We start from the raw sequence: 113,399 nt of genomic DNA on the forward strand, positions 1-113,399 counted from the left end.
GGCAAGCCAGCTCCCACAGTGGATCTTCATGGTTCTTGAGATTGAGCCAGCCTATATAAGTGCTTTCGCACGCCGAGCGCTGGCGTTATCCTCTCTTTCACCTAAACAGCCAAAGGGCGGCTAAAAGCAACCTTGAACGCACCCATAGCAGAACCCCATCGTTTTCTCCTCGAGCCGTTTGAGGCTCGCCGTTTCGCCAACCTGTGCGGACAGTTCGACGAGCACCTGCGCCTGATCGAACAACGCCTGAGCATCGAGATCCGCAACCGCGGCAATCAGTTCGAGCTTATTGGTGAACCCCAGCACACCACGTCTGCAGAAAACCTGCTGCGCCGCCTCTACCGTGAAACCAAGGGTAGCGAGCTGTCGCCGGAGACCGTGCACCTGTACCTGCAGGAATCCGCCGTGGAAGACTTGGCCAACAACCCGGTGGCCGAAGCCAGCGTGGCCCTGCGCACCAAAAAAGGCATGATTCGCCCTCGCGGCTTGAATCAGCAGCGCTACGTCAAGGAAATCCTCGGTAACGATATCAACTTCGGCATCGGCCCCGCCGGTACCGGCAAGACCTACCTGGCCGTGGCCTGCGCGGTCGACGCCCTGGAGCGCGAGCAGGTGCGACGCATCCTGCTGGTACGCCCGGCGGTCGAGGCCGGCGAGAAGCTTGGCTTCCTGCCCGGCGACCTGGCCCAGAAGATCGACCCGTACCTGCGCCCGCTCTACGACGCGCTGTACGAGATGCTCGGCTTTGAATACGTGGCCAAGTTGATCGAGCGCCAAGTGATCGAGATCGCCCCGCTGGCCTACATGCGTGGTCGCACCTTGAACAACAGCTTCATCATCCTCGACGAGAGCCAGAACACCACCGTCGAGCAGATGAAAATGTTCCTCACCCGTATCGGTTTCGGCTCCACCGCCGTGATCACCGGCGACGTCACCCAGGTCGACCTGCCCAAGGGCACCAAGTCCGGCCTGGCCCAGGTGATCGACGTGCTCAAGGACGTGCCAGGCATCAGCTTCACGCATTTCATGCCCAAAGACGTGGTTCGCCACCCGTTGGTGCAGCGCATTGTCGAAGCCTACGAGCGCTTTGAGCACCGCGATGACGCGCCCGCCAAAGACGTGCGCCGCGATGCTTGAGCTAGACCTGCAACTGGCCACCGAAGCGCCCGCCCCCAGCGAAGCGCAGTTCCGTCAATGGTGCGCCCTGGCCCTGCGCCAGCGCACCGCCGACTCGGAACTGACCATCCGCCTGGTGGACGAGCCCGAAGGCCGTGAACTGAATCACACCTGGCGCCAAAAGGATTACGCGACCAACGTGCTGTCCTTTCCCGCCGACGTGCCGGATGAGTTACTGGATATCCCGTTACTGGGCGACCTGGTGATCTGCGTCGAAGTGGTGGAGCGCGAGGCGAAGGAACAAGGCAAGGAACTTGAGGCCCACTGGGCCCATCTAGTCATCCACGGCTGCTTGCATCTCTTGGGTTACGACCATATAGACGATGACGAAGCCTGCGAAATGGAAACACTGGAACAAACGTTGCTTGCTGAACTGGGTCACCCTGATCCGTATGCAGACGACGAAAACTGAAACTACACATAACTGACACAACAAAGGATTTAGAGTAATCGCTATGAGCGAAGACCGATCGAGCAACGGGCAGAAGTCATGGCTGGGTAAACTGACCCAGGCTTTTGCCCACGAGCCGAAAAACCGCCAGGAGCTGCTGGAGCTGCTGCGCGAGGCCCATCAGAACAAGTTGCTGGACAGCGAAGCGCTGGCCATCGTCGAAGGCGCCATCCAGGTGGCTGACCTGCAGGTTCGGGACATCATGGTCCCGCGTTCGCAGATGATCAGCATCAAGGCGACCCAGACCCCACGGGAATTCCTCCCGGCCGTGATCGACTCGGCGCACTCGCGCTACCCGGTGATCGGTGAAAGCCATGACGACGTCATGGGCGTCCTGCTGGCCAAGGACCTGCTGCCGCTGATCCTCAAGGAGAACGGCGACAGCTTCAACATCAAGGACCTGCTGCGCCCGGCCACCTTCGTGCCTGAATCCAAGCGCCTGAATGTGCTGCTGCGCGAGTTCCGCGCCAACCACAATCACATGGCCATTGTGATCGACGAATACGGCGGCGTGGCTGGTCTTGTGACCATCGAAGACGTGCTCGAGCAAATCGTCGGCGACATCGAAGACGAGCACGACGTCGAAGAAGACAGCTACATCAAGCCGCTGCCCAGCGGTGATTTCCTGATCAAGGCGCTCACGCCGATCGAGAACTTCAACGAGTTCTTCGACAGCGAATTTTCCGACGATGAGTTCGACACCGTGGGTGGTTTGGTGATGAGTGCGTTCGGGCACCTCCCAAAACGTAACGAAACCACTGAGATTGGCGCTTATCGCTTTCGCATTCTGAATGCGGATAGCCGTCGTATCCACTTGATCCGCCTGACTCCGATTGCCCGCTAAGGAAGGGGTGGGGCATCAGCTATTTCCTGTGTCGCGTTGCCCCTGAGAGCGGGCCAGGCAAGGCGCAGGCCGCAGGGAATGGCGTTCCCTTTTCAAGGCCTGCAACGCAGCATGGCCCGCTCTCAGGGGCAACCCGAAGGGCCGGGCCTGCTGCGGCACAGGGCTGCGTTACTCGTCGTTCATTTGGAAAAACCAAACCACACTCCTCGCGCCTTGCCCTGTGCCGCAGCAGGCCCGGCGCGACACAGGAAATAGCTGATGACCCACCCCTACATGCGCCGTCTGATTGCACCCGGCTGGCCCGGTAACCTGCTGGCCGTGGTGGCCGGCGCCATCACTACTCTGGCGCTGGCGCCCTTCGATCTGTGGCCATTTGCGCTACTGGCCGTCGGGCTGTTCTATGTGGGACTGCGCGAGCTGACGCCACGTCAGGCCCTGGGCCGTGGCTGGTTTTTCGGTTTTGGCCTGTTTGGCGCCGGCACCAGTTGGATCTACTACAGCATCCACCACTTCGGCGGCGCTTCGGTGTTGCTGGCTGGCTTTTTGATGCTGCTGTTTACCGCCGCGATTGCCTGGTTCTTCGCCCTGCCCGCTTGGCTGTGGGCACGCTGGCTGCGTCGCAATGAGGCGCCGCTGGCCGATGCGCTGACCTTTGCGGCGCTGTGGGTTGGCCAGGAAGCGTTTCGTGGTTGGTTCCTGACCGGTTTCCCTTGGTTGTACTCCGGTTACAGCCAACTCGATGGCCCGCTCACCGGCCTTGCGCCACTGGGCGGCATGTGGCTGATCTCCTTTGCCCTGGCGCTGACGGCGGCCGTGCTGTGCAACCTGCCGCGCCTGCTGGCAAGCAAGCGCAACGGCTTCATCGGCGCAGGCTTGGTGTTGTTGGTTGCACCCTGGGCCATCGGCCTGGCGCTCAAGCATCATGCCTGGACCTCGCCCTCGGGCGCCCCACTGACGGTGGCGGCGATCCAGGGTAATGTCGAACAGAGCATGAAATGGGACCCCGCGCAGATCGACGCGCAGTTGGCGCTGTACCGCGACATGAGTTTCAGCTCCAAGCCGGTAGACCTGCTGGTATGGCCGGAAACCGCGGTGCCGGTGCTCAAAGAGTCAGTCGAAGGCTACCTGGGCATGATGGGCAAGTTTGCCGCCGACCGGCACTCCGCTCTGATCACCGGCGTACCGATTCGCCAGGAAGTGCACCACCAGAAGCGCTACTTCAACGGCATCACGGTGGTGGGTGAAGGCGAAGGCACTTACCTCAAGCAAAAACTGGTGCCTTTTGGTGAATACGTGCCGTTGCAAGACATGCTGCGCGGGCTGATCGCCTTCTTCGATTTGCCAATGTCGGACTTCGCCCGCGGCCCGTCCGATCAGGCGATGCTGCAGGCCAAGGGCTATCAGATTGCGCCGTTCATTTGCTATGAAGTGGTGTACCCGGAATTCGCCGCAGGCCTGTCGGCCCAGAGCGATTTGCTGCTGACCATCAGCAACGACACCTGGTTCGGCCGTTCCATCGGCCCGCTGCAACACCTGCAAATGGCGCAGATGCGTGCATTGGAGGCTGGCCGTTGGATGATCCGCGCCACTAACAATGGGGTGACAGGTTTGATCAACCCATTTGGGCAGATTACCGCGCAGATCCCGCAGTTCGAGCGTGGGATTCTCTACGGCGAAGTGGTGCCGATGCACAACCTGACGCCATACCTGCAATGGCGCTCGTGGCCGTTGATCATTGTGTGCCTGGGCTTGTTCGGCTGGGCGCTGCTGGCGGCCCGGATGTCTAAAACCGTCTAACGAACGGCATAAAACCAATGTGGGAGCTGGCTTGTGTGGGAGCGGGCTTGCTCGCGAAAGCGGTGTGTCAGTCAACATATCGTCAACTGACACACCGCTTTCGCGAGCAAGCCCGCTCCCACATGAACCGCTTTCCACATTTGAAATTGCGGCGTTATCGGTAAAACACCCGATACCCCACCTGCCCCACCGCCTCATTGATCAACTGCCCGCTGCGCCACACTGACACAAACTCGGGCATCCAGCCGCCCAGCGGTCGCGCATTGTCTACGCCCAAAAAGCCCACCGGCCCTGGCACTACCGTAAAACCGGCCTTCTCGAAGCTCCATACCGCACGCGGCATATGCCAGGCCTGGGTGACCACCACCACGCGCTTGATGCCTTGCGGCAACAGGATTTCGGCGCTCATCTGCGCGTTTTCCCAGGTGGTGCGGCTGCGCTCTTCTTTCCAACGCACGGTGACGCCAAAGTCATCCTGCATCGACACCGCCATCAGCTCAGCCTCACTGGGTGGCGTGCCGTAGTGCAAGCCGCCGCTGGTCAGCACCGGCAAGCCGGAGGCCTTGGCCAGACGCGCAGCATAACGCTGGCGCTCAAGCCCAGTACCGGTGGGTTGATCGGAGCCCCACGCGGGGTCACCGCGCTCACGCCCCGACCCCAGCACCACAATCGCGTCAGCGCGCTGGGCCAGCGTCGCCCATTCTTCACGGGCCAACGGCGGCTCGGTCTCCAGGGCATGCGCGCCCCATTGCACCATCACCGGCAGGCTGATCAACCACAGCCCCCCGAACCCCACGGCAAAGCAGCATCCGGCCAGGCGCGGGCGACTTTTACGCAACCACCAGGCAAGCGCCAGCAGCAGCAAAAAGAGGCCGGGCGGCAAGAGCAATTGTTTAATGAAATAACGAAAAGGCATCGGGCATCTCCAAAGATGCCCGAAGCCTAGATGCAACGGGGTTTAGCGACAATCTTTACCAACCTGTTTCGAGAACGACTCAAAGGATAACGCGGTGCTCCACGTTTACCGTGCGACCCGACGCTTATCGGGACCGCGACCAGCAGACACATCTTTCAGCCAGATCACCTTGGCCGAACGCAAAGGCTCTTGGGCGGGCGGGGCAGCCCGTTCCTGAGAGGCACGGTGGTGATTCAATTCCAGGTAGCACTTGATCAATTCAAGTTCTGCCTGGCTCAAGCCTCGCAACTCCAGCTCCAGAGGCCGCTCATCACGCAATCGGCCTGCGGTTCTTGCGGCATCCAATGCCCGACCCAAACGGTCGATCAGTCCTTCATACAATTGCGGTTTCATTAAAGTTCGCTGCGATTCAACCATCCCCTCACCTCATTGAAGATAAGACTCACTCCCCAATAAACAGCGTAGTCCCCATGGCTGCGCCTGCCTCGCGCCGCGACAGACGGCCCTCGCCGCGCAATCAGGGTTTCCCTCGATAGAGTGGGGTCATGTATGCTACGGCGCTTCCTGTAACTCCACTTCCCGCAGGGTTTGGGCACGGACGCGCCGCTTTTTGGTGTCGATCAACCTGAATGTTGTACCGAAGAGGATTAGGCCACCCCTATTCAGTTCAAAAGTAGCCATGCACGAACAATATCAGCCCCGTGAAATAGAAAATGCCGCCCAAACCTTCTGGGACGAGCAAAAGTCCTTTGAAGTCAGTGAACAGCCAGGCAAGGAGACTTACTACTGCCTATCGATGTTCCCTTACCCCAGCGGCAAGCTACACATGGGGCACGTGCGTAACTACACCATCGGCGACGTAATTTCCCGCTACCAGCGCATGCTCGGCAAAAACGTCCTGCAACCTATGGGTTGGGACGCCTTCGGCATGCCGGCGGAAAACGCCGCGATGAAAAACAACGTGGCGCCCGCCAAGTGGACCTACGAAAACATCGCCTACATGAAAACCCAGCTGCGCAGCCTGGGCCTGGCGGTGGACTGGTCCCGCGAAGTGACCACCTGCAAGCCCGATTACTACCGCTGGGAACAGTGGCTGTTCACGCGCCTGTTCGAAAAAGGCGTGATCTACCGTAAAAACGGCACCGTGAACTGGGACCCGATCGACCAGACCGTACTGGCCAACGAGCAGGTCATCGACGGTCGCGGCTGGCGTTCCGGCGCGGTGATCGAAAAGCGCCAGATCCCGATGTACTACTTCAAGATCACGGCCTACGCCGATGAACTCTTGTCGAGCCTCGATGACATGCCGGGCTGGCCTGAGCAGGTCAAAACCATGCAGCGTAACTGGATCGGCAAATCCAAAGGCATGGAAGTGCAGTTCCCGTACAACGTCGACTCGATCGGCGAAACCGGCGCACTCAAAGTCTTCACCACCCGCCCCGATACCCTGATGGGTGCGACTTACGTCGCCGTGGCCGCCGAGCACCCGCTGGCCACCCAGGCTGCACAGAACAACCCAGAGCTTTCGGCGTTCATCGCTGAATGCAAAGGCGGCAGCGTGGCCGAAGCCGACGTTGCCACCCAAGAGAAAAAAGGCCTGCCAACCGGCCTGTTCGTCGAGCACCCACTGACGGGCGAAAAACTGCCGGTGTGGGTCGCCAACTACGTGCTGATGCACTACGGCGATGGCGCAGTCATGGCTGTGCCGGCCCACGACGAGCGCGATTTCGAGTTCGCCACCAAGTACAGCCTGCCGATCAAGTCGGTCGTGCGTACCAGCTCGGGTGATACCAACCCGGCTCCGTGGCAAGACGCCTACGGCGAACACGGTACGCTGATCAACTCCGGAGAGTTCGATGGCCTGGACTTCCAGGGTGCCTTCGACGCCATCGAAGTTGCCTTGATCAAAAAGAACCTCGGTGCCTCGCGCACCCAGTTCCGCCTGCGCGACTGGGGCATCAGCCGCCAGCGCTACTGGGGCTGCCCGATCCCGATCATCCACTGCGAAACCTGCGGTGACGTGCCGGTGCCGGAAGACCAGTTGCCGGTGGTACTGCCCGAAGACGTGGTGCCGGATGGCGCCGGTTCGCCATTGGCGCGCATGCCTGAGTTCTACGAGTGCACGTGCCCTAAATGCGGCGCACCTGCCAAGCGTGAAACCGACACCATGGACACCTTCGTCGAGTCCTCGTGGTACTACGCCCGCTACGCCTCGCCACACTATGAAGGCGGCCTGGTAGAAAAATCCGCAGCCGACCACTGGTTGCCGGTGGATCAATACATCGGCGGCATCGAACACGCGATTCTTCACCTGCTCTACGCGCGCTTCTTCCACAAGCTGATGCGCGACGAAGGCCTGGTGAGCTCCGATGAGCCGTTCAAGAACCTGCTGACCCAAGGCATGGTGATCGCCGAGACTTACTATCGCCGCGAAGCCAATGGCGCCTACACCTGGTTCAACCCGGCGGACGTCGAGCTTGAGCGTGACAGCAAAGCCAAGGTCATCAGCGCCACGCTGAAATCCGACGGCCTGCCGGTGGAAATCGGTGGCACCGAGAAGATGGCCAAGTCCAAGAACAACGGCGTCGACCCACAGTCGATGATCGATCAGTTCGGCGCCGATACCTGCCGCCTGTTCATGATGTTCGCCTCGCCGCCCGACATGAGCGCCGAATGGTCCGACTCCGGCGTTGAAGGCTCGCACCGCTTCCTCAAGCGCGTCTGGCGCCTGGCGCACGCCCATGTCAGCCAGGGTTTACCGGGCAAACTGGACGTGGCGTCGTTGAGCGATGAGCAAAAAGCCATTCGCCGCAGCACCCACCTGGCCATCCGCCAGGCCAGCCAGGACGTGGGCCAGAACCACAAGTTCAACACCGCCATCGCTCAGGTGATGACACTGATGAACGTGCTGGAAAAAGCCCCGCAAGCCACCGAACAGGACCGCGCGCTGGTACAGGAAGGCCTGGAAGCTGTGGTGCTGCTGCTGGCGCCAATCACGCCGCACATCAGCCATGAACTGTGGAGCCGCCTGGGCCACAGCGACGCGGTCATCGATGCGCGCTGGCCGGTGCAGGATGACAGCGCGCTGGTACAGGACACATTGCAACTGGTTATTCAGGTTAACGGTAAACTGCGCGGCCAGATCGACATGCCTGCCAGCGCCAGCCGTGAAGACGTGGAAGCCGCAGCGCGCATCAACGAAAACGTGCTGCGCTTTACCGAAGGCCTGACGATCCGCAAAGTGATCGTAGTGCCGGGCAAACTGGTCAACATCGTCGCCAGCTAATCGGATCGGGCGCAGGGCTTGAGCCCTGCGCCGAACTAAACCTTTAAGGCCTCGATAAGGCCCACATGGTTTCAAGGGGAGCAACAAAATGATCAAACGCAATTTGCTGGTGATGGGCCTCGCTGTGCTGCTGAGCGCTTGCGGCTTCCAGCTGCGTGGCACCGCCACCAATGAACTGAGCATCAAGGAACTGGACGTCAGCGCACGCAACGCCTACGGCGAGACCGTGACCCAGCTGCGCCAGGCCCTGGAAAGCAGCGGTGTACGCGTCGGTTCCGGCGCGACTTACAAACTGAATCTGGTGGACGAGAAAGAAACCCAGCGTAACCTCAGCTACGCCAGTGCCGGCCGTGCGTCGGACATTGAGCTGAACACCCTGGTCGTCTATGAACTGCAAGGCCGCGACCACCTGCCATTGATGGGTGACAAGGTTGAAGTGCAGAAAGTCGTGAGCCACGACGGTAACAACCTGGTGGGCTCGGATTCGGAGATCATCCAGGTTCGCAAGGAAATGCGTCGTGAGGTGATCCAGCGTCTGATGATTCGTCTGCAACAGCTGACGCCAGAGAAACTGGCCGCCTTGCAACTGACCGCCGACAACAAGGCCAAGGCTGACGCCGATGCCCTGAAAGCTGCGCAAGAATACGAAGACAACACGCCGAAACAATCGCCTGCCGAAGTCCCTGTCGAGTAAGCCAGACGGGGCGCCCCTGGCGCCCCGTTTGCCCCGCCTATGAAACTTGCCCCCGCCCAACTCGCCAAGCACCTGCAAGGTGGCCTTGCGCCTGTCTATATCGTCAGCGGTGATGACCCGCTGCTGTGCCAGGAAGCGGCCGACGCGATTCGCACCGCCGCACGCCAGCAAGGCTTCGATGAACGCCAGGTGTTCAGCGCCGACGCCAGTTTCGACTGGGGCACGCTGCTGCAAGCCGGTGCGAGCATGTCGTTGTTCGCCGAGAAACGCCTGCTGGAACTGCGCCTGCCTTCAGGCAAGCCGGGTGACAAGGGCGCGGCGGCGTTGATGGAATACTGCTCACGCCCCGCTGAGGACACGGTGCTGCTCATCAGCTTGCCCAAGCTTGATGGCAGTGCGCAGAAAACCAAGTGGGGCAAGGCGCTGGTAGAAGGTCCGCAAACCCAGTTCATCCAGATCTGGCCAGTGGACAGCAACCAGTTGCCGCAATGGATACGTCAGCGCCTGTCGCAATCAGGGCTGTCGGCAACGCAAGATGCCGTCGAGCTCATCGCCGCCAGGGTCGAGGGCAACCTGCTTGCCGCCGCCCAGGAGATCGAAAAGCTCAAGCTGATGGCCGAAGACGGGCAGATCACCGTCGAAACCGTCCAGGGCGCAGTCGCTGATAGCGCGCGCTTTGATGTGTTCGGGTTGGTGGACGCGATTCTCAATGGCGAACCCGCCCACGCCCTGCGCATGCTTGAAGGCTTGCGCGGTGAAGGTGTGGAACCGCCGGTGATTCTGTGGGCGCTGGCTCGAGAGTTGCGAGTGCTGGCCAATATTGCCCTGCAATACAGCCAAGGCACGCCGCTGGACAAATGCTTCAGCCAGGCCAGGCCGCCGGTGTGGGACAAGCGCAAACCCCTGATGAGCAAAGCCCTGCAACGCCACTCGGCGCAACGCTGGGCGCAGCTGTTGTTGGAAGCGCAACGCATCGACGCGCAGATCAAAGGCCAGGCGGCAGGTTCGCCGTGGATGAGCCTGAGCCGTTTGTCACTGTTGATGTCTGGCCAACGCCTGACACTCCCCGCCGAATAACCCCACTGTCCCCTGTGGGAGCTGGCTTGCCTGCGATAGCGGTGTGTCAGCCACTACATTTTTGCTGATGGACCGCTATCGCAGGCAAGCCAGCTCCCACATTGACCGTGCCCACTTGAATAGGTGAAACCGCCTACACGTCGCCGGGCTTTACAGCCGCGCCACTTCGGCAGATGATTTGCACCGCTTCACCCCACCTCAAGACCCCACCTCAAGAGAGTAACGACCATGAGCAAAAAGCCATCCAAGCATGGCCCCAACAAAGCCAAATCCATCATCGCCCAGCCACTGTTCCGCAGCCGTCAGGAACGCGCCGGCAAGGGCAAAGGCAGCTACCGCCGCGAAGCCTTCCAGTCTAATAGCTGGGAGGCTTCTTACTTTCTGGCTGCCTGAAGGCAAGTGCCCCTCCGGCATGATAAGGTCTGTACTTGATTTGTAATCCCTGGACCTGTGCATGCCCTCTAGCCTTTCCCGTCGTTGGCACCTTCGCCAATTGATCGCTGCCTCCAGCCTCATTCTGCTTGTCGCCTGCGCCGAGAAACCCACCGCCGCGGACGCGCAACCCCTGCCAAAGCTCCAGACCGTGCCTGCCGTCGCGCCTGCCGTGGTCCCCCCTTTGGCCGTGGACAATCTTGATATCCAGCCGACCCAGACCTTTGCCGAATGGCAGGCTGGCTTTCGTGCGCAAGCCCTGAGCGCGGGGATCACACCCGCCGTCTTCGATAACGCCTTTGCTGGCGTGACGCCCGACATGGCGGTGATTCGCGCCGATCGCAGCCAACCGGAATTTTCCCGCCCGGTGTGGGAATACCTCGACGGTGCCCTGTCGCCAGTACGCGTGCGTAATGGCCAAGCGTTGCTGATCAAATACGCCGATATCCTGCAACGCATCGAAGAGCGTTATGGCGTTGATCGCCAGGCGCTGGTTTCGGTGTGGGGCATGGAAAGCAACTTTGGCCAGTTCCAGGGCAATAACTCGGTGATCCGATCGCTCGCGACCCTGGCCTATGAAGGCCGCCGCCCGGCGTTCGCCCAGGCGCAACTGCTGGCGGCGCTGCAGATCATCCAGCATGGCGATATCTCTGCCGACCAGATGAAAGGTTCGTGGGCCGGGGCCATGGGCCAGACCCAGTTCATCCCGACCACCTACAACACCCATGCCGTGGATTTCGATGGCGACGGTCGCCGCGATATCTGGAACAGCCCGGGCGACGCCCTGGCCTCCACTGCGCACTACCTGCAAAGCTCCGGCTGGCAACGCGGCCAGCCGTGGGGCTTTGAGGTGAAACAACTGCCGACGAACTTCGATTACGCCCTGGCCGACGGCGGCATACGCAAGACCGTTGGCGAGTGGATGAGACTCGGTATCCAGCTGCCACCTGGCGCGAGCATGCCACCGAACGTCGAGCACCTGTCAGCTGCCCTGCTGCTGCCGGCCGGCTACCGTGGCCCAGCGTTCCTGGTGCTGGATAACTTCCGCGCGATCCTCAAGTACAACAACTCGTCGTCCTACGCGCTGGCCGTAGGCCTGTTGTCGGAGCGGTTTGCTGGCGGCGGAGTGATTCGTGGCGATTGGCCCAAGGATGAGCTGCCGCTGAGTCGCTCCCAGCGTATCGACCTGCAGACGGTGCTGAGTGCCAAGGGCTATGACGCGGGCAACCCGGACGGGATTATCGGCGCCAACACGCGCAAGGCGATCCGGGCGGCGCAGCAGTCGTTGGGTTGGCCGGCGGATGGGTTTGCGACAGTGAAGCTGCTGGAGTCGTTGCAGAGCCGTTAAATCGGCCTAACGATCATTCCCACGCTCCGCGTGGGAATGCCGCCTTGGACGCTCTGCGTCTGCTCTTGAGGGGGTGACGCGGAGCGTCACGGGATGCATTCCCACGCAGAGCGTGGGAACGATCGACGCTCAGGGCTTGAACACTACATCCTGCTCCAACACCAACTGCTGCTCCCCCGCATCCAGACGCACCAGCGCGCCCAGCGGCAGCGTCAGGTTCGGATCGCAGTGCCCGCTGCGCCAGCCGGACAATACAGGAATGCACAGCGGCTCGAAGGTCTGCTTGAGCAGCCGCTCCAACGCCGCCTTATCCACCCCCGATACATCCCCGACCAACACACCGGCGACCTGGCACAGCTTGCCCACCAGGCGTAAATGGGTCAGCAGCCGGTCAATTCGGTAGAGTGGCTCGTTGACGTCTTCGATAAACAGAATGATGCCTTCGGAGTCGATCTCAAACGCCGTGCCCATTACCGCGGCAATCATCGACAGGTTGCCGCCGAGCAAACGCCCGCAGGCGACACCCGGCTCAATCGTGGTCAGTGGGTAAGCAACCGGGTGTGCCAGCACGCTGCACTCGCTCAGTTGCCCACGCAACATGCTGAACAACGACGACTCGGTGGGCTGCTGCTTGCCACCGAGCAGATCGGCATTGAGCATCGGCCCGTGAAAGGTCACAAAACCCGCGTAGCGGTTGATGGCCAGGTGCAACGCGGTGATGTCGCTGTACCCCACAAATGGCTTGGGGTTGGCCCTAATCAGGTCAAAATCGAGCCGATCCAATAATCGCGGGCTGCCATAGCCGCCACGCAGGCAGAAGATGGCATCGATTTCGGGATCGGCAAACGCCGCATGCAAATCGCGCAGACGCACCTCGTCGCTGCCGGCCAGGTAGCCATCGCGCTCATACACACCGGGGAATATGCGCAGCTCATGGCCACGGGCGCGCATCCACTGGCCGGCTTTTTCAACATCCAGTGCGGCAGGGCCGGCGGGGGCAATCAGGCCAATTACGCCTTCGGTGCGCAGGGCGGGCACGGCAGCCGCGAGTTGAGTCGTCATCCATGGTTCTCCGTGGTTGGATACCCAGGCACTCTAGCCAGTGATGGTTGCAAACAGAAGGGAGAAAAGGAGGGAAACTCTGTAGGAGCAGTTCGGCTGCTCCTACAGAGGGGAAACGCTTACGAAACCAGGCTCGCCTTGACCAGCTTGGCTTGCTCATCGGCGTGGTACGAGGAACGTACCAGCGGGCCCGAAGCCACGTTCTTGAAGCCCATCTTGTAACCTTCCTCGGCGAACCAGGCGAAGGTGTCCGGGTGCACAAAACGCTGCACCGGCAAGTGGCTGCGCGACGGCTGCAGGTACTGGCCCAGGGTCAGCATGTCGATGTCGTGTTCGCGCATGCGCTTCATGACTTCGATGACTTCTTCGTCGGTCTCGCCCAAGCCCAGCATCAGCCCGGATTTGGTCGGGATGTGCGGCATCATCTGCTTGAATTTTTGCAGCAGGGTCAGCGACCACTGGTAGTCCGAACCTGGGCGCGCAGCTTTGTACAGACGTGGCACGGTTTCCAGGTTGTGGTTGAACACATCCGGTGGCTCGGCCGCGGTGATTTCCAGCGCGACGTCCATGCGGCCACGGTAGTCCGGCACCAGGGTTTCGAGCATCACGTTCGGCGACAGCTTGCGGATCTCGCGGATGCAGTCGGCAAAGTGCTGGGCACCGCCGTCACGCAGGTCGTCGCGGTCTACGGAGGTGATGACCACGTATTTGAGTTTCAGGTCGGCAATGGCGATGGCCAGGCTTTCCGGCTCGTTGACGTCCAATGGCTTCGGCCGGCCGTGGCCAACGTCGCAGAACGGGCAACGACGGGTGCAGATGTCACCCATGATCATGAAGGTGGCGGTGCCGCCGGAGAAGCATTCGCCCAGGTTCGGGCAGGAAGCTTCTTCGCACACGCTGTGCAGTTTGTGTTTGCGCAGCAGGGCCTTGATACGGTCGACTTCCGGCGAAACCGGGATGCGCACGCGGATCCAGTCAGGCTTCTTCGGCAGTTCGGTGGTCGGGATGATTTTCACCGGGATGCGTGCAACCTTCTCGGCGCCGCGCAGCTTGACGCCGGCTTCGACCTTGGCACGCGGGGCCGGGGCCGGACGCTCGGTGATGTCCAGCGTCGGGATCATGGTTTGCACTGCATCAGTAGTCATAATCAGTCGATTCCGCCCGTAAGGGTCGTCTGCTCAGCATAGTCGAGGTGTTTGACGAGCTGCGCACGCAGCCGGGCACTTACCTCGGCAAATTTAATCGGTGTGGCGTGGTCGCTCAGTTGAGTCATCGCCAGCCCGGCGTAACCGCACGGGTTGATGCGCCGAAACGGCGCCAGGTCCATGTCCACATTCAGGGCCAGGCCATGAAAGGAGCAACCATGGCGAATGCGCAAACCGAGGGAGGCGATTTTCGCGCCGTCCACGTATACACCGGGTGCATCGGGCTTGGCCGCGGCAGTGACGCCGTAACTGGCCAACAGCTCGATCAGGCAAGCCTCCATGCGGCTTACCAAGTCACGTACGCCATAGCCCAGCTTGCGTACGTCCAGCAATAGATAAGCGACAAGCTGACCAGGGCCATGGTAAGTCACTTGGCCACCTCGGTCGACCTGCACCACCGGAATATCACCCGGCAGCAGCAGATGCTCAGCCTTGCCGGCCTGGCCCTGGGTGAAGACCGGCGGGTGTTCCACCAGCCAGATTTCATCCGGGGCCGAGGTGCCGCGCTCGTTGGTGAAGCGCTGCATGGCATGCCAGACCGGCTCATAGGCCATCTGGCCGAGCTCGCGAAAGCCCAAAACCTGTGACATCACAACACCATGTGCACGAAGCCGGTGGCCCGCAGTTCACTGTTGATGTCGTAGAGCTGGTCTTGACCGGTTGCCACGATGTGCAACTGGATCGTGGTGTACTTACCGTTGGAACTCAAACGCTCGTCCACCCGGTTGTCGTTGATCGTCGCGTGTTTACGCACGATCTCGAGAATCTTGTCTTTGTTGCCCACACCGGTATCGCTGATCACCTTGACGGGATAGTCCACGTTGGGGAATTCGATCTTTGGCGCCTTTACTTCTACTTCTTTATCGGTCATGGCAGAACAGCCTCGTAAGCGCTAAGCCGTGGCGACGGGCAAAGCCCCGCGCTGGATCAACGCGGGGCTTTGCAGGTGCGCACAATCAGTTGAACAAGCCGTAGAAGAATAGACGGATGCTATCCCACACGCGGCGGAAGATACCACCTTCGTCAACGGCGTCCAGTGCGATCAGGTCGGCGCTATGCACCACCTTGTCATCGAGCTTCACTTCGACTTTACCGATCACGTCGCCCTTGGCGATTGGAGCGACCAATTGCGGGTTCATGGTCATGCTGGCCGCGAGCTTTTTCAGCTGGCCTTTAGGCATGGTCAGGGTCAGGTCATCGGCCAGGCCGGCCTTGACTTGGTGGGTCGCGCCTTTCCATACCGGGGCTTGGGCCAGCTCGGCACCCTTCTGGTAGAAGGTCTGGGTTTCGAAGAAGCGGAAGCCGTAAGTCAGCAGTTTTTGCGTCTCGGCCGCACGGGCCTGCTCGCTGTTGGTGCCGAATACCACGGCGATCAGGCGCTGGCCATCACGTACGGCGGACGACACCATGCAGTAGCCGGCTTCGTCGGTGTGGCCGGTTTTCAGACCGTCGACGGTCTTGTCACGCCACAGCAGCAGGTTACGGTTAGGCTGCTTGATGTTGTTCCAGAAGAATTCCTTCTGGGAGTAGATCGCGTAGTGCACCGGGTCGACACGGATGATCGCGCGAGCCAGCACGGCCATGTCGTGAGCCGACGAGTAGTGCTCCGGGTTCGGCAGGCCGGTCGGGTTCATGAAGTGGCTGTTGGTCATGCCCAGGTCGCCGGCGGTCTTGTTCATCAAATCGGCGAACGCGTCTTCGCTGCCGGCGATGTGCTCGGACAGGGCCACGCTGGCGTCGTTACCGGACTGGATGATGATGCCGTGCAGCAGGTCGCTGACGGTAACCTGCGAACCGACCTTGATGAACATCCGCGAACCGCCGGTGCGCCATGCGTTTTCGCTGACGGTAACCGGGTCATTCTCGCCGATCTGGCCGCGACGGATTTCCAGGGTCGCGATGTAGGCTGTCATCAGCTTGGTCAGGCTGGCCGGGGGCAGGCGCTGGTCACCGTTGTTCTCGACCAGCACGTTGCCGCTGGCGGCATCCATGAGGACCCAGGCCTTGGCGGCCAATTGCGGGGAAGCTGGCACCATTTCAACCGCCCAGGCGGCCGGGGTAATGATCAGCGAAAGTAGCAGGCACGTGCGTTTGGCTAAGGTGGTGATGTTCATCCGTCTCTCGAAATTGCTTATGGAAACTTGCCCTCGCGGGCAAAACTATTCAGACAGCCCGCTGCCAGACTGTCGCGTGTTCGGTTGCCCGCTCACCCCTTGCCCCTGGGTTTTTATTGTTCAACGAGCCAACAACCTCGGTTCAGGCGAACCTGAACCATCAATCCTTTTACTTATTCAGCCGTGACGACGCTGGGTTGCCCCAGGTTGGCCAGGCGCACACTGTTCTGCACGTGCGCCACTTCACTTGGCGAACCAATCGGGCCCATGCGCACACGGTGCAGGGTTTGCTGGTTACGCACGATGGAGCTGATAAACACTGGCGCGCTGACCATGCCGCTGAGCTTGGACCTTAACAGTTCTGCCGCATCCGGGTTGGCGAAAGCGCCGACCTGCAGGTACTGGCCGCCGACTGTAGATGCGCCTGGCGCTGCATGGGGCACCACGACCGTATCGGGTGCGTGCTGCGCCGGTGGCGGTGTCCACTGCTCGATCTTGCCCGCCGAGGCGGTCACTTGCGGTTGCGGGGTTTGCGGCTCGTTGAGCATCAATGGCGCCGGTTTGCCACGCTGAGCCCAATACTGCGCCGGGTCGATACCTTCGACTTTCACACGCGCGGTGCCAGTTTCGGCATAACCGAGTTTCTTCGCGGCGGCGTAGGACAAGTCGATGATCCGGTCCGAATAGAACGGCCCACGGTCGTTGACCCGCAGGATCACCGTGCGGTGGTTGTCCAGGTTGGTCACGCGTACATAGCTGGGCAGCGGCAAAGTCTTGTGGGCCGCGCTCATGCCGTACAGGTCATACACTTCGCCGTTGGCGGTGTTCTGGCCATGGAATTTGGTGCCGTACCAGGACGCCGTGCCCGTTTGCGAGTAGGTCTTGGATTCCTGCAACGGGAAGTAATTCTTGCCCAGCACGGTATACGGGTTGGCTTTGTAAGGCCCGGTGTGCAGGGTCGGCGTGGCATCCGGGATCTTCGATACGTCGACATCCCACCACGGCGCGCCGTCTTTGTGCGCGCGGTTGATGTCCAGGCCCGGCTGGGCGCGAACGACAGCGCCGCCCTTCGGCGCCGGAGCACGGCTGGTGGTGGAGGAGCAACTGACAACCAGCAAGGACAACGCGGCGAACGCCACCAGCTTGAGCGGTTTTTGGAACGGCGATACCCGCATTACTTGTTGCCCCGTGCTTGGACCAGCATGTCTGACAGTTGATGCACGGCCATGGCGTACATCACACTGCGGTTATAACGCGTGATTGCGTAAAAATTCTTCAGGCCCATCCAGTATTCCGGGCCGTTTGCGCCTTCGAGGCGGAACGCCGTCACCGGCATATCATCGCGTGGCGCATTCTGACTCGACCAGCCCAGCGCTCGCAACTCCCCGACGGTCTTGACCGGCTCAATACCTTGGGTCAAACCTTCGTCGACGCGCTCGCCGGTGACATCGGCGCGGATCACCACCGGTTCGCCGGCCACCCAGCCATGGCGCTTGAAGTAGCTGGCCACGCTGCCGATGGCATCGTCCGGGTTGCTCCAGATATTGATGTGGCCGTCGCCGTCGAAATCCACCGCATACGCCCGGAAACTGCTCGGCATGAACTGCGGCAGGCCCATCGCACCAGCGTAGGAGCCCTTGAGGGTCAACGGGTCGACCTGCTCTTCACGGGCCAACAGCAGGAACTCACGCAGCTCCTTGCGGAAAAACTCGGCACGTGGCGGGTAATCGAAGCCCAGGGTCGACAAGGCGTCGATCACCCGGTAACTGCCGGTGTTGCGCCCGTAGAAGGTTTCGATGCCGATGATGGCGACGATCACCTGGGCCGGCACGCCGTATTCCTGCTCGGCGCGGGCCAGCACCGCTTCGTGCTGGCGCCAGAAGTCCACGCCCCGCGCCACACGGGCGTCGGTGAGGAACATCGGGCGGTAGTCTTTCCACTGTTTAACGCGCTCGGCGGGACGCGAGATCGCGTCGAGGATCGCCTGCTTGCGCTGGGCTTCACGGAACACGCCCATCAGTTGTTCACCGGCAAAACCGTAGTCGCGGGTCATTTCACCGACAAATTCGGCGACCTGGGGTGAACCATCGTAGTCACCGGCCTGCACCTCTTGCGTCGCGCCCAGCAGCCCAATCAGGCCCATCCAGGACGCGTGCCGAGTCGCCCAGCCGCGCATTACTTGCATTGACATCTTCACCTTATTCAAACCTGCGCGATCCACTTGCGATGCGTGTGAATCGACATCAAAACCCCAAACGCTGACATCAATGTCACCAGCGAAGTTCCGCCGTAGCTAATGAACGGCAACGGCACCCCAACCACCGGCAACAGGCCACTGACCATACCGATGTTGACGAAAACGTAAACAAAAAAAGTCATGGTCAGGCTGCCGGCGAGCAATTTGCCAAACAGCGTCTGCGCCTGGGCGGTAATCACCAGGCCGCGACCAATCAGCAGCAAATAGATCAGCAACAGCGCGCAAATGCCTACCAGGCCGAACTCTTCGCCCATTACCGCAATAATGAAGTCGGTGTGGCTTTCGGGCAAAAAGTCCAGGTGTGACTGGGTGCCCAGCAACCAGCCTTTGCCAAATACGCCGCCGGAACCAATCGCCGCCTTGGACTGGATGATGTTCCAGCCAGTGCCCAGCGGGTCACTTTCCGGATCCAGGAAGGTCAGGATCCGCTGCTTCTGGTAGTCATGCATAAAGAAGAACCACATGGCCACCGCCACCGGGATCGCCGCCGCCAGCACGCTGAGGATCCAGCGCCAGCGCAGGCCGCCCATGAACAACACGAACGCCCCGCCCGCCAGGATCAGCAGCGAGGTGCCGAGGTCGGGCTGGCGCACAATCAAAATGAACGGCACGCCGATCAATATCAGGCTGATGCCCACGTGCTTGAGCTGCGGCGGCAAGGTGCGCTTGGACAAATACCAGGCGATGGTCGCCGGCATCAGGATCTTCATGAATTCCGACGGTTGGAAGCGAATTACCCCGGGAATGTTGATCCAGCGGGTCGCGCCCATGGCGTTGTGGCCCATTACGTCCACCACCACCAGCAGCAAAACACCGGCGACATACCCCAGCGGCACCCAGCGCGCCATGAAACGTGGCTCCAGCTGGGCGATAACCACCATCGACAACAGACCCAGGCCGAACGACGACGCCTGTTTGATCAGTAAGTCCCAGTTCTTGCCGCTGGCCGAATACAGCACGAACAGGCTGCCGGCCGCCAAGGTCAACAGCAGGATCAGCAACGGGCCATCAATGTGCAGGCGCTGCAGCAACGTCGCACGCCGACGCATCACATCCTCACTGGAGAGGATGCGGTCAAAATTACTCTTCACGGGCCGTAACCTCGGTGCTTGAAGGGGGGCCACCATATTCGGATTTGAGTCTGCCGTCGTCGGCCAACAGCCAAGCGTCCATGATCTGACGCACCACAGGCGCCGCGACGCCAGAGCCGGACTCGCCGTTCTCGACCATCACCGCCACCACGATTTTCGGGTCGTCGGCCGGCGCAAAGCCGACAAACAAGGCGTGGTCGCGGTGACGTTCCTGAACCTTGGAGCGGTCGTATTTCTCACCCTGCTTGATCGCGACCACCTGGGCCGTACCGCTTTTGCCGGCAATGCGGTATTGCGCGCCCGCCGCGGCCTTGCGCGCCGTGCCACGAGCACCGTGCATCACTTGCTGCATGCCGTGGTTGACCTTGGCCCAGTCGGACGGGTCGCGCAGCACGATGTCCGGAATCGGGTTTTCATCCACAGGCTTCTGGCCTTCGATGGTCTTGGCCAAGTGCGGGCGGTTCCACACGCCTTTGTTGGCCACCAGCGCGGTGGCCTGGGCCAGTTGCAGCGGTGTGGCCTGCATGTAGCCCTGACCGATGCCGAGGATCAGGGTTTCGCCCGGGAACCATGCCTGACGACGGGTCGCGCGTTTCCATTCCCGCGACGGCATCAAGCCAGGGGATTCTTCGAACATATCCAGGGAGACTTTCTGACCGAGGCCGAACTTGCCCATATAGGCAGACAGCCGATCAATCCCCAGCTTGTGGGCCAGGTCATAAAAATAGGTGTCGTTGGAGCGCATGATTGCGGTGTCCAGGTCGACATAGCCGTCACCGGTGCGGTTCCAGTTACGGTATTTGTGATCGTAGTTGGGCAGCATGTAGTAGCCAGGGTCGTACACGCGGCTCGATGCCGTGACCACACCCGAATCCAGACCGGCAATCGCCACCGCCGGCTTGATGGTCGAACCCGGCGGGTACAGCCCGCGCAGCACACGGTTGAACAACGGCCGGTCGATGGAATCACGCAACTCGGCATAGGCCTTGAAGCTGATACCGGTCACAAACAGGTTCGGGTCGAAACTCGGCTGGCTGACCATCGCCAGCACTTCGCCGGTGGCCGGGTTGAGCGCGACGACGGCGCCACGACGACCGCCCAGGGCCATCTCCGCCGCTTCCTGCAATTTGATGTCCAGGCTCAGCACAATGTCTTTGCCAGGGATCGGGTCGGTGCGCTTGAGCACACGCAGCACGCGGCCACGGGCGTTGGTCTCAACTTCTTCGTAACCCACCTGGCCGTGCAGCTCCGGCTCGTAGAAGCGCTCGATGCCGGTTTTGCCAATATGGTGGGTGCCGCTGTAATTCACCGGATCGAGGCTTTTCAGCTCTTTCTCGTTGATGCGCCCCATGTAGCCGACGGAGTGCGCAAAGTGTGCCCCTTGCGGGTAATGCCGCACCAACTGCGCCACCACTTCCACACCTGGCAAACGGAACTGGTTCACCGCAATGCGCGCGATCTGCTCTTCGTTGAGCTCGAACAGAATCGGCACCGGCTCGAACGGCCGACGCCCCTGCTTCATGCGTTTTTCGAAGATCACGCGGTCTTCCGGCGTCAGTTGCAGTACCTCGACGATTACGTCGAGGACCTGCTGCCAGTCGCCGGAACGCTCGCGGGTCATGCTCAGGCTGAAGCTGGGCCGGTTGTCTGCCACCACCACGCCATTGCGGTCGAAAATCAGCCCGCGGGTCGGCGGGATCGGCTGCACATGCACCCGGTTGTTTTCCGACAACGTGGAGTGATAGTCGTACTGGATCACCTGCAGGTAATACAGGCGCGCAATCAGCACCGCAATCAAGCCCACCACCAAAAAAGCGCCAAACACCACGCGCGAACGTACCAGACGTGCGTCTTTCTCGTGGTCCTTGATGCGGATCGGCTGGGTCATCGGCAATGGCGCAGATTATTTGTGGTAAGGGTGCCCGGACAGAACTGTCCAGGCGCGATACAGCTGTTCACCGATCAGAATCCTTACCAACGGGTGCGGCAACGTGAGTGCCGACAGCGACCAGCGCTGGTCCGCCCGCGCGCAGACTTCCGGCGCCAGCCCTTCCGGGCCGCCGACCATGAAGTTGACGGTACGCGAGTCCAGGCGCCAGCGGTCCAGTTCCACCGCCAACTGCTCGGTGCTCCAGGGCTTGCCGTGCACCTCGAGGGTGACGATGCGCTCGTTGGGGCCGACCTTGGCCAGCATGGCTTCGCCTTCCTGACGGATAAAGCGCGCCACGTCGGCATTCTTGCCCCGGGTGTTGAGCGGTATTTCCACCAGCTCCAGCGACAGCTCAGCGGGCAGACGCTTGGCATACTCGTGCCAGCCTTCTTCCACCCACTTGGGCATGCGTGAACCGACAGCGATCAGACGCAGGCGCACAGCCGTTCCTTATTCCTGGTCTTTGTTGAGCTTGTCGAAGTGTGCATGGCCCACTTCCGGGCTGTGGTGCTTGCCATCAGCCGCACGGCTCTGCTCGGCGCCTTTCCACAGACGCTCCAGGTCGTAGAACTGGCGGGCGTTGCTGGTCATCATGTGAACGATCACGTCGTCCATGTCCAGCAGTACCCAGTCGCTGTCGCCCTTGCCTTCTTCACCCAGTGGCTTGACGCCTTGGGCTTTGACGGCTTCGCGAACCTTGTCGAGCATCGCGCCGATCTGGCGGTTGGAAGTACCGGTAGCAATGATCATGAAGTCGGTGATGCTTTGCTTGTCGCGCACGTCCAGCACCTGGATGTCCTGGGCTTTAACGTCTTCCAGGGCAGCCACGGCGACTTTTACCAGCTCTTCGCCAGCCAGCTCAGGGCCGGTGTGCGCTTCTACTGGCAGCGGGGCGCTTTTGAAAGTGCCTTTGCGCTTAACTTTGCTTACGTCTTTGTTCGTCATATAAAACTCGTTTTGCTCGTATGTTCGGGCGCCCGCTGCACGAATGTTCGTGCGATCAAGCGCGCCTTTTAGTTCGACGCACGGTAAAGCCCGTGCGCATCGATGTAGGCCAGGACCGCGTCAGGCACCAGGAAACGTACCGACTTCCCGCTGGCCAGCAGTTGACGGATCTGGGTGGCGGACACCGCAAGCGGGGTCTGCCAGACGAATGCAATATTCCCGTTCGGCCCGGTCAGGGCCAAGGGGTCACTTACCGACCGCGCGGCCAGCAGGTTGCGCAAGGCATCCGGCGGTTCGCTGTCGGCATCCGGGCGTTGCAAAACCAGGATGTGGCAATGCTGGAGGAGTTCCTCCCAGCGATGCCAAGAGGGCAGGCCGCAAAATGCGTCCCAGCCCAAAAGCAGAAACAACTGGTCATCTGCGGCCAACTCGGCGCGCATCAGTTCCAGGGTGTCGACAGTGTAGGACGGTTTATCGCGTTTGAGTTCGCGGTCGTCCACCACCAGCGGCGGTATACCTTCTACAGCCAGGCGCACCATCTCCAGGCGTTGCTGCGCAGACACCTGCGGCATATCGCGATGGGGTGGCCGCGCGTTAGGCATCACGCGTAACTCATCCAGCGCGAGGGCATCCGCGACTTCCAGGGCACTGCGCAAATGGCCGATGTGCACGGGGTCGAAGGTGCCGCCGAGCAGCCCGATGCGTTTACCCATCAAGTGCGCACATGACCGTCGCCGAACACCACGTACTTCTCGCTGGTCAGGCCTTCCAGGCCAACCGGGCCGCGTGCGTGGAGCTTGTCGGTGGAAATGCCGATCTCCGCCCCCAGGCCATACTCGAAGCCGTCGGCAAAACGCGTCGAGGCGTTGATCATCACCGAGGCGGAATCCACTTCGGTGAGGAAACGCCGGGCATCGCTGAAATGCTCGGAAACAATAGCGTCGGTGTGCTTGGAGCCGTATTTATTGATGTGTTCGATGGCCTGGTCCAGGTCATCAACGATGCGGATCGACAGGATCGGCGCCGTGTACTCGGTGTACCAGTCGTCTTCAGTCGCTTCGATCACGTCCGCGCCCAGCAGTGCACGGGTGCGTTCGCAGCCACGCAGTTCCACGCCCTTGTCACGGTAGATGGCAGCCAGCGGCGGCAGCACGCGCTCGGCAATGCCAGCGTGTACCAGCAGGGTTTCCATGGTATTGCATGGCGCGTAGCGGTGGGTCTTGGCGTTGTCGGCGATGCGGATCGCCTTGTCGAGGTCGGCCGCGATGTCGATGTACACATGGCACACGCCGTCCAGGTGCTTGATTACCGGCACCTTGGCATCACGGCTGACGCGTTCGATCAGGCTCTTGCCACCACGCGGCACGATCACGTCGACGAATTCCGGCATGGTGATCAACGCGCCTACGGCGGCGCGGTCGGTGGTTTCCACCACCTGCACCACTTCAGCCGGCAGCTCGGCCACGGCCAGGCCTTGCTGGATGCACACAGCAATGGCGCGGTTGGAATGAATGGCCTCGGAACCGCCACGCAGGATGGTGGCGTTGCCCGACTTGAGGCACAGGCTCGCGGCGTCGATGGTCACGTTCGGGCGCGACTCATAGATGATGCCGATCACGCCCAGCGGCACGCGCATCTTGCCGACCTGAATGCCGGAGGGCAGGTAGCGCATATCGCGGATTTCACCGATGGGGTCAGGCAGCTTGGCCACCTGACGCAGGCCTTCGATCATGTCGTCGATACGTGCCGGGGTCAGCGCCAGACGGTCCAGCAGGGCCGGTTCCAGGCCATTGGCGCGGCCGTTGGCCAGGTCCAGTTCGTTGGCGGCGGCCAGCTCGGAGCGCGAAGCATCCAGAGCATCGGCGGCAGCCAGCAAGGCACGGTTCTTCTGCGCAGTGCTCGCACGGGCGATCAACCGCGAGGCCTGCCGGGCAGCGCGACCCAGGCGGGTCATGTAGTCAAGAACGGACTCAGTCATGGTCAGGGAGTCTTGGCAAAGAGGAAAGCGGCAGATTATAGCTGTGACGCCGCCCGACTGACAGCGGTGAGGGGCGGATGGTCGAAATGAACTGTAAAAACTTGGGGTTCAGCGGTAATTAAGGTGGGAGTTGTTATTATTCGGTCACATTTAGCCGTATTAACCTTTGCCGCCATGTCCAGTTTTGCCCCCCAGCCCCCCGCCAGCGCCCTGCCCGATAGCTTCTTCGACCGTGACGCGCAAATACTTGCGCGCGAATTGCTCGGCAAAGTCATCCGCCACCGCGTCGGTGAAACCTGGCTTTCGGCGCGAATTATCGAAACCGAAGCCTATTACGTGGCCGAAAAAGGCAGCCATGCCTCACTCGGTTACACAGAAAAGCGTAAGGCTTTGTTTCTGGATGGTGGGCACATCTACATGTACTACGCCCGTGGCGGCGATTCACTGAACTTCAGCGCTCACGGCCCCGGCAATGCGGTGCTGATCAAATCGGCTTATCCGTGGGTCGATGAGCTGTCCGGCCCGGCGAGCCTGGCGCAGATGCTGCTCAACAACCCGGACGCCAATGGCCACCCACGCCCCTCGCAAAAACTTTGCGCCGGCCAAACGCTGCTGTGCAAAGCCCTGGGCCTGAAAGTGCCGATGTGGGACGCCAAGCGCTTCGATCAGGAACTGCTGTTTGTTGAAGACGTGGGCCAAACCCCGACGCAAATCATCCAGACCACCCGCCTGGGCATCCCCAGCGGGCGCGATGAACACCTGATGTACCGCTTCGTGGATGCGGGTTATGCACCGTATTGCACCCGGAACCCGCTGCGCCGGGGCCAGGTCGAAGGCCGTGATTATTTTTTGATTTGAACAGACAGAAGCAGCCCAGCAGATCGAATGTGGGAGCTGGCTTGCCTGCGATAGCGGTTGAACATTCACTCTCGAGGTGACTGACACACCGCCATCGCAGGCAAGCCAGCTCCCACAGTTGATCGCCACTGCCGACATAAATGGAGTGAAGTTTTATGGGCCAATGGCTCGATAGCATTACCGGCTGGCTCACACTGAACCCCGAATGGCTGGCGGTGGCGGTATTTATCGTCGCGTGCGTTGAATGCCTGGCCATCGCCGGTCTGATCGTGCCAGGCACCGTCTTGCTGTTTGCCATTGCGGCCCTGGCCGGCAGCGGTGCGCTGTCGTTGAGTGAAACCTTGCTGCTGGGCTTTCTCGGCGGCTTGCTGGGCGACGGCGTTTCCTACTACCTGGGCCGACACTTCCATCAGAACATCCGCCGCCTACCCGGTTTACGCCACCATCCGGAATGGATGAACGGCGCCGAAACCTACTTCCACAAGTACGGCATCGCCAGCCTGCTGGTCGGGCGCTTCATCGGCCCGCTGCGCCCCATGCTGCCGATGGTGGCGGGCATGTGCGACATGCCGTTCCCGCGTTTTGCCGCCGTAAGCATTGTGGCCGCCGCCGGCTGGTCGGTGGCCTACCTGCTGCCAGGCTGGGCCACTGGCGCCGCCTTCCGCCTGCCGCTGCCGGAAGGTTTCTGGCTGGAAGCCGGGATTGTCGCCGGGTGTATCGCGGTGTTGCTGGGGCTGAGCTTGAACAGCAGCCTGCGCGGCCATCGTCGTGCCACCTTGTGGGTCGGTTGCGCCAGCCTGACTTTGTTGATCGCCCTGTTTATCGGCTATCCCCACCTCAATCACTTCGATCAGGGCCTCAGTGCTTTGGTCCAGGAGCATCGCAGCCCGTGGCTGGACGAGGTGATGGTGCGGATTACCCAACTGGGTGAATTCAGGAAGATGTTTATCGCCAGCGCGATTTTCACTGGCCTGCTACTGGTGGCGCGGCAATGGCGGCATGCCGTGTTCGTCGGTGCTACGTTGGCGGGGGCGGCGGTGATCAACACGGGCACCAAGCTGTTTTTCGCCCGTGGCCGCCCGGAAATCCTCACAGAACCACTGACCAGTTTCAGCATGCCCAGCGGCCACGCCTCCGGCGCCTTTGCGTTCTTTCTCGCATTGGCGGTGCTGGCCGGGCGCGGGCAACCCACGCGCCTGCGCCTGACCTGGATGTTGCTGGGCTGTATTCCCGCCGCTTTTATTGCGCTGTCACGGGTTTACCTGGGCGCGCATTGGCCCACGGACATACTGGCCGGCACGCTGCTGGCGATGACGGTGTGCGCCTTCAGCCTGGCCGTCATCCAGTATCGAAGCCCGCTGCCGGCCATGCCGCAGAAAACCTGGTGGCTGCTGCTCCCGGTGCTGGTGGCGGTGCTGAGCTTTATCGCCCTCACCGGCACACCCCACGCCCTGTTGCGCTACGCCTACTGAGTGAACAGTTCGCCCTGCAACTCGTCGAGCAGCATCTGGATCGCATCCAGGCGCTGCTGCGGGTCATCGAGTTGCAGCAGGTCGATCTTGTCGGCCTCGGTGAACGGCAGCAGATACGCCAGTTGATTGCCCAAGGCTTGCTGACCCTCGGCATGCGCGTCCATGTCCAGCGACGCCACCATCGGGTGCTCGGCCAGGGCCTGGAGCAACGCCAGCAGGTCGGCGTCCTCTTCTTCCAAAGGCTGGTCGGGCAGCTCTTCGAGCCATTGCACCTCGGCCACCAGCAACTGATCCTTCTGCACGCCGGCGTCGCGCACGCGGAAGCGGCGGCCACCTTCGACGCGAATCCCCAGCAGGCCGTTGTCCTGCTGCTTGAAATCGCGGATCAGCGCTTCACAACCGATCAGCGCGTAGCCGTCCGGGGCCATGCCGACTTCCTTGCCGTCGAGGATGCACACCACACCAAAGCTTTCGCCCTTTTTCATGCAGCGGCTGATCATGTCCAGGTAGCGCGCCTCGAACAGTTGCAAGTCGAGGGTGCAGCCAGGGAACAGCACGGTATTGAGCGGGAACAGCGCCAGACTCATAAAGGTTTCCTTAAACCTGGTTTAAACGATCACCGACACGGCCAACGGCAGGAAAACCGCCGTGCCCACGCCCATCAGACTCATGGCCAACGCCGCGAAGGCGCCGCACTCTTCACTTTCCTGCAAGGCCACCGAGGTGCCGACGGCGTGGGCGGTCATGCCCAGCGCCATGCCACGCGCCTCGGGGCTGTGCACACCGAGGCGCGACAGGTACGCCGGGCCGATCATCGCGCCGATCACCCCGGTGATCAGCACAAACACCGCCGCCAGCGCAGCCACACCACCGATCTGCTCAGCCACCAGCATGGCAATCGGCGAGGTCACCGACTTGGGCGCCATGGTCATCAGCATCATATGTTCGGCGCCGAACCACCAGCCCAGCAGCACACACAAGCCGGTGGCCACCACGCCGCCTATCACCAGCGTAGTAAAAATCGGCCAGAACAATTGACGAATCCGTCGCAGGTTCAAGAACAGCGGCACCGCCAAAGCCACCGTCGCCGGGCCGAGCAGGATGCCCATGATCTCGGTGCTCTTGCGGTACTCGACGTAGGTCAGGCCGCAACTGAGCAGCACGCCGATCACCAGCAGCATCGACACCAGCACCGGCTGCAGGAAGACCCAGCGGGTTTTCTCGAATGCCGCCAGCACCAGTTGATAGGCGCCGAGGGTGATGCCGATGCCGAACAACGGATGATGAATAACCGCAGCCCACGCGCCCTGCCAGTCGCCGATCATTGATCGCGCTCCTTGCGCTTGACCATGCGCTGCATCAGCACGCCGACAAAACCCATGGCGATCACCAGCGACAAAACGAGCGCGCCGATGATGGCCCAGAAATCGGCGGCAATGTCCTTGGCGTAGACCATCACGCCCACCGCCGGCGGCACCAGCAGCAACGGCAAGTAACGCAACAGGCTGCTGGCGGCCAGGCTCAGGGGCTCGCCGACTTCACCGCGCCAGATCAAAAAACCCAGCATCAGCAGCAAGCCAATAATCGGCCCCGGCAGCACCGGCAACAGCAAATGGTTGATCGCGGTGCCGATCAATTGAAACAGCACCAGCCAGGTCAGGCCCCGTAACAGCATCGCTCTCTCCCCTCTAAAGCTGGGACGCATTATAAGCACGCCCGCCATATGCTTCGGCATTCGCCAAAAGCATGGTGGGTTGACCGAGTGGGTTGCCCATGATGATCTACATTGGTTCTCTGTAACTCATAAAAAACAGAATCGATGAACCAAGGAGAGTCGCAATGCCCTATGTACCTGTAGCGCAGCTCAAAGATTATGTCGGCAAGGAACTGGGACGTTCCGAATGGCTCACCATCGACCAGGCGCGTATCAACCTGTTCGCAGAAGCCACCGGCGATCATCAGTTCATCCACGTCGACCCGGTCAAGGCCGCCAAGACCCCGTTCGGCAGCACCATCGCCCACGGTTTCCTGTCGCTGTCGTTGATGCCCAAGCTGATGGAAGACATCCTGATCATGCCCGAAGGCCTGAAGATGGCGGTCAACTATGGGCTGGACAGCGTGCGTTTTATCCAGCCGGTAAAGGTTAATTCCAAAGTCCGCCTGAACGTCACCCTCACCGACGTGACCGAGAAAAAACCTGGCCAATGGCTATTTAAGGCCACCGCCACCCTGGAAATCGAAGGCCAGGAAAAACCTGCTTACATCGCCGAGTCGCTGTCACTCTGCTTCGTGTAAGGCCGGGCCTGTGGCGAGGCAATAAACCTTGCCACAGTGTATGTAAATTTATGTATGAATCTCGCAGCTGCGGCATACTCGGCGCTCAATTATCCGGATCCCGCTATGCGCCCACTCGCTCCCCTTGCCCTTGCCCTGTTGCTCACCGCTTGCGGAGACGGCGAATCGCTGTTGCCGCCCGATGCGCGCCTGCCCGACGGCGGCCGTTACCGGGGTGATGTGGTCAACGGTTTGCTGCAAGGCCAGGGCCGCGTGGACTACCCCAATGGCAGTTGGTACGCCGGCCAGTTCGACAAAGGCCAGTGGCACGGCCAGGGCGAATGGCATGGCAGCAATGGCGAGGTCTATAAAGGCCAGTTCCAGCAAGGCCTGTTCGATGGCCAAGGCAGCCTGACCACGGCGGGCAGCAGCTACGTCGGCGGTTTCAAGAACGGGCGACGCAACGGAGAAGGCACCCTCAAAGAGGGGCAGATGACCTATCGCGGCGAATTCAAAAACGATCAATATTCCGGCCTTGGCCGCCTGGAATTGGCCGACGGCAGCCAGTACCAGGGCCAGTTCGTGCACGGCAAACCCAATGGCGAAGGCCAGCGCAACGACGACAGTGGCAACCAGTTCAGTGGTCGTTTTGTCGATGGCCAGCTTGAAGGCAATGGCACCTTCAACAGTGCCGACGGCGATATCTATGTCGGCCAGTTCAAACAGAACCAGCTCAACGGCAAGGGCCGTTATGAAAACGCCGACGGCGACGTGTGGATCGGCCAGTTCAAGGAAGGCGCGCTCAGCGGCAAAGGCGAGTTGATCGGTGTGGACGGCAGCCACTACGTGGGCCAGTTCAGCGAATGGCGCTTCAGCGGCGAAGGCCGTCTGAACCTCACCGACGGCAGTTTCTATGTCGGCGGTTTCGACAGCGACAGCTACCAGGGCAAAGGCACCCTGGTACTCACCGACGGCACCGTGCAGGCCGGCACTTGGGTCAACGGCATGCGCGTGCGCGATGCCGACGGCAAGTTGCTGCCCGACCCACTGGAGGTCGGCATACTGGCCCAGGGCCGCTTGCTCGATGCCGCCCTTGCCGCCGTGCCACCCTCCACGCCTGCCGTCGAGCTGTACACCCTGGTATTGGCCGGCGATGGCAAACAAAGCGTGTTCCTGCGCGAAGCCGATTACGTCAGCAACATGCTCGCCACGCGCTTCGGTGCGCGCGGGCAGATTCGTCTGGTCAACCACCGCGACCACATCGCCGACCGCCCGCTGGCCACCCGCGAAAGCCTGCGCCGCGCTGTGCAAACCCTGGCCGAACGCACCGGGCCGCAAGACCTGGTGTTTATCTACATGACCAGCCACGGCACCCACGAACATGAACTGGTACTCGACCAGCCGCGCATGGAGCTGGCCGACCTGCCCGCCGACGAGCTGGCCGCCGTGCTTGCGCCGCTCAAGGACCGCGACAAGATCATCGTGATTTCCGCCTGCTACTCCGGTGGGTTTATCCCGGCCCTGAAGGACGAGCACACGCTGATCATGACCGCCTCGCGCGCGGATCGCGTGTCCTTCGGTTGCTCCGAGGAAGCGGACTTCACCTACTTCGGCGACGCCTTGTTCGCCCAGGCCTTCAACCAGACCGACGATTTGCAACAAGCCTTCAAACTGGCGCAGCTGCACGTGGCCGAGCGTGAACAGGCGGACAACTTCGAAGCCTCTGAACCGCAGATCTGGGCGCCCAAAAGCGTGATCGCCCACTGGCAATTGTTACGTAAACAGCAGGCACGAAAGGCGCTCGAAAGCGTCTCAATGAATAGCAAGGAAGCCAAAGGCAACTAAGCTGTAACGTGTAACAAGGGGGAAACACCATGTACCTGACACCTCAGCATATCCTGCTCGCCGGCGCCTCCGGCCTGACCGGCGAACACCTGCTCGACCGCCTGCTCAACGAACCCACGGTGACCCGCGTACTGGCACCTAGCCGCAAGCCGTTGGCCGAGCACCCACACCTGGAAAACCCGGTGGGTGACCCGGCGGTGTTCCTGCCGCAACTGAGCGGCCAGGTTGATATCGCCTTCTGCTGCCTGGGCACCACGATTAAAAAAGCCGGTTCAGAAGAAGCCTTCCGTGCGGTCGACCTGGACATGGTGGTGGCCTTCGCCATGCGCGCACGGGAGATGGGCGCTCGGCACCTGATCGTGATCAGCGCGATTGGCGCCGACCCGAAGTCCTCGATTTTCTACAACCGCGTCAAAGGCGAAATGGAGCAAGCGCTCAAGGCTCAGGACTGGCCGCAACTGACCATCGTACGGCCTTCGTTGCTGCTGGGGGAACGCTTGGAATCGCGCCTGGCCGAGAAAATCGCCGGGCCGTTATCGCGGTTGATTCCGGGCAAATACCACGGTATCGAAGTCTGCGAACTGGCCCGCGCCATGTGGCGCCTGGCGCTGGAAGAGCAGGATGGCGTGCGGGTGGTGGAGTCGGATGAGTTGCGCAAGCTCGGCAAATGATCTAGCAGCGCCTGTGCGGGCCCCATCGCAGGCAAGCCAGCTCCCACCTTTGGAAGGCATTCCCCTGTGGGAGCCGGGCTTGCCCGCGATGGGGCCCGCACACTCAACGCAACACTAAAGCCCGCCCGTTGCGTTAAACCCCACACCCAACACCGTCAATAACGACAGCGGCAACAGCAAGGTGTCGAGCACCGCACTGGCCGGCAGGTCGATATGCGGATAGCTCGGCGCCTCAGCGCCAAATCGATCCTTGGCGCAACAGCCGCCATTGATCGCATACACATCCAGCCGCGTGCCGGCATACACCACCGGCGCCCCGGGTTGCGCGGCATCCAGCGTGCGCGCCGTGGCGCAGCCTGTCAGTTGCAGCGCCAACATTACCAGCAGCGCCTTATTCATCGCTGCTCAAATGGTGCTCGCCCCAACGTGGCAGCATGTCCTGGGGAATGTTCAGCAGGTTGAGAATGCGCGCCACTACAAAGTCCACCAGGTCATCGATGGTTTGCGGCTGGTGATAAAACCCTGGCGAGGCCGGCAAGATGGTCACGCCCATGTTCGACAGCTTGAGCATGTGCTCCAGGTGAATACTCGAATACGGCGCCTCGCGCGGCACCAGGATCAACTGGCGGCGCTCCTTCAGGGTAACGTCAGCCGCCCGCTCGATCAGATTGTTGCAGGCGCCCGTGGCAATCGCCGACAAGGTGCCGGTGGAGCACGGCACTACCACCATCGCCGCCGGCGCACCGGAGCCGGACGCTACCGGCGACATCCAGTCTTCTTTACCGTACACCTTGATCTGCCCGGCAGCCGCGCCGGTGTACTCGGTGAGGAAGGCTTGCATCATCTGCACCTTGGCCGGCAGTTGCACATCCGTCTCGGTGGCCAGCACCAGTTGCGCGGCCTTGGAAATCAGGAAGTGCACCTCGCGGTCTTCGCGCACCAGGCAGTCCAGCAAGCGCAGGCCGTAAGGCGCACCGGACGCGCCGGTCATCGCCAGGGTAATGCGTTCCGGGCCACTCATTTGAGCGCCTCGGCCAGCTTGCCGTGCAGGCCACCGAAACCGCCGTTGCTCATGACCACCACATGGGTGCCGGGCTTGGCTTGATGTTTGACGTGTTCGATGATCGCTTCAATGGAGTCGCACACGATGGAAGGCACCGTGCACAGCGCCGCAATCGCCGGCAGGTCCCAGCCGAGGTTAGTCGGGGCGTACCAAACCACCTGGTCGGCGTCGTTGACGCTTTCCGGCAAACCATCGCGGTGCGCGCCGAGTTTCATGGAATTGGAGCGCGGCTCAATAATGGCAATGATATTGGCATCACCGACGCGCTTGCGCAGGCCATCCAGCGTGGTCGCAATGGCTGTTGGGTGGTGGGCAAAGTCGTCGTAGATGGTAATCCCGTTCACATCAGCGACTTTTTCCATACGGCGTTTCACGCTCTTGAACGCGCTCAAGGCGGCGATGCCCATGGAAGGCACCACGCCCACATGCCGTGCGGCCGCCAGGGTGACCAAGGCGTTGGCGACGTTATGTTGACCGGTCATGTCCCATTCGACGACGCCTTGGGCCTCACCCTCGAACAGCACTTCAAAGCGCGAGCCGTCTTCGCTGAGCAACTTGACCTGCCACTGCCCGCCCGCGCCGGTGGTTTGCACCGGCGTCCAGCAGCCCATGTCGATCACGCGCTGCAGGGCCGGCTCGGTGGTCGGGTGAATGACCAGGCCTTCGCTGGGGATGGTGCGCACCAAATGGTGGAACTGGCGCTCAATGGCGGCCAGATCAGGGAAAATGTCCGCGTGGTCGAACTCAAGATTGTTGAGGATCGCGGTGCGCGGGCGGTAATGGACGAACTTGGAGCGTTTGTCGAAGAAGGCGCTGTCGTATTCATCGGCCTCAATCACAAAAAACGGCGTATCGCCCAAACGCGCCGACACCGAGAAGTTCTGCGGCACACCGCCGATCAGGAAACCCGGGCTCATGCCCGCATGCTCAAGCACCCAGGCCAGCATGCTGCTGGTGGTGGTCTTGCCATGGGTGCCCGCCACAGCAAGAACCCAGCGGCCTTGCAGCACATGGTCGGCCAGCCATTGCGGGCCGGAGACATAGGGCAAGCCCTTGTTGAGTACATATTCGACCGCCGGGTTACCACGTGACATGGCGTTACCGATCACCACCAGATCCGGGACCGGGTCGAACTGTGAGGGGTCGTAACCTTGGGTCAGCTCAATACCCTGGGCCTGAAGCTGCGTGCTCATGGGCGGATAAACGTTGGCGTCGGAGCCAGTAACGTGATGGCCCAACTCTTTGGCCAGGACCGCCATCGAACCCATGAATGTGCCGCAGATACCCAGAATATGAATGTGCATAGTTGACCTCGTAAACATCGAGGCAGGTTAGCGCAGGGAGTAGGAAATCGCACCTTTTAAACGGTCAGCGGGCGAGCGAAATGCGTCTGGCATTTCGCTCGATAGTGCCATCCTCAAGCGATGGCGGGTGCTTGAGTGTTGCGCTGACTGGCTTTCAAAGCAGCGAGCAAACGCAGGTTTTCATAGGCCTCGTCCATGCGCTTGAACTTCTTGTCGATCAGGTCAAGACGCCCTTCTGCATCGGCAGGTATGGGTTCGCCGGGTTTATATGGTTTAAAAATAATTCCGTTCTGCCGGGTGATCTTCTTCAATTGTTGCTCAGAGAACCTGAGTATCTTTTCCAGGTTGCTTAAGCGTGCGTCGTTATCGGTTGGCCAACGTTCACTCTTGGTAAATACACGGTTGTTCTCGCCCAACAGAATCATGACGGTGGAGCCCATGCCCAACAGCTTTATCTCGAAATCATCCAGGCGCTGGTCAATCGTGCCTGCCGAATCGGCTGTCGAATCGGGCGTCGAATCAACGTGCTCGGCAGCGTCACCTTTTTTGGGCGGGCTGCTGGCGCCGGGCAAAAACGGTGGCGGCAATACACCAGGGGCGTAAGAAGACTTGATCCGCTCTCCGGCGGCCACGGAGCCTGCATAGGCTGCTACGTTGATCGGCGCGCTGACCATCCCGGTGATACCGGCACTGATAGCCGCATCACGAGCAACGCGCAGGGCGCTTGGCCCGGTATCAATCACACCGGCCTTGACCAGTCTGTCGGCATCAAAAACTCGCTTGGCAGCCTCCGCCACACTGATAGGCGCCTGCTTGCGCAAATTGGCCATCATCAACTCGTCATTGGCCTTGATTTTATTGATCTGCATGACAGTGCTCCCCGCGTCCTTGAACCCACCGCCCTGGGGCTTGGGTGCAGGCCCGGGCTTGCTCGGCGGCGCGGGTTTAGGATCTGGTTTCGGCTTGGGCGGCACGGGCGGACGTGGGCGCGGTGGTAGCGGCGGCGGCCCAGGAGCAGGAGCAGGTGGTGGAGATGGAGGCCTCGGCCCCCTTCCACCTCCCCACTTGAGGTTTTTGCTCTCGATGGCCCCCTTGGTTTGCGACAAAGGCCAATCAGCAGGATCGCCTTTATACGACTCGAGCTGCGCAGCAGGCTGGTCGACGGATACAGGGTGTGAAGCAATGAAAGTGGCCATTGAAGGAATAATGTTCATAGTGTTCACCCGCGTGATTGTTATTGTATGAAAACACTCTAAGCAGTTGCCCTGAATGAGTGGGCACCCCACCCAGTACAGTTCCAGCCAGAGCCTGCCAACACGCCCTGTAAGACAAAGCCGTCTCACGGATGAAGCACAGCGTTAAACTCGACACTTTAAGCGTTCCCACCTACCTTGCTGTTCGAGCTATCTTTTTAGACTTGCACAGCCGCTCAGGCCGGCGCTGCAGCGCACTTTCGTACGCGATGAACGTGTTCATCCCGGCCCAGCACTTCTCTATGCCAATCAATCAGCGCCGATAGCGCTATGCGCAAGATCAGCAGAAACCGGAAGCACTCACATAAGCACGTCATAAAAAATTACTTCACCCGCAAGAAAAGCCCGCACTCTTTAATTAGAGTGCAGGTCAATCAGAGTGCAGGCGTTCAGCGCAGCGTCGACCTCGTTCCCGCCAATCGCCTGACCCGTGACACGCGCCGGCCTACTAGTTGGCACTGCCCGATACTTTCCCCTTTAAGACACCGAACAGTGCCGTCAGGGCCGCCAGCCTGGAATCGATGACAGCTGTGCGGGTCTTAATATCGTCGCTATCACCGCCCGAGGTAGCAGGTTGAAACTTAACGCCGTACTTTTGTGCATCCTTAACCAGTTCGGGCTCGCAATAGTCAAGTATTGCATCGAGAGAATCCAAACGTTCCTCATCGGTTTGCGCTGCCCATTTGTCCGATGGCCCAACATGCCCTTCGCCCCGCAGATTGGCTAAGGTATTGGCCACTTGAAATACACTTGTCTGCTTACGATCGACGAGCTTTCCTTCATCAACGGGGGCGCCCTCAGCAACGGTGACACCCTCAGCAACGGGGGCACCCTCAGCAACGGGGGTTGCACTGAGGTGAGGCTTAATAGTTTCATTGATAGTTCCGATGGTCACAAAAGCAACTATCGTAACTGGCAAAGTAATCGATGACGTCACCAGTGCATTTTTATACGCCTTACCCAGCTCAAATTTGGACTCCGCCCCTGAGGCTTTGCTTAAATCCGCTGCATTTTCCTCAAGCGCTCGAGAAGAGAACGGTGGAACCTCTTGCCCATCGACTCGACCCGGTGTGGGCTGAGCGAACAACTTGTCACGGGCTTCAGCATCTTTTTGCGTTTGCCACTTTTTCCTGTTCGCTTCTCTATAGTCAGCCACTTGCGAAGCAGTGGCATTTGTATCAGTGGCCTGCCCCGGCTGTCGTTGGCCACTGGCGTGCCCCGGACCTTCGAGGGATGTCACTTGTTTATCAATGAACCCCTGATCAAAACCGTTATTGCTACCGTCTGCGGGTTTGGCCGCTGCCGCGCCCTCTATCTTGGGAGCATCAGGTGTTCTTACAGGGCTAGGCGGCTCGCTTCTGGTCCATCCGCCACTGAAAAAATTCGAAATCTTTGAGCATACCAATGGCCGTTCAACTGCATTTGCAAATATCATAACGTTCTGCCTAATAATTAGTTTTAATTAGAAAGCCATCCATTTCCTTCAGCCATTAGGTGACACAAATACCTCATACAGTTCCAGGCTATAAAAAAATACGCACCCGCCACTGACCTACAACAACGTCGGCAAAAACGATCCAGGCACACAGGCACAGTGCGTCAGCCGCACGGATACTAAAAATCGCAGCCCGACGACTCAACCAAACGCGAACTTATTAACAACTCAGACGGGCGCGGCGACTTTTTCGCTAAGCCGCGCCCGTTAAAACCATTATGGTTTATCCGAAGGCGTCAGTGCATTCAGCACTCCAAACTGTGCTAACTGAGGGCCAAAGGGTGTATTGGTAACAGTACTGTATGCATACCAAGCGCCCTTTTTAAATAGCGCAACTACTGGCCTGCTTACACCGTCCGACTCCACCTGATAGAAGCCCTTGACAATATCACCCTCCTTGTAACTTCCTGTCACCTCATAAAATCTGTAATTCCCTTTCAGTCGAGCAAGCACCTCATCTGAATGTTTGCGTACCGTCTTTAAATCCTTACCTAAGGCGACTATCCCCCGTTTAAAGTTTTTTGGCAGATCAACGATATCGGTAACCCCCACAGAAGCACCGACCCCTGCAAAAAAAGACCGTTTGAGCACCTTGCCTGCTGACTTACCAAGCTTCAAGGCCCTATTCGCGGCACTCGCCCCGGGGAGAAAAAACCCTAAAAAATCGAACCCGATATTAAAAGCTGCGCCGGCAACATTGCCGTCGATCGCATCTTTAATACCATCATAGAAGGGAATAAGCGAAAGGAGAAAATTGTTGACAGCTTGATTAGCTCTGGTGTTCTTTTCAATCCTCGTTTCACCGAAAAGCTTTGTTTTTAAATAATCATAATCCTTGGTAAAAAAATCACCCACCGCGGCACCCAGCGAACCGTTTCGTTGAGAAAAATACGGCGTTCTTGCTTCACCGATTACATCAGGCGAATCACGCTCATTATTGGTGGCAAATTCTGTAAACACATTGTACGTGCCAGGGACTCGTGCCTCGTAACCCGGAGAAAAATACCTGCGATCGTCAAAGTTTGGCTGCTCTGCCGGCACTCCCTTTTCCTTAACAATTTTTCCCAGGGCTGGAAAATAACTAAAGTACTCAACCGCCCCCTGCCCGCCCTCAACTTTCATAAGCAAGCCTTGCCCCCCTTCCAACTCTTTGAGTTCGTGTGGAGTGGGCTTTCGGGGTTGGCGTCCGGGGTAAAGCTGTAGGTTGTTCGTTTCCTCTGTGCCCAAAAAAGGACGAGACACTCGCATGAACGTTACAGTTGATTGACTTATACGCTCCTGTTCAGCCATAGACAGCAAAGACGCCTGATATTTGAACTGAATAGCCCACCCCGCGGCCTGAGTCTTTTTATAGCCCTCAAACTTCTCAGCAAACGTTTGGCCGATATTGTTATCAAGCTCAGAAAAGCGAGACTTCATCTGCGTCCAAGGCAACTCCTTTTCATCACGTGACTTCCACCTGTCTGGCTCAAAAGGCTTCGTCATATAGACATCAAGTGGCGATACGATATAACGGCTATCCATGACACTGCATAAGGTTGTCTTCGTCGGATCAACATCCGGGTACACCCGTTTGAACTCAGACAGCGCCTCCGACTCCCGCGTCGGTGGCGGCTTCAATAACTCAGTGCGTGCCCATTCCAGTTCCCTTTTCTGCTTCTTTAACACGCGCTGTGATTGCTCAACCTCCTCGGGCGTATATCGACCGTCGGGGCTGTATTTTATCACCTTGTTAGCGACCCCCCACGCCCTAAGCGGATTGATCGACATGCTTGCTAACGCGTCCTCATCCTCAAGGAGATTAAGTTGCACATCGGCATAGTTCACTATTTGACGAAACGTCATGTTTCCCGATGCGCCGCCGCGATCTTCCTGCTCTACCAGTGCAACCGCTATAGAAAATTCAGTCCACGTATAAGACCCAAAAACCAGTTCGGGAGGAATATTTTTTACTTTGAGTTCAGGGGCGACGGCGGACAGTAATAGCTGCGCAGCAAGAGGGGCCACATCCGCGCCCAGCTTAGTTTCAAGATAAGTCGTAAAACGTTTAACAATCTCAGAAGCGCTAGCCCCCATATTGTCGCGTTGATAGAGGTTATAACCCGCCACGTTGAAGCATGACTTATCCGGGTTAGGATCAAGGTCCTGCAAGAGCGCCGCAGTCAATGCCTCAATCGCACCGGTCGGCGACTCTGCTGAGCTGATTCTTTTTTGTATGTCCAGGCCCAACGTCTGTGCATCGGGCGTCCGAATGAGCTGGTCCAATGCCAATGAGGGATTGTCCAGAATCATCTTCTGGGCAGGCGCCCCAGGCCTGTTCATCAGGCTACGTATAAAACTGCCGGCTCCTGCGTGAGAATCAGCAGCCGGGCTTGCATGTTTCAACTTCCACGGTTCCACTACCGCCTTCATCTTGCGCAACGCGGTTTTATTCAGCAGTCCAGCAATATGCCTGACGCCCCCACCGTCGGCCCCAGGCATCCGATGGGCAAGGTCAAAGGAGAGTGCGTTCGCCAAGCCAAGCGCCTGCGCACGGTTGCCAGGTAGCTTATGCCCCTTATTTTCGAGCATCTGAGCAACACTTATCTCCCGGCGCTGCTCCTCGATAAATAAACTTGAACGTCGGTCAATCGGGACCATAACGTTATTCAGATCTATTTTCCCTTCAGCATCGTCTACCTGGGCGTTCAGCGCCGCGATAAGTGCATGACGATTAGCGTCATCACCCAGCGCCTTGCCCTGCTCCACTAACGCCTCGACAGATCGCTGGGACGCATGACCCACAGGTGCGAACTCAAACGCTGACCCGGCCCTCAGTTTCTCTCGATGCGCGGCGGCTTGCGAAGGGGAGAGATCGATAGGTTCTGCGTAAAATCGACCCACCGTGTACAGCGGCACCTTACCGTCCGGCCAAGGATAACTGAACGCCTGCCCAGGCTTTGGAGCGATCACCCTGGCAATCGACAACAGCACCCTGGAGATGTCCGACCAACCCGAATTGTCTTCTAAGGAAAAAGTGTGGATCTTGCCATTTACAATTCCCGTCAATTCCCCGGCGAACGGATCCACTTTGAGGCTTTTGCTATCAAGGCCCTGTTCTTTCGCCCACGATAAAAACCCCCGGCTTTTAAAGGCGTCGTCCAATTGGGTCCGCCAACGACCGAGTGTGGACTGCGCAGGCACTTGAACATCCATTGGCCCCATTGAGGTGTGAAAGGAGCGCGTCGCTAATGCTAACGCGTAGGGCCTCGCCAACTGAGCGTCAGCCACCGCCCGGGTTTCGGGGGTGTCAGGCACCTGAGCATCCGTGTTGCGTTCATCATGTGCTTTATCGGTGCTAACCCTGGCGCCAGCCGCAGGAGGCTCATCGGCCCCTGTACTGAATAAGATGGGTGATACTTTCACTGCTTCAATATTTGTCATTTCCACACCCAAACCCGAATAAAAACAAGTAACTATTCAGAGACTGAGTGGCTCACAACTATACAAATCACACAAAAAACATCAGGCAAGGTTTATCCAAACGTTTCAACCCACTTCTCTCATGGGCGACTAAAAGCGGGCACTATGAGGGCTGCAGTAACAACGTGCAGATCACGCGTGTGAACAACGTTCAATTCCGTGCCGACGTAACTTCCTGTAAAGCGTATTCCGGCTCACGCCTAAACTTTCTGCCGTGCGGGACATGTGCCAATGTTGCTGTTTGAGTGCATTGAGTAACGCTACACGCTCTGCATCGTCCAGTACGCCCCCCTGCTGGGGCTCTAAAGCCCTCACGGGGCGCGGTTGGCGAATGATGGGCGGCAGGTCTTCAACGCTGATTTTCCCGTCCTCGCACAACGCCGCCAAAGTACGCAACACGTTGCGCAATTGCCGAATGTTTCCCGGCCAGGCGTAGTCCAGCAAAGCGCGCCGCGCTGGCTCATCAAGCACCACCGCTTGCCCTGCGGCTTCCTCCGCCAGCAAAAACGCCAGTAATTGCGCTTTGTCGCTGCGGTCGCGCAAGGGCGGCACGGCAATCTCAAGGCCGTTGAGGCGATAGTAAAGGTCTTCGCGGAAGCTACCGTCGGCAACACGCGCTAACAGGTCGCGGTGGGTCGCGCTGATGATTCTGACGTCCACCGCCTGCGGCGCGCCCCCGATGGGCACCACCACGCGGTCTTCCAGCACCCTTAAAAGACGGGTTTGCAACGCGAAAGGCATGTCGCCTATCTCATCGAGAAACAGGGTGCCGCCATCGGCCTGCTGTAATTTACCGCGCATGCCTTCTTTCAGCGCGCCGGTAAAGCTGCCGCCGCGATAACCGAACAACTCGCTTTCAATCAGGTTTTCCGGGATGGCGGCGCAATTAAGCGCAACGAAAGCCTTGTCGGCGCGCTGGCTGGCTTGATGCACCGCCTTGGCGAAGGCTTCTTTACCACAGCCGGTTTCGCCGTTGATCAACAGGGGCACGTCGCGCTCGAATACCCTGAGGGCCTTGCGAAAATCACTCTGTAACACCGGGTCACCGAGGCAGATGCCCGGCAGGCGCGGTGCCTCGGGCGTGGCCATCGGCGCCGGCGGTGTACTCCGTGCCTGACCACGCAACGCAGCGAACAAATGCCGGCCATCGCGCGTACGCAACGGCCAACTGGCGGTGGCATTGGCACTGGCGCGGCCGAGCAACTGGTCCAGCGAGCATTCGAAAAACGCTTCCACCGGCTGCCCCAGCAAACCGCCCCGCGCCTGGCCCAGCAGGTTCAGGGCGCTCTGGTTGACCGCACAGATACGTCCGTCACCGTCGAAGGCCAGCAGCCCTTCGCTGAACAACCCCACAGATTCCGCCTGCAAGTGAAAGCGCAGCAGCCAGTGCTTTTCAAAATGGCGCAGGAAGTAACAACTTTCGATCATCTTGGCCGACAAGTTCACCAGCGCCATGGTGTGGAACTGGCTTTGGCGCGACACCGCCTCACGTGCAGAAGACACATCCAGCACGGCCAGCAGTTCTCCATGGGGATCGAACACCGGGCTCGCTGAGCAGGTCAGACCGGTGTGGCGGCCGCGAAAATGCTCATCGCGGTGAATGGTCAGCGACTGGCGCTCCACCAGGCAGGTGCCGATGCCATTGGTGCCCTCGCACGCCTCGCTCCAGTCGGCCCCCAGCCATAGCCCCGCACGCTCGAACACCTTGCGCTCGGCCGGCGCGGTAACGCAGTTGAGGATCACCCCACGCGCATCGGTGAGCAGCACCGCATGGCCGGCGCCGGAAAGTTGTTGATGCAGGCTGTTCATCTCACTGCCGGCAATGCGCAGCACTTGCTGCAAGCGCTCGCGACTTTCCAGCAGGCGCCCGTGTTCCAGCACGGTGGGCGCCATGGTCAGCGCGGGGTCGAGGTGATAGTCCTCAAGGCACCGCAACCAGGACCGGGCGATGGACGGGTCGCTGCCGGGGCCGTGGGCGAGGTCTTGCCCGCGGGTGACGGTGAGGACCTGTTGAGCATGGCGACTGAAATGATCGTTGTGCATGTTCTTATTATTCTCCCTGCGTGAGAGCAGCCAGCATCCCCCAGCCATCCGGCCATTGCAATCCCGCGCCGACCCACCGGTCACAGGGTGTATCGCTTATGGCACAAACTGTCACACCGTCTGTGCCAGCCTTGTCACCGTAACGCCTCGCAACAAAGCTCAAACCCTTGATTTAACAGGTGTGTAAAGCGATGGCCCAACCTTTGCTCTACGCTTTATCACGCGCAACACCGCTGTACTCCAATAAACATAAAAGCAGGAGATACCCACCATGCGTTACGCACATCCCGGCACCGAAGGCTCGATCGTTTCCTTCAAGGCCAAGTACGGCAACTTCATCGGCGGCGAGTTCGTTGCACCGGTGGACGGCAACTATTTCACTAACACCTCGCCGGTCAACGGCAAGCCCATCGCCGAATTCCCGCGCTCCACTGCCAAAGACATCGACAAGGCACTGGATGCCGCCCACGCCGCCGCTGACGCCTGGGGCAAGACCTCGGCCCAGGACCGCTCGCTGGTGCTGCTGAAAATCGCCGACCGCATCGAACAGAACCTCGAACTGCTGGCCATCACCGAGACCTGGGACAACGGCAAGGCCGTGCGTGAAACCCTCAACGCCGACATCCCGCTGGCCGCTGACCACTTCCGCTATTTCGCCGGTTGCATCCGCGCCCAGGAAGGCACCAGCGCCGAGATCAACGAACTTACCGCGTCCTACCACTTCCACGAGCCGCTGGGTGTGGTCGGCCAGATCATCCCGTGGAACTTCCCGCTGCTGATGGCCGCGTGGAAACTCGCACCGGCCCTGGCCGCCGGTAACTGCGTGGTGCTCAAACCCGCCGAGCAAACCCCGCTGGGCATCAACGTGCTGATGGAGCTGATCGGCGACCTGCTGCCGCCTGGCGTGCTGAACGTGGTGCACGGCTTCGGCAAAGAAGCTGGCGAAGCACTGGCCACCAGCAAGCGCATCGCCAAGATCGCCTTCACCGGCTCCACGCCGGTGGGCTCGCACATCATGCACGCGGCGGCCGAAAACATTATTCCGTCCACCGTTGAGCTGGGCGGCAAGTCGCCGAACATCTTCTTTGCCGACATCATGAAAGCCGAACCTTCGTTTATCGAAAAAGCCGCCGAAGGCCTGGTGCTGGCGTTCTTTAACCAAGGCGAAGTGTGCACCTGCCCATCCCGTGCGCTGGTGGAAGAGTCGATCTACGACGACTTCATGAAAGTGGTGATGAAGAAGGTCGAGCAGATCAAACGCGGCGACCCGCTGGACACCGACACCATGGTCGGCGCCCAGGCGTCCGAGCAGCAGTTCGACAAGATCCTGTCCTACCTGGAAATCGCCAAGGGCGAAGGCGCGCAACTGCTCACCGGCGGCAAGGTCGAGCAACTGACCGGCGACATGGCCGGTGGTTATTACATCCAGCCGACGCTGCTCAAGGGCACCAATGAGATGCGCGTGTTCCAGGAAGAAATCTTCGGCCCGGTGGTGAGCATCACCACCTTCAAGGACGAAGCCGAAGCCCTGGCGATTGCCAACGACACCGAGTTCGGCCTCGGCGCCGGCGTGTGGACCCGCGACATCAACCGCGCCTACCGCATGGGCCGCGCGATCAAGGCGGGCCGCGTGTGGACCAACTGCTACCACCTGTACCCGGCGCATGCCGCGTTTGGTGGCTACAAGAAGTCCGGCGTGGGCCGCGAGACCCACAAGATGATGTTGGATCACTACCAGCAGACCAAGAACCTGCTGGTGAGCTACGACATTAATCCGTTGGGCTTTTTCTAACTAACACCCGCTCCACCATTTGAAATGCAATCAAGTGTGGGAGCTGGCTTGCCTGCGATAGCGGTAGTTCAACCAGCAAAAGTGGTGACTGCCCTATCGTCATCGCAGGCAAGCCAGCTCCCACATTTTGATCTTCGCAAGTACTCGCAACTCACGTTCGACACAAAGAGGTCGAGCTAGAACAATAACAACGGACGGTACTTCCCCATGCCTAGCGAACCCACTGGCTCTTCCGTCGACTTCGAAAAAGTCGGCACCGACTATTTCCAACAACGCGAACTGAAAAAAGGCGCTGCCGGTTGGGTGCTGCTGGTCGGCCTTGGCGTTGCCTACGTGATCTCCGGCGACTACGCCGGTTGGAACTTCGGCCTGGCCCAGGGCGGCTGGGGCGGCATGTTCCTCGCCACCTTGCTCATGGCCACCATGTACCTGTGCATGTGTTTCTCCCTGGCCGAACTGTCTTCCATGATTCCTACCGCTGGCGGTGGCTACGGCTTTGCCCGCAGCGCGTTTGGCCCTTGGGGCGGGTTCCTCACGGGCACCGCCATCCTTATCGAGTACGCGATTGCTCCTGCCGCCATCGCGGTGTTTATCGGCGCCTATTGCGAGTCGTTGTTCGGCATCGGCGGCTGGATGATTTACCTGGCGTTCTACATCATCTTTATCGGCATCCACATCTTTGGCGTGGGTGAAGCCTTGAAGCTGATGTTTGTGATCACCGCCGTCGCTGCGATTGCCTTGGGGGTGTTCCTGGTGTCGATGGTGCCGCACTTCAACGTCGCCAACTTGCTCGACATGCCGGTGACCGAGGCCAAGGGCGCCAGCACCTTCCTGCCGTTTGGCTATGTTGGCGTGTGGGCGGCGATTCCCTACGCGATCTGGTTTTTCCTCGCCGTCGAAGGCGTGCCCCTGGCCGCCGAAGAAACCAAGAACCCCAAGCGCGACCTGCCCCGCGGATTGATCGGCGCCATTGTGGTGCTGACCAGTTTTGCCCTGTTGATTCTGGTGATTGCGCCCGGCGGCGCCGGCACCTACGCGCTGATCAAATCGGGTAACCCGCTGGTTGAAGCACTGGCGTTGTCGTACGGCGGCTCGACCTGGATGGGCAGCTTCGTCAATCTGGTTGGCCTGGCCGGGCTGATCGCGAGCTTTTTCTCGATTATCTACGCCTATTCGCGGCAGATCTTTGCCTTGTCTCGCGCCGGCTACCTGCCGCGCAAGCTGTCGCAGACCAACAAAAGTAAAGCGCCGGTGCTGGCATTGGTGATCCCCGGCATCATCGGTTTCGGCCTGTCGCTGACCGGCCAGGGTGATTTGCTGATTCTGGTGGCGGTGTTCGGCGCGACCATTTCCTACGTACTGATGATGGCCGCGCACATCACCTTGCGCATCCGCCGCCCCAAAATGGACCGCCCGTACCGCACACCGGGTGGCATTTTCACTTCCGGCATCGCCCTGGTACTGGCCTGCGTGGCCGTGGTAGCGGGCTTTCTGGTGGACCCACGGGTGGTGATTGGCGCTGCGATCATCTATGGAGTATTAATTGCTTACTTTGCTTTCTACAGCCGGCATCACTTGGTAGCAGGCACGCCCGAAGAGGAATTCGCGGCGATCCAGGCCGCAGAGGCCGCCTTGCACTAACTGCCGTAAACCTCGATGCGGGCGCCTTACTCACGGGCAGCCCGCGTCGCCAAGGAGACACTGTATGGCAAGCTTTACCCACGCGGTAGGTACACAGACCTACCGCTTCGACAGCCTCAAGGACGTGATGGCCAAAGCCAGCCCGGCGCGTTCCGGCGACTTCCTCGCGGGCGTGGCGGCGCAGAACGACGGCGAGCGCGTCGCGGCGCAAATGGCGCTGGCCAATATCCCGTTGAAACACTTCCTCGAAGAAGTGCTGATCCCCTACGAAAGCGACGAAGTCACCCGGCTGATCATCGACACCCACGATAAACAGGCGTTCAGCGCCGTCAGCCACCTGACCGTCGGTGGCCTGCGCGACTGGTTGCTCAGCGATGCGGCCGACGAACATTCCCTGCGTGCCTTGGCGCCCGGGCTGACCCCGGAGATGGCCGCCGCCGTCTCCAAAATCATGCGTGTGCAGGACCTGGTGCTGGTGGCGCAGAAGATTCGCGTGGTCACCCAGTTTCGCGGCACCATGGGCCTGCGCGGGCGGTTGTCGACCCGCCTGCAACCCAACCACCCGACGGATGAACCGGCGGGCATCGCCGCCAGCATTCTCGACGGCCTGCTCTACGGCAACGGCGACGCCATGATCGGCATCAACCCGGCCACCGACAGCATCGCCTCGATCTGCGCCATGCTGGAGATGCTCGACGCGATCATCCAGCGCTACGAAATCCCCACACAAGCCTGCGTGCTGACTCACGTGACCACCTCTATCGAAGCCATCAACCGTGGCGTGCCGCTGGACCTGGTGTTTCAGTCAATTGCCGGCACCGAGGCGGCCAACGCCAGTTTCGGAATCAGCCTGAGCGTGCTGCAGGAAGGCTACGAGGCGGGTTTGAGCCTGAATCGCGGCACCTTGGGCCAGAACCTGATGTATTTCGAAACCGGCCAGGGCAGTGCCTTGTCGGCCAACGCGCACTTTGGCGTCGACCAGCAAACCTGTGAAACCCGCGCCTACGCCGTGGCGCGGCATTTCAAGCCGTTTTTGGTCAACACGGTTGTAGGCTTTATCGGCCCGGAGTACCTGTACAACGGCAAGCAGATCATCCGCGCCGGCCTCGAAGACCACTTCTGCGGCAAGCTGCTCGGCGTGCCGATGGGCTGTGATATCTGCTACACCAACCACGCCGAGGCCGACCAGGATGATATGGACACGCTGCTGACCCTGCTGGGCGTGGCCGGGATCAACTTCATCATGGGCATCCCCGGCTCCGACGACATTATGCTCAACTACCAGACCACCTCGTTCCATGACGCCCTGTACGCTCGGCAAACATTGGGGTTAAAGCCGGCGCCGGAGTTTGAGCAGTGGCTGGCGAAAATGGGCATCTTCACCCAAGCCGACGGCAAGGTGCACTTTGGCAACAGCCTGCCACCGGCGTTTCGCCACGCCTTGAAGCAATTAGGATGAAGGAGCCGCCTGTGCAACTCGACCTGCCTGACAACCCGTGGCTGGAACTGCGCCGCCTCACGCCTGCGCGCATTGCCCTGGGCCGCACCGGCACCAGCATCCCCACCAACGCGCAACTGGATTTTCAGTTCGCCCACGCCCAGGCGCGCGATGCGGTACACCTGCCCTTCGACCATGCGGGCCTGAGCAGCCAAATGGCCGAGCGCGGGCGTGACAGCCTGTTGCTGCACAGCGCTGCGGTGGACCGGCACATGTACCTGCAACGCCCGGATTTGGGCCGACGCCTGAGTGATGAGTCAGCCCAGAGCCTGCGCGACTATGCCGCCGCCAACCCAGGTGGCGTGGATTTGGCCGTGGTGGTGGCCGATGGCCTGTCGGCGCTGGCGGTGCATAAACATACGCTGCCGTTTCTTACGCGCATGGAGGAACAGACCCAGGCTGAAGGCTGGTCTTTATCGCCAGTGATTCTGGTGGAACAGGGCCGCGTGGCAGTGGCCGATGAAGTCGGCCAATTGCTCGGGGCCAAGATGGTGGTGATTCTGATCGGCGAACGACCGGGGCTCAGCTCGCCGGACAGCCTGGGGCTGTATTTCACCTACAACCCCAAGGTCGGACTCACCGATGCCTACCGCAACTGCATCTCCAACGTGCGACTGGAGGGCCTGAGTTACGGCATGGCCGCCCATCGCCTGCTTTATTTGATGAAAGAGGCGTGTCGTCGGCAGCTGTCGGGGGTCAACCTCAAGGACGAGGCGCAGGTTCAGACCATTGAATCGGATGATCCTGACCTGATGAAAGGCAATTTCCTGCTCAGCCCACCCAATGACTGATAGCTGCACGATTGCGCTTTTTTGCGTCATTAGGCAGCATCGAGTCACGGCCGCTTGTGTGGTCATACCCCATTTGGAAGTTGAGGCCTGGCATGCGGATTACTCAAGCGACCCTGGAACACCTGGACCTGCTGACCCCGTTGTTCGTCAAGTACCGTGAGTTTTATGGCGCGCTGCCCTTCCCGGATTCGTCGCGGGCCTTTCTGGAAAAGCGCCTTCGCCGCAAGGAGTCGGTGATCTACCTGGCCCTGGCGGATGATGACGACAAAAGGTTGCTGGGATTCTGCCAGCTGTACCCGAGCTTTTCGTCGCTGTCGCTTAAACGCGTGTGGATCCTCAACGACATCTACGTGGCCGAAGATGCCCGCCGGCAGCTGGTGGCCGACAACCTGATACGCACCGCGAAGAAGATGGCCAAGGAGACCCAGGCCGTGCGGCTGCGGGTATCGACCAGCAGTGACAATGAAGTGGCGCAGAAGACCTATGAGTCGATCGGCTTTCGGGAAGATACGGAGTTCAAGAACTACGTGCTGCCGATCAGTGAGGACTGAGAAAACACCAGCGCTCCACTGTGGGAGCTGGCTTGCCTGCGATAGCGAAGTATCAGCGGATGCATCATTTGCTGGCCCACCGCTATCGCAGGCAAGCCAGCTCCCACATTTACATCTGAGCAACATTTAGGTCGGTGTGGGGCCTTGCTACCAGCGACACTCCCCGCTACAAAACCAACACGCTTTTCACCTCTTAATCCGTATAATGCGGACCTCTCAGAGTTGTAAGAATCGCGACATAACCTTGTAGCCTAACTTACCCGTAGCTTCCGCACAGGCCCGCTGAGTCGGGCCATTCACACAGGTGCCATCCATGGATTTCAACCCGCTCGACCTTATTCTGCATCTCGACGTGTACCTCGACATGCTGGTAAGAAACTACGGAGTGTGGATCTACGCCATTCTGTTCCTGGTTATCTTTTGCGAAACCGGTTTGGTGGTCATGCCCTTCCTGCCCGGTGACTCCCTGCTGTTTATCGCCGGCGCCGTCGCCGCAGGCGGCGGCATGGACCCGGTCCTGCTGGGCGGCCTGCTAATGCTGGCAGCCATCCTCGGCGACAGTACCAACTACGTGATCGGACGAACGGCCGGGGAGCGCTTGTTCAGCAACCCGAATTCGAAAATCTTCCGCCGCGACTACCTGCAAAAAACCCACGACTTCTACGACAAGCACGGCGGTAAAACCGTGACCCTGGCGCGCTTCCTGCCGATCCTGCGCACCTTTGCGCCATTCGTGGCCGGTATCGCCAAAATGCCTTACCCGCGCTTCTTTGGGTTCAGCGTGTTCGGCACCATCCTGTGGGTTGGCGGCCTGGTCACCCTGGGTTACTTCTTCGGCAACGTGCCGTTTATCAAAAAGAACCTCTCGCTGCTGGTGGTGTTCATCATCCTGCTGTCGCTGGTGCCAATGATCATCGGCGTGGTACGCAGCCGTTTTGGCCGCAGTTCCGAAGCCAAGCCGCAGTAACCCGCGATGTGGTCCCTCAGCGCCTGGCGTCGCCGGCGCCTGCTGGCCAAGCACCCGATTGCCGATGACACCTGGCAGCGGGTGCGCCACCACCTGACCTTCCTCGACGGCATCAGCGCCGAGCAGGACCAGTGGCTGCGCGAAGCCTGCGTGGTGTTCCTGAATGGAAAGCACCTCACCGCCCTGCCCGGCGTCGAGTTGCATCAGGAACAGCGCCTGCTGCTCGCCGCCCAGGCACAATTGCCGTTGATGAACCTGGGCGACCTCGACTGGTATCAGGGTTTTCACGAAATCGTGCTGTACCCCGACGACTTCCTCAGCCCCCAGCGCCATCGCGATGCCAGCGGCGTCGAGCACGAGTGGGACGGTGAGCACAGCGGCGAAGCCTGGCAGCAAGGCCCGGTGATCCTCGCCTGGCCCGGCGTACTGGCCAGCGGCCAGTGGGAAGGCTACAACCTGGTGATCCACGAGCTGGCGCACAAGCTGGACATGCTCAACGGCGACGCCAACGGCCTGCCGCCGCTGCACCACGACATGCGCGTGCAGGAATGGGCCAGCGTGATGCAAAGCGCCTTTGACGACCTCAACCGCCAGCTGGATGCCAACCCGGACGCCGAGACCGACATCGACCCCTACGCCGCCGAAAACCCGGCGGAGTTCTTTGCCGTCACCAGTGAGTATTTCTTCAGTGCCCCGGATTTACTGGTCAGCACTTATCCCCAGGTGTACGCGCAACTGAGCCGCTTCTATCGCCAGGACCCGCTGGCCCGCCTGCACCAACTGCAAACCGGCGATGCCCGCTACCAGACTGAACCGCTGGCGCCACACGACGTCTGACGCATGGCATCGGCGTCAGAATATGCCTATAATCGCCGCCACTTTTAGGCCAATCCGGCCATGTTTCATGGCCAACTACGGGGGCACCGCCCAATGAGCTACAGCAAGATTCCGGCTGGCAAAGACCTGCCGAACGACATCTACGTCGCCATCGAAATTCCGGCCAACCACGCGCCGATCAAATACGAAATCGACAAAGACAGCGACTGCCTGTTCGTTGACCGTTTCATGGCCACCCCGATGTTCTACCCGGCCAACTACGGTTTTATCCCTAACACCCTGGCTGACGACGGTGATCCCCTCGACGTGCTGGTAGTAACCCCTTACCCGGTTACCCCAGGCTCGGTGATTCGCGCGCGCCCAGTCGGCATCCTGAACATGACCGACGACGGCGGTGGCGATGCCAAAGTTATCGCGGTGCCACACGACAAGCTGTCCCAGCTGTACGTGGACGTGAAGGAATACACCGACCTGCCGCCACTGCTGCTGGAACAGATCAAGCACTTCTTCGAGAACTACAAAGACCTCGAAAAAGGCAAATGGGTGAAGATCGACGGTTGGGGCAACGCAGACGCCGCCCGCGCCGAGATCATGAAGTCGGTCGCTGCCTACAAAGGCTGATACCCGCTCCTCATTGCCCCGGCAATCAAAAAAGCCCCGACGATTCGGGGCTTTTTTTGTGGGAAAAATTAAACGCCAAGTTCAATGTTTAATTCGGAACGTTTAACAAGATTAGATAACTGACATATCAGACTACAACTAAGCAAATCCCTACACGCGAAACTCAACGCATAGTTTATTTGATGTATTTTTCCGGCCAGTAAACTCTGCGTTTATGAATACATCAGGTGATCGACTAAAAGCGTTACTGCGGGAAGTTCATCTTTCCGCCTCCGACTTCGCCAAGAACCGTGGTGTCACGCCTCAACACGTGAACAACTGGTTCAAGCGCGGCGTGCCCATGGGCCGACTCAACGAGATCGCAGAACTGCTCTGCGTCTCCAGCCGTTGGCTGCGCACCGGCGAAGGCCTCAAACACCCGCCGGCCAACTTCCTGCTGGAAGGCCCGGACCCAAGCAAGGGCATCGCCACCCGCGAAGACAGCGGCAAGTACCTCACGGGCCCCGCCCGTCTCCCAGAAAAAATCGACGTGGAGATCGCCCTCCACCCCACATTCACCTCAAGCGAACGCATCCGCGTCTCCCTGCACACCCTCGAAACCCTCAACGTACACCCCGACCGCGCGGTAGGCGCCTACATGGTCGACAACAGCATGACCGACATCATCCAACAAGGCGCCACCCTCGCCATCGACCGCGGCCGCAGCCAAATCACCGACGGCGAAATCTACGCCGTCGAACACGACGGCATGCTCCGCATCAAATACCTCTACAACCGCCCCGGCGGCGGCCTGCGCATGCGCAGCCACAACGCCAGCGAACACCCGGACGAATACCTCACCCACGAACAACGCTTTGAACAGAACTTCGGGATCGTCGGCTGGGTGTTCTGGTGGTCCACCCTCAACAACCGCAGGCCGGTGCCGCTGGACGAACACCTGCTGGGCTGGGAAGGCTCTAAATCGGACCCGGAGGTAGGCATATGAGGTGAATATGGGTATCATGCCGCCCACATTTGGCAGGGGGTGGCTTTGCGCTACCTATTCTGCCTGGCGATGCGGAGGAGTTCCCGCAGATGCCCCTACTATTCAGCCCGACGTGATGTGGGCTGAGCGATTTGAAGGCTGGTGAGGTTTGTCAAAAACAAGCTGAGGCAGTCCCCGAGAAGCCGGCCACAAGCCGGCTTTTTAATGCCTCAAACCTTATTAAGTAAAGGCTTTTCTACCTTTTGCCTTCGTTTGACCCACACCTTGACCCACACGGCGAATCTATCGCATCGCCTTTTCTGCTTGCGACCTAAGCCGCTTAAGGAAGAGAATCGGGATGGCGATGATCATGCAGCGGACGCTTGCTGGGGGGAGCTATCAGAACGGCCTACCACGCTATGGGACTGAACCGCCTGTCAAGAATTTGGAAGCTGAGGTTCACGCCAGCATGGTGGGCGGCTAAAACCGCCCATCATGCACCCCTCGAACATAAGCTCAAGCTGGTATATTACGCCCCTATTTTGAGGGCAGCTTTTGTATGAATGTTATTGACCTTTTCTCTGGGCCTGGCGGTCTATCCCTCGGCCTAAGGCAGGCGGGGTTCAGAGTCATAGCCAACGTCGAATTTAATAAAGACGCAATGGCTACGTACATTTCACATGACCTTGACTCAGAGCATTTCAACCAAGACATCCAGTCGGTGACTTTTGATCGCTACCGGGGCAAGGTAGATCTGTTAGCGGGGGGGCCTCCCTGCCAGCCGTTCTCTATTGGGGGGCTTCGTAAAGCTGCTGGCGATGTGAGGGATATGATTCCCGAGTACATTCGCTGCCTCAAAGAAGTCCAACCCGGTGCGTTCATTATGGAGAACGTACCTGGACTGACATTGAAGAGAACCCGCCCGTATTTTGATCTTATCCTCGCTGAGTTGGCGGAATGTGGTTACTACATAAATTGGGCAATTGTCAGCGCCGCTGACTATGGTGTCCCACAGAAACGGAAGCGACTGTTTATTCTAGGGTGTAGAGATAAACAGCTTATGTTCCCTACCCCAACTCACGGGCCAAACGCTGGCAAGCCGCATCTGAGCGCATTTGAAGCGTTAGGAAGTAAACCTATCGGGGAGGCTCCAGACTGCCCAGTTGTGTTTGCTAAAGCTCCGGATCTGAGACCTAGCCCGTATGCCGGTCATGTATACAACGGAGGTGGGCGGCCAATTGACCCCAACGGCCCGTGCCATACCATTCTTGCGTCATCTGGCGGGCACAAGACACATTGGATTGACACGCTAGGAATCGTGCCCGAATACCATGCACATCTGAAGGCGGGAGGAACACCTCGCACAGGACATTTTCCAGGAGCTCGCAGGCTCAGCGTGCAAGAATGCGCAATAATTCAGACATTCCCATCTAGCTTAGAGTTTTCAGGGAAGCGCACCGCTCAATACAAGCAAGTAGGCGATGCTGTACCACCCGTTTTAGCCTTTGCGATTGCAGACGCTGTATATAAGCAACTTCAAAACCGGCCAAATCAAAAGCTACTCCTCCCATATAACGACAGTATATATACACAAGGCGAATTGACTTTATGCCAAGGAATGTAAACGTTGAATTGTCTGTAGACATGATTCTAAGCAGATTAGACAAGGTTATATCAGGAGAAAGTCTTGGCGCTCCGGCATCAAGCCAAATCACGGCAGCCTATTTTTCCCAAATAGATCCCAATGGCGGAAGCGTACGTCTCGCCTCGATTTTTCTGACTGCGTATTCTTTGACGGAGCCAACCTGGAACTTCAGAGATGTACCAGTCGGAATCAGAGGTACACACGGTGACAAAAGGCTAGCGGGGGCGTTAACTGATCGCTATGTATCCCTACATAAAAATATCACCGCCTTCGGTGAGAATTTAGGCTGGAAGGGTAACGTTCGATCTTTTGACTTATCGACAGACCGACGTTTTTCTAACTACCTTTCCTATATTTCCAAGCTTTCAGCATCTCAGCGAGAAACACTGCTTAATCACGCAATTTGGCAAATGGCAGAGTCAAGAGTTGTCCCCAAAGCGCTCCCCCCTCTCCCATCGAGTTACCTATCATTCGCCAGGTGCCTCGATTTGTGTGAGCAGATACTTAAAGTACCCTCGGAAGGACACATTCAGCAGTTTCTAGTAGCTGCGTTTTTAGAGGTTCACCGAAAAAGATACGGTCATACAATTGCAACCCATCACCCCCATGCCTCAGATACGTTCGATGGCACAGTTGGAGACATTGAAGAATTCAGGGATGGAGGTCTGGTCGCCGCATATGAAGTTACAGTGCGCAACGACTGGAAGAATAGACTAGCAGATTTTGGTAAAAAGGCGAGAAAAGGAGGCTTATCAAAGTACATAATTATTGCCTCAAACGTCAGAAACGACACTCACCTTTACCCCGCAGCTAGCCTCATGAACTTCATAGGAAAACTTGAATTCGATCTTGCAGTCATAGACATCCAGGACTTTTTCTGTGTTTTCTGCGCCGAGCTTCGCCGTGATGAACTTGCTCAAGCGTTTAATCGCACATATGAATACTTGATAGATAATAAACTCTGCGGAAGGCATGAGTTCCAGGATGCCTATAAAAACATAACAGATGCCTGGCTTGAACAACCAGCCGGCTTGTAGATATCCAGCAAACCGCTTTTGCGAAAAGAGCTTCAGTTAAGCCTTGGTGAGCTGACTTCGGTCTATGGCTGTCAAGGGAGAATGCGGAAGCCGCAGCCCGCGCAGGCCCACGGGGCCGAGCAGGAACGGGTGAGCAGTTCAGCGAAGCGAGCCCTTGAAAGCTTTTTTTGTATAGCCTAGCTAGGGTGCCTGGGGATTCTTTCTCCCCAGGCACCTGCCATGACGGCGAGGCACGGGATGACAAGGGGCAGCGCCCCTTGGTGTTTGCAGTCCAGCGGAACGCTGGCCCACCATTCGAAGAATGTGTAGTGGGTTACACAAAGTGTTGCTTTGCTCTTTGCTCCATCGGCAAACTACCCCTAAAACAATAAGACGGGGTTACCGCGATGCAAAGAAATACTCTTGTATTGAGTGCTGATCAGAAAGCAATGTGGGCAGAAGCTGGAATTACGTTCCCAGGCAATCAACTGGATAAAGTTATTGAACGTGCCTTATCAGACTTATCAACAGATCAACTGGAAAACTTCTTTTATGAGATTCGCAGATTCGACGCGCCACATGCTTTTAACTCCCTTCTAAAATTACAAAATACAGGGGCGGCGCGTCGGCATATTGAGGTAGTTAAAAATGAATTTCATGAAGTTCTGCGCATAGACGCGGGGCTTTTTGATCTGATTATGCGAGCAATGGCCATGCTCCTGGATGTTTTCTTGCGCCTCCTTGGTGGAACATTGAAGAGTCGGCCAGCCGGGTCGAGAGAGCCACCAGAGGTCAAGCCTACTCCGAACAAATACGTCCCATCGTGGCAAAGGCAGTTTCGAATTGAGAGTGACCGCAATGACGGGTACACCCGGTGAGTTTCGCAATCATCCCTACAAGCAAACTGAAGTCTATGGACGCTGTAGCGCGTTCTGGAAAACACACTTTCCGGGAGCAGCTCACTCCAAATGCCGACCCTGCAATGGCTATTAAAAACAAAGTCGTCGGCGCGACAAATTCAGAAGATCTGAAAGCGCGTCTGCGGCAACGCCTGCCTGAAAAGATTAAAGCCCGGTCGGTACTTTGTATTGAATATATGATCACAGCCTCCCCTGAAGCGTTTAAGCGCCACGGAGGTAGTCTGGATGACATGGGGAACGGATATTTCAACGACGCACTGAGATGGCTTCAGCAGCGTCACGGCAAGGATAATGTTATCTCTTCGGCAGTCCATTTCGATGAAACCACCCCACACCTGGTGGCATACGTTGCGCCAATGACCGCCGATAATCGTTTGTCCTGCCGCGACTTCCTCGGAGGGCCACAAAAAATGAGAAAAATGCAAACTGATTTCTTTGAGGCGTGCGGCAAAAAAAGAGGTCTAGAGAGAGGCACTGAGGGCAGCAAAGCCAAGCACCAGGATATCAAGAGTTTTTATACGGCCCTGAACAACGCAGGGTCAGCCCCGAAGCTAAAGGCAAAAGATTACGCTGCGGCAGCCCTGGGCATCAAGACGGCGGCATGGCGCGAAGCTGAGGCCCTTACGAAAGCACAGGCTCAGAGTGCCGCATTAGCGTCAACAATGAGGAAAAACCTGATGTCCAGCAGCAAGACAATCAGCAAGAATGCTGAGACGCTCGGTGGCCGGCTGGAGGTTTACGAACATAAGCGACTTCTTTTGAAGCATGCAGAGGATGAGCTAGCACGCCGCTCACGAGCGCTCATAGAGCGCGAGCGAGAGGTCAGCGCCGTTGTGCATAAGGTCTTTGCTCTGGAAGCTGAAAGGGACACACTGGAGAGGCGGCTGGAGATGCTCCAGGGCAAACCAGCTGAGCAGCACGGTCTAGCCCCACAAAAGGAACTTGATCATTCTGCCATGCCCGGCTAGTCCGGCCCGCACACCAGTCATGACCCTGGCGCGCCGTCAGGGATAGTTGCCAGTTCGCGATAGCAAACATGGCAGTCTTATGGCAGAGGAAGTTCTTATTTACGCCTCCAAACCGGGCCTTTTTCAACGCACTCCATGGCCTCATCAAGCGTATCGAACCATCCCCAAGTGGTTGGCCTATCCCATGCGCCGCCGTCGAGACAATGGACTGTGTAGCGCGTCTCAGAAGGCCAAGCAGCGTTAGGTTCGGACTCAATGTAAGGATGCCCCTCCCACAACTCCAACTCCTTCTTACTGCGCTCCTTAATAGCCAAACTATAGAAATGTCCTGGCAACTTCGGATTGAGCAAAATTTTCTTGGTCGTGCCGCTTTGCAGCGGAACGGCATTCTCAGCCTGGAAATGCTGACCACTAAGCTTATACGTATTCATTCGCCACCCTGATGACTACTAAGTCGCCTTACTTGAATAATTAACAACAACTGCGTTCCAGTCTAATTTTCTTGACCAAGAAGTCTCCTTGCCACCTCTGCGTCAATTTCGTCACTCAAACCCAAGATCATCACCGAATCGTCATCATCCAGATGCCTGATGGCGACAGTTCGCTTCACAGGCTCACCAAAAGAGTTAAGTACAGTTTCTTTAATAAGTTGAACCTTATTAGCAGCGCCGAGTAGAAAATCCACCCTGGCATCCAATTGCATTTCATTCCGCCCGTCCACTCCATTGTCAACGTGAAGCTGGCTTGCAAGTTTCACAATATTTTCCGGACAGGCACGAATTCTCTTGACCTTAGCTAAGGCTCTCAGCTTTCCACGCGCCCCATTAATACCAAATAGCTGATATTGCCTAGCACTCATCGCTCGAATGGCGCATTGATACCTATACGCGGCTCCAGAGTTCTGGGCGGACTCCCCACCGCCAGCAAGCGCAAACGCTAGATACCCGTAGATATAGCTCGCCGCACTTGCAGCTGATTGCGCCCCTTTGGGTAGTCCCACCCGCAGGATTTTATCCTTGTTGTTTTCGAAGTATGAAGGAGGTCTATCTTGGTAAAGTCTCTTGATTGTCATTTCAATAACTTCCATCACGCCCTGAGTATGGAAAACCAGGATATGCCAATGAGGGCATCCGTCTTCATGTACCTCTGTGACGCGAAAACCGAAGTATGTCTCGCTGGGCTTGAACCCTCGTTCCTTCAATGCGTTTCCGATAGCCACCCAATCCCTTCCGATAGCTTTGTTAGCATCACTCGGCCTAAGATCAACGTTATAGACGTTCCTCCCGAGCGCAGGATTGGAGTGGTACTCCGACGAGGCTGTCAGGGTGATAAACACCCATGCCCATCCCCTGTCAGTCGCGATTTTCTCCATAGCTTTAATATCCACGTACAATTCATGTATGCGATTAGCCTGCTGAGATTGCGCAACTTCAAGGAGCGAAAAAACTCTGGGATTTCCAAGACCAACGGTCTCGGACACTACCCTGTAGGTATTACCCAAAAACTTATCGGTCTTCCTCTTACGAGCCCTCATGATCGAGAGAGTGGCATCACTACAACATTGCTCGGCTTCTCTCCGTCCGAGCTTGCGGTTGATTTGCGCCAAGTGCTCACGCCGGTTGTCCGCCAACCTGTTGATCTGTCGGCGCCACCACCTCGCGTCGCTGAGCCTACCGACCAAACCGGCCATCGTAGATTTCTTCGATATAGGGACTTTTATTTCAAACGCATGAGGTAGTTGGACATGGAGATTTTTTTCGGCGTCTGTAGCCATTGCCAGGTACTGACGATGCGAAAGGGCAATTACCCTAGCAAGCTGGGTCAGCTCATCTTCATCGTACTGCGCGATTTGATCCAGAGCGGATTCTGGATTCGGAAGGATGGTAAAAAATATGTCCTTATCCCAACCATCATAGCCGCCATAATCACTGACGGTTTCGAAGTAGAAACCATCTTGAGGCCCAGTCGGAAAAATATCGGAAAATACATCTGCGGGATTGGCTTTTCTGGCTACCACAGAACCGCTGGTGCCGTTCAAGATGCCAGATCCGCCCGCAAGCACGCGTCTACCCACTCCTGAACTTCTTCAGAACTCCATCCCACCGCACGAGCGCCAAGGGGCTTCGGCTTAGGAAACTTCCCTTGCTGCATCATTTGGTAAATAGATGAGCGCCTGTAACCAGTCGCCTGGATAACTTCCGGCAAACGCATAATATAGCGACGATTCACGGTCAAGCTCCAATGCCATAGCAGGCTAAGGTTGTTGACCGTGATCTTTATGGATTTCTCAGAAACAGAAAATCCCCCTCCGTATCGAGAATACCCATATCCGTCACGGGCGAGGTGTTTTCCTACGACCTCCCCTCCTTGCGTAGTCAGGGGCCACGGGCTTTATCCATACCTTGATGCGCTCTGCAGAGTCGGGAAGGAGATCAGCCATACCCTCATCAGCAAGCCTTCTGTAGACTTTGTCAGCCATGGTACTGCTCCGAATCTCCTGACCCAGATCGGCAGCCCACATTTCTTGAGCCAACTCCCTCGCCCTTGCCATAGCGGGCTCTTTCCGGCCATTACGGTTGGCAAGTGGAGCTATTCGGCGTACCTCTGCTCTCATACGCTCGCGGGCTACGACTATCGCAACCTTGAACATCGCAATCATGACCTTTTGAGATGCCCTAGCGACCTCGCTCTTCAGCTTGGGATTCTCTACAGCAATTCGCTCCAGCTCGGCCAAGCCCGTGCGAAACCCTCTGACAATTTGCGGCTTGGCCTCATCTTCCCCCAATATCAAGCAAATGGTTTCAGCAATTTCGTTCATCCTGGCAAATGAAATTTGCTTAGGGCCGGCCCTCGCCAACTCATCATCAATCACATGGCCGAGTTTCGTGATAGCCGCGCCCACTAGCTTGTAAGTTGGTGTGGCCTCTCGCTTCATGCCATCTTTCCTGGCAACAACCCAGCGGCAGCTGGGTGAGACTTACTTACAGCAAATTTTGCCCATGCCTTCATTAGCTGCCCGCGCTTCACAAAAAAATCTGATCGATTATAGGCGCTCTCCGTCTGGGTACGCTCGTCATGCGCCAACGCCATCTCACAAATTTCGCGAGGAAAATTCGTACTCTCCGCAGCCCAATCCCGAAATGAGCTACGGAAGCCATGCCTAGTAATATCTGCATGGCCCAGCCCATGCAGCAAATTTCGGACTCCATTTGCGTGCATCACTCCAGTTTTTCCTTGCCCTGGAAATACGTAATCTGAAGTAGATGATTGCTTCAGTTCCTTCATTAGCTCCACTACTTCGTCTGCTAATGGGATTTGAAAAGCAGCATTCGTTTTCATCCTGAGTGCTGAGAGCGACCAGACTTTGGCTTCCAAGTCGAGCTCGTCCCATCTGGCGAAGCGAACCATTTTGCTACGGGCGCCAGTGAGTATCAGGAGGCGAGCCGCGTAAGCATCGCGCGTTGAAATAGCTGCGAGCTTGGACATTAAGAATGGTACCTCCCGCCATTTCATAGCTGGAAAATGCTCGCGCTCCCTCGCCTTTTTCTTATCTGCCCTACTGAGAAGATTTTCTAGATGTCCCCGCCATCTAGCCGGGTTTTCCCCGTCTCTCCAGCCCAGTGCTTTAGCTGCGTCTAAGATTTGTTCAATTTGCCCCCGTACCTCGTCAGCGGTGCGGGTTTTAGAGCTCCATATAGGTGCGAGTATCTTGAGCACTAACGGAGTATCAATCTCGGCCACAGGTGTCATGCCAATAACAGGGAAAACATACAGTTCAAGCTTTCTCCACCAACCTCTGTACCATTTTTCCGACCATCCTGACCCCTGCCTTTCTCGGTACCCCTCTGCGGCAGCTTGGAACGTAACCTTCCTGGCCTCTTTGGCATTCGCGGCCTTTCGCTTTGATTCTTTGTGGGACTCACGCGCGTCCAGGGGATCGATGCCCAGTGCAACCGCATGCCTTGCGTCATCTGCAAGCTTTCGAGCGTCCTTAAGGCCGATGGTGGGAAATGGGCCAAGCCCCATGTACCGACTTTTCCCTTCGATTTTATAGCGGTAGATCCAGCTTACCCCCCCTGTCTTACTGATCTGAAGATATAGCCCTCTACCATCTCCAGTCATACCTGCAAGACCCGCCTTGGTCAGGCTCTGAATCCTAAGCGCGTTCAATCCCGCCATTCTGGCTTCTCCATACCCACACCTTGACCCACACTTATCGAGCGGATTTTCCCGAATCGTAATGGACGCTAATGGATGAGACAACCGTTTTTTCTTAGGTAAACAAAGGGTTGTGCGGACACTGCTGGACGGTAATAGAAGCTATAGAAGCCGGCCACAAGCCGGCTTTTTAATGCCTGTAAGAATCACAATCCAGTAGTCCAACAGTTGTCGGACTACTGGAGCCGCTTATTGCCTCACCCGCCTCTCTGGTGCGTTATCCAGGCTGCATACACTCCACAGCCCGATCCGCCACCATCTTCGCCATCTCCACCAAATGCATTACCGCCCTGTGCGGCGCACCCAGCGGTTCACCCAGTGCCTGCGATGTAGCCACCGCACACTGCAACAGCTCGGCTACGCGCACCCAGGCATCTTCAAAGCTCAGTTCTTCATTAACAGTAAATGGCTTGGTCGCAGCCGATGAGGGCAAATCCGAAACAACGTTATCCATAGCAAAACTCCAATCGATAATTTGGAGCTGCCAAGATCCGCGACTAAACGAAAGGCGGCAGCTGTACGCAGGTTAGTCGACCGGTCGATTGGGAACCCGGCGCACCCGGAGGTGCCCTGCGCACAGCCACCATAAGATGCAGGCGAAGGGGGGCCTGACTCATGAATTGCTTATGCGCCAATCGAATCCGGGCGACTAAACCCGATCACTGAAAAAACAGTGACGGAACGCAGCCTAGTCGCGGAATTTAGCTGGCGCAAGCGACTGGAATTCTCTAGGAAACGTCCTTCAAATGAAAGGGATCCGCCCTGCTGGCCCTTGAAAATCACCCCTGATTCTCGACCGTATCCCCCCCACCCATCTGTTTCCCCAGGTGACACGCTTTCACCCTCGCCCCAATCGACATCGCCCCAACGAACCTTCCTACAAACATATCTAAACAGCCCGTTTAAAAACCGCTTGCCGCCGCGTTTAATATTTGGCCCAAAACCTGCTTATTGCACACCGTACAATAAAATCCGGTCTGAGCCGGGCCACCTCACTACTGCTGTGCAATACAGCTCGGGGAATGCTGATGTCCACACCACCGCTTCACTCTTCCAACCATGGCTTGGCGCGGTCGCTCAAGGAGCGTCATGTGATGTTGATTGCTATCGGCGGCATTATTGGGGCCGGTTTGTTTCTGGGTTCGGGTAAGGCAATTGCCACGGCGGGACCGGCGTTGTTGCTGGCGTATGCGTTGTGTGGGGGGATGGTTTATTTGATTGCGCGGGCGCTGGGGGAGTTGTCGTTGTATCGGCCCGGTAGCGGGTCGTTTGCGACGTATGCGGAGGAGTTTTTGGGGCCGCGGGTGGCGTTTATCACGGGGTGGTCGTATTGGTTGATCTGGATTCTGGTGGGGGTGCTGGAGGTTACGGGGATCGGCTTGTTGATGAAATATTGGTTCCCGGAGTTGGCGCAGTGGATTCCGGCGTTGGTCACCACGGTGGTGTTGATGGTGATCAATTTGTTTGCGGTGAAGACGTTTGGCGAGGTGGAGTTCTGGCTGGCGTTGATCAAGGTGGTGACGATTGTCGGGCTGATTGCTGCAGGCTTGGCGATTCTGATATTCGGGCTCGATACGTCGTCGCAAACCACCCCTTCAATCACCAACCTGTGGCGGCACGGTGGGTTTTTCCCGAATGGCTGGAGTGGCTTTTGGTACGCGATACCGTTGGCGGCGTTTACCTTTGCCGGGGTCGAGGTGATTGGCTTGGTGGCTGCGGAAACGGCCAACCCGGAGCGCACATTGCCGCGAGCGATCAATAGCATCATCTGGCGGATGGCTATTTTTTATATCGGGTCGATCGCGGTGATCATGGCCCTTTATCCCTGGAACCAGATCGATACCTCGCAAAGCCCGTTTGTGAGGGTGTTCGACAGCATTGGCCTGGGGATTGCGGCCGGGCTGATCAACTTTGTGGTGATCAGTGCGCTGGCGTCGTCGTGCAATACCGGGTTGTTTGCCACCAGCCGGATGTTGTTTGCGCTGTCGCATATTCAGCAGGCACCCCGTCAATTGCAGGTGTTAAGCCCGCGCCAGGTGCCGGCGCGTTGCTTGATGGTGTCGACCGCGATTTTGCTGGTGGGGGTCTTGCTGAACTATTTGATGCCGGAACGTATTTTCAACCTATTGATCACCGGCATTTTGGGCCTGTTGATTTGGGTGTGGGCGGTGATCATCACCACGCATATGGCGTATCGACGCAAGGTGCAGCGCGGTGAGTTGCCGCTGATGGCGTATCGCTTGCCGTGGGCTCGGGGCAGCAGCGTGTTGGTACTGTTGTCTTTGGCTGGGTTGACGGTGCTGGTGATTCGCGACCCGGAGACGCGCACGGCGTTTTATGTGGCGGCGGCCTGGTTTGCGCTGTTGCTGCTGGTGTATCCGAAGCGCAACGCATCCAAGGAGGTGAGCGATGTTCACAGCGCCTGATAGGTCCGTGTTGCAGCGCTGCATCAACCGCTATACCCACGCCAACCCCAACAGCGCCCGGCAACTGGACGTGGCCGCGCGGGTAATGCCGGGTGGCAATACGCGCTCAGTGCTGTTTTATGAACCGTTTCCGTTGGTGATGTCGGGCGGGACGGGCTGTTTTCTGGATGACCTGGACGGGCATCGTTATGTCGACTTTCTCGCCGAATACACCGCAGCGCTGTATGGGCACTCCCACCCGGTGATCACCCAGGCACTGACGACGGCGATGGCAAACGGGCTGAACCTCAGCGCCCCTACGCAACTGGAAGCGCGGTTGGCAACGCTGATCGTGGAGCGCTTCGGTTGTATCGAACAGGTGCGCTTTACCAATTCCGGTACCGAGGCGAATCTGCTCGCGCTGGCGGCGGCACGGGCCTATACCGGGCGCGATGGCGTCATCGCGTTTAACGGCGGTTATCACGGCGGCGTGCTGAGTTTTGCCGGGCCAGGCACGCCGATGAATGTGCCCCACCGCGTGTACCTGGCGGATTACAACGATCTACGCAGTGTCGAGCGTTTGCTGTTTGAGCACCCTGGCGCGTGTGCGGCGATCCTCGTGGAGCCGATGTTGGGCGCTGGTGGCTGTATCTGCGCCGCGCCGGGCTTTCTCGAGGGTTTGCGCGCGTTGAGCCGTGCGCATGGGGTACTGCTGGTGTTCGATGAGGTGATGACTTCACGCCTTGGCCCAGGCGGTTTACAGGAAAAGCTCGGTATAACGCCTGACCTGATGACCCTGGGCAAATACCTCGGCGGTGGGATGCCCTGTGGAATGCTGGGCGGCCGACGAGACATCATGGCGCAGTTCGATCCGCGCCATGGCAGCCTCTCTCACGCAGGTACCTTTAACAACAACGTACTGACCATGGCGGCGGGTATCGCTGGATTGGAGCAGGTGTATACCCGTGAGCAAGCCATTGCGTTGAATGCAAGGGGCGACCGGTTGCGCGAGCAACTGAACGAGGTGCTCGCCTGCATGCCGATGCAGTTTACCGGGCAGGGTTCAGTGATGAACCTGCATCCCACAGGCTTGCCGATTCTTCGGCCCACGGATATCCCAACGGACCGAAACCGCCTACGGGACCTGTTCTTTTTTCACCTGCTTGAATGTGGGATCTACAGTGCACGGCGCGGGCTGTTTGCGTTGAGCCTGCCGCTGACCGAGCACGAAATGAATCGGCTGGTTAACGCTACACAGGCATTTGTAGAACGCTATGGAGGCATGTTGACCAGAGACTGACGCCGCGCCTGGAAGAGCGACAGCGAATCGACGACCGGCTATCCTTTCGCCGTCGCTCAACCGGAACAACGTCCATGACCAGCAAAACCGCAAACCCACGAGGCAGGCGTAAAAAAACCGTTGGCGAAGACCCGCAAAACCAACTGAATAAAGACACGATTATCGCCGCCGCATTGGCATTGATCGACCGCGAAGGCCTGGAAAAATGCAGCCTGCGCAACTTGGCAAATAGCCTGGGCGTGTACCCCACGGCCATTTACTGGTACGTCTCGTCACGTGAATTGCTGTTGAGCGAAGTGTTGGCCAAAGTCCTCGAACAGGTGGCACCGCAGCCTCAGGAGCGCTGGCAGGACTACCTTCGCGCCACTCTGGTTAATTGCCATAACGCTGTGCACCAGCACCCGAATGTGGCGCCGTTACTCGGTGCGCAACTGGTCTCCAACACCCGCACCGACTTCAAGTTGGTGGAAGGCGTATTGGCAGCGTTGCAGCAAGCGGGTTTCAGCGGGCATTCATTGGCTGGCGCCTACAACACATTTATCGCCGCCCTTGCCGGTTTCACCACCTTGGAGTTCGCCCCGCTGCCGGAGAACACCGAGGCGTGGCAGAAGCAAGTACAGGAAAGCCTGCAGGCCGTTGACGCCGAGCAGCACCCGACCCTTGCGCAGAACATGGACCAGCTCAGCAACCGAGGTTTCAGCCTGCGCTGGCAAAATGGTGTGCACGCGCCGCTGCATGAGAGCTTTGCGTTTTATGTCGACACCTTCCTCTGCGGCCTGGAAACCCTGGCATCGCGTCGCTGAAAAATCGCACAACATAATCAGAAAGCCCATCAATTGTACGTCGTACAATTTATCGCTACAGTCCGTCACGCATGAATACCCCATGACCCTAAAAACAAAAACGTCAGAGGTCTTTAATCGTGGCGACTGCATTCAACGAAGTGGTCCAGGGCCAACGGCTTTGGCAGCCCTCCCCTGAACATATCCAACATACCCGCCTCACGCATTACCTGGCTTGGCTCAAACGCGAGCGCGGGCTGAGTTTTGTCGACTACCACGGGCTATGGCAGTGGTCGGTCGATGATCTGGACGCTTTCTGGCAATCGATCTGGGACCACTTCAAGGTGCAGACCAGTAGCCCGTACCACGCGGTGCTGGGTGAACGTACGATGCCAGGTGCAGAGTGGTTTCCCGGCGCGCAGCTGAATTTTGCCGAACACATTTTGCGCAACGAACGGCAAGGCGATGCGCTGCTCTACCTGAGCGAATCCGCTGCGTTGCAGGGCTTGCCATGGGTCGAGTTCTGCGACCAGGTGCGCACGCTCGCCAGCTATCTGCGAGAGCTCGGCGTAGTGCCCGGTGATCGCGTGGTGGCTTACCTGCCAAACATTCCCGAGGCGATGATTGCGCTATGTGCCTGCGCAGCCATCGGTGCGATCTGGGCCAGTTGCTCGCCGGATTTCGGCAGCGAGGGTGTGCTGGATCGGGTGCGGCAATTAGCGCCGAAAGTGCTGTTGGCGGTGGACGGTTACCGGTATGGCGGCAAGGTGTTTGACCGGCGCGACCAGGTCCGGCAGATCGTCGGCGAGTTGGGCAGTATCCAACAGGTGATTGTGCTGCCGGCGCTGTTTGCTGATGAGCCATTGACGCTGCCTAACGCCATCGACTGGCACAGCTTGCGCCTGCGCCCCAGCGTGCCCGCCGCCGATTTCCAGTGCGAGCAAGTCCCCTTCGATCATCCGTTATGGGTACTGTTCTCGTCCGGCACCACGGGGGTGCCCAAAGCCATCGTTCACAGCCATGGCGGGGTTCTGCTGGAGCAGCTCAAAGCACTGCATCTGCACCTGGATTTTCGTGCGGGTGACACCGCCTTCATTTTCACCACCACCGGCTGGATGATGTGGAACACCTTGTTCAGTGCCTTGCTCTGCGGTGTACGCCCGGTGCTTTACGACGGCCATCCCACCTGGCCAGGCACCGATGCGCTGTGGCAAATCCTGCAAGACAGCCGCGCGAGTTTTTTCGGCACCAGCCCCACCTACATTGAACTGATGCAACGCGAGGGGGTGGTGCCCGGCGAGCGTTTTGACCTGCACGCACTGCGCACGGTAATGCCGGTGGGGTCGCCGGTTTCACCGCAGTGTAATGCATGGTTTTACCGCAACCTGAGCACGGCGGTGTGGGTCAACACGGGCAGCGGCGGTACGGATATCTGCACCGGTTTGGTCAGTGGCGTACCGACCTTGCCGGTGTATGCCGGCGAGATCCAGGCGCGCGCCCTGGGGGTGGATGCCCATGCGTTTGATGCGCACGGCCAACCGGTGATCGATCAAGTCGGCGAGCTGGTGGTGAGGTCGCCCATGCCGTCGATGCCGGTGTATTTCTGGAATGACCCCACGGGAGAGCGCTATCGCGACAGCTACTTTCAGCCGTGGCCGGGCGTGTGGCGCCATGGGGATTTCTTTTTGCTCAATGCTCGCGGCGGCTGCCAGGTGCTGGGGCGTTCCGATGCGACGCTGAACCGCTTTGGCGTGCGGATCGGCACGGCAGAGATTTACCGGGCGCTGGAGCACATCGCAGAAATCGAGGATGCACTGATCGTTAACCTTGATTTGCCCGAGGGCGGTTTCTTTATGCCGCTGTTTGTACAGCTGCGTGCCGACGCGGTGTTGGATGAGCCTTTGCAGCAACGCGTGAACGACTGCCTGCGCCTGGCGTGCACACCTCGGCATGTGCCGGACTGCATCCTGGCTGTACCGCTGATTCCCACCACCCTCACCGGGAAAAAAATGGAAGTGCCGGTACGCCGGATCCTGATGGGACACGACCCGCAGAAAGTCGCCAACCCCAGCGCCATGCGTGACCCGCAGGCGCTTGAGTTCTTTATCGAATACGCCGCCCGGAGCCGTCAGCCATGAGGGGTAAAGCTTATATCGTGGGTGCCTATGAACACCCTACCCGCCACGCCACGGACCGCTCCCTGGCGCAGTTGCATGCCGATGTGGCACGCGGCGCACTGGAGGATGCGGGGCTGAGCCTCAGTGATGTCGACGGCTATTTCTGCGCCAGCGATGTACCGGGCTGGGGAGCGCCAGGCGTAGGGCCGTTCTCCATGGTCGAGTACCTGGGTATCCAGCCACGGCACCTGGATACGACGGAAAGTTGGGGCTCGTCCTACATGCATCAAGTCGCCCAGGCTACACGCGCCATCGCCGATGGGCGCTGCCGTGTCGCCTTGATCACCCAGGCCGGGCGCCCGCGTGCCGAGCGCCAACGTCCGCAAAGCAGCGCATTAGACCCAGCGTACAGCGCCTGTGAAGCACCGTTTGAAACGCCCTATGGCGCTGCCGTGGTCAACCGCTACGCGATGTGCGCCATGCGCCATCAGTACGAACACGGCACCACGGCCGAGCAATTGGCCTGGATAAAAGTCGCGGCATCGCACCATGCCCAGCACAACCCGCAGGCCATGTTGCGTAATGTGGTGACGGTGGAAGACGTACTGAGTTCACCCTGGGTCGCCGCCCCTTTGCGGCGCTTGGACTGCTGCGTGATCAGCGACGGCGGCGGCGCCCTGGTGCTGGCACATCCGGCCATTGCGCGCTCGCTCAAACGGCCGCTGATTACGCCTATCGGTTCGGGCTATGCGATTAACCATCTGAACGGCGGTTACTTCGACCTGCTGACCTCAGGTGGCGCGCAATCCGGCGCCGATGCATTTGGCGAGGCGCGCCTCACACCTGGCGATATTGACTACGCCTCGCTGTACGACAGCTTCACCATCACCGTATTGATCCAGCTGGAAAACCTCGGTTTTTGCGCCCCTGGCCAGGGCGGCGCCTTTGTCAGCGACGGCAAGTTGATCAGCGGTGTCGGCCCCTTGGCGGTAAACACTGACGGCGGCGGCCTGTGCAATAACCACCCCGGCCATCGCGGCGGCATGGCCAGGCTAATTGAGGCTGTGCGCCAGTTGCGCGGCGAAGCACACCCGGCCGTTCAACGGCCTCATTGCGCACTGGCTCTGGCCCACGGCACCGGCGGCCTGCTGGGCTCACGCCACGGCAGCGCCACACTCATACTGGAGCGCCTTTGATATGCCACTGACCTCACCGCACATCACCGCGGAAAGTGCGCCCTTCTGGGCTGCCGCCAATCAAGACCAACTGTTGCTACGCCGTTGCCTGGACACCGGCAAGGCCTACTACTACCCCCGCGATCACAGCCCGTTCACCGGCAGCACCGCAACCGATTGGATCGTCGCCAGCGGTGGCGCCACCTTGTACAGCTTCAGCTATAGCGGGCGCGCAGACGACGTGCATTGCATTGCCTACGTGACGCTCGACGAAGGGCCAACGATGTTGTCGGTCATCCAGTGTGAGGCTGCGCACCGCTTGTGCATCGGGCAACGGCTCAAGGTGGCGTTTGCGCCCACGCCGAGCGGCCAAAAAGTCCCGGTGTTTGTTCCGTCAGTTTGATTGTCCTTTTTAAGTTGACGGTAAGACACATGCCAGCCGATTTATCACGTCCAACCCTCCCATTAATCTGTGCCCATGTTGAACGCAACGCCAAACCAACCCAATCAAAAAAGGACTTCAACCATGAGCACTCCAACCCTCAGCCGCTTGAACAAAGACGACGCCATTGTTCTGCTGATCGACCACCAAACCGGCCTGATCTCGCTGGTACAGGACTTCTCCCCCAACGAGTTCAAGAACAACGTGCTGGCCCTGGCGGACGTCGCCAAGTTCTTCAACTTGCCGACCATCCTCACCACCAGCTTCGAGCAAGGCCCCAACGGCCCGTTGGTGCCGGAGTTGAAGGAGATGTTTCCGGATGCGCCTTATATCGCTCGCCCTGGTCAGATCAATGCGTGGGACAACGAGGATTTCGTCAAGGCGGTCAAGGCGACTGGGCGTAAGCAGATCATTATTGCGGGTGTGGTGACGGATGTGTGTGTGACGTTCCCGACGTTGTCGGCGCTGGCGGAGGGGTTTGAGGTGTTTGTGGTGACGGATGCGTCGGGTACGTTTAATACGACGGTGCAGCAGGCGGCGTGGAGCCGGATGGTGCAAGCGGGAGCGCAGATGATGAATTGGTTTTCGGTGGCGTGTGAGTTGCAGGGTGACTGGCGCAACGATATCGAGGGGCTGGGGAATTTGTTGTCGCAGCGGATTCCTAACTATCGGAACTTGATGAACAGCTATTCGGTGCTGGCAGCGCGTCAGGGGTGAGGTTGAGCGGCTTTAACCTGTGGGAGCGGGCTTGCCCGCGATGGCGGTGAATCAGTCACTACATTCGGTGGCTGACATACCGTCATCGCGGGCAAGCCCGCTCCCACATTTGGGCTTTGCTGCGTTGCAATTGGGGTGGTTCAGTCGAGGATCAGGTGCGGTAGAAACCGGCTTGAGTCCTTGGTGATCAGGCTGTTGTCTTCGCGCACGCCGATGCCTGCGGCTTGGTCAGCGATGACCCAGGAGCCGATCAGTGTGTAGCTGTCGCCAAACCTCGGCAGCGGCGCAAATTCTTGAAGGATAAACGGCGCGTCCGTGTAGGGGCCGTCTTCTTTTACGATCAGGCCGTCGTCGGTTTGCAGTTCGATGTTGGCGCCTTCGCGGGAGAAGAACGGTTTGCGCACCCAGCCCTTTGGCACGGCTTTGCCGGGGTCGGGGTCCAGGTGGGAGGCAAGCAGGTTCGGGTGGCCTTTATTGAACTCCCACAGCAGCGGCAGGATGCCTTTGTTGGAGAGGATGGCTTTCCACGCGGGCTCGAAGAACTGGGTGTCGCTCTGGGCAATCGCGGCGCCGAAGGGTTCGTGGAAGATGAACTCCCAGGCGTGCAGTTTGAACAGGTGGGGAATCCAGCGATCCTCAAGGTCGACGAAGCGGCCTTCGCTGGTGAGGCCGATGTCTTCGATATCGATGTGGCGGGATTCGATGCCGACTTTTTCGGCGACCAGGCGCAGGTAGTCGGTGGTGCCTTTGTCTTCGATCGAGTCTTTCATCGAGGCGAAGTAGAACGGCTGGTTGAGCTGCAATTGGGCGAAAGCTTGATGCAGCTTGGTGTCGATGCTGTTGAACTGGTCGGCGTGCTTGGGCAGCAGGCCGCGTTCGATGCATTGTTCCAGCCAGCCCCACTGAAACGCCGCCGCTTCGTAGAGGCTGGTGGGTGTGTCGTAGTTGAGCTCGAGCAGTTTGGCTGGGCCGCTGCCGTTGTAGGAGAAGTCCATGCGCCCGTACAGGTGCGGGTGGCCTTCGAGCCAAGAAGTGCGGATCATGTCGAAGAACGGCGCGGGAATGCTCAGGCGTTCCAGCAGTTCCTCGTTCTGCACCACGCGGGCCACGAGGTCCATGCACATGTCATGGATCTCGGTGGTCGGGTCTTCGAGGTCGCGCTCAATTTGCTGGAGCGTGAACTGGTAGTACGCGCTTTCGTCCCAGTAGGGTTCGCCGTCGATAGTATGGAACAGGAAGCCGAGGCTGTCGGCGGTCTGTTTCCAGTCATGACGTTCTGCGCAGTGGATCTTCTTCATGGCCTGGCTTCCTTAACTGCTCGAACCACCGCCGCCCCAGCCGCTGCGGGCGCTGGCTTTGCTGCCAAAACCGCCACGGGAGGTGGACGACGCAACGTTCACCGGTTTGCTGGAGGAGCGCAGCGTGTTGGAGTAATTGCTGCTGCCATATCGGGCCTGGTTGGAACGGCCAAAGGTCGCCCCGTTGGAGACACGCTGGTTGAGCGTCGAGTTGCCGTAATTGCCACGATCATCGCGGTAGCGGTACACCGGCTCGGAGCGGTAGCTGTTGCGATTGTTGCTGAGCATGTTGCCGATCAACAGGCCGGTCAGCAGGCTGCTGGTGGAGAAACCTGAGCCACCGCTGTTGGCTTGCGAACCGGCGACTTGGGCATTGGCGGCATCGACCTGGGATTGGGTCACCTGGCCTTCGGCGGTCAGTTCGAAACCGCCCAGCCTTGGGATGAACTTGCCGGAGGAGTCTTGCTGGCACCAGTCGGCGACAAAGTCGGCATCGCAATCGGTCTGCCTGTCGTACACCGGCGCGATGCGGCGGTGCTCGGCCATGGCGGTCATGTAGGCGTCGGAGCAGACGTCGACCGGCAGCTTTTCATCGGCGCACTGCTGTACCGACTGGAAGTTGTACTTCTTCTGCAAATCGTAGGTTTTTTCGGTCGGCCCGCAGCCGGATATCGCCATGGCGACCGACGCTGCCAGCGACAGCTGGACGTACTTGCTTCGTTTCATCGAGAGCTCCGTGCGCAATCAGTACTGGGTGGGCGTCATGCACGCGGCGTTCAGCATGCCGACGCTGATAGCCACGGCGGCCACGTAGATGCCGGCCGCGACTTCGCCGTTCTTGATGCGCTCGGACGTGCCTTTGAGCACCAGGCTGGTCAGCAGAAACGCCAGCAGTTGGACGACGGCGGCGATCACCGACCAGACGACAAAATCCAGCAGGCTGATGGAGTAGGCAATCACATTGCTGGCCGGAATAGCGAAGCCAATGATCGCGCCGCCCAGGGCGACCGACGCCGAAACGTTGCCGGCGCGGATCAGTTCGAACTCCTTGTGCGGAGTGATGCGGGTGTAGATGAACTGGAACAGCGCGAACAGCACCGCAGCCCCCAGGATGTAGATGACAAAGCCGAGCACAGCCGCTTTGTTCAGGGAGATGGAGAGAGCTTCTAGCATGGATGGCTTCCTTTTTTAGAGCGCAGTCAGGTCGGTTGTGTACAGCGAAATGCCCAGCGACGTGCTCAGGCTGATGCCACCCTCGGCATCTTCTTCGACGGAAAACAGCAGGAACTCGCGGCGATCGGTCAGGCCGGTGTCACGGGCGTACAGCATCGAACGGTGCTCGACGTTGTAGGCGTCTTCCGGGTTTATCACGCGCTCGCTCATCGCCACCAATTCGGTCTGGCCGGCTTCGCTGCCCCAAACACGGGTGTATTCGACGCCGTTGTGGGTGTAAGTCGGTAGCCCGATCAGGCTTTGTGGGCCTGCCAGCCGACGCAGTTCCGCTTCGCTGCTGAGGGTGACGTAGCTCAAGTAATTGAACAGGATCACCGACTCGACCTGCCCGGCGACTTCGCCGGTGGTGTGCACCTGCAGCCAGTAATCTTCGTCGTTCATGTAGTAGCGCGACAGCCAGGTCGATTGCCCGAGGTCAACGGTGCCGTTGGCCCAGACTTCCTGGGAGCCGGGGATCACCACCGAGGTTTTCCCATCGAGCAACAATTTCAGGGTGGTGTCGAACATCACGCCTTTGCCGGGCGCCAGGCCTAGCGGGCCGGTGGTCGGCAGCGGCGATATTGACTCGGCATTCGTTTGTGGGGCCTCAAGCCCCATCAACTGTTTAAACCATCCCATTGGAGAGTTCCTTGAGGTGGGTGGAAGCGATAGAGAAGGGAATAGATGAGAAACAATAAAAGCGGAAGATGACGCCCGAGCGCCACACAAGAAAATTCGACATGTCGCCCCTGACTCCCTGGGTATTTGATTCCTGACGCCATCGCCTCAGCGTCGGTAGGCGCAAGTGCGTTCACCCGGCATTAAACCTGCTGCGCGGTGTTGAGAGAAGTACCTTGGCAGCAATAAAGCCGGCGAGCGCACCAAACAGATGCCCTTCGAAGGAAATCCCCTGGCGCGGCACAAACCCCATGATCAACCCGCCATAAAACACCGCCACCACACCGGCGATTAACAGGTTGCTCCAGCTCCTGTGGAACCAGGCGCGCGACAAGAGGTAGGCCCATAGCCCAAAGACCCAGCCGCTGGCACCGACGTGTACGCCGGTAAACCCGAACAGCCAGACCAGCGAACCGCCCAGCAGGATAATAATCGCGCTGACGGTTATGAAACGGTTGAGCCCTTCGGCCATGACCAGGGTGCCCAGCACCACAAACGCAATCAGGTTTGCGCTCAGGTGGGCAAAGGAGGCGTGCAGAAACGGTGAGGTGAGGATGCCGAACAGGCCCTGCACGGTCCTCGGGATCAGCCCGAATGCCATGAGGCTGTAACCGGTGGCGACATTGAGCAGTTGCAGCGCGACCATGAACACGGCCAGGCCTGCGATTGTCTTGAAACCCTTCAGGGCGTCCATCCTGACCTCGACGTAAAAAGGGCACAGTCAATGCCCGCCCGCTAAGAAAGAACACGGTCACTGTGGCGAGGGAGCTTGCTCCCGCTGGGCTGCGCAGCGGCCCTAAAAATGGGACTGCTACGCAGTCCAGCGGGAGCAAGCTCCCTCGCCACGGGTCGGGCAGTGGAAGCGCTACTCGGCCGACTTTTGCTTCAGACGCTCCAGAATCGCATTAGCGCTGCCGGTGTCCGGGGTGATGCCGGCTTCGCGCAGTTTGCGTTCCAGGTCAGTACCGGTCGATGCCTCGGCCAGTTCATCCTGGGCTTGCAGCTCAGCGGCACGTTGCTGCTGCTTGGCTTGCAGGCGGTTAAGTGTACCGACGGCGGTTTCCAGCTTGCCGTTGGCGCCGCCGCTGGCGACGGACGCGCTGACCTGGGCCTTTTGCACGCTTTCGCGGGCCTTGGCCATGTCCACTTGCTGGCGCAGGCTTTTGATCCGGCTTTCGGCCTTGGTGATGTCCTTGCGCATGCTGTCGGCGTAGCCACCGAACTCGGCGGTCTGCTTTTGCTCGGCGTCGCGCTCGTTGGTCAGGGTCGAAATGGCTTCGGCCACTTCCAGGGCCAGGTCTTCACGGTTGGCCTGGATAGCGGCCATCGCCTTGGATTCCAGGTCTTTGATCTTGGCGTCGTACTCGCCTACGCGGTCCGCTGCCAGCTTGTGCTTGGCCATGATGCTCACCAGCTCACGCTTGGCGTTGGCCAATGCTGTGTCGGCGTCGCGAATTTCTTGATCAAGGATGCGCAGGGCCTGTTGGTCGACGATCGATTCGCCGACTTCGCTGGCACCGCCACGCAGCGCGGTGAACAATTTGCTCCAGATGGACTGAGTCATTGGATACTCCCGAATACTTAATTGAAGAAACGTTCGAAGGCTTCGCTGGCGCGCTGCACGTTATCGACCAGGGTTTTCACCTCGGTCACGATGTTGGTCAGGCTGGAGTCGGAACTCAGCGCACCAAACATGTTGTAAACAACCTGCCCGTTCGGCATGGACTCGATACCGATCGACGACAACGGGAACATCTCCCGGCTGCGCAGCACGGCGTCATTGAAGGCGGTTACGTCGTTGATGGACTCGACGTCGACCAGCACGGTATCGACGATGATCTGCTCGCCCACCACCGCGATGTAAATCGGCAAGCCCCCGAAGTCGTTCATTTCCAGTTTGATGCTGGACTCGGAACCTTGAACCAGAGAAAGCGTAATGTCTTTGGCGACCACTTCGTCCAGGGCTTGCAGCGCGCTGAAGAGGCGGTCGATGTTCCAGTTGGTACCTGCGCTCATGAAATTCTCCGACATGAATGAGCCAGCCAGAATCGGTTGGCGAAGCTGTTTCTCCATTTGCTTGAGCAGGCTTCGGTTTTCGGGAAGCACCCAAGTCTCGTGTTTCACATAACCGGCGGCCGCCAGCCCCGCGCGCATCTGCTTCATGTAAAAGCTCGACGGCTTTTTAACCGGCGGTTTCAAGCGCTCTCCCTTGCGGCTTGCTGAATCGGTATCGGGCTCTGCGGGCGGGCTCGATGGAGAGCTGCTTTTCATGGTACTGGCCTCGTTGTGAAAATCTCACGCGTGAGAAAATCTACAGGCAATTTCCGCCAGGCTCAATAGCTCACGCGTGAGATTTTTTGTCTCACTTTTTCCCGCACCACCCAGCAGCGCCCATCGCTCAAGGCTGAGGCTCGATTGTTCCAATCTGATGAACGGTTAAATGCCGTTGTTGGCGCGCCCACACTTGCCTCGCCACGCTCTAGCGCAAGCGCACCGTGCCCACCGGGCTTTTTTTCGGGCACCGGCCTTACTGCATAAATGTTCCGAAATCACCTTGGCGTTGTGAATTGTTGTGAAGGCGTTGCGAATCAGCCAAAACTCCGTGCTAAGTTCAGTAACGTAGTTCCGTAACGTAGTTCCGTGACGTAGTTCCGTGACGTTGCGATTCACAGCATTCATACACAGCGGCCACCCAACTAAGGCCGCCCTCTTGTTATCAAATAAACAGCCTCGGGTAGTTAACCAGGAAGTTGTACGGCCCTGCGCGCCTTAAAAATAGCCGGGCCACACTTACATCAGGAGAATAACCATGGCAGCGAAGGTAGAAACGACCCCAAAGGACGCCGCGGTCACTAATAAGAGCTCTGTCGCTGCCTGGGAAAAGTCCGTCAAAAAAGCCGCCGCCGCGCCCAAAGATGAGTTGGGCAAAGGCCAGAAACGCCCCGAAGGTGACACCCGCTCGGCCCAGCAAATCATCGATGACACGCCCCTGCTTGCCCAACTGGGCAATCAAAGCGGGGTGAAGGACAACCTTAAAAAACAGGTCGGTGATTTTGATAAAGATGCGGATGCCGCCTATCGCGCCTCCAAGGTGCTGGAGCACGTGGAATACATCGACGAAGACGGCAAGCTCACCGATGGCAAGGAGGTCGGCAACCACAGCATCGACGGTTTCACCAAGGACGGCGAAGCCCGGCATGGCACCGAGGCGGGCCGTTTGCAGGACTTTGGCAAGTATGGGTATTCGAGCCTGCGCGGCGAAGTGGTCAAGTCGGACCTGGGCGACAAGCAGAAACGCCCCGACGGTGACACGCGTTCGGCCAAGGAGATTATCGACGCCACGCCCCTGCTGAAAAACCTCGGCAACCAGAGCGATGTGAAGGACAACCTCAAGAAGCAAGTGGGCGACTTCGAGACCGACGCCGACGCCGCGTACCGCGCCACCCAGGTGTTGGAACATGTAGTCAGCATCGATGAAAACGGCAAGTTGCTGACCGGTTATGACGCGCGCAATAAAGACAACGACAGCATTGATGGCTTCACCAAAGACAAAGAGGCCCGGCACGGCACCGAGGCCGGCCGCTTGCAGGATTTCGGCAAGTACGGCTACTCAAGCCTCAAGGGCGACCTGATGCACGTCAAGGACGCGACGCACACCGACAAGGCCGCGCCACCCGATGAGCCACAGGACGTGCAGGCCCTGCGCGACAAATACAACATCCCCACCTTCGGCGCCGAAGGGCTGATGGACATGGAGCTGCCCAACGACAAGACCGTGGGCGGCCAGACGGCCGAGAACTTTGTGCAAGGCATCCGCGATGACATCAAGAGCGGCAAGCTGACCGAGGACTCGGATGAAGCCAAGATCGTCAAGCTGATGGACGCCCAGGCCGCACTCGACAGTGGCTATGACCTGTACGGCTACGCCGAGAGTATCAACCTGGGCAGCGGCACTTACCGTGAAACGGATAAGACCCCGACTAAGTTGAACGGCAAGGACGTCAAGGAGATGGTCGACGAGGACAAACTCGCCAAAGAAATTTCCACACTCATGGGCAAAGAAGGCATTAAAGACCGTTACGACGTAGAACTTAAGAACAGTGTCGGCAGCTTGTCGCAAGATCGCTTGAATGAAGTTCGCGAGCAAGTGTTCCCGGCACTGTTCAAAGACGGCACGCGTGATGCCAACTTGAACTTCGAAGACTATGTAATTGCCATGAATGACTCGGGCGACCCAAAGAAATCCGAAATGGCCGAGTTAGACGTAGACCGTTATTTTGAATCGCTGCGCATCCTCGAACCGGACAGTTACACCGCACGCCGTCAGACATTCGACCAGAACATGATGACGCACCAGCTCAACACCTACATGGAGAACCCCGACAAGGTTTCGCCGGAAAATGCCGAAAGTGGGTTGAAAGCCTCGTTCACGATGATCAAGGGCGGTATCAACGCCGTCCTCGGTGGCTTGGACAAAGGCGACAAAACCTACGACATGTACAAAAAGATGAAGGATGAGATCGACATCCTCGACGGCCATATCAAAGGGCTGACACCGGCCGAAAACAAACAGATCGCAGCGGCCATTCGTCTCGCAGCCGCCAGCGGCGACCCGAAAGCCATCGACAAGGTGGTCGACACCCAGTTGAAGGGCCTGGGCGACAAACGCGAGGCGGCCGCCGGCTCCCTGAAGACGGTGTTGCACACCGCCAGTTCCACCGGCGGGCTGAGTGCCATGGCGGGCACCATGAACCTGGTCAGCGGCGCCCTGCAGCTTGCCAATGGCGGCGGCAACATGACCGACGACCAGAAAATCGCCGCAGCCAAAGACTTGGTCGCCGGCTTGAGCTTTACTAACGACTTCCTCAAGTTCGGTTCGAACATTGTGGAAACCCTGGGAGGCACTAAACCCTATGAACCTGACGTGGATAAAGACGGCAAAGGCCCGGCAAAAATCAAAGCTACTGAATGGCTGGGGCTGATCGACGAGAACCTGCCGGATATCTGGGGCAAGAAAGCCACCGAAAAATCCGACGCACTGGCTGCCTCCATCAGCACCCAGGTTAAAGAGTCGTCCGAAACCCTCAAGAAACTCGACGTGGGCAACCTGTCGGCCGATGAGGTCAAGGAGTACGACAACGCGGCCAAATCCCTTGGCGAACACATGGGTGTCAAGGACATTCCCGGCAAAGGTAGCCCGGCGTCAAAATCCGAGATTGCGATCGCCTCCGGGCGCTCGTTCCTGCGCTTTATGGGCGGCGCCGGCCTGGATTTGACCGGCGGCGTGATGGACATCGTTTCCGGCGCACGCAAACTCAAAAATGCCAAGACCGCACTGGAAAAAACCGACGCAGCCTTCACCCTGGGCGGGGGTGCATCCGGTACCGGTATGGCCATTGCCAATACCATCGCGATGTTCGCCCCCAAAGGCGCTCACCTGGCTGGCAAACTGGCCGGTGATGTTGCCGCCACCGTGGTACGCGGGCTCGCCATCGGCGCCCGTATTGCTGGCCCGGTTTTCGCCGTGGCCGGTGTGATCTTCGGGGTGGCAGGCACCTTGATCGCAGAGGCGGTCGAGCATGCCAAAATGCAAAAGCTCACCGACTCCCAAGGCAAGTTCTTCAAAGACCTCGCCGCTGCCGGCGTGACCAAGGACGACTGGGGCGACAAGCTCGAATACGCGCGTTATGCCACCTATATGTACGGCGGTCGCGACACGCCGGACGACAAATCGATGTTCGAGTACCAGTCGGACGAATGGAAACACTTCAAGGAAACCGAAGACAAAAAAGGCAGCTCCCTGACGCGGCTGGCACCCTACCTGCACAAGGACAGCGACCCCGACAGCAAGAACCTATGGGAAAAATTCCTGGCCGGCGGCACCAGCTCCAGCGGCCCCCATGGCAGTGAACGGCATACCGATGACTGGCGGCCCTGGGGCAGCACGGACATGGATGCGGGCAAGCAGGAAAGGGCATGATTTTATCCACTCAACGGTTGCAGCCTGCCTGAACGGCAGGCTGTAACGGTTAAACGCACCTAACCCGCCAGCTCCCGCTCAATCTGCTCAATGCTTGGCAAACTGGTTTGTAGCTCTGCCGGTAATGACTCCACCAACTGATACTCCGCCACGCCGATCGGCCGGTTGTTGTCGCGCAATGCGTATTCAGCCACCACTTCATTTTTGCTCTTGCACAACAACAGGCCGATGGTGGGCCCGTCCTGTGGGTGTTTAAGCTGGGCATCCACTGCCGACAGGTAAAAACTCAGCTTGCCGAGGTGTTCGGGCTTGAATTTGCCTGTCTTGAGTTCGATCACCACGTAGCAGCGCAGCTTCAGGTGATAGAACAACAGGTCGACGAAAAACTCATCACCGCCTACATCCAGTAATACCTGCTGGCCGACAAAGGCGAAACCGGCGCCCAGCTCAAGCAGGAAGTCGGTGACGTGCTTGATTAACGCGTTTTCTATATCGCGCTCCTGCGCATCCAAAGCCAGGCTGAGGAAGTCGAAGCGATAAGGATCCTTGAGCGATTCGCGCGCCAGGTCGGATTGGGGCTTGGGCAAATGGTGTTCAAAATTGCTGACGGCCTTGCCACTGCGCTCCAGCAGGCGATGCTCGATTTGCATCACGAGCGTGCTACGTGACCAGTTGTGTTCAATTGCCTGGGCGATGTACCACCGGCGCGTTTCGGGGCCGGGGAGTTTGTCTAGAAGCACCACATTGTGGCCCCACGGCAATTGTGCAGCAGCCTGTTGCACAAATTCGGCATTCGGCCACGCCTCGGCAAAAGCGCGCATATATTTGAGGTTGCGCGGCGAAAAGCCCTTCATCTTGGGGAAGGCCGCGCGCAAGTCTTGGGCAAGGCGATCAACCACCTTGCTGCCCCAACCCTGCGCGGCCTGGCGGGTCAGAATATCGTGGCCGATCTGCCAGTAAAGCAGCACCAGTTCGCGGTTCACCGCCAGCGTTGCTCGCTGCTGGGCCGTATGGATGCGCAGTTTAAGGTCGCTCAACCAGTCGCTGTAGCCCACAGGAGGCGTGATCAAGCCGATGGAGGTTTCGCTCATGCCCGTTTCACTCTTGACTGGAGAGGCACAGGCTAGTCAGTGGTTTTTACCGTCACAAGGGGCCGCGAGCGCTTCAGGAAGGGCCTTGCACAGATCACAGAAACGTCCTGCTGGCCTTTGCAAATCGACGCATTGCTGGGCCGTGCCTTGACTCTCCCCTATACAGCACACCCTACCCTGAAAGGCCCACTTTCAGGCTTCGGCACCATGACTCAGCGCATCCTGCTCATTCTCGGCCACCCCTCCAGCACCAGTTTTTGCTCAGCCGTCGCTGATACCTACATCCACGCGGCTACAATCGCCGGCCACGAGGTACGCGTCCTGCGGCTAGGCGAACTGGCTTTCGACCCGGTCCTGCATAACGGCTATGCCCTGCCCCAAGCCTTGGAACCCGATTTGCTCAGCGCCCAAGCCGATATCCTCTGGGCGACTCATCTGGCGTGGGTTTTCCCGATCTGGTGGGGCGGCATCCCGGCATTGATGAAAGGCTTCATCGACCGTATTTTCCTACCCGGCTTTGCCTTCAAATACCGTAAGGGCAAGGCTTTCCCGGATAAGCTGCTGCAGGGCCGCACCGCCCATTTGTTGGTGACCCTGGACACGCCGCCGTGGTATTACCGCTGGGTCTATCGCATGCCGGGCATTCATCAGATGCGCAGCACGACCCTGGCCTTTTGCGGCATCAAGCCGACCAAGACGCTGATGTTCGGCCCTGTACTGGGATCAACAGCAACGCAGCGCGACACGTGGCTGAAACAGGTCGGCGCACTATTTGAAAAAAGGAGTTTTCATGTACATCGGCAAAGCCGCGCAGTTGTCGGGCACGACCATCAAGGCGATTCGCCATTATGAAGCGATTGGCCTGCTGCCAGCGCCACAGCGTGCGGGGCGTTATCGGGTTTACTCGGCGCAGAGTGTCGAGTTGCTGACGCTGATCAAATGCGCCCAGCAGTTGGGGTTCAAGCTCAAGGAGTTGCAGGGGATTTTGCACGGGCACGAGGGCGATGCGTTGCCTTGGGAAAGGGCAGACCAGGCCATCGCCAGCAAGAAGTGCGAACTGGCCGGGCAGATTGCCGGGCTGCAGAAAATGCAGGCCGGGTTGATGGCATTTGAAGCGCAGCTCAAGGACGCACAGGGGCAATACTGCGGTATGCGCTGAGCCGAATAAAATGCCTAATCGGCTCACGAAATGAGCCGAATAAGCATTTTATTCGGCTCAACGGCAGACCAGTGACAGCCCCGCTCATTTGCCCAGAATCCCCATGTCTGCTAGTGTCGCGCCGGTTTACCGTCTACCGGATTAGCCGCCATGGCCCGCAAAAAAGTTGCACTCGATTTCGAACAATCCCTCGCCGACCTGCAAACCCTGGTTGAGCGTCTGGAGAACGGCGAGTTGTCGCTGGAAGACTCGTTGACGGCGTTTGAGCAAGGCATCGGCCTGACGCGCGACTGCCAGAGCGCGTTGGCGCAGGCAGAGCAGAAGGTGCAGGTGTTGCTGGAGCGCGACGGGGAGTTGGCCGAAGAACCTTTCGATGCGGAACAGCCCGAATGATCGATGCGTATCAGGCCAGCAGCCAGGCCCGGGTCAATGCGGCGCTCGAACCTTTGTTCGTAGCGCCAGGCCCGGAGATGAAGCGCTTGTATGAAGCCATGCGCTACAGCGTGATGAACGGCGGCAAACGTGTGCGCCCGTTGCTGGCGTATGCGGCCTGTGAAGCCCTGGGTGCGCCGGCCGAGCACGCCAATGGCGCGGCGTGTGCGGTTGAACTGATTCATGCCTATTCCCTGGTGCATGACGATTTGCCGGCCATGGACGATGACGATCTGCGTCGCGGCCAGCCCACCACCCATAAAGCCTTTGACGAAGCCTACGCGATCCTCGCCGGTGACGGCTTGCAGAGCCTGGCGTTCAGCGCCTTGCTGGACCCGCGCCTGAACAACGTGAATGCCGAGATCAGCCTGCGCATGGTCACGGCCCTGGCCTTGGCCGCAGGCCCGGCCGGTATGGTCGGCGGGCAGGCCATCGACATGGGTTCGGTCAGCCTCAAGCTCGACCAAAAAGCCCTCGAACATATGCACCGTCACAAGACCGGCGCGCTGATCGAAGCCGCCGTACACTTGGGCGCCCTGGCCAGTGGCCGCGCCGAAGCTGCGCAATTGGCGGCCCTGCAGACCTATTCCCGGGCCATCGGCCTGGCGTTTCAGGTGCAGGACGACATTCTCGACGTGGAAAGTGACACTGCCACCCTGGGCAAACGCCAAGGCGCGGATATCGCCCGGGACAAACCGACTTATCCGGCATTGCTGGGCCTTGATGCCGCCAAGGCTTACGCCCTGGAACTGCGCGACCAGGCCCTGGACGCCCTGCGACCTTTCGACGCGGCGGCCGAGCCACTGCGCGACCTGGCGCGGTATATCGTCGAACGCCGCCACTGATAACCGCGGCCTTTCGCGCCGCATATCGGCCAAGTTCGGCGCCCTGCGTGGGCAGTTTGCACCGCTTGAGGTAAACTGCCGCCTCTTCTATACCTATAACGATTCGCCTGATGCCCACGACGTTTCAAGAGATTCCCCGCAAGCGCCCGTCCACGCCCCTGCTCGACCGTGCTGTCACGCCGGTTGGCCTGCGTCGACTGGGTGAAGCCGAGCTGGAAACCCTGGCCGATGAGTTGCGCCTGGAATTGCTCTACACGGTCGGCCAGACCGGTGGGCATTTCGGTGCCGGGCTGGGCGTCATCGAGCTGACCATCGCCTTGCACTACGTGTTCGACACCCCGGACGACCGGCTGGTGTGGGACGTGGGCCATCAGGCGTATCCGCATAAAATCCTCACGGGCCGCCGCGAGCGCATGGGCAGCCTGCGCCAGAAGGACGGCCTGGCCGCCTTCCCGCGCCGCTCCGAGAGCGAGTACGACACCTTTGGCGTCGGCCACTCCAGCACCTCCATCAGCGCCGCGCTGGGCATGGCAATTGCCGCCCGCCTGCAAGGCAGCGACCGCAAGGCGATTGCGGTGATTGGTGATGGCGCGCTGACCGCCGGCATGGCCTTTGAAGCACTGAACCACGCGCCGGAAGTGGACGCCAACATGTTGGTGATCCTCAACGACAACGACATGTCGATTTCGCGCAATGTGGGTGGCCTGTCCAATTACCTGGCAAAAATCCTTTCAAGCCGCACCTACGCCAGCATGCGCGAAGGCAGCAAGAAGGTGCTCTCGCGCCTGCCCGGCGCGTGGGAAATTGCCCGGCGTACCGAAGAATATGCCAAGGGCATGCTGGTGCCCGGCACCCTGTTTGAAGAGCTGGGCTGGAATTACATCGGCCCGATCGACGGCCATGACCTGCCGACCCTGATCGCCACGCTGCGCAATATGCGTGACCTCAAGGGCCCGCAGTTCCTGCATATCGTCACCAAAAAAGGCAAAGGCTTCGCTCCGGCAGAAGTCGACCCGATTGGTTACCACGCCATCACCAAGCTCGAACCCGTGGATGCGCCCGCCGCTGCGCCGAAAAAAGCCAGCGGGCCGAAGTATTCCGGCGTGTTTGGCGAATGGCTGTGCGACATGGCCGCCGCCGACCCGCGCCTGGTGGGTATCACCCCGGCGATGAAGGAAGGCTCCGACCTGGTGGCGTTCAGCGAGCGTTTCCCACTGCGCTACTTCGACGTGGCAATTGCCGAGCAACACGCGGTGACCTTCGCCGCCGGCATGGCCTGTGAAGGCGCCAAGCCGGTGGTCGCGATTTACTCCACCTTCCTGCAACGCGGCTATGACCAGCTTGTTCACGATGTGGCGGTGCAGAACCTCGACGTGCTGTTCGCCATCGACCGCGCAGGTTTGGTCGGCGAAGACGGCCCGACTCACGCCGGCAGCTTCGATTTGTCCTACCTGCGCTGCATCCCCGGCATGCTGGTGATGACCCCGAGCGACGAAAACGAGCTGCGCAAGATGCTCAGCACCGGCCACCTGTACAACGGCCCGGCTGCCGTGCGCTACCCGCGCGGCAACGGCCCAAATGCAGTAATCGAGAAAAACCTCGAGCCGATCGAGATTGGCAAAGGCATCGTGCGCCGCCAGGGCAGCAAGGTCGCGTTTCTGGTGTTCGGCGTGCAAGTGGCCGAAGCCCTGAAGGTCGCCGAGAAAATCGACGCTACCGTGGTCGACATGCGCTTCGTCAAACCGCTGGATGAGACCTTAGTGCGTGAAATCGCCGCCAGCCATGAACTGCTGGTGACCGTCGAAGAAAACGCCATCATGGGTGGCGCCGGTGCGGCAGTCAGTGAGTTCCTGGCACGGGAGAACATCCTCAAGTCGGTGCTGCACCTGGGCTTGCCGGATGTGTATGTGGAACACGCCAAACCGGCGCAGATGCTGGCCGAATGTGGCCTGGATGAGGCCGGGGTCGAGGCTTCGGTGCGCGCGCGCATGGCGCTGCTGGGCCTGTAAACACCAATAACATGTGGGAGCTGGCTTGCCTGCGATAGCATCACCTCGGTCTTACTGAAAAAACCGAGGTGACCGCATCGCAGGCAAGCCAGCTCCCACATTGTTTTTGTATTGCTGCTCAATGCTATGGACAGCCCATGAATCGCCTTCGCTTTGCCCTGCCCCTGCTGCTGCTCCCCGCCACTGCCGTGCTGGCCGACAGCTTCGAGCGCGACGACGCCCTCAAACTCCCCAACGTGGTGATCAGCGCCAACCGCCAGGTGCAGGCGCGTAACGACAGCAGCGCCGCCAACAGCGTGTTTACCCGCGACGACATCGACCGCTTGCAGCCCACCAGCGTGAGCGACTTGCTCAGCCGTGTGCCCGGTGTGCAGGTGGCGCAAAGTGGTGGCCGTGGCAGCGTGACCAACGTGTATGTGCGCGGCACGTCCACCGCCCAGAGCCTGGTGTTGGTGGATGGTCAGCGCATCAGCAGCTCCACCACCGGCACCAGCAACCTGCAATACCTCAACATCGACCAGATCGAGCGCGTAGAAGTGTTGCGCGGTTCGCGCTCGGCGATCTACGGCAGCGATGCGATTGGCGGGGTGATTCAGATCTTCACCCGGCGCAACACCGAGTCGGGCCTGCAACCGCGCCTGCACGTGGGCTTTGGCAGCAATCAGACGTGGGAGCGCAACCTGGGACTGTCCGGCGGCGACCAGCAAACCCGCTTCAGCCTTGGCGCCAGTCTGGATGACACGGCGGGGATCAACCGCACACGCACGTCGTACCCGAGCGATGGCGACCACGATGCTTATCGCAACCAAGCCATCAGTTTCAGCCTGAGCCATGCCTTCACCGATGAGATCGACGCTGGCGTGAATGTGCTGGATAACCGTGGCAAAAGCGAATTCGACAACCCTTTTGGTCGCTATGACTCGCTCAATTACCAGAGCTTCCAGCAACAACCCTATACAGACTTCACCGTCAGCAGCGTCAGCAGTTATGTCGACGCGCGCCTCAACGATGCGTGGAAGTCTCGCCTGGAGCTGGGACACAGTGAAAACCGCGAAAAGACTCTGGATAAACTCAGCGACGACCGCAGCGTGTTCAACACCTACCGCGACTCGCTGACCTGGCAGAACGACTTGACCCTCAATGATCAGAACAGCCTGATCCTGGGCGGCGACTGGTACGAAGACCGGGTCAACAGCAGTACGGTGCTCGCCGAAGACAGCCGCTGGAACCGCGCCGCGTTTATCCAGCACCGCTTTGAAACACAGTATTTTTCCACCGAGCTGGGCCTGCGCCGCGACCAGAACCAGCAATTCGGCGGTCACACCAGCTGGAGCGGCACCCTGACCCTGCCGGTGAACCCGGATAACGACCTGTTGTTCAGTTACAGCGAAGGCTTCCGCGCACCGACCTTCAACGACCTTTACTACCCGGACGAATACGGCTTTAAAAACGCCAACCCGAATCTGAAACCCGAAACCTCCAAAAGCTATGAGCTGCAGTGGCGCAGCCAGCTCAGCGACACCAGCCGCCTGGAAGCGTCGCTGTACCGCACCGATATTCAGGACGCCATCGTGTTCGGCAGCGACGGCCCACAAAACGTCAGCTCGGCCCGCATCAATGGCTTTGAAGCCGCGCTCAAGCAAGAACTGTTCGGCTGGCAAGGCAGCCTTGGGCTGGCGATGATTGACCCACGCGACCGCGACACCGGCCGCACATTGGCCCGCCGCGCCAGACGCACGGTGAGCCTGGATCTGGATCGCCAATTCGATCAGTTTGGCGTCGGCGCCAGCTGGCAAGCGGTAAGCAGCAGCTACGATGACCCGAAAAACCAGCAACGGTTGGGTGGTTACGGGTTGCTGGGGCTTCGCGCCAGTTGGGCGGTGAACCGTGAAGTAACATTGAACATGAAGGTCGATAACCTGCTGAACAAAGACTACAGCCGGGCGCTGTATCAGTATCAAGGCCAACAATACGGCTACCGGGAAGAAGGCCGGGCGCTGTTGTTCGGAGTGACCTGGACGCCGGAACTGTAACGCCAGCGCGCACTATCAATGGTCAGTACTGCCTCTTGATCCGCTCGTTAGACGTCAGGCCGCCTGCTGCCACCTGCTTGCTGCACGTTGAGTAGCCCCAGGCATTTGCCCAACCCTGGGAGGTGAACGAGACGAAATAGTCGGCTCTTTTACCATCGCGCTCCAACGCGTAATCAAAGCACTGGGAGGTGCCGCCACGGATCGAGGTGATTTTCGCAGGCTTCTGGATAGTGAGGAGGTCTTGCTGGGTGCTGTCCACCGTTGCGGTCCTGTCCACCACAGGGTGATTACCAAAGGTCCTCAGTTCGGAAATTCTTTGGGAAATATCGCACCCGCTTATAAGCGCCAATGCGAAAGCGGCGCCGGCCATCGCCAATAAATAACGCATGATGTGTCCTTGATCAGCTCGAATGGGAGAGCCGCGAAACTAGCACCCCTAGGCGGGTAGATCGCCAGGCAAAATCCGATGATTTTGACAGACTAATCGCACCGCAGCAGACGAAAACACAGCGACTCTCAGCGCTGGGCAGCCATTGCCTGACAGAGCTTCGCGATGGCCTCAACCATCTGCCCGCTGGGCCGCTCCAGCCCCTTGTCGGGCACGACCTGCAAACGACCTTCAGCCACCGCCGCGATCTGAGGCCAGGCCTTCCACTCGTCGAGTTGCGCCTGATCACCCGCCAGGATCAGTTGGGGATTGCGCTGCAACACTGACTCGACGCTGACCTGCGGTGCGGGCAGCTTGAGGTCGGCAAACACGTTGCGTGCGCCACATACCTCCAAGGCATCACTGATGATCTGCCCGCCGCCCACGGTGTACAGCGGCTGGTTCCATACCTGATAAAACACACGTAACGGTTCGGCGCGCTGATAGCGTTGGCGCAGATCGGCCAAGCGTTGGCGTAACTGCGCGGCCAGCGTGCGCCCCGCCGCTTCGCGGCCCAATTGTTGAGCGATGGCTTGTACCTGGGCCGTCAGCTGTTCAAGGCTATGGGGTTCAGCCACATAAACCGGGATATTCAGGCGCTGCAATTGCTCGCGCTGGGCCGGGCCAACACTGCCGGGCCAGAGCAGAATGAGGTCGGGCTTGAGGCTGAGCAAGCGCTCCATATTCAGTTGGCCGTATTGCCCAACCGACGGCACTTGGGCCAATGCCGCCGGGCGCTCGCCGCCATCGAGCACGCCCACCAGCAGGTCGGCGGCGCCCAGTTCAACCACGATTTCGGAGAGAGACGGCGCCAGGCTGACGACGCGTTCAACCGCAATCGCCTGGGCACTGAATGCCAGCACCAGAAGCGACAGCCAAACACGCATCATCCCAGCTGACGCGGGATGCGATAGAGATAGAACAGCACCAGTGTCGACAGCGCCAGCAGGCACAGCGGCACCGCCTCCAGGCCGACAAACACCGCCAACGCACCGATCCAGGCCGGCAGGGCAGCCACCAGCAACGCCGTGCGCCGACGTGCCGCGAGGGTGATCCAGGCAGCCGGTTCTTCGGGCGTGTCGAGGGCTTTGGAAGTGGCAATCAGCGCGTGTTTATAGCCATGAAAATAACGCAGGCTCAGAAACATCGAGGCCACGCCGGCAATAAAGAACGGCATGGCCAGTACGGGAAGCAGGGATTCGGCCTGACCAAACACCAGGTTGATGACAAACAACGGGAGCAATGCCAGGGCCAGGTACTGCCACCAGTTGAAGGACAGTCGCCGTTTTACCTGGCCACGGGTCACGCGCGGTCGACCTCGCCCTGATGCTCGTTACCCATCATGTGGTCGAGCTTGCTGGCTTTGGTGGCCAGGTAGAGCTTGTTGTGCGGGTTTTGCCCGGTGTGCAGCGGCACGCGCTCGGCCACGGTGATGCCCATCTCGGTCAAGGCTTTGACTTTGCGCGGGTTGTTGGTCATCAGGCGCAGGGATTTGACGCCCAAATGCTCCAGCATCGGCAAGCAGATCGCGTAGTCGCGCTGGTCGGCGGCAAAACCCAGGCGCTCGTTGGCTTCGACGGTATCGGCGCCACCATCTTGCAGCTCGTAGGCGCGAATCTTGTTCATCAGGCCAATGCCACGGCCTTCCTGGCGCAAGTACAGCAGCACACCACGGCCTTCACGGGCAATGGCGCGCATCGCCGCTTCCAGTTGCGAGCCGCAGTCGCAGCGCTGGCTGAACAAGGCGTCGCCGGTCAGGCATTCGGAATGCACGCGGCCGAGCACCGGCGCGCCGTCGGCGATATCACCCAGGCTGAGCACGACGTGCTCGCGGCCAGTGGCTTCTTCGAGAAAGCCGTTCATGGTGAACGTGGCAAAAGGGGTAGGCAGCTTGGAAGCGGCGACGAAAACGACGGGCACCGTGTGCTCCTGATTTCAGATTTCACAGAGGGCGTCATTGTAACAGCAGGTTCCTACAGACGCTTAAGCTGAATTATCGCTGATAAAGATCAATAGGTTCGATTGGCCTTCGTCCTGGTTCTATGCAGGTCAGAACGGGTACGGTTGTTTCCAGTGCTCGAAAATCGCTTTCAACTCGCCGCTCTTCACCAACGTGGCCATGCGTTGCTCATAAACCCCCATCAATGCCCGCCCACGCTCGGTGTCGGCAAAGCCTATGTAGAGCGGCAGTTCGGCTATATGAGTGAGCTTGAATTGCGCCGGGTCATCCGACTGGCTGAGCACGTATTTGGCTTCAGTGAGGGCATCAATATAGAAGTCGGCGCGGCCGTGTTGCAGCATCGGCAGGATGCCACTCCGACGTTCTATCGGGTTGAAGCGGCGCACATTCGGCAGGTATTCCTCGTACTTGTAGCCGCGCACCCAGGCCAAACGATAATTGCCCAGCGTGGCGATGCTCGGTGCAGGTGTGGCTGCCAGCCCTAGGGCGTAGATGTGGTCGGAGTCGAAATTCCAGTGCGGGTACAACACGCCACTGGCTTCGTCGCGATAAGAACCGACCCAGCCATCCACCTCGCCACGCTGGGCCAGGCCGACCGAACGGGTATAGGGCACGCTGCGGGTTTGCACGGTAATGCCCACCGGCTCGAAGATCTTTCGCAACACATCCCAGGCCAGGCCGCTGCCATCTTTGTTGGTGTAGTCGTTCCACTGCTCACTGGCCAGCATGATCTTGCCAGGGACAGGTGCTTCATCGGCGAGAATCTGGGTTGCGAGAGCGCACAACACTATCAGCAGCCAACGGCGCACACCCATGGCGACTACCTCCTGTACAGGGATAACCGTATAGAGGGTAGCGCAGGTCTGTCGCTTAAGGCGTGTCGCGAAAATGCTGATAGCCGCGCACGGCTGGCGTGATGTCTTGCCCGGCGGCGTCAATCAGCGTCACGCCTTGCCCCGCCGCGACCCGGCCGATCACGTGAATCGGCCAGCCGTCCGCCAACAGCGGCGCCAGCTCGGCCGGTGGCAGGGTGAACGCCAACACATAGTCGTCGCCCCCGCTCAACGCGGCCACACGGGCATCGTCATCGCCAACAAACGCCAGCAACGCCTGGGATAACGGCAGTTTCTCACGCTCAATGACCAGCCTGACAGCCGATGCCTTGGCGATATGCCCACAATCGGCCAGCAGGCCGTCGGAGATGTCCATCGCAGACGTGGCCTTACCCCGAAGCGCGAGGCCCAGCGCCAACTGCGGTTGCGGCGACCAGTAATGGGCGAGCAGCGGATCAGCGATAGCTGCGTCCGCCGTGCGTTGCCCCAATACCAGCGGCAAAGCGCCGGCAGCGTTACCCAGCTCACCACCCACACACAGCAAATCACCCGGCTGCGCACCGCTGCGAACCAGCGCCTGCCCGGCCGGCACACGGCCAAACACGGTCAGGGTCAGGCTCAGCGGCCCGCGCGTGGTATCGCCGCCCACCAGCCCCACGCCGCAGCTTTGCGCCATGGCGTTCAAACCCTGGGCGTAGCGTTGCAGCCAATCGGCATCGACGGTGGGTGTGGTGAGTGCAAGGGTAAAGGCCAGAGGATGGGCGCCCATGGCGGCCAGGTCGCTGACTGCCACGGCCAACGAGCGCTGGCCGAGCAGGAACGGGTCACAGGGGTCGGCGAAGTGCACGCCAGCCACCAGCGTATCGGTGGAGATTGCCAACTGCTCCCCGGCAGGGAGCGCCAGCAGGGCGCAGTCGTCGCCGATCCCCAAGGCAATGCCTTCACCGCCCTGCGCACAAGGCGCGGCAGCGAAGTAATTGCGGATCAGCTCGAACTCACCCATTCGGGACTCAAGCGACTTAGCGCTTGTGTTCCTTCACTTCAGCTTCGCGCAGGCGCGGGGCCAGCTTGTCGAGCACGCCGTTGACGAACTTGTGGCCGTCGGTCGAGCCGTAGACTTTCGCCAGCTCGATACCTTCGTTGATCACCACGCGGTAAGGCACGTCGACGCGCTTGAGCAACTCCCAGGTGGACAGGCGCATCACGCACAGTTCAACCGGGTCGAGTTCTTCAATGGTCAGGTCCAGGCATGGCGCCAGAGCCGTGTCGATCTCGGTCAGGTTGGCATGCACACCGTGCAGGATATCGTGGAAGTAGCTCTGGTCGGCAAACGTGAAGTCGTTGTCGACGCGAAACTGCGCTTCGATCTCGTTCAGCGAGGCACCGGCCATCAGGCGCTGGTACAGCGCCTGGGTCGCGAGTTGACGCGCCTTACGGCGCTTCTCGCTTTTGGATGGCTTGCCGGCATCGGCTGGACGCGGATCCTGTGGGTTGAACTGATCGCTCTCGTCGGAAATCACTTGGCCTCCAACTGCGACAGCAGGCTAACCATTTCCAGTGCGGACAAGGCAGCTTCTGCGCCCTTGTTACCGGCCTTGGTGCCGGAGCGCTCGATGGCTTGCTCGATGGAATCTACAGTCAGTACGCCGAAAGCGACTGGCACGCCGAACTCCATGGACACCTGGGCCAGGCCCTTGGTGCATTCGCCAGCCACGTATTCGAAGTGCGGAGTACCGCCCCGAATGACCGCGCCCAGGGCGATGATCGCCGCGTATTCACCCTGCTGTGCAACTTTTTGCGCAACCAGTGGAATTTCGAAGGCGCCAGGGGCGCGGATGATAGTGATGTCGCTCTCGCTCACACCGTGGCGAACCAGGGCATCCACGGCACCGCTTACCAGGCTTTCAACCACGAAGCTGTTGAAGCGGCCAACCACCAGGGCATAGCGGCCTTTGGGGGCGATGAAGGTACCTTCGATGGTCTTCAGGGTCATTCGACAAATCTCTTAAAGAGCCGGGACGCGAAAAGTGCGTCCCTCAGTGATGATTTAACCGCGAACAAGGGGCAGAAAACGCCAGCCTTTATTCGGAGGGCACGTATTCTACAACTTCCAGGTCGAATCCGGATATCGCATTAAATTTCATCGGTGCGCTCATCAGGCGCATTTTGCGCACACCGAGGTCACGCAGAATCTGCGAACCGGCACCGACGATGCTGTAGGTGGTCGGTGTTTTGACCTGGGTGTGCTCGGCGGTTTCACGAATATGCGCGAGCAATACGTCGCCATCCACCGGGTTGCCCAGCAGCAACACCACACCGCTGCCTGCCTCGGAAACCGCGGCCATGGCGGCGCGCAGGCTCCAGCGGCCCGGCTGCTTGACCATCAGCAGGTCGCGCAGCGGGTCCATGTTATGCACGCGCACCAGGGTCGGTTCTTCAGCGCAAATGCTCCCCAAGGTGAGGGCCATGTGCACATCGCCTTCGACTGAATCACGGTAGGTCACCAGGTTGAACTGGCCCAGTTCGCTGTCCAGCGGCTGCTCGGCAATCCGCTGAACGGTACGTTCGTGGATCATGCGGTAGTGAATCAGGTCGGCAATGGTGCCGATCTTGATGCCGTGTTCGGCAGCAAACGCCTCAAGTTCGGCGCGACGGGCCATGGTGCCGTCGTCGTTCATCACTTCGCAGATCACGCCGCTTGGCTCGAAACCGGCCATGCGCGCCAGGTCACAGGCCGCCTCGGTGTGGCCGGCGCGAGCGAGGGTGCCGCCCGGTTGGGCCATCAGCGGGAAAATGTGGCCAGGGCTCACAATGTCTTCGGCCTTGGCGTCTTTGGCCGCAGCGGCTTGCACCGTGCGGGCGCGGTCGGCGGCGGAAATGCCGGTGGTGACGCCGGTGGTCGCTTCAATCGATACGGTGAACTTGGTACCAAAACCCGAGCCATTGCGCGGCGCCATCAACGGCAGCTTGAGCAGCTCGCAGCGCTCGCGACTCATGGGCATGCAGATCAGCCCACGGGCGTGCTTGGCCATAAAGTTGATGTGCTCGGGCTTGCACGCCTCGGCGGCCATGATGATATCGCCTTCGTTCTCGCGATCTTCGTCATCCATCAGGATGACCATCTTGCCTTGGCGGATGTCTTCAACCAGTTCTTCGATGCTATTGAGCGCCACGCGGCACCCCCTTGGTCAGGATTTCAGGTAGCCGTTAGCGGCCAGAAAGCTTTCAGTGATGTTCCCGGATGCTGGCTCTGCGGCCTTATCGCCCATCAGCAGGCGCTCCAGGTAACGGGCAAGCAAGTCGACTTCCAGGTTCACCCGGCGACCTGGCTGGTACGACGCCATGATGGTTTCGCTCAGGGTGTGCGGGATGATGGTCAGTTCGAATTCGGCGCCATTCACGGCGTTCACAGTCAGGCTGGTGCCGTCGACGGTGATCGAGCCTTTGTGGGCGATGTACTTGGCCAGCTCTTTCGGCGCGCGGATACGGAATTCCACGGCGCGCGCGTTTTCGCTGCGTGCAACCACCTCGCCGACGCCGTCGACGTGGCCGCTGACCAGGTGGCCGCCCAAACGGGTGGTCGGGGTCAGGGCTTTTTCCAGGTTGACCGGGCTGCCGGCTTTGAGGTCATTCATCGCGGTGCAGTCCAGGGTTTCCCGGCTGACGTCGGCGGCAAAGCCGTTACCCGGCAACTCGATGACGGTCAGGCACACGCCGCTGACAGCGATGCTGTCGCCCAGCTTGACGTCGCCGAGGTCGAGCTTGCCGGTTTCAACCAGCAGGCGTACGTCGCCGCCCTTTGGGGTCATGGCGCGGATGCTGCCGATGGATTCGATAATGCCGGTGAACATGGCCTTCTCCTGGAAAACGGGACGGGCGCTGGAGCGCCCGGTCGGAATTATACGCTCGCTGGTGGTAGCGGGATGGCAGTGACTCGCCAGTCGTCGCCTACAGCGCGCATTTCAGTGATCTTGAGTTGGGGGGCGTCGGCCAGTTTCTCAAGCGGCCAGTCGAGCAAAGGCCGGGCGGCGGAGCCCAGGAACTTGCCGGCGACGAAAATCACGTATTCGTCGACCAGGCCTTGCTGGGCAAACGCGCCCGCCAGGCTTGGGCCGGCTTCCACCAGCACTTCGTTGACGCCACGGGCTGCCAGCGCCAGCAGCGCCGAACGCAGGTCGACCTGACCTTCAACGCCCGGCACCACCAGGCATTCCGGGCCACGCGGGAACTGGTTTTCCGGGGTGACGCAGGTGATGACCAGCGCCGGGCCGGCCTTGAAGAACGGAGCGTTGAGCGGCACCCGCAGGCGACCGTCGATCAACACGCGCAATGGCGGGCGCGACATGGCCAAAGCGGTGGTTTCTTCGTCCAGACCAAGCTCAGCGGCGCGCACAGTAAGGCGCGCACCGTCGGCCAGCACCGTATCGGCGCCGGTCAGCACTACACTGGCCTCGGCGCGCAGGCGCTGCACGGCGGCGCGGGCAGCCGGCCCGGTAATCCATTGGCTTTCGCCGCTGGCCATCGCGGTACGGCCGTCCAGGCTCATCGCCAGCTTGACCCGCACAAACGGCAGGCCGTGTTCCATACGCTTGAGGAAGCCGGGGTTCAGCGCGCGCGCTTGTTGTTCGAGTACGCCGCTGTGGGTTTCGATGCCGGCTTGAGCCAAGCGCTGCAGGCCGCGCCCGGCCACTTCCGGGTTCGGGTCCTGCATCCCGGCCACTACGCGTGCCACACCGGCGGTCACCAGCGCATCGGCGCAAGGCGGCGTGCGCCCATGGTGGCTGCACGGCTCGAGGGTCACGTACACCGTGGCGCCACGGGCCTTGTCGCCGGCGGCGCGCAGGGCGTTCGGCTCGGCATGGGGCTCGCCGGTGCGCTCATGCCAGCCTTCGCCGACAATCTGCCCATCCCGCACAATCACGCAGCCCACTCGTGGGTTGGGGTGGGTGGTGTACAGGCCTTTGCGCGCCAATTCGAGGGCGCGGGCCATGTAATGGGCGTCGAGGACGGCTTGTTCGGCAGACGGTGGGTTCATTCTTTGGCAGGCTCACGGGCCAGGCGGTCGATCTCTTCGCGGAACTCATTGAGGTCCTGGAAGCGTCGATACACGGAGGCGAAACGGATATAGGCGACTTCGTCGAGCTTTTGCAGCTCGCCCATCACCAGTTCTCCAACCACCAGGCTCTTGACCTCGCGCTCGCCGGTGGCGCGCAGCTTGTGCTTGATATGCACCAGCGCCGCCTCCAGTCGCTCGACACTCACCGGGCGTTTTTCCAGGGCGCGCTGCATACCGGCGCGCAGTTTTTCTTCGTCGAAAGGCTGGCGGCTGCCGTCGGACTTGATCAGACGTGGCAACACCAGTTCGGCGGTTTCGAAGGTGGTGAAACGTTCACCGCAGCCAGAGGCCAGGCATTCGCGCCGGCGGCGTACTTGATCGCCCTCGGCGACCAGACGCGAGTCAATGACCTTGGTGTCGTTGGCACCGCAGAAGGGACAGTGCATGGTTGGCAGGCAACAAAAAATGGGAGGGCCATGGTAGCGCATCCCCGTGGCAAGACAAGCCATAGCCTTTACGGTATATAGGCTGACTATTATGTTTCATATTTTTTAAGCCACGGATTTTGTCCTTTCTGGAGCCGTACATGCAGTTACGACCACTTGTTTTACTCGCCCTGTTCAGTTTTCTGGTCGCCTGTAGCAGCGAAGCCCCAAAACCGTCGACACCACAACCCGCGCCTGCCCAAGAGAAAAAAGTCCCCGGCATTGAAGACCTCGGCCCCTTGCCGGCTTACCAGCGGGAAATCAACGGCAGCCTGAATGGCGTGCCAGCCAATGCCGAAGTCGAACTGGCCCTGCTGGTAATCGATGAGCGCAACCGCCCGCAACAACTGCTCGCCAGCAGCGTACTCACCGGCAACGGCAAGCCACTGGCCTTCCGCCTGCGTTTTAACCCAGAGGCTTTCCCAGCCGGTGCACGGGTTGAGCTGCGCGGTCGCGCCAGCCAGTCCGGCCAGTTGATCCTGCACCTGCCTGCGGTGCGTATCACCCAGGCGATCACCCAGACCACCGGCCCTCTGCAACTCGTCCGGGCACCATGACGCCACCGCTGGGCCTGCAACGTGCCCTGAGCGAACTGATCGGCGACGCACAACTGGTGCCCTGCCCGCTGCCGGGTACCGAGCTGTCGTTGTGGCTGCTGGACGCAGGCAACATGGACCGTGCCTTCAGCCAGGAAGAGACCCGGCGCATCCTGCATGAACCGCCGTACTGGAGTTTTTGCTGGGCCAGCGGTTTGGCACTGGCGCGCTACCTGGCAGCGAATCCCGAGTGGGTGGCGGGCAAACGCGTGCTGGATTTTGGCGCAGGTTCCGGTGTGGCTGCGATTGCTGCGGTTAAAGCGGGCGCGCTGGAAGTGGTGGCCTGCGACCTCGACCCGCTGGCTTTGGCCGCTTGCCGGGCAAACGCCGAACTCAATGGTGTAGCGCTGAGTTATTCAGCCGACTTTTTTGCCGAGGCCGACCGCTTCGACCTGATCCTGGTGGCCGACGTGCTCTACGACCGTTCCAACCTGCCGCTGCTCGACCACTTCCTGACGCGTGGCCATGAAGCGCTGGTGGCCGACTCCCGGGTGCGCGACTTCCAGCACCCGGCGTATCAGCGCCTGGACATCCTCGATGCGCTGACGCTGCCGGACCTGGCCGAGCCTTGGGAGTTTCGCAAAGTGAGCCTGTACCATTCGCGGCGCGCTTGAGGCCATCGCGGCATAGGTATCTACACAACCGGTTAACACGAAGTCTGTTGTAAGTGGGCTGTTGTGGCGAGCAGGCTTGTCGAATCGTCGCACCGCCTGCGTTGGGCTGCGAAGCGGCCCCAGTAAAGGCACTGCATTTTTCCTGAAAGAACTCAGCAACTGGGTTTGGGGCTGCTTCGCAGCCCAACGCAGGGCAAGCCTGCTCGCCACAGGAGAAATTGGCTGCCTTCAAAAGTTGTGTAGATACCTATGGCCATCGCGGGCAAGCCAGCTCCCACAGTTGAGCGCATTCCCAGTAGGGGCTGGCTTGAACTCATCATGCTTTCAGCCAACCTCGCCAGCCCTTATAGTTGCCCCATTCCCGCTTTATTCGAGACGCCCCATGAGTGAGCCCACGCCGTACATCTTCGACGCCACCACTGCTACGTTCGACCAGGCAGTGATTCAGAACTCATTCGAAAAACCCGTGCTGGTGGATTTCTGGGCCGAGTGGTGCGCGCCGTGCAAGGCATTGATGCCGATGCTGGCGAAAATCGCCGAGAGTTATCAGGGCGAGTTGCTGCTGGCCAAGGTCGATTGCGAGGCCGAGCAGGACATCGTCGCGCGTTTTGGCATTCAAAGCCTGCCCACGGTGGTGCTGTTCAAGGACGGCCAGCCGGTGGATGGATTTGCCGGGGCACAGCCGGAGTCGGCCGTGCGAGCGATGCTCGAGCCCCACGTGAAGATGCCGCCACCGAAGGCGGCTGACCCGCTGGAGCAGGCCCAGGCGTTGTTTGCCGAAGGCCGTATCAGCGATGCCGAAGCGGTGCTGGTGGCGCTGCTGGGCGAGGACAACACCAATGCTGGCGCGCTGATTCTGTATGCACGCTGCCTGGCCGAACGCGGCGAACTGAGCGAAGCCCAAACCGTGCTCGACGCGGTGAAAAGCGACGACCACAAAGCCGCCCTCGCCGGCGCCAAGGCGCAAATCACCTTCCTGCGCCAGGCCGCCGACCTGCCGGATGCCGCCGACTTGAAAAGCCGCCTGGCGCAAGACCCGCAGGACGATGAAGCAGCCTATCAGCTGGCGATTCAGCAACTGGCGCGCCAGCAATACGACGCCGCGCTGGAAGGCCTGCTCAAGCTGTTTATCCGCAACCGCAGCTACAGCGAAGGCCTGCCGCACAAGACGTTGCTGCAGGTGTTCGAACTGCTGGGCAATGACCACCCGCTGGTCACGGTGTACCGTCGCAAGTTGTTCGCCGCGCTGTATTAATCGCCGATCCAGCTGTACAGCGGCGTATCCCCGCCGCTGGCCACTTTCACACTGGCACTGTGGCGCAGCCTTACCAGCAGGCGTTTGCCTGAGGCTGCATCACCGGCCAAGCCTTCAAGCTGATCAAGCAACTCAAGCCCATTGAGTTGCCCGGCCTTGCGCAACAGATCCTGGGCGTTCTGCCACAAATCATCGTTGTGTTTGACCGGCGCAACAGCCGGCGCGCTCGGCGCCGGTGTTGCCTGCAAGTGCTCGCCCAGGCGCGCCCAATCGCCGTCATCGAGTTCCAGGGTCAAATCCACCGGCAAGTCACCGACGGTTCCACGAATTCGCAACATCGCTCTTACTCCCGCAGTTTTCCGACCCGCATGCTCCCACGCGACTTGCGCAACGCCAAGCGGGCGTTCAAACTGGCGCGAATATTGTTATAAGATCACATAACAAAACTTTCATCTTATGGAGCCTTCTCATGCGCCGTCTGCTGCTTGCCTTGCCGTTTGCCCTGCTGCCCCTGGCCATCGCCCACGCCGCCGATGAACACGATCATGAGCATGAACACGGCAGCCTCGGTGCCCACGAACATGGTGTCGGCCGCCTCAATGCGGTACTCGACGGCCAGGCGCTTGAGCTGGAATTCGACAGCCCGGCCATGAACCTTGTGGGCTTTGAACACAAGGCCACCACGCCTGCCGACAAAGCCAAGGTCGCCGCCGCACGCAAGCAGCTGGAAAACCCACAGGCGCTGTTCAAGCTGCCCAAATCTGCCGGTTGTGTGATCAGCACCCAGGAACTCAACAGCCCGTTGTTTGGCGATAAGCCTGAAGCCGACCATGATGAGGACGATGACGACCACGCCACCGACGGCAAAGGCGCTGCCGCCCACGAACATCATCACGACCACAGCGAAATCCACGCGCACTACCAGTTCACCTGCGCCACGCCGACCGCGCTGAGCAACCTCGACCTGACCCAAGTGTTCAAGACCTTCCCTGCCACCCAGAAGATTCAGGTACAACTGATCGGCCCAAGCGGCCAGCAAGGTGTTGAAGCGACGGCCACGACCGCCACTCTTAAATTCTGATTTGAAACACGGTCAATGTGGGAGCTGGCTTGCCTGCGATAGCGGTATAACAGACACATCGATATTGAATGTGCCGCCGTCATCGCAGGCAAGCCAGCTCCCACATTGGATCGGCGCCACGCTCTACAACCAGGCGATATTGATTTCACATGACCCAAGCACTGATCGAACTGTCTGACCTGGGCTTCAACTGGCCCGGCCACCCGCAGTTGCTGGATATCCCCGCGTTCCGCCTGGAAGCGGGGGAAACCTTGTTTCTCAAAGGCCCGAGCGGCAGTGGCAAAACCACCTTGCTCGGGCTGTTGGGCGGCGTACAGAAACCCAGCCGTGGCAGCATTCGCCTGCTCGGCCAGGAGCTGACCGAACTCTCGGCCGGTGCCCGCGACCGCTTCCGCGTCGATCACACCGGCTATATTTTTCAGCAATTCAACCTGCTGCCGTTTCTCTCAGTGCGCGAGAACGTCGAACTGCCGTGCCACTTTTCCAGGCTGCGTGCGCAGCGGGCAACTCAGCGTCACGGCAGCGTCGACCAGGCCGCCGCGACCTTGCTGGCGCATTTGGGCTTGAAGGACAAAGACCTGCTGGAACGCCGTGCCGACTCGCTGTCCATCGGCCAGCAACAACGCGTTGCCGCCGCCCGCGCGCTGATCGGCCAACCGGAACTGGTGATCGCCGACGAACCCACCTCGGCCCTGGACTACGACGCCCGCGAAGCGTTTATCCGGCTGTTGTTTGCCGAATGCCGCGAAGCCGGTGCCAGCCTGTTGTTTGTCAGCCATGACCAGAGCCTCGCGCCGCTGTTCGACCGCCACCTGTCGCTGGCCGAACTCAATCGCGCCGCCACGCCCGCAGAGGTTTGAGATGTATTTGTTCCGTCTAGCCATGGCCAGCCTGGCTAACCGCCGCTTTACCGCGATCCTCACCGCCTTCGCCATCGCGCTTTCGGTGTGCCTGTTGCTCGCCGTGGAACGCGTGCGTGTGGAAGCGCGCAACAGTTTCGCCAGCACCATCAGCGGCACTGACCTGATCGTCGGCGCCCGTTCCGGCTCGGTCAACTTGCTGCTGTACTCGGTATTCCGCATCGGCAACGCCACCAATAACATCCGTTGGGACAGCTTCGAGCACTTCGCCGCCAGCCCGCAGGTGAAATGGGCGATCCCGATTTCCCTCGGCGACTCGCACCGTGGCTATCGGGTGATGGGCACCAACGCGTCCTACTTCGAGCATTACCAATATGGCCGCAAGCAGAACCTCGAACTGGCCAGCGGCCGTGCTTTCGCCACTGACCCATTCGAAGTGGTGCTCGGCGCCGAAGTGGCGGATGCGCTGCACTACAAGCTCGGCGACAAGCTGGTGCTGGCCCACGGTGTAGCAGTGGTTAGCCTGGTCAAACACGACGATAAACCGTTTACCGTGGTCGGCATTCTCAAGCGCACCGGCACGCCGGTGGACCGCACGCTGCACATCAGCCTCGGCGGTATGGAGGCGATCCATATCGACTGGCACAACGGCGTGCCGGCCCAGGGCAAAGGCCGTATCAGTGCCGACCAGGCACGCAACATGGACCTCACGCCGCAAGCGATCACTGCGTTTATGCTCGGCCTGAACAACAAGATTTCCACCTTCGCGCTGCAACGCGAGATCAATGAATTCCGAGGCGAGCCGATGCTGGCGATCCTGCCCGGCGTGGCGCTGCAAGAGCTGTGGAGCATGATGGGCACCGCCGAAAAAGCGCTGTTCGTGATCTCGCTGTTCGTGGTGCTGACCGGCTTGATCGGCATGCTTACGGCAATCCTCACCAGCCTCAATGAACGCCGCCGCGAGATGGCGATTTTGCGTTCGGTGGGCGCACGCCCCTGGCACATTGCGACACTGCTGATCTTCGAAGCCTTCGCGCTGGCTTTGTCGGGCGTCGTGGCGGGCGTGGGTCTGCTGTACGTGTGCATCGCCGCGTCGCGCGGGTATTTGCAGGCCAACTACGGCCTGGACCTGCCAATGTCGTGGCCGAGCGAATATGAATGGACCTTGCTCGTCGGTATCCTCGCCGCCGCGCTGTTGATGGGCAGCGTGCCCGCGTGGCGCGCCTATCGGCAATCGTTGGCCGATGGCCTGTCCATACGTTTATGAGGAAGCTGTCGATGCATCGTGCCCTGTTTGCGCTGTTGCTGCTGGTGGTGGTGCCCGCCTGGGCCGACGAGCAACCCAAGGACCTGTCGTGGCAGGAAATGATCCCGCCGGACGCGCCGCCGGAAGTCCCCAACATGAAACCGCTGCACGACCTGTCGAACATGGCCGATGCGCTTTCGGTCGAGGCCGCGCCTGCGGCTAAACAGGAACTGCCCAACGCGCCAGTGGTGCAGAGCCTGAACGGCAAGCACATCCGTTTGCCGGGCTATATCGTGCCGCTGGAAGTCAGCGAAGAAGGCCGCACCACCGAGTTTTTGCTGGTGCCGTATTTCGGCGCGTGCATCCACGTACCGCCGCCGCCGTCGAACCAGATCGTGCATGTAAAAAGCGAAGTCGGCGTGAAGCTTGATGAGCTGTATCAGCCGTATTGGATCGAAGGTGCGATGCAGGTCAAGCCGTCTTCCAGTGAGCTGGCCGACGCCGGTTACCAGATGGATGCCGAGAAGATTTACGTCTACGAACTGCAGGAGTAACGCTGATCGAGCTTTCATTGAGCTGAGTCAAAAGATCGGACGGAACGATCTTTACCATTGGACGTACAACTTTTAAACGTCCTTTTGGAGCTCCCATGAACAAGTCTCTGCTCGGCGCGTCCCTCTTCGCGCTCGCCCTCGCCGCCCCTGTCGCACACGCTCACGAAGCCGGCGATATTCTGATTCGCGCCGGTGCAATCACCGTGAACCCGAAAGCAGACAGCGGCCATGTGAAGGTTGATCAGGGGCCATTGGCTGGCACCAACCTGGGCGGCAAGGCGACCATGAGCAGCGACACCCAACTGGGCCTCAACTTCGCGTACATGATCACCAACCACATCGGTATCGAACTGCTGGCCGCCACGCCGTTCGAGCATGACGTGAAGATCAAGAACACCGCCCTGGGCGCCGCCAACGGCAAGCTCGGTACGCTCAAGCACCTGCCGCCGACCTTGAGCGTCGTGTACTACCCGCTGGACAACAAGTCCGCGTTCCAGCCGTATGTAGGCGCCGGTATCAACTACACCTGGATCTACGACGAGCACGTTGGCAGCCGCGCCGAACAAGCTGGCTTCAGCAACTTCAAGGCTGAAAACTCCTGGGGCTGGGCCGCGCAGATCGGCGCCGACTACATGATCAACGACAAGTGGATGATCAACGCCCAGGCGCGTTACATCGACATCAGCACCAAGGCGACTGTGGATAACAATGCGCTGGGCCAAGGCACACGCGCCAAGGTCAATGTGGATGTTGACCCGATGGTTTACATGGTGGGTATTGGTTACAAGTTCTAAACAACACGGCATAACCCAATGTGGGAGCTGGGCTTGTGTGGGAGTCGGGCTTGCCCGCGATACAGGCACCTCGGTGTATCAGTGATACCGGGGTGATGCTATCGCAGGCAAGCCAGCTCCCACACAAGCCCAGCTCCCACATTTTTTTGTGTTGCCTTCAGCTATGTCGGTAGAACCGATCCAGCAACGCCGGCAACCCCGCCCGCCACGCCCGTGGCTTGATGCCGAAGGTGTGGAGGATTTTCTTGCAGGCCAGCACCGCGTGCTGCGGCTCGTCCGCCGCATCCGGCCGGGCCGCGTGGGCCTGGGCGGTGGGAGATTCGATCGCCAGCGGATGGAAATTGCGCGCTTCAGTAAGGATCGCCTGCCCCAGCGCCAACGGCGTGGTCGCTTCGTGGCCGGCGTAATGATAGGTGCCCCACAGCGGCGCCGCACAATCAAGTTGCTTGAGCACCGAAATGATCACCCGCGCCGCGTCGTCCACCGGCGTCGGGTTGCCGCGCCGGTCATCGGCCATCAGCAATTCATCCGGCTTCTCGGCACGGGCCAGGAAGCGCCCGAGGGTGCCATCGACACTGTCATCCAGCAGCCAGCCAAAGCGCAGCAGCACATGTTGCGGGCAGGTGGCGCGCACGCTCTGCTCGATCCGCCATAACGCCTGGCCGCGCAGGCCCAGGGGCACCGGCTCGTCTTTTTCGCTGTAGGCGGTGGCGCGGGAGCCATCGAACACGCGGTAGCTGGACGGTTGCAGCAAGGTGATGTTGTGGTGCTGGCACAGTTCGGCCAGGCGTTCGATGGCGAACTCCTGCGCGGCCAAACGTGTTTCGCTGACCGCTTCGGCCTGGAACCAGTCGAAATAGTAGGCGAGGTTGATCAGCGCATCGGGACGGGTGTCGTCGAGCAATTGGGTGAGGCTCGCGGCATCCCAGCCGTCTTGGGGCGGTTTAGGTGCGAGGAAACCGATGTCTTCCTCTGCACCGAGGCGAATCAGCGCCTGCCCGAGGGCATTCCCGCCGCCCAGTAACATAAGGCGCATTCGCATAGATTGAGCAGGCCCGGTCTGTTTGGAACGATGGTTATTATCGGCAGGCGTGTGCGCCTTGCCGTAGGTTGTTGCCAGAATCGTTGCATTTTGCGGGTTTGTAGCGCAACCGTCACGGACAAAGTACCTGATTGCAACTTGTTGGCATGGGCAGTATCAATCAATAGATGAACCTTCCTGAATCAACCGACACGGTATTGGACGGCTTCCACCCCGCCGTCAGTGCCTGGTTTGGCAACACCTTCCCCTCGGTGACCGGCGCCCAGGCCCAGGCGTGGCCGCTGATCCGTCAACGCCGCTCAACCTTGATCGCCGCGCCCACAGGCTCCGGCAAGACCCTGACTGCGTTCCTGGCGGTGCTCGATGACCTGGTGCATCAAGGCTTGGCCAACGGTGGGCAACTGCCGGACGAAACGCTGGTGGTGTACGTGTCGCCGCTCAAGGCGCTGTCCAACGATATCCAGATCAACCTGCAAAACCCGCTGGCCGGCATCACCGCGCAATTGCAGGCGCTGGGTTTGCCACCGCTGACTATCCGTACCGCCGTGCGTACCGGCGACACCCCGCAAAAAGACCGCGCACTCATGCGCAAACGGCCGCCGCATATCCTCGTCACCACGCCGGAATCGCTCTACGTGCTGCTGGGCTCGGACTCCGGTCGGCAAATGCTTTCCAGCACGCGCACGGTGATCGTCGACGAAATCCACGCCATCGCCGCCGGTAAACGTGGCAGCCACCTGGCCCTGAGCCTGGAGCGCCTGCAAGGTTTATGCAGCGAGCCGTTGACCCGCGTCGGCCTGTCGGCCACGCAAAAGCCTATCGAGGCGGTGTCGCACTTTTTGGTCGGCAGCGGGCGTGAATGCGCCATCGTCGATATCGGCCACGCGCGCCCCCGCGACCTGGATATCGAAGTACCACCGGTGCCGCTCTCGGCGGTGATGGCCAACGATGTGTGGGAATTGGTCTACGACCGCCTCGCCACGCTGGCCCGCAAGCACCGCACTACGCTGGTGTTCGTCAACACCCGGCGCCTGGCCGAACGCTTGGCCCGGCACTTGAGCGAGCGTTTGGGCAAGACCGCTGTGGCCGCGCACCACGGCAGCCTGGCCAAAGAGCTGCGCCTGGACGCCGAGCAACGGCTCAAGGCCGGTGAACTGCAAGTGCTGATCGCCACCGCGTCGCTGGAGTTGGGGATTGATATCGGTGAGGTCGACCTGGTGTGCCAGATCGGCTCGCCCGGCTCCATCAACGGTTTTCTGCAAAGGGTCGGGCGTTCCGGTCACCAGGTCGGCGGCACGCCCAAGGGGCGACTGTTCGCCACCACCCGTGATGATTTGATCGAATGCGCCGCCCTGCTCGACTGCGTGCGGCGCGGCGAACTGGACACCTTGCACATCCCCATCGCCCCGCTGGACGTGCTGGCCCAACAAATCATCGCCGAAGTCAGCGCCCGCGAATGGCCGGAACAGGCATTGCTGGACCTCATCCGTCGCGCCTCGCCCTACGCCGCACTCGATGAACGCCACTACCAGGCACTGCTGCACATGCTCGCCGACGGCTATAACGGCCGCCAGGGCATCCGCAGTGCCTACCTGCACCGTGACGCCGTGACCCACACCCTGCGCGCCCGCCGTGGCGCCAAACTGACCGCCGTGACCAGCGGCGGCACCATCCCCGACAACGCCGACTACAGCGTATTGCTGGAGCCTCAGAGCCTGAACATCGGCAGCGTCAACGAAGACTTCGCGGTGGAGAGCATCGCCGGGGATATCTTTCAGCTCGGTAATACGTCCTACAGAATCCTGCGGGTAGAAAGCGGCAAGGTGCGCGTCGAAGATGCCCACGGCCAGCCGCCGACCATCCCCTTCTGGCTGGGTGAAGCGCCGGGGCGCAGCAACGAGTTGTCGTCGGCAGTCGCACGTTTTCAGGGGCAGTTGGACGCTCTGCTCAGCACCACGCCCGGTGACCTGCAACCCGCGCAAGACTGGCTCACCGCCAGCCTTGGCCTAAACCGCGCCAGCGCCGAGCAGATCCTTGATTACCTGGCCCGTGCGCGCCTGGCGCTGAGCGCATTACCGTCCCAGGACACATTGATCATGGAACGGTTTTTCGATGAGTCCGGCGGCACTCAGTTGATCATCCACACGCCGTTCGGCAGCCGCATCAACCGTGCGTGGGGCCTGGCGCTGCGCAAGCGTTTTTGCCGCACGTTCAACTTTGAATTGCAGGCAGCCGCCAGTGAGAATGCAATCGTGCTGTCGCTGTCCACCAGCCACAGTTTTGAGCTGGATGAAGTGTGGCGCTATGTGAACAGCAACAGCGCCGAACACCTGCTGATTCAGGCCGTATTGGATGCACCGCTGTTTGGCGTGCGCTGGCGCTGGAATGCCGGTGTGGCCCTGGCGTTGCCGCGCTACACCGGCGGGCGCAAGGTGGCGCCGCAGATCCAGCGCATGAAAAGCGAAGACCTGATCGCCAGCGTGTTTCCCGACCAGATTGCCTGCCTGGAAAACCTCGCCGGCGAGCGCGAAGTCCCCGAACACCCGCTGGTTGAGCAAACCCTCGACGACTGCCTGCACGAAGCCATGGACAGCGAAGGTTGGCTGACGCTGTTGCGGCGCATGGAGCGCGGCGAAGTGCGCCTGATCAGCCGCGACCTGCCTGCGCCCTCGCCCATGGCCGCCGAAATTCTCAGCGCGCGGCCCTACACCTTTCTCGACGACGCGCCATTGGAAGAGCGCCGTACCCAGGCCGTGCTCAACCGTCGCTGGAGCGCCCCTCACAGTACCGACGACCTCGGCGCGCTGGACGCCGAGGCCATTGCCGGCGTGCGTGAAGAAGCCTGGCCCGCGCCCAATGGCCTGGATGAAATGCATGAAGCGTTGATGAGCCTGGCCTGTATCGCCGACAACGAAGTCACGCCGCAATGGGCCGAGTGGTTGCATGCCTTGGCCAAGGGCGGGCGCGCCCATCAACTGGACAATGGCCTGTGGGTAGCGGTGGAACGCCTGAGTTGCCTGCAAGCGATCTATCCGAATGACTTGCCGTTGTTGCCGGGCTTCGATGACCCCTGGACCTTTGACGATGCACTGGCTGAAGTGCTGCGCGCGCGCCTCGGCGGATTCGGCCCATTGAGCCTGGTCGAGATCGCCACGCCGTTGGCGCTGCCGGTCGCGGATATCAGCCAGGCACTCGCGCGTCTGGAGCAGGAAGGCTATGTGCTGCGCGGCCATTTCAGCCCCGGCGCCACCCAGGAACAATGGTGCGAGCGGCATTTGCTCGCGCGTATCCATCGCTACACAGTCAAGCGTCTGCGCCGGGAAATCGAGCCGGTGGCGCTGCAGGACTTCATGCGCTTTCTGTTCGATTGGCAGCACCTGTCCGACGGCACCCGTGGCCAGGGCAGCGCAATGTTGCCGCAGATTGTCGGGCAGTTCGAAGGTTACGCCGCCGCCACCTCGGCCTGGGACAGCGACTTGCTCAGTGCGCGGCTCAAGGACTATTCCTCCACCTGGCTCGACGACCTGTGCCGCAGCGGCAAACTGGTGTGGACGCGCCTGAGCAACAAGGCCGGCGCCCTGGCACTGCGCAGTACGCCGGTGGTGCTGCTGCCGCGCAGCCAACTACCGTTGTGGAGCGGGCTGACCGAACCGACCGACAGCACCACGCTGTCGCCCAAGGCGCAAAAAGTCCACCTGGCGCTGCGTGAACACGGCGCGCTGTTTTTCGACGAACTGGTGCATGAAGCCCATCTGCTGCGCAGCGAACTGGAAACCGCCTTGCAGGAACTGGTGGGCGCGGGGCTGGTGAATGCCGACAGCTTTGCCGGGCTGCGGGCCTTGACCACGCCCGCCAGCAAACGCCAGGCACGCAGCAGCCGGCGTGGGCGCGGGGCGTTTATTGGCGGCATGGACGACGCCGGGCGCTGGGCGCTGTTGCGCCGCTCGCCCAGCGCCGCCGGCCCGCATTCGGCCGAGACCCTGGAGCATGTGGCGATGACCCTGCTGCGCCGTTATGGCGTGGTGTTCTGGCGGTTGCTGGAGCGGGAAGCCGAATGGCTGCCTAGCTGGCGCGAATTGCTGCGCACCTTCCATCGCCTGGAAGCGCGGGGTGAGATTCGCGGCGGGCGGTTTGTGAGTGGTTTGGCCGGGGAACAGTTTGCGCTGCCGGAGGCGATCCCGTTGCTACGTGAGGTCAGACGTCGGCCGCATGACGGCAGTTTGATTGCGGTGTGCGGGGCGGACCCATTGAACCTGGTGGGCACCTTGTTGCCAGGCAGCAAAGTGCCGGCGGTGAGCGGCAATCGGGTTGTGTACCGCGATGGCTTGCCGGCGGCGGTGATGGTCGCGGGTAAGCAGCAGGTGTTGCTGGAGGAGGACTTGCAGGCGGTGCAGGAGAGGTTGATCAGGCGCTGATACCTGTATGGACCTTGCCGGCCTCATCGCGGGCAAGCCCGGCTCCCACAGGGGGATGCATTCCAACGGTGGGAGCTGGCTTGCCTGCGATGAGGCCGGAACAGTCATTACATCATTGAGGCCTGTGCTGCTCGGTCACCACCACCGCACCCGGCACCTCCTCACCCGCCTCATCCACATGCGCCGAACGCTTGGGCAGCCAAACCTGCTGTGGATAAGTTTGCGCGAAGTGCACCTCATCACAGTTATCCACAAGTTTTTTCAGGCGCTGGTTAAACGCGCGGCTCACAGCATATTGCCCGCCCGACACGGTACGGAACTGCGCCGTCAGCACCACGCCGTTGAGGTCCATCTTGTCGACCCCGAACACTTCCAGCGGACCTTGCAGGTTGTACTTGAGGAACACATCATCGCGGATCGACTGCCCCGCCTCACGGATCAGCTCCACAGCCTTGTCCACGTCGGTGTCGTAGGTGAACTGCACCGAGAAGAACGCATAGGCAAACTGCCGCGACTGGTTGGTGACCGCCTTGATCTGCCCGAACGGCACCGAGTGCACAAACCCCTTGCCGTCTCGCAGGCGCAGGGTGCGGATGGTCAGGCCTTCCACGGTGCCGGCATGGCCGGAGTCGAGCACTACCCAATCGCCGATCGACAGCGTGTCTTCAATGATGATGAACAGGCCGGTGATCACGTCCTGCACCAACTGCTGGGAGCCAAAACCGATGGCCAGGCCGACCACACCGGCACCGGCCAGCAACGGTGCGACATTGATGCCCAGGTTGGCCATGGTGGTGATCGCGCAGATCACCACCAGCACGATCTTCACCGCATTGCGCAACAACGGCAGGATGGTCTTGACCCGCGTGCTGGGCTGGCGACTGGAGCGCTTGTTGACCGGCGGCTTCAACGCCTCCTGGATTGCTGTGTCGAGCACCACCCAGAACAGCCAGGTCACCAGCAGGATCAGGCCGATGCTGCTGAGAGAATCGCTGATCGCCCGGCCTACCGAGTTACGCTGGGCAAATTCGAACAGCGACACCCCCCAGATACGCCCAAGGACTTCGATAAACGCGATGGCCATGGCGATGCGCAGTATTGCGTGCAGCAGGCTGAGGAAGCGCTCTTTGTAGGCGCTGCTGCGCTGGATCGCCACTTGGCTGCGGGACTTGAACAGGTGTTGCAACACCGTGCTGAGAAACACTGTGCCGATCAACAGAATCGTGGTGAACAGCGCGCAACGCAAAGCTTTCTGGTTATCGTCGCCGGCGCCGATCAGGTTGATCGCCGAGACCAGCACCATCAACAGAATCGGCCAATACCACAGCCCGGAAAACACTCGCAGCGATTGCTGCAGCGCCGGGTGTTTGAGGCGCTGGGCCAGCGGCCGATTGCGGATCAGATGCGCGACCGGACGGCGCAGGCGCACCACCAGCACGCCGAAAATCACCGCTGCAAACAGGCCGGTAAACACTGCGATGCTGCTGGTGATATTGCCGCCCAACTGGCGGGCAATCTGCGGGCTGGTCAATGCGTCGCTGAGGGCGGCCAGAAAACCGATCAGGAACAGCGGCTTGGGGCAATAGTTGCGAATAATCTGCACGGCTGGGCGCTTGTGGCCGACGTTGAACATGACGATGACGCACAACAGCATCGACGTGGAGAAGATACCGCTGCTGGTGGCATAGGCAAAACACAGCGCCAGCGCACGGCCTACGGAGCTGGGTAAAAAGTGGCTGACGTAAAGCGTCAGCGGCAGGCAGATCAGCGCTGGAATCGTGTAGGGCACCACGTAGCCAAGAACGCCCTGCAGACGCTCGCGCTGTGCAACGAAACGCCGCCGACCGAGGCGTTGCACGCTAAAGCGCCCGAGCAGCGTGAGTGCCGCAAAGGCGCCGACCCACACCCCGGACAGCAGCAGGAAGTCACCGGCCACGCTCCACGGCGAGCGTTGGGCGGTTTGATCGACCAGCCGCCCGACTTCATCCGCCGCACGGTCGGCGCGCAGGCGCCAGGCGTCGATGAGGTTCTGGTTGAGGTCGAGTTTGTCTTGCACATCGTCAATGCTGGAGCTGATGGCGCCGAGCAAGCCACCTTCGACCAGCAACTCCGGCTTGGCGGGAGCCTCAGCTGCCGCAGGCGCCGCGGCCGCGGCTTGCAGCGCGCCATTGCCACACACCAACAGCGCGACGAGCAGTAATGCAGTCTTTAGATTCAGCAAAACACCGGGCTCCTTCAGCAGGGTCTGTAAGGAACTGACGGGTTTGAGCGCTGATCGTTCCCACGCTCTGCGTCCATGGGACGCGGAGCGTCCCGGGCTGCGTTACCACGCGGAGCGTGGGAACGATCGGTTAACAGCACCGCCTGTAGGTCATTCGAAACTTTCTCCCAACACTCGCAGTCAGCCAATAAGACAGGCTTCGCCCTTCACTTATCCACAGGAGCGATCATGGCTGCGATTGCCGACTGGGTGCCCGTTACGCCCAGCACCGCCATCACCCGCTTCACCGTGCTGACGGTCAATATCCATAAGGGTTTCACCGCGTTGAACCGACGCTTCATCCTGCCCGAGTTGCGTGAGGCGGTGCGCAGCGTGGGCGCCGACATGGTGTTCCTGCAGGAAATCCACGGCACCCATGAGCGGCACCCGCAGCGTTACAGCGACTGGCCGAAGATGCCGCAGTATGAGTTCCTCGCCGACAGCATCTGGCCGCAGTTCGCCTACGGCCGCAACGCGGTCTACCCGCATGGCGACCACGGCAACGCGCTGCTGTCCAAATTCCAGATCATCCGCTACGACAACCTCGACATCTCCCAGAGCGGCCATGAAAGCCGTGGCCTGCTGCATTGCGTGCTGCGCTTGCCGGGCAGCGGCCAAGAGGTGCATGCGATCTGCATGCACCTGGGCCTGCGCGAGGTGCATCGCCAGCAGCAATTGCGTTTGCTGGAGCAGCGCATTGCCGAGATTCCGGCTGACGCGGCGCTGATCGTCGCCGGTGATTTCAATGACTGGCGCCACAAGGCCGACCTGAGCCAAAGCGGGCTCAGGGAAGTGTTTATCGAAGCCCATGGCAAACCGGCGCGCACCTTTCCGGCGCGCCTGCCATTGCTGCCTTTGGATCGCATCTATGTGCGTAACCTGAAGGTGCATAACCCCAGGGCGCTGACGACGCGGCCCTGGTCTCACCTGTCAGACCACGTGCCGCTGTCGGTGGAGATCGAACTATGAATGTCGCCGTGGAACACATTGCCACCGACCAACCACCGGATGATGCCAAGGCCCGCGACCTGGATTACGGCTGGCAACCGGGCAACCGCATTGAGCTGCTGGAGAACGGCGAGGCGTACTTTCCCGCCGTCTTCGAGGCCATGCGCCAGGCGCAGCGGGAGATCCTGCTGGAGACCTTTATTCTGTTCGAAGACAAGGTTGGCCATGAGCTGCAAGGCATCCTGATTGAGGCGGCGCAGCGTGGCGTAAAGGTGATCGTCAGCCTCGATGGCTTTGGCTGCGGCGAACTGAGCCCTGCCTTTCTCAGTGAGCTGGCCGAGGCCGGGGTGAAGGTGCAAATGTTTGACCCGGCAGCGAAGATAGTGGGCATTCGCACCAACTGGTTCCGTCGCCTGCACCGCAAGATTGTGGTGGTGGACGCCGCCGTGGCGTTTATCGGCGGGATCAATTTTTCTGCCGACCACTTGGGTGATTTCGGCCCCGAAGCCAAGCAGGATTATGCCGTGCAGGTAAGCGGCCCGGCCGTGGCGGACCTGCATCATTTCGCCCTCGCCCAAAGTGGCCGCCAGGTGCGCACGCGACGCGGCTGGCGACGGCGCCAGCAACGGCCATCGCTGTGGCCGACGCACACCGACGACGGCCTGGTGCGCCTGATTTATCGCGATAACCTGCAACACCGCGATGATATCGAAGAGGCCTATATACACGCCTTGAGCAAGGCGCAAAAACGCGTGGTGATTGCCAACGCCTACTTCTTCCCAGGCTATCGCCTGCTGCGTGAAATCCGCAATGCCGCGCGACGTGGCGTACAGGTGCAACTGATCATGCAGGGCCAACCCGATGTGCTGCTGGCCAAGCTCGCCGCGCGCATGCTGTATGACTATTTGCTCAAGGATGGCGTAGTGATTCACGAGTATTGCCAGCGCCCGTTGCATGGCAAAGTGGCCTTGGTGGATGACGACTGGAGCACTGTGGGTTCGAGCAACCTGGACCCATTGAGCCTGTCGCTGAACCTGGAAGCCAACGTGCTGATTCGTGATCGCGCGTTCAATCAACAGCTGTACCAAAGCCTGGAAACACTGGCGCGCAATCACTGCCAGACCATGCCGGAAAAGCGCAAGCCGCGCCTGTGGTTATGGCGATTGACCGTGGGCTTTTTGGTGTTCCATGTCATGCGGCACTTCCCCGCGCTGACGGGCTGGCTGCCAGCACACAAACCGCGCCTCAAGCCATTCGAGAGCCAGGCCCATGAGCACTGAAAGCGGCGGCTCGCGGTTCAAGCGCTGGAAGAAACCGCTGACGTTCGCGTTTTTTCTGCTGCTGATTGTGCTGTTCACCCTGCTCGCACGGCGCATCGACTGGAGCGAAGTGCTGCAAACGCTGGCGGCCTTCAAGCTGCGCACGCTGTTGATCGCCGGTGGGCTGACGCTCTGCAGCTTTCTTGTCTACGCCAGCTTCGACCTGATAGGCCGCACCTACATTCGCCAGGATTTGCGTTGGAAGCAGATCCTGCCGGTCGGGATCATCAGCTATGCCTTTAACCTCAACCTGAGCGCGTGGGTCGGCGGCATTGCCATGCGCTATCGGCTGTACTCGCGGCTCGGGGTGAGCACCAGCAATATCGCCAAGATTCTTGGGCTGAGCCTGGCCACCAACTGGTTTGGCTATATGGCTGTGGCCGGAGGGGTATTCAGCAGTGGGCTGGTGACCATGCCGCCGGGCTGGAAGGTCAGCAGCGGCGCGTTGCAAGGCATTGGCGTGGTGTTGGTGCTGGCCAGCCTGGGTTATCTGGCGGCCTGCCAGTTTGCAAAGAAACGCGCGTGGTCGATCAAAGGCATCGAGATCAACTTGCCGTCGTTGCGCATGGCTTGTTTGCAGCTGGCGCTGGGTGCGTTGAATTGGTCGTTGATGGCGGCGGTGATCTTTACGTTGCTGCCCGCCAAGCTGGACTACCCGCTGGTATTGGGCGTGCTGCTGATCAGCGCGATTGCCGGGGTGATCACCCATATCCCCGCCGGGCTCGGTGTGCTGGAAGCAGTGTTTATCGCGCTGATGCAGCATGAGGCGTCGCGGGGCAGTTTGCTTGCAGGGCTGATTGCCTACCGGGCGATCTATTTTATTTTGCCGCTGTTGGTGGCGGTGGTGATGTACCTGGCGGTGGAGGCCAAGGCCAAGGCGTTGCGGGTCAAGAAAACACCGGCGTGAACGGTGTCGGCAGTTCGATCGCCATCGCGGGCAAGCCCGCTCCCACAGGTTGCAATACATTCCAAGTGTGGGAGCCGGGCTTGCCCGCGATGAGGCCCTAAAGGGCACCCCACTATCGTGACTGAATAATGCTCAACCGCTCCCCCACCACCATCTCGGTAATCCAGTCCACCAGGATCGAGGTGTAGGCCTGCTGCGACACCGGGTCGCTCAACGAATGATCGGCGCCATCGATGATCCGATGGGTCAGCGAATGGGTGTTCTGGCAGGCCGCGCGGTAACTCATGATGGTGGCATGGG

Annotated in this window: 108 protein-coding genes (1 of these 108 only partly in view); 53 read left to right on the forward strand and 55 right to left on the reverse strand. The window is 59.8% G+C overall.

Translation table 11 applies throughout. The features are described from left to right. Window positions 1–132 precede the first annotated feature (132 nt). The 4 genes from GIW48_RS03390 to lnt all read left to right on the forward strand — a co-directional run bounded on the left by GIW48_RS03390 (window position 133) and on the right by lnt (window position 4,268). Window positions 133–1,137 carry a PhoH family protein gene (locus GIW48_RS03390; protein ID WP_017136065.1) on the forward strand — a complete coding sequence of 335 codons (1,005 nt, stop codon included), beginning with the start codon at window positions 133–135 and terminating at the stop codon, window positions 1,135–1,137. Then, a complete protein-coding gene (gene ybeY / locus GIW48_RS03395; RefSeq protein ID WP_056861975.1) occupies window positions 1,130–1,588 on the forward strand; it encodes an rRNA maturation RNase YbeY in 459 nt (152 codons plus the stop codon). The genes GIW48_RS03390 and ybeY overlap by 8 nt, the downstream gene beginning before the upstream one ends. A gap of 43 nt (window positions 1,589–1,631) precedes the next feature. Beyond that, on the forward strand, window positions 1,632–2,471 hold the full coding sequence (locus tag GIW48_RS03400; protein ID WP_010206772.1) for an HlyC/CorC family transporter: 840 nt from the start codon (window positions 1,632–1,634) through the stop codon (window positions 2,469–2,471). A 273-nt stretch (window positions 2,472–2,744) separates the two neighbouring features. Then, a complete protein-coding gene (gene lnt / locus GIW48_RS03405; RefSeq protein ID WP_236460169.1) occupies window positions 2,745–4,268 on the forward strand; it encodes an apolipoprotein N-acyltransferase in 1,524 nt (507 codons plus the stop codon). Window positions 4,269–4,422: 154 nt separating this feature from the next. On the opposite strand, the gene GIW48_RS03410 is transcribed toward lnt, so the two are convergent. Both GIW48_RS03410 and GIW48_RS03415 read right to left on the reverse strand, forming a co-directional pair. Next, the gene (locus GIW48_RS03410; protein WP_099547592.1) at window positions 4,423–5,184 is read right to left on the reverse strand and encodes a YdcF family protein; all 762 of its coding nucleotides are present in this window, start codon (window positions 5,182–5,184) and stop codon (window positions 4,423–4,425) included. A gap of 105 nt (window positions 5,185–5,289) precedes the next feature. Next, window positions 5,290–5,601, reverse strand: a complete 312-nt coding sequence (locus GIW48_RS03415; RefSeq protein WP_017136061.1) for a hypothetical protein — start codon at window positions 5,599–5,601, stop codon at window positions 5,290–5,292. Window positions 5,602–5,863: 262 nt separating this feature from the next. Between GIW48_RS03415 and leuS the strand changes: the two genes are divergently transcribed. The 5 genes from leuS to GIW48_RS03440 all read left to right on the forward strand — a co-directional run bounded on the left by leuS (window position 5,864) and on the right by GIW48_RS03440 (window position 12,021). Beyond that, complete coding sequence (leuS, locus tag GIW48_RS03420) at window positions 5,864–8,470, forward strand: leucine--tRNA ligase (RefSeq protein ID WP_017136060.1); 2,607 nt, start codon at window positions 5,864–5,866, stop codon at window positions 8,468–8,470. Window positions 8,471–8,558: 88 nt separating this feature from the next. Then, window positions 8,559–9,164 carry an LPS-assembly lipoprotein LptE gene (locus tag GIW48_RS03425; RefSeq protein ID WP_017136059.1) on the forward strand — a complete coding sequence of 202 codons (606 nt, stop codon included), beginning with the start codon at window positions 8,559–8,561 and terminating at the stop codon, window positions 9,162–9,164. 39 nt (window positions 9,165–9,203) lie between these two features. After that, the gene (gene holA, locus GIW48_RS03430; RefSeq protein WP_017136058.1) at window positions 9,204–10,241 is read left to right on the forward strand and encodes a DNA polymerase III subunit delta; all 1,038 of its coding nucleotides are present in this window, start codon (window positions 9,204–9,206) and stop codon (window positions 10,239–10,241) included. Between the two features lie 228 nt (window positions 10,242–10,469). Beyond that, entirely contained in the window at window positions 10,470–10,634 is a 165-nt protein-coding gene (gene arfA, locus GIW48_RS03435) for an alternative ribosome rescue factor ArfA (RefSeq protein WP_003176285.1), read from the forward strand. A gap of 61 nt (window positions 10,635–10,695) precedes the next feature. Continuing rightward, on the forward strand, window positions 10,696–12,021 hold the full coding sequence (locus tag GIW48_RS03440) for a lytic murein transglycosylase (RefSeq protein WP_099547590.1): 1,326 nt from the start codon (window positions 10,696–10,698) through the stop codon (window positions 12,019–12,021). Window positions 12,022–12,150: 129 nt separating this feature from the next. Here the strand turns inward: GIW48_RS03440 and GIW48_RS03445 are convergent, their stop codons facing one another. The 13 genes from GIW48_RS03445 to GIW48_RS03505 all read right to left on the reverse strand — a co-directional run bounded on the left by GIW48_RS03445 (window position 12,151) and on the right by GIW48_RS03505 (window position 24,603). Further along, entirely contained in the window at window positions 12,151–13,083 is a 933-nt protein-coding gene (locus GIW48_RS03445; protein WP_236460101.1) for a S66 peptidase family protein, read from the reverse strand. 119 nt (window positions 13,084–13,202) lie between these two features. Further along, complete coding sequence (lipA, locus tag GIW48_RS03450) at window positions 13,203–14,204, reverse strand: lipoyl synthase (protein WP_057444888.1); 1,002 nt, start codon at window positions 14,202–14,204, stop codon at window positions 13,203–13,205. A 26-nt stretch (window positions 14,205–14,230) separates the two neighbouring features. Beyond that, window positions 14,231–14,878 (reverse strand): lipoyl(octanoyl) transferase LipB, encoded by a 648-nt coding sequence (gene lipB, locus GIW48_RS03455; RefSeq protein ID WP_056861968.1) that lies wholly within the window; start codon window positions 14,876–14,878, stop codon window positions 14,231–14,233. Further along, window positions 14,878–15,159, reverse strand: a complete 282-nt coding sequence (locus GIW48_RS03460; protein WP_017136054.1) for a DUF493 domain-containing protein — start codon at window positions 15,157–15,159, stop codon at window positions 14,878–14,880. Before GIW48_RS03460 ends, lipB begins: the two co-directional genes overlap by 1 nt. Before the next feature lie 85 nt (window positions 15,160–15,244). Continuing rightward, window positions 15,245–16,402, reverse strand: coding sequence for a D-alanyl-D-alanine carboxypeptidase family protein (locus GIW48_RS03465; RefSeq protein WP_017136053.1), 1,158 nt, complete (start codon window positions 16,400–16,402; stop codon window positions 15,245–15,247). A gap of 173 nt (window positions 16,403–16,575) precedes the next feature. Next, the gene (locus GIW48_RS03470) at window positions 16,576–17,577 is read right to left on the reverse strand and encodes a septal ring lytic transglycosylase RlpA family protein (RefSeq protein ID WP_017136052.1); all 1,002 of its coding nucleotides are present in this window, start codon (window positions 17,575–17,577) and stop codon (window positions 16,576–16,578) included. Continuing rightward, window positions 17,577–18,587: a lytic murein transglycosylase B gene (gene mltB / locus GIW48_RS03475; RefSeq protein ID WP_177033941.1), complete on the reverse strand. Its 1,011-nt coding sequence runs from the start codon at window positions 18,585–18,587 to the stop codon at window positions 17,577–17,579. Before mltB ends, GIW48_RS03470 begins: the two co-directional genes overlap by 1 nt. A 17-nt stretch (window positions 18,588–18,604) precedes the next feature. Next, window positions 18,605–19,708, reverse strand: coding sequence for a rod shape-determining protein RodA (rodA, locus tag GIW48_RS03480; protein WP_050547734.1), 1,104 nt, complete (start codon window positions 19,706–19,708; stop codon window positions 18,605–18,607). 31 nt (window positions 19,709–19,739) lie between these two features. Next, a complete protein-coding gene (mrdA, locus tag GIW48_RS03485) occupies window positions 19,740–21,638 on the reverse strand; it encodes a penicillin-binding protein 2 (protein ID WP_017136049.1) in 1,899 nt (632 codons plus the stop codon). Window positions 21,639–21,653: 15 nt separating this feature from the next. After that, entirely contained in the window at window positions 21,654–22,121 is a 468-nt protein-coding gene (gene rlmH, locus GIW48_RS03490; RefSeq protein ID WP_003176297.1) for a 23S rRNA (pseudouridine(1915)-N(3))-methyltransferase RlmH, read from the reverse strand. A 9-nt stretch (window positions 22,122–22,130) separates the two neighbouring features. Next, window positions 22,131–22,625: a ribosome silencing factor gene (gene rsfS, locus GIW48_RS03495; protein WP_003215432.1), complete on the reverse strand. Its 495-nt coding sequence runs from the start codon at window positions 22,623–22,625 to the stop codon at window positions 22,131–22,133. A 68-nt stretch (window positions 22,626–22,693) separates the two neighbouring features. Beyond that, entirely contained in the window at window positions 22,694–23,338 is a 645-nt protein-coding gene (gene nadD, locus GIW48_RS03500; RefSeq protein ID WP_017136048.1) for a nicotinate-nucleotide adenylyltransferase, read from the reverse strand. Continuing rightward, window positions 23,338–24,603: a glutamate-5-semialdehyde dehydrogenase gene (locus tag GIW48_RS03505; protein WP_138450447.1), complete on the reverse strand. Its 1,266-nt coding sequence runs from the start codon at window positions 24,601–24,603 to the stop codon at window positions 23,338–23,340. The genes nadD and GIW48_RS03505 overlap by 1 nt, the downstream gene beginning before the upstream one ends. Before the next feature lie 174 nt (window positions 24,604–24,777). Here GIW48_RS03505 and GIW48_RS03510 point away from each other — a divergent pair, with 174 nt between their 5' ends. Together GIW48_RS03510 and GIW48_RS03515 are read left to right on the forward strand one after the other, a co-directional pair. Further along, window positions 24,778–25,461, forward strand: coding sequence for a DNA-3-methyladenine glycosylase (locus tag GIW48_RS03510; protein WP_236447301.1), 684 nt, complete (start codon window positions 24,778–24,780; stop codon window positions 25,459–25,461). A 155-nt stretch (window positions 25,462–25,616) separates the two neighbouring features. After that, on the forward strand, window positions 25,617–26,933 hold the full coding sequence (locus GIW48_RS03515; protein WP_017136045.1) for a bifunctional DedA family/phosphatase PAP2 family protein: 1,317 nt from the start codon (window positions 25,617–25,619) through the stop codon (window positions 26,931–26,933). On the opposite strand, the gene GIW48_RS03520 is transcribed toward GIW48_RS03515, so the two are convergent. Genes GIW48_RS03520 through GIW48_RS03530 form a run of 3 tightly spaced genes read right to left on the reverse strand, consistent with a single transcriptional unit; the run spans window position 26,927 to window position 28,608 of the window. Further along, the gene (locus tag GIW48_RS03520) at window positions 26,927–27,520 is read right to left on the reverse strand and encodes an LON peptidase substrate-binding domain-containing protein (protein ID WP_017136044.1); all 594 of its coding nucleotides are present in this window, start codon (window positions 27,518–27,520) and stop codon (window positions 26,927–26,929) included. The two genes, GIW48_RS03515 and GIW48_RS03520, sit on opposite strands and share 7 nt — an antisense overlap. A 21-nt stretch (window positions 27,521–27,541) precedes the next feature. Continuing rightward, window positions 27,542–28,258: an LrgB family protein gene (locus tag GIW48_RS03525; protein WP_017136043.1), complete on the reverse strand. Its 717-nt coding sequence runs from the start codon at window positions 28,256–28,258 to the stop codon at window positions 27,542–27,544. Next, on the reverse strand, window positions 28,255–28,608 hold the full coding sequence (locus GIW48_RS03530; RefSeq protein WP_017136042.1) for a CidA/LrgA family protein: 354 nt from the start codon (window positions 28,606–28,608) through the stop codon (window positions 28,255–28,257). Before GIW48_RS03530 ends, GIW48_RS03525 begins: the two co-directional genes overlap by 4 nt. 164 nt (window positions 28,609–28,772) lie before the next feature. Here GIW48_RS03530 and GIW48_RS03535 point away from each other — a divergent pair, with 164 nt between their 5' ends. The 3 genes from GIW48_RS03535 (at window position 28,773) to GIW48_RS03545 (ending at window position 31,723) form a co-directional block, all read left to right on the forward strand. Continuing rightward, on the forward strand, window positions 28,773–29,228 hold the full coding sequence (locus tag GIW48_RS03535; RefSeq protein WP_071485430.1) for a MaoC family dehydratase: 456 nt from the start codon (window positions 28,773–28,775) through the stop codon (window positions 29,226–29,228). Between the two features lie 105 nt (window positions 29,229–29,333). Then, a complete protein-coding gene (locus GIW48_RS03540; RefSeq protein ID WP_236460102.1) occupies window positions 29,334–31,052 on the forward strand; it encodes a C13 family peptidase in 1,719 nt (572 codons plus the stop codon). 29 nt (window positions 31,053–31,081) lie between these two features. Then, the gene (locus GIW48_RS03545; protein WP_236460103.1) at window positions 31,082–31,723 is read left to right on the forward strand and encodes an oxidoreductase; all 642 of its coding nucleotides are present in this window, start codon (window positions 31,082–31,084) and stop codon (window positions 31,721–31,723) included. 114 nt (window positions 31,724–31,837) lie between these two features. On the opposite strand, the gene GIW48_RS03550 is transcribed toward GIW48_RS03545, so the two are convergent. The 7 genes from GIW48_RS03550 to GIW48_RS03580 form a co-directional block, all read right to left on the reverse strand. Beyond that, entirely contained in the window at window positions 31,838–32,122 is a 285-nt protein-coding gene (locus tag GIW48_RS03550) for a YceK/YidQ family lipoprotein (RefSeq protein WP_170038070.1), read from the reverse strand. Further along, entirely contained in the window at window positions 32,115–32,744 is a 630-nt protein-coding gene (gene ubiX, locus GIW48_RS03555) for a flavin prenyltransferase UbiX (RefSeq protein WP_017136038.1), read from the reverse strand. Before ubiX ends, GIW48_RS03550 begins: the two co-directional genes overlap by 8 nt. Beyond that, the gene (gene mpl, locus GIW48_RS03560) at window positions 32,741–34,090 is read right to left on the reverse strand and encodes a UDP-N-acetylmuramate:L-alanyl-gamma-D-glutamyl-meso-diaminopimelate ligase (protein WP_017136037.1); all 1,350 of its coding nucleotides are present in this window, start codon (window positions 34,088–34,090) and stop codon (window positions 32,741–32,743) included. The genes ubiX and mpl overlap by 4 nt, the downstream gene beginning before the upstream one ends. A gap of 113 nt (window positions 34,091–34,203) precedes the next feature. Beyond that, window positions 34,204–35,304 carry a hypothetical protein gene (locus GIW48_RS03565; RefSeq protein ID WP_236460104.1) on the reverse strand — a complete coding sequence of 367 codons (1,101 nt, stop codon included), beginning with the start codon at window positions 35,302–35,304 and terminating at the stop codon, window positions 34,204–34,206. A 487-nt stretch (window positions 35,305–35,791) separates the two neighbouring features. Next, on the reverse strand, window positions 35,792–36,778 hold the full coding sequence (locus GIW48_RS03570) for a hypothetical protein (protein ID WP_170038068.1): 987 nt from the start codon (window positions 36,776–36,778) through the stop codon (window positions 35,792–35,794). Window positions 36,779–37,054: 276 nt separating this feature from the next. Further along, window positions 37,055–40,261, reverse strand: coding sequence for a hypothetical protein (locus tag GIW48_RS03575; protein ID WP_170038066.1), 3,207 nt, complete (start codon window positions 40,259–40,261; stop codon window positions 37,055–37,057). A 171-nt stretch (window positions 40,262–40,432) separates the two neighbouring features. After that, window positions 40,433–42,343, reverse strand: coding sequence for a sigma-54-dependent Fis family transcriptional regulator (locus GIW48_RS03580; protein WP_138450481.1), 1,911 nt, complete (start codon window positions 42,341–42,343; stop codon window positions 40,433–40,435). Window positions 42,344–42,614: 271 nt separating this feature from the next. Between GIW48_RS03580 and exaC the strand changes: the two genes are divergently transcribed. The 13 genes from exaC to mobV all read left to right on the forward strand — a co-directional run bounded on the left by exaC (window position 42,615) and on the right by mobV (window position 56,554). Then, the gene (gene exaC, locus GIW48_RS03585) at window positions 42,615–44,135 is read left to right on the forward strand and encodes an acetaldehyde dehydrogenase ExaC (RefSeq protein WP_058420203.1); all 1,521 of its coding nucleotides are present in this window, start codon (window positions 42,615–42,617) and stop codon (window positions 44,133–44,135) included. Between the two features lie 207 nt (window positions 44,136–44,342). Beyond that, complete coding sequence (gene eat / locus GIW48_RS03590) at window positions 44,343–45,776, forward strand: ethanolamine permease (RefSeq protein WP_138450483.1); 1,434 nt, start codon at window positions 44,343–44,345, stop codon at window positions 45,774–45,776. Between the two features lie 64 nt (window positions 45,777–45,840). Further along, entirely contained in the window at window positions 45,841–47,235 is a 1,395-nt protein-coding gene (locus GIW48_RS03595) for an ethanolamine ammonia-lyase subunit EutB (RefSeq protein WP_017136029.1), read from the forward strand. Continuing rightward, the gene (gene eutC, locus GIW48_RS03600; protein ID WP_017136028.1) at window positions 47,232–48,065 is read left to right on the forward strand and encodes an ethanolamine ammonia-lyase subunit EutC; all 834 of its coding nucleotides are present in this window, start codon (window positions 47,232–47,234) and stop codon (window positions 48,063–48,065) included. The genes GIW48_RS03595 and eutC overlap by 4 nt, the downstream gene beginning before the upstream one ends. Window positions 48,066–48,157: 92 nt before the next feature. Then, window positions 48,158–48,616 carry a GNAT family N-acetyltransferase gene (locus GIW48_RS03605; protein WP_099547578.1) on the forward strand — a complete coding sequence of 153 codons (459 nt, stop codon included), beginning with the start codon at window positions 48,158–48,160 and terminating at the stop codon, window positions 48,614–48,616. Window positions 48,617–48,929: 313 nt separating this feature from the next. After that, window positions 48,930–49,583: a DedA family protein gene (locus GIW48_RS03610; RefSeq protein ID WP_017136026.1), complete on the forward strand. Its 654-nt coding sequence runs from the start codon at window positions 48,930–48,932 to the stop codon at window positions 49,581–49,583. Window positions 49,584–49,589: 6 nt separating this feature from the next. Further along, window positions 49,590–50,420 (forward strand): zinc-dependent peptidase, encoded by an 831-nt coding sequence (locus GIW48_RS03615; protein ID WP_236460105.1) that lies wholly within the window; start codon window positions 49,590–49,592, stop codon window positions 50,418–50,420. A 93-nt stretch (window positions 50,421–50,513) separates the two neighbouring features. After that, window positions 50,514–51,041 (forward strand): inorganic diphosphatase, encoded by a 528-nt coding sequence (gene ppa, locus GIW48_RS03620; RefSeq protein WP_003176323.1) that lies wholly within the window; start codon window positions 50,514–50,516, stop codon window positions 51,039–51,041. 214 nt (window positions 51,042–51,255) lie between these two features. Further along, window positions 51,256–52,026, forward strand: a complete 771-nt coding sequence (locus GIW48_RS03625; protein WP_017136024.1) for a LexA family transcriptional regulator — start codon at window positions 51,256–51,258, stop codon at window positions 52,024–52,026. Window positions 52,027–52,564: 538 nt separating this feature from the next. After that, a complete protein-coding gene (locus GIW48_RS29825; protein ID WP_442963103.1) occupies window positions 52,565–53,629 on the forward strand; it encodes a DNA cytosine methyltransferase in 1,065 nt (354 codons plus the stop codon). Beyond that, a complete protein-coding gene (locus tag GIW48_RS03630) occupies window positions 53,614–54,687 on the forward strand; it encodes a hypothetical protein (protein ID WP_236460106.1) in 1,074 nt (357 codons plus the stop codon). Before GIW48_RS29825 ends, GIW48_RS03630 begins: the two co-directional genes overlap by 16 nt. A 386-nt stretch (window positions 54,688–55,073) precedes the next feature. Then, the gene (locus GIW48_RS03635; protein WP_236460108.1) at window positions 55,074–55,544 is read left to right on the forward strand and encodes a hypothetical protein; all 471 of its coding nucleotides are present in this window, start codon (window positions 55,074–55,076) and stop codon (window positions 55,542–55,544) included. Continuing rightward, a complete protein-coding gene (gene mobV / locus GIW48_RS03640) occupies window positions 55,541–56,554 on the forward strand; it encodes a MobV family relaxase (RefSeq protein WP_236460110.1) in 1,014 nt (337 codons plus the stop codon). The genes GIW48_RS03635 and mobV overlap by 4 nt, the downstream gene beginning before the upstream one ends. A 95-nt stretch (window positions 56,555–56,649) precedes the next feature. Here mobV and GIW48_RS03645 read toward each other — a convergent pair whose 3' ends face one another. The 6 genes from GIW48_RS03645 to GIW48_RS03670 all read right to left on the reverse strand — a co-directional run bounded on the left by GIW48_RS03645 (window position 56,650) and on the right by GIW48_RS03670 (window position 61,226). Next, window positions 56,650–56,985, reverse strand: coding sequence for a hypothetical protein (locus GIW48_RS03645; RefSeq protein WP_236460112.1), 336 nt, complete (start codon window positions 56,983–56,985; stop codon window positions 56,650–56,652). 62 nt (window positions 56,986–57,047) lie between these two features. After that, window positions 57,048–58,592 (reverse strand): replication endonuclease, encoded by a 1,545-nt coding sequence (locus GIW48_RS03650; protein WP_236460113.1) that lies wholly within the window; start codon window positions 58,590–58,592, stop codon window positions 57,048–57,050. Beyond that, entirely contained in the window at window positions 58,589–58,765 is a 177-nt protein-coding gene (locus tag GIW48_RS03655; protein ID WP_236460170.1) for an AlpA family phage regulatory protein, read from the reverse strand. The genes GIW48_RS03650 and GIW48_RS03655 overlap by 4 nt, the downstream gene beginning before the upstream one ends. Before the next feature lie 121 nt (window positions 58,766–58,886). Then, window positions 58,887–59,489, reverse strand: a complete 603-nt coding sequence (locus GIW48_RS03660) for a hypothetical protein (RefSeq protein WP_236460115.1) — start codon at window positions 59,487–59,489, stop codon at window positions 58,887–58,889. Further along, entirely contained in the window at window positions 59,486–60,733 is a 1,248-nt protein-coding gene (locus GIW48_RS03665; protein ID WP_236460116.1) for a tyrosine-type recombinase/integrase, read from the reverse strand. Before GIW48_RS03665 ends, GIW48_RS03660 begins: the two co-directional genes overlap by 4 nt. Before the next feature lie 256 nt (window positions 60,734–60,989). Beyond that, window positions 60,990–61,226 (reverse strand): DUF6124 family protein, encoded by a 237-nt coding sequence (locus GIW48_RS03670; RefSeq protein WP_138450496.1) that lies wholly within the window; start codon window positions 61,224–61,226, stop codon window positions 60,990–60,992. A gap of 640 nt (window positions 61,227–61,866) precedes the next feature. On the opposite strand from GIW48_RS03670, the gene GIW48_RS03675 reads away from it, so the two are divergent. The 7 genes from GIW48_RS03675 (at window position 61,867) to ycaC (ending at window position 69,710) form a co-directional block, all read left to right on the forward strand. Continuing rightward, window positions 61,867–63,198, forward strand: coding sequence for an amino acid permease (locus GIW48_RS03675; RefSeq protein ID WP_236460117.1), 1,332 nt, complete (start codon window positions 61,867–61,869; stop codon window positions 63,196–63,198). Beyond that, window positions 63,182–64,477 (forward strand): aspartate aminotransferase family protein, encoded by a 1,296-nt coding sequence (locus GIW48_RS03680; RefSeq protein ID WP_236460118.1) that lies wholly within the window; start codon window positions 63,182–63,184, stop codon window positions 64,475–64,477. The genes GIW48_RS03675 and GIW48_RS03680 overlap by 17 nt, the downstream gene beginning before the upstream one ends. A 74-nt stretch (window positions 64,478–64,551) precedes the next feature. Then, on the forward strand, window positions 64,552–65,280 hold the full coding sequence (locus GIW48_RS03685) for a TetR family transcriptional regulator (protein ID WP_236460119.1): 729 nt from the start codon (window positions 64,552–64,554) through the stop codon (window positions 65,278–65,280). A gap of 119 nt (window positions 65,281–65,399) precedes the next feature. After that, window positions 65,400–67,397, forward strand: a complete 1,998-nt coding sequence (locus GIW48_RS03690; RefSeq protein WP_236460120.1) for an acetoacetate--CoA ligase — start codon at window positions 65,400–65,402, stop codon at window positions 67,395–67,397. Continuing rightward, complete coding sequence (locus tag GIW48_RS03695) at window positions 67,394–68,572, forward strand: thiolase domain-containing protein (protein ID WP_099547570.1); 1,179 nt, start codon at window positions 67,394–67,396, stop codon at window positions 68,570–68,572. Before GIW48_RS03690 ends, GIW48_RS03695 begins: the two co-directional genes overlap by 4 nt. A 1-nt stretch (window position 68,573) precedes the next feature. After that, window positions 68,574–68,954: a Zn-ribbon domain-containing OB-fold protein gene (locus GIW48_RS03700; RefSeq protein ID WP_176991809.1), complete on the forward strand. Its 381-nt coding sequence runs from the start codon at window positions 68,574–68,576 to the stop codon at window positions 68,952–68,954. A 123-nt stretch (window positions 68,955–69,077) separates the two neighbouring features. Further along, window positions 69,078–69,710, forward strand: a complete 633-nt coding sequence (gene ycaC / locus GIW48_RS03705; protein ID WP_236460121.1) for an isochorismate family cysteine hydrolase YcaC — start codon at window positions 69,078–69,080, stop codon at window positions 69,708–69,710. Between the two features lie 140 nt (window positions 69,711–69,850). Here the strand turns inward: ycaC and GIW48_RS03710 are convergent, their stop codons facing one another. The 7 genes from GIW48_RS03710 to GIW48_RS03740 all read right to left on the reverse strand — a co-directional run bounded on the left by GIW48_RS03710 (window position 69,851) and on the right by GIW48_RS03740 (window position 75,061). Next, window positions 69,851–71,008 (reverse strand): glutathionylspermidine synthase family protein, encoded by a 1,158-nt coding sequence (locus GIW48_RS03710; RefSeq protein ID WP_099547567.1) that lies wholly within the window; start codon window positions 71,006–71,008, stop codon window positions 69,851–69,853. Window positions 71,009–71,020: 12 nt separating this feature from the next. Beyond that, complete coding sequence (locus tag GIW48_RS03715) at window positions 71,021–71,734, reverse strand: DUF1190 domain-containing protein (RefSeq protein ID WP_236460122.1); 714 nt, start codon at window positions 71,732–71,734, stop codon at window positions 71,021–71,023. An 18-nt stretch (window positions 71,735–71,752) separates the two neighbouring features. Beyond that, window positions 71,753–72,181, reverse strand: a complete 429-nt coding sequence (locus GIW48_RS03720) for a DUF350 domain-containing protein (RefSeq protein ID WP_017136013.1) — start codon at window positions 72,179–72,181, stop codon at window positions 71,753–71,755. A 15-nt stretch (window positions 72,182–72,196) separates the two neighbouring features. Continuing rightward, the gene (locus GIW48_RS03725) at window positions 72,197–72,859 is read right to left on the reverse strand and encodes a DUF2491 family protein (RefSeq protein ID WP_099547566.1); all 663 of its coding nucleotides are present in this window, start codon (window positions 72,857–72,859) and stop codon (window positions 72,197–72,199) included. Window positions 72,860–73,031: 172 nt separating this feature from the next. Further along, complete coding sequence (locus GIW48_RS03730) at window positions 73,032–73,592, reverse strand: rhomboid family intramembrane serine protease (protein ID WP_017136011.1); 561 nt, start codon at window positions 73,590–73,592, stop codon at window positions 73,032–73,034. A 171-nt stretch (window positions 73,593–73,763) separates the two neighbouring features. Continuing rightward, window positions 73,764–74,462, reverse strand: a complete 699-nt coding sequence (locus GIW48_RS03735) for a PspA/IM30 family protein (RefSeq protein WP_017136010.1) — start codon at window positions 74,460–74,462, stop codon at window positions 73,764–73,766. A gap of 17 nt (window positions 74,463–74,479) precedes the next feature. Further along, a complete protein-coding gene (locus tag GIW48_RS03740; RefSeq protein ID WP_032865490.1) occupies window positions 74,480–75,061 on the reverse strand; it encodes a YjfI family protein in 582 nt (193 codons plus the stop codon). 646 nt (window positions 75,062–75,707) lie between these two features. Here GIW48_RS03740 and GIW48_RS03745 point away from each other — a divergent pair. After that, complete coding sequence (locus GIW48_RS03745; protein WP_236460124.1) at window positions 75,708–78,878, forward strand: hypothetical protein; 3,171 nt, start codon at window positions 75,708–75,710, stop codon at window positions 78,876–78,878. 59 nt (window positions 78,879–78,937) lie between these two features. Here the strand turns inward: GIW48_RS03745 and GIW48_RS03750 are convergent, their stop codons facing one another. Continuing rightward, complete coding sequence (locus GIW48_RS03750; protein ID WP_236460126.1) at window positions 78,938–79,969, reverse strand: PDDEXK nuclease domain-containing protein; 1,032 nt, start codon at window positions 79,967–79,969, stop codon at window positions 78,938–78,940. A gap of 207 nt (window positions 79,970–80,176) precedes the next feature. Between GIW48_RS03750 and GIW48_RS03755 the strand changes: the two genes are divergently transcribed. The 6 genes from GIW48_RS03755 (at window position 80,177) to GIW48_RS03780 (ending at window position 86,447) form a co-directional block, all read left to right on the forward strand. Then, window positions 80,177–80,821, forward strand: coding sequence for an NAD(P)H-dependent oxidoreductase (locus tag GIW48_RS03755; protein ID WP_138452001.1), 645 nt, complete (start codon window positions 80,177–80,179; stop codon window positions 80,819–80,821). Beyond that, the gene (locus tag GIW48_RS03760) at window positions 80,760–81,128 is read left to right on the forward strand and encodes a MerR family transcriptional regulator (protein ID WP_017136005.1); all 369 of its coding nucleotides are present in this window, start codon (window positions 80,760–80,762) and stop codon (window positions 81,126–81,128) included. Before GIW48_RS03755 ends, GIW48_RS03760 begins: the two co-directional genes overlap by 62 nt. 150 nt (window positions 81,129–81,278) lie before the next feature. Continuing rightward, entirely contained in the window at window positions 81,279–81,521 is a 243-nt protein-coding gene (locus tag GIW48_RS03765; RefSeq protein WP_003176346.1) for an exodeoxyribonuclease VII small subunit, read from the forward strand. After that, the gene (locus tag GIW48_RS03770) at window positions 81,518–82,405 is read left to right on the forward strand and encodes a polyprenyl synthetase family protein (protein ID WP_236460128.1); all 888 of its coding nucleotides are present in this window, start codon (window positions 81,518–81,520) and stop codon (window positions 82,403–82,405) included. The genes GIW48_RS03765 and GIW48_RS03770 overlap by 4 nt, the downstream gene beginning before the upstream one ends. A 110-nt stretch (window positions 82,406–82,515) precedes the next feature. Next, on the forward strand, window positions 82,516–84,414 hold the full coding sequence (gene dxs / locus GIW48_RS03775) for a 1-deoxy-D-xylulose-5-phosphate synthase (RefSeq protein ID WP_236460129.1): 1,899 nt from the start codon (window positions 82,516–82,518) through the stop codon (window positions 84,412–84,414). A 137-nt stretch (window positions 84,415–84,551) separates the two neighbouring features. Then, window positions 84,552–86,447 carry a TonB-dependent receptor domain-containing protein gene (locus tag GIW48_RS03780; RefSeq protein WP_236460130.1) on the forward strand — a complete coding sequence of 632 codons (1,896 nt, stop codon included), beginning with the start codon at window positions 84,552–84,554 and terminating at the stop codon, window positions 86,445–86,447. Between the two features lie 22 nt (window positions 86,448–86,469). Here the strand turns inward: GIW48_RS03780 and GIW48_RS03785 are convergent, their stop codons facing one another. The 12 genes from GIW48_RS03785 to nrdR form a co-directional block, all read right to left on the reverse strand. Further along, window positions 86,470–86,835: a hypothetical protein gene (locus tag GIW48_RS03785; protein WP_017136002.1), complete on the reverse strand. Its 366-nt coding sequence runs from the start codon at window positions 86,833–86,835 to the stop codon at window positions 86,470–86,472. Window positions 86,836–86,963: 128 nt separating this feature from the next. After that, complete coding sequence (locus GIW48_RS03790) at window positions 86,964–87,764, reverse strand: cobalamin-binding protein (protein WP_236460131.1); 801 nt, start codon at window positions 87,762–87,764, stop codon at window positions 86,964–86,966. Continuing rightward, window positions 87,761–88,180: a nuclear FMR1 interacting 1 family protein gene (locus tag GIW48_RS03795; protein WP_064454324.1), complete on the reverse strand. Its 420-nt coding sequence runs from the start codon at window positions 88,178–88,180 to the stop codon at window positions 87,761–87,763. Before GIW48_RS03795 ends, GIW48_RS03790 begins: the two co-directional genes overlap by 4 nt. Beyond that, complete coding sequence (gene ribA / locus GIW48_RS03800; RefSeq protein WP_017135999.1) at window positions 88,177–88,794, reverse strand: GTP cyclohydrolase II; 618 nt, start codon at window positions 88,792–88,794, stop codon at window positions 88,177–88,179. The genes GIW48_RS03795 and ribA overlap by 4 nt, the downstream gene beginning before the upstream one ends. 129 nt (window positions 88,795–88,923) lie before the next feature. Further along, entirely contained in the window at window positions 88,924–89,649 is a 726-nt protein-coding gene (locus GIW48_RS03805) for a substrate-binding periplasmic protein (RefSeq protein ID WP_099547555.1), read from the reverse strand. A gap of 55 nt (window positions 89,650–89,704) precedes the next feature. Further along, entirely contained in the window at window positions 89,705–90,670 is a 966-nt protein-coding gene (gene thiL / locus GIW48_RS03810) for a thiamine-phosphate kinase (protein ID WP_017135997.1), read from the reverse strand. A gap of 16 nt (window positions 90,671–90,686) precedes the next feature. Then, complete coding sequence (nusB, locus tag GIW48_RS03815) at window positions 90,687–91,187, reverse strand: transcription antitermination factor NusB (protein ID WP_017135996.1); 501 nt, start codon at window positions 91,185–91,187, stop codon at window positions 90,687–90,689. Further along, window positions 91,184–91,660, reverse strand: coding sequence for a 6,7-dimethyl-8-ribityllumazine synthase (ribH, locus tag GIW48_RS03820; RefSeq protein ID WP_003176356.1), 477 nt, complete (start codon window positions 91,658–91,660; stop codon window positions 91,184–91,186). Before ribH ends, nusB begins: the two co-directional genes overlap by 4 nt. A gap of 88 nt (window positions 91,661–91,748) precedes the next feature. Continuing rightward, window positions 91,749–92,840 carry a bifunctional 3,4-dihydroxy-2-butanone-4-phosphate synthase/GTP cyclohydrolase II gene (gene ribBA / locus GIW48_RS03825; protein WP_017135995.1) on the reverse strand — a complete coding sequence of 364 codons (1,092 nt, stop codon included), beginning with the start codon at window positions 92,838–92,840 and terminating at the stop codon, window positions 91,749–91,751. A 15-nt stretch (window positions 92,841–92,855) separates the two neighbouring features. Beyond that, entirely contained in the window at window positions 92,856–93,518 is a 663-nt protein-coding gene (locus GIW48_RS03830) for a riboflavin synthase (protein ID WP_017135994.1), read from the reverse strand. A 47-nt stretch (window positions 93,519–93,565) separates the two neighbouring features. Then, complete coding sequence (ribD, locus tag GIW48_RS03835; RefSeq protein WP_017135993.1) at window positions 93,566–94,702, reverse strand: bifunctional diaminohydroxyphosphoribosylaminopyrimidine deaminase/5-amino-6-(5-phosphoribosylamino)uracil reductase RibD; 1,137 nt, start codon at window positions 94,700–94,702, stop codon at window positions 93,566–93,568. Beyond that, on the reverse strand, window positions 94,699–95,169 hold the full coding sequence (gene nrdR / locus GIW48_RS03840; protein ID WP_015886108.1) for a transcriptional regulator NrdR: 471 nt from the start codon (window positions 95,167–95,169) through the stop codon (window positions 94,699–94,701). Before nrdR ends, ribD begins: the two co-directional genes overlap by 4 nt. 140 nt (window positions 95,170–95,309) lie before the next feature. On the opposite strand from nrdR, the gene GIW48_RS03845 reads away from it, so the two are divergent. The 3 genes from GIW48_RS03845 (at window position 95,310) to trxA (ending at window position 97,673) form a co-directional block, all read left to right on the forward strand. Next, on the forward strand, window positions 95,310–95,765 hold the full coding sequence (locus tag GIW48_RS03845; RefSeq protein ID WP_017135991.1) for a YbaY family lipoprotein: 456 nt from the start codon (window positions 95,310–95,312) through the stop codon (window positions 95,763–95,765). Further along, window positions 95,762–96,418, forward strand: a complete 657-nt coding sequence (locus GIW48_RS03850) for a class I SAM-dependent methyltransferase (RefSeq protein ID WP_236460132.1) — start codon at window positions 95,762–95,764, stop codon at window positions 96,416–96,418. The genes GIW48_RS03845 and GIW48_RS03850 overlap by 4 nt, the downstream gene beginning before the upstream one ends. Window positions 96,419–96,800: 382 nt before the next feature. Beyond that, window positions 96,801–97,673, forward strand: coding sequence for a thioredoxin (gene trxA / locus GIW48_RS03855; RefSeq protein WP_017135989.1), 873 nt, complete (start codon window positions 96,801–96,803; stop codon window positions 97,671–97,673). Here the strand turns inward: trxA and GIW48_RS03860 are convergent. Next, on the reverse strand, window positions 97,670–98,011 hold the full coding sequence (locus tag GIW48_RS03860) for a hypothetical protein (protein ID WP_017135988.1): 342 nt from the start codon (window positions 98,009–98,011) through the stop codon (window positions 97,670–97,672). The two genes, trxA and GIW48_RS03860, sit on opposite strands and share 4 nt — an antisense overlap. Window positions 98,012–98,142: 131 nt before the next feature. Here GIW48_RS03860 and GIW48_RS03865 point away from each other — a divergent pair, with 131 nt between their 5' ends. The 5 genes from GIW48_RS03865 to GIW48_RS03885 all read left to right on the forward strand — a co-directional run bounded on the left by GIW48_RS03865 (window position 98,143) and on the right by GIW48_RS03885 (window position 102,208). Beyond that, window positions 98,143–98,754, forward strand: coding sequence for a DUF2796 domain-containing protein (locus GIW48_RS03865; RefSeq protein WP_236446719.1), 612 nt, complete (start codon window positions 98,143–98,145; stop codon window positions 98,752–98,754). Window positions 98,755–98,903: 149 nt separating this feature from the next. Then, entirely contained in the window at window positions 98,904–99,614 is a 711-nt protein-coding gene (locus GIW48_RS03870; protein WP_169987430.1) for an ABC transporter ATP-binding protein, read from the forward strand. Window position 99,615: 1 nt separating this feature from the next. Further along, window positions 99,616–100,881 (forward strand): ABC transporter permease, encoded by a 1,266-nt coding sequence (locus GIW48_RS03875; RefSeq protein ID WP_236460133.1) that lies wholly within the window; start codon window positions 99,616–99,618, stop codon window positions 100,879–100,881. Window positions 100,882–100,892: 11 nt separating this feature from the next. Beyond that, a complete protein-coding gene (locus tag GIW48_RS03880) occupies window positions 100,893–101,414 on the forward strand; it encodes a DUF3299 domain-containing protein (RefSeq protein ID WP_017135984.1) in 522 nt (173 codons plus the stop codon). 95 nt (window positions 101,415–101,509) lie between these two features. Beyond that, the gene (locus GIW48_RS03885) at window positions 101,510–102,208 is read left to right on the forward strand and encodes an OmpW/AlkL family protein (RefSeq protein WP_017135983.1); all 699 of its coding nucleotides are present in this window, start codon (window positions 101,510–101,512) and stop codon (window positions 102,206–102,208) included. Between the two features lie 157 nt (window positions 102,209–102,365). On the opposite strand, the gene GIW48_RS03890 is transcribed toward GIW48_RS03885, so the two are convergent. Beyond that, the gene (locus GIW48_RS03890; RefSeq protein WP_017135982.1) at window positions 102,366–103,250 is read right to left on the reverse strand and encodes a sugar nucleotide-binding protein; all 885 of its coding nucleotides are present in this window, start codon (window positions 103,248–103,250) and stop codon (window positions 102,366–102,368) included. 167 nt (window positions 103,251–103,417) lie between these two features. Here GIW48_RS03890 and GIW48_RS03895 point away from each other — a divergent pair, with 167 nt between their 5' ends. After that, complete coding sequence (locus tag GIW48_RS03895) at window positions 103,418–107,665, forward strand: DEAD/DEAH box helicase (protein WP_236460135.1); 4,248 nt, start codon at window positions 103,418–103,420, stop codon at window positions 107,663–107,665. Between the two features lie 112 nt (window positions 107,666–107,777). Here GIW48_RS03895 and GIW48_RS03900 read toward each other — a convergent pair whose 3' ends face one another. Next, on the reverse strand, window positions 107,778–109,886 hold the full coding sequence (locus GIW48_RS03900) for a mechanosensitive ion channel family protein (RefSeq protein WP_236460136.1): 2,109 nt from the start codon (window positions 109,884–109,886) through the stop codon (window positions 107,778–107,780). 228 nt (window positions 109,887–110,114) lie between these two features. Here GIW48_RS03900 and GIW48_RS03905 point away from each other — a divergent pair, with 228 nt between their 5' ends. From GIW48_RS03905 to GIW48_RS03915, 3 genes are read left to right on the forward strand one after another with little or no spacing between them, the layout of a single operon-like run. After that, window positions 110,115–110,894: an endonuclease/exonuclease/phosphatase family protein gene (locus GIW48_RS03905; RefSeq protein WP_138449343.1), complete on the forward strand. Its 780-nt coding sequence runs from the start codon at window positions 110,115–110,117 to the stop codon at window positions 110,892–110,894. After that, the gene (gene clsB, locus GIW48_RS03910; protein ID WP_236472903.1) at window positions 110,891–112,153 is read left to right on the forward strand and encodes a cardiolipin synthase ClsB; all 1,263 of its coding nucleotides are present in this window, start codon (window positions 110,891–110,893) and stop codon (window positions 112,151–112,153) included. The genes GIW48_RS03905 and clsB overlap by 4 nt, the downstream gene beginning before the upstream one ends. Then, complete coding sequence (locus GIW48_RS03915; protein ID WP_099547546.1) at window positions 112,143–113,099, forward strand: lysylphosphatidylglycerol synthase domain-containing protein; 957 nt, start codon at window positions 112,143–112,145, stop codon at window positions 113,097–113,099. The genes clsB and GIW48_RS03915 overlap by 11 nt, the downstream gene beginning before the upstream one ends. A gap of 112 nt (window positions 113,100–113,211) precedes the next feature. On the opposite strand, the gene GIW48_RS03920 is transcribed toward GIW48_RS03915, so the two are convergent. Continuing rightward, on the reverse strand, window positions 113,212–113,399 hold the end of the coding sequence (locus GIW48_RS03920; RefSeq protein WP_017135976.1) for an alpha/beta hydrolase family protein. Its footprint extends 568 nt past the window's final position; only the last 188 of its 756 coding nucleotides appear in the window; its start codon lies beyond the right edge, outside the window; it ends in the stop codon at window positions 113,212–113,214.

This window comes from Pseudomonas sp. PA-6-3C (assembly GCF_021605825.1).
GTDB lineage: Bacteria > Pseudomonadota > Gammaproteobacteria > Pseudomonadales > Pseudomonadaceae > Aquipseudomonas > Aquipseudomonas edaphica.

Excerpts from the sequence above, each read along its gene's own strand:
- ybeY (WP_056861975.1), top strand. The coding sequence starts at position 1,130 with ATGCTTGAGCTAGACCTGCAACTGGCCACCGAAGCGCCCGCCCCCAGC.
- GIW48_RS03400 (WP_010206772.1), top strand. The coding sequence starts at position 1,632 with ATGAGCGAAGACCGATCGAGCAACGGGCAGAAGTCATGGCTGGGTAAA.
- lnt (WP_236460169.1), top strand. The coding sequence starts at position 2,745 with ATGCGCCGTCTGATTGCACCCGGCTGGCCCGGTAACCTGCTGGCCGTG.
- GIW48_RS03410 (WP_099547592.1), bottom strand. The coding sequence starts at position 5,184 with ATGCCTTTTCGTTATTTCATTAAACAATTGCTCTTGCCGCCCGGCCTC.
- GIW48_RS03415 (WP_017136061.1), bottom strand. The coding sequence starts at position 5,601 with ATGGTTGAATCGCAGCGAACTTTAATGAAACCGCAATTGTATGAAGGA.
- leuS (WP_017136060.1), top strand. The coding sequence starts at position 5,864 with ATGCACGAACAATATCAGCCCCGTGAAATAGAAAATGCCGCCCAAACC.
- GIW48_RS03425 (WP_017136059.1), top strand. The coding sequence starts at position 8,559 with ATGATCAAACGCAATTTGCTGGTGATGGGCCTCGCTGTGCTGCTGAGC.
- holA (WP_017136058.1), top strand. The coding sequence starts at position 9,204 with ATGAAACTTGCCCCCGCCCAACTCGCCAAGCACCTGCAAGGTGGCCTT.
- arfA (WP_003176285.1), top strand. The coding sequence starts at position 10,470 with ATGAGCAAAAAGCCATCCAAGCATGGCCCCAACAAAGCCAAATCCATC.
- GIW48_RS03440 (WP_099547590.1), top strand. The coding sequence starts at position 10,696 with ATGCCCTCTAGCCTTTCCCGTCGTTGGCACCTTCGCCAATTGATCGCT.
- GIW48_RS03445 (WP_236460101.1), bottom strand. The coding sequence starts at position 13,083 with ATGACGACTCAACTCGCGGCTGCCGTGCCCGCCCTGCGCACCGAAGGC.
- lipA (WP_057444888.1), bottom strand. The coding sequence starts at position 14,204 with ATGATCCCGACGCTGGACATCACCGAGCGTCCGGCCCCGGCCCCGCGT.
- lipB (WP_056861968.1), bottom strand. The coding sequence starts at position 14,878 with ATGTCACAGGTTTTGGGCTTTCGCGAGCTCGGCCAGATGGCCTATGAG.
- GIW48_RS03460 (WP_017136054.1), bottom strand. The coding sequence starts at position 15,159 with ATGACCGATAAAGAAGTAGAAGTAAAGGCGCCAAAGATCGAATTCCCC.
- GIW48_RS03465 (WP_017136053.1), bottom strand. The coding sequence starts at position 16,402 with ATGAACATCACCACCTTAGCCAAACGCACGTGCCTGCTACTTTCGCTG.
- GIW48_RS03470 (WP_017136052.1), bottom strand. The coding sequence starts at position 17,577 with ATGCGGGTATCGCCGTTCCAAAAACCGCTCAAGCTGGTGGCGTTCGCC.
- mltB (WP_177033941.1), bottom strand. The coding sequence starts at position 18,587 with ATGCAAGTAATGCGCGGCTGGGCGACTCGGCACGCGTCCTGGATGGGC.
- rodA (WP_050547734.1), bottom strand. The coding sequence starts at position 19,708 with ATGCGTCGGCGTGCGACGTTGCTGCAGCGCCTGCACATTGATGGCCCG.
- mrdA (WP_017136049.1), bottom strand. The coding sequence starts at position 21,638 with ATGACCCAGCCGATCCGCATCAAGGACCACGAGAAAGACGCACGTCTG.
- rsfS (WP_003215432.1), bottom strand. The coding sequence starts at position 22,625 with ATGACGAACAAAGACGTAAGCAAAGTTAAGCGCAAAGGCACTTTCAAA.
- nadD (WP_017136048.1), bottom strand. The coding sequence starts at position 23,338 with ATGGGTAAACGCATCGGGCTGCTCGGCGGCACCTTCGACCCCGTGCAC.
- GIW48_RS03505 (WP_138450447.1), bottom strand. The coding sequence starts at position 24,603 with ATGACTGAGTCCGTTCTTGACTACATGACCCGCCTGGGTCGCGCTGCC.
- GIW48_RS03510 (WP_236447301.1), top strand. The coding sequence starts at position 24,778 with ATGTCCAGTTTTGCCCCCCAGCCCCCCGCCAGCGCCCTGCCCGATAGC.
- GIW48_RS03515 (WP_017136045.1), top strand. The coding sequence starts at position 25,617 with ATGGGCCAATGGCTCGATAGCATTACCGGCTGGCTCACACTGAACCCC.
- GIW48_RS03520 (WP_017136044.1), bottom strand. The coding sequence starts at position 27,520 with ATGAGTCTGGCGCTGTTCCCGCTCAATACCGTGCTGTTCCCTGGCTGC.
- GIW48_RS03525 (WP_017136043.1), bottom strand. The coding sequence starts at position 28,258 with ATGATCGGCGACTGGCAGGGCGCGTGGGCTGCGGTTATTCATCATCCG.
- GIW48_RS03530 (WP_017136042.1), bottom strand. The coding sequence starts at position 28,608 with ATGCTGTTACGGGGCCTGACCTGGCTGGTGCTGTTTCAATTGATCGGC.
- GIW48_RS03535 (WP_071485430.1), top strand. The coding sequence starts at position 28,773 with ATGCCCTATGTACCTGTAGCGCAGCTCAAAGATTATGTCGGCAAGGAA.
- GIW48_RS03540 (WP_236460102.1), top strand. The coding sequence starts at position 29,334 with ATGCGCCCACTCGCTCCCCTTGCCCTTGCCCTGTTGCTCACCGCTTGC.
- GIW48_RS03545 (WP_236460103.1), top strand. The coding sequence starts at position 31,082 with ATGTACCTGACACCTCAGCATATCCTGCTCGCCGGCGCCTCCGGCCTG.
- GIW48_RS03550 (WP_170038070.1), bottom strand. The coding sequence starts at position 32,122 with ATGAATAAGGCGCTGCTGGTAATGTTGGCGCTGCAACTGACAGGCTGC.
- ubiX (WP_017136038.1), bottom strand. The coding sequence starts at position 32,744 with ATGAGTGGCCCGGAACGCATTACCCTGGCGATGACCGGCGCGTCCGGT.
- mpl (WP_017136037.1), bottom strand. The coding sequence starts at position 34,090 with ATGCACATTCATATTCTGGGTATCTGCGGCACATTCATGGGTTCGATG.
- GIW48_RS03565 (WP_236460104.1), bottom strand. The coding sequence starts at position 35,304 with ATGAACATTATTCCTTCAATGGCCACTTTCATTGCTTCACACCCTGTA.
- GIW48_RS03570 (WP_170038068.1), bottom strand. The coding sequence starts at position 36,778 with ATGATATTTGCAAATGCAGTTGAACGGCCATTGGTATGCTCAAAGATT.
- GIW48_RS03575 (WP_170038066.1), bottom strand. The coding sequence starts at position 40,261 with ATGACAAATATTGAAGCAGTGAAAGTATCACCCATCTTATTCAGTACA.
- GIW48_RS03580 (WP_138450481.1), bottom strand. The coding sequence starts at position 42,343 with ATGCACAACGATCATTTCAGTCGCCATGCTCAACAGGTCCTCACCGTC.
- exaC (WP_058420203.1), top strand. The coding sequence starts at position 42,615 with ATGCGTTACGCACATCCCGGCACCGAAGGCTCGATCGTTTCCTTCAAG.
- eat (WP_138450483.1), top strand. The coding sequence starts at position 44,343 with ATGCCTAGCGAACCCACTGGCTCTTCCGTCGACTTCGAAAAAGTCGGC.
- GIW48_RS03595 (WP_017136029.1), top strand. The coding sequence starts at position 45,841 with ATGGCAAGCTTTACCCACGCGGTAGGTACACAGACCTACCGCTTCGAC.
- eutC (WP_017136028.1), top strand. The coding sequence starts at position 47,232 with ATGAAGGAGCCGCCTGTGCAACTCGACCTGCCTGACAACCCGTGGCTG.
- GIW48_RS03605 (WP_099547578.1), top strand. The coding sequence starts at position 48,158 with ATGCGGATTACTCAAGCGACCCTGGAACACCTGGACCTGCTGACCCCG.
- GIW48_RS03610 (WP_017136026.1), top strand. The coding sequence starts at position 48,930 with ATGGATTTCAACCCGCTCGACCTTATTCTGCATCTCGACGTGTACCTC.
- GIW48_RS03615 (WP_236460105.1), top strand. The coding sequence starts at position 49,590 with ATGTGGTCCCTCAGCGCCTGGCGTCGCCGGCGCCTGCTGGCCAAGCAC.
- ppa (WP_003176323.1), top strand. The coding sequence starts at position 50,514 with ATGAGCTACAGCAAGATTCCGGCTGGCAAAGACCTGCCGAACGACATC.
- GIW48_RS03625 (WP_017136024.1), top strand. The coding sequence starts at position 51,256 with ATGAATACATCAGGTGATCGACTAAAAGCGTTACTGCGGGAAGTTCAT.
- GIW48_RS29825 (WP_442963103.1), top strand. The coding sequence starts at position 52,565 with ATGAATGTTATTGACCTTTTCTCTGGGCCTGGCGGTCTATCCCTCGGC.
- GIW48_RS03630 (WP_236460106.1), top strand. The coding sequence starts at position 53,614 with ATGCCAAGGAATGTAAACGTTGAATTGTCTGTAGACATGATTCTAAGC.
- GIW48_RS03635 (WP_236460108.1), top strand. The coding sequence starts at position 55,074 with ATGCAAAGAAATACTCTTGTATTGAGTGCTGATCAGAAAGCAATGTGG.
- GIW48_RS03645 (WP_236460112.1), bottom strand. The coding sequence starts at position 56,985 with ATGAATACGTATAAGCTTAGTGGTCAGCATTTCCAGGCTGAGAATGCC.
- GIW48_RS03655 (WP_236460170.1), bottom strand. The coding sequence starts at position 58,765 with ATGCGTTTGCCGGAAGTTATCCAGGCGACTGGTTACAGGCGCTCATCT.
- GIW48_RS03660 (WP_236460115.1), bottom strand. The coding sequence starts at position 59,489 with ATGAAGCGAGAGGCCACACCAACTTACAAGCTAGTGGGCGCGGCTATC.
- GIW48_RS03665 (WP_236460116.1), bottom strand. The coding sequence starts at position 60,733 with ATGGCGGGATTGAACGCGCTTAGGATTCAGAGCCTGACCAAGGCGGGT.
- GIW48_RS03670 (WP_138450496.1), bottom strand. The coding sequence starts at position 61,226 with ATGGATAACGTTGTTTCGGATTTGCCCTCATCGGCTGCGACCAAGCCA.
- GIW48_RS03675 (WP_236460117.1), top strand. The coding sequence starts at position 61,867 with ATGTTGATTGCTATCGGCGGCATTATTGGGGCCGGTTTGTTTCTGGGT.
- GIW48_RS03680 (WP_236460118.1), top strand. The coding sequence starts at position 63,182 with ATGTTCACAGCGCCTGATAGGTCCGTGTTGCAGCGCTGCATCAACCGC.
- GIW48_RS03685 (WP_236460119.1), top strand. The coding sequence starts at position 64,552 with ATGACCAGCAAAACCGCAAACCCACGAGGCAGGCGTAAAAAAACCGTT.
- GIW48_RS03695 (WP_099547570.1), top strand. The coding sequence starts at position 67,394 with ATGAGGGGTAAAGCTTATATCGTGGGTGCCTATGAACACCCTACCCGC.
- GIW48_RS03700 (WP_176991809.1), top strand. The coding sequence starts at position 68,574 with ATGCCACTGACCTCACCGCACATCACCGCGGAAAGTGCGCCCTTCTGG.
- ycaC (WP_236460121.1), top strand. The coding sequence starts at position 69,078 with ATGAGCACTCCAACCCTCAGCCGCTTGAACAAAGACGACGCCATTGTT.
- GIW48_RS03710 (WP_099547567.1), bottom strand. The coding sequence starts at position 71,008 with ATGAAGAAGATCCACTGCGCAGAACGTCATGACTGGAAACAGACCGCC.
- GIW48_RS03715 (WP_236460122.1), bottom strand. The coding sequence starts at position 71,734 with ATGAAACGAAGCAAGTACGTCCAGCTGTCGCTGGCAGCGTCGGTCGCC.
- GIW48_RS03720 (WP_017136013.1), bottom strand. The coding sequence starts at position 72,181 with ATGCTAGAAGCTCTCTCCATCTCCCTGAACAAAGCGGCTGTGCTCGGC.
- GIW48_RS03725 (WP_099547566.1), bottom strand. The coding sequence starts at position 72,859 with ATGGGATGGTTTAAACAGTTGATGGGGCTTGAGGCCCCACAAACGAAT.
- GIW48_RS03730 (WP_017136011.1), bottom strand. The coding sequence starts at position 73,592 with ATGGACGCCCTGAAGGGTTTCAAGACAATCGCAGGCCTGGCCGTGTTC.
- GIW48_RS03735 (WP_017136010.1), bottom strand. The coding sequence starts at position 74,462 with ATGACTCAGTCCATCTGGAGCAAATTGTTCACCGCGCTGCGTGGCGGT.
- GIW48_RS03740 (WP_032865490.1), bottom strand. The coding sequence starts at position 75,061 with ATGAAGCAGATGCGCGCGGGGCTGGCGGCCGCCGGTTATGTGAAACAC.
- GIW48_RS03745 (WP_236460124.1), top strand. The coding sequence starts at position 75,708 with ATGGCAGCGAAGGTAGAAACGACCCCAAAGGACGCCGCGGTCACTAAT.
- GIW48_RS03750 (WP_236460126.1), bottom strand. The coding sequence starts at position 79,969 with ATGAGCGAAACCTCCATCGGCTTGATCACGCCTCCTGTGGGCTACAGC.
- GIW48_RS03755 (WP_138452001.1), top strand. The coding sequence starts at position 80,177 with ATGACTCAGCGCATCCTGCTCATTCTCGGCCACCCCTCCAGCACCAGT.
- GIW48_RS03760 (WP_017136005.1), top strand. The coding sequence starts at position 80,760 with ATGTACATCGGCAAAGCCGCGCAGTTGTCGGGCACGACCATCAAGGCG.
- GIW48_RS03765 (WP_003176346.1), top strand. The coding sequence starts at position 81,279 with ATGGCCCGCAAAAAAGTTGCACTCGATTTCGAACAATCCCTCGCCGAC.
- GIW48_RS03770 (WP_236460128.1), top strand. The coding sequence starts at position 81,518 with ATGATCGATGCGTATCAGGCCAGCAGCCAGGCCCGGGTCAATGCGGCG.
- dxs (WP_236460129.1), top strand. The coding sequence starts at position 82,516 with ATGCCCACGACGTTTCAAGAGATTCCCCGCAAGCGCCCGTCCACGCCC.
- GIW48_RS03780 (WP_236460130.1), top strand. The coding sequence starts at position 84,552 with ATGAATCGCCTTCGCTTTGCCCTGCCCCTGCTGCTGCTCCCCGCCACT.
- GIW48_RS03785 (WP_017136002.1), bottom strand. The coding sequence starts at position 86,835 with ATGCGTTATTTATTGGCGATGGCCGGCGCCGCTTTCGCATTGGCGCTT.
- GIW48_RS03790 (WP_236460131.1), bottom strand. The coding sequence starts at position 87,764 with ATGATGCGTGTTTGGCTGTCGCTTCTGGTGCTGGCATTCAGTGCCCAG.
- GIW48_RS03805 (WP_099547555.1), bottom strand. The coding sequence starts at position 89,649 with ATGGGTGTGCGCCGTTGGCTGCTGATAGTGTTGTGCGCTCTCGCAACC.
- thiL (WP_017135997.1), bottom strand. The coding sequence starts at position 90,670 with ATGGGTGAGTTCGAGCTGATCCGCAATTACTTCGCTGCCGCGCCTTGT.
- ribH (WP_003176356.1), bottom strand. The coding sequence starts at position 91,660 with ATGACCCTGAAGACCATCGAAGGTACCTTCATCGCCCCCAAAGGCCGC.
- GIW48_RS03830 (WP_017135994.1), bottom strand. The coding sequence starts at position 93,518 with ATGTTCACCGGCATTATCGAATCCATCGGCAGCATCCGCGCCATGACC.
- ribD (WP_017135993.1), bottom strand. The coding sequence starts at position 94,702 with ATGAACCCACCGTCTGCCGAACAAGCCGTCCTCGACGCCCATTACATG.
- nrdR (WP_015886108.1), bottom strand. The coding sequence starts at position 95,169 with ATGCACTGTCCCTTCTGCGGTGCCAACGACACCAAGGTCATTGACTCG.
- GIW48_RS03845 (WP_017135991.1), top strand. The coding sequence starts at position 95,310 with ATGCAGTTACGACCACTTGTTTTACTCGCCCTGTTCAGTTTTCTGGTC.
- GIW48_RS03850 (WP_236460132.1), top strand. The coding sequence starts at position 95,762 with ATGACGCCACCGCTGGGCCTGCAACGTGCCCTGAGCGAACTGATCGGC.
- trxA (WP_017135989.1), top strand. The coding sequence starts at position 96,801 with ATGAGTGAGCCCACGCCGTACATCTTCGACGCCACCACTGCTACGTTC.
- GIW48_RS03860 (WP_017135988.1), bottom strand. The coding sequence starts at position 98,011 with ATGTTGCGAATTCGTGGAACCGTCGGTGACTTGCCGGTGGATTTGACC.
- GIW48_RS03865 (WP_236446719.1), top strand. The coding sequence starts at position 98,143 with ATGCGCCGTCTGCTGCTTGCCTTGCCGTTTGCCCTGCTGCCCCTGGCC.
- GIW48_RS03870 (WP_169987430.1), top strand. The coding sequence starts at position 98,904 with ATGACCCAAGCACTGATCGAACTGTCTGACCTGGGCTTCAACTGGCCC.
- GIW48_RS03875 (WP_236460133.1), top strand. The coding sequence starts at position 99,616 with ATGTATTTGTTCCGTCTAGCCATGGCCAGCCTGGCTAACCGCCGCTTT.
- GIW48_RS03880 (WP_017135984.1), top strand. The coding sequence starts at position 100,893 with ATGCATCGTGCCCTGTTTGCGCTGTTGCTGCTGGTGGTGGTGCCCGCC.
- GIW48_RS03885 (WP_017135983.1), top strand. The coding sequence starts at position 101,510 with ATGAACAAGTCTCTGCTCGGCGCGTCCCTCTTCGCGCTCGCCCTCGCC.
- GIW48_RS03890 (WP_017135982.1), bottom strand. The coding sequence starts at position 103,250 with ATGCGAATGCGCCTTATGTTACTGGGCGGCGGGAATGCCCTCGGGCAG.
- GIW48_RS03895 (WP_236460135.1), top strand. The coding sequence starts at position 103,418 with ATGAACCTTCCTGAATCAACCGACACGGTATTGGACGGCTTCCACCCC.
- GIW48_RS03905 (WP_138449343.1), top strand. The coding sequence starts at position 110,115 with ATGGCTGCGATTGCCGACTGGGTGCCCGTTACGCCCAGCACCGCCATC.
- clsB (WP_236472903.1), top strand. The coding sequence starts at position 110,891 with ATGAATGTCGCCGTGGAACACATTGCCACCGACCAACCACCGGATGAT.
- GIW48_RS03915 (WP_099547546.1), top strand. The coding sequence starts at position 112,143 with ATGAGCACTGAAAGCGGCGGCTCGCGGTTCAAGCGCTGGAAGAAACCG.